This window comes from Hyphobacterium lacteum (assembly GCF_036330345.1).
GTDB lineage: Bacteria > Pseudomonadota > Alphaproteobacteria > Caulobacterales > Maricaulaceae > Hyphobacterium > Hyphobacterium lacteum.
Window position 1 is genome coordinate 57543 of record NZ_JAZDRP010000003.1, and the last position, 114002, is coordinate 171544.

The 114002-nt window shown below is 61.1% G+C and carries 105 protein-coding genes, 2 tRNA genes, 1 pseudogene and 1 riboswitch (2 of these 109 cut by a window edge); of the genes and pseudogenes, 59 read left to right on the forward strand and 49 right to left on the reverse strand.

Going from position 1 to position 114002, the window contains the following annotated elements:
* The 4 genes from V0U79_RS05110 to dsrE2 all read right to left on the reverse strand — a co-directional run.
* A protein-coding gene (locus V0U79_RS05110) for an SLC13 family permease (protein WP_330198401.1) crosses the window boundary here: on the reverse strand, positions 1-941 show its 5' portion. The gene continues 493 nt to the left of window position 1, outside the view; the window shows 941 of its 1434 coding nt (coding positions 1-941); its start codon is at positions 939-941; its stop codon lies beyond the left edge, outside the window.
* Positions 942-1116: 175 nt separating this feature from the next.
* Positions 1117-2424 carry an OmpP1/FadL family transporter gene (locus tag V0U79_RS05115; RefSeq protein WP_330198402.1) on the reverse strand — a complete coding sequence of 436 codons (1308 nt, stop codon included), beginning with the start codon at positions 2422-2424 and terminating at the stop codon, positions 1117-1119.
* 103 nt (positions 2425-2527) lie between these two features.
* Positions 2528-2755: a sulfurtransferase TusA family protein gene (locus tag V0U79_RS05120; protein WP_330198403.1), complete on the reverse strand. Its 228-nt coding sequence runs from the start codon at positions 2753-2755 to the stop codon at positions 2528-2530.
* Between the two features lie 18 nt (positions 2756-2773).
* A complete protein-coding gene (gene dsrE2 / locus V0U79_RS05125; RefSeq protein ID WP_330198404.1) occupies positions 2774-3292 on the reverse strand; it encodes a sulfur carrier protein DsrE2 in 519 nt (172 codons plus the stop codon).
* 149 nt (positions 3293-3441) lie between these two features.
* Here dsrE2 and V0U79_RS05130 point away from each other — a divergent pair, with 149 nt between their 5' ends.
* The 15 genes from V0U79_RS05130 to V0U79_RS05200 all read left to right on the forward strand — a co-directional run bounded on the left by V0U79_RS05130 (position 3442) and on the right by V0U79_RS05200 (position 16440).
* A complete protein-coding gene (locus V0U79_RS05130) occupies positions 3442-4569 on the forward strand; it encodes an arginase family protein (RefSeq protein ID WP_330198405.1) in 1128 nt (375 codons plus the stop codon).
* 84 nt (positions 4570-4653) lie between these two features.
* Entirely contained in the window at positions 4654-5688 is a 1035-nt protein-coding gene (locus tag V0U79_RS05135) for a radical SAM protein (RefSeq protein WP_330198406.1), read from the forward strand.
* Between the two features lie 139 nt (positions 5689-5827).
* Positions 5828-7012 (forward strand): radical SAM protein, encoded by a 1185-nt coding sequence (locus V0U79_RS05140; RefSeq protein ID WP_373696447.1) that lies wholly within the window; start codon positions 5828-5830, stop codon positions 7010-7012.
* Positions 7012-8112, forward strand: a complete 1101-nt coding sequence (locus V0U79_RS05145) for a lipoate--protein ligase family protein (RefSeq protein WP_330198408.1) — start codon at positions 7012-7014, stop codon at positions 8110-8112. The genes V0U79_RS05140 and V0U79_RS05145 overlap by 1 nt, the downstream gene beginning before the upstream one ends.
* Complete coding sequence (locus V0U79_RS05150; protein WP_330198409.1) at positions 8109-8810, forward strand: type 1 glutamine amidotransferase family protein; 702 nt, start codon at positions 8109-8111, stop codon at positions 8808-8810. Before V0U79_RS05145 ends, V0U79_RS05150 begins: the two co-directional genes overlap by 4 nt.
* Before the next feature lie 152 nt (positions 8811-8962).
* Positions 8963-9340 (forward strand): DsrE family protein, encoded by a 378-nt coding sequence (locus V0U79_RS05155; RefSeq protein ID WP_330198410.1) that lies wholly within the window; start codon positions 8963-8965, stop codon positions 9338-9340.
* A 100-nt stretch (positions 9341-9440) separates the two neighbouring features.
* Positions 9441-10112 carry a 4Fe-4S dicluster domain-containing protein gene (locus V0U79_RS05160; RefSeq protein ID WP_373696448.1) on the forward strand — a complete coding sequence of 224 codons (672 nt, stop codon included), beginning with the start codon at positions 9441-9443 and terminating at the stop codon, positions 10110-10112.
* Between the two features lie 34 nt (positions 10113-10146).
* Positions 10147-11517, forward strand: a complete 1371-nt coding sequence (locus V0U79_RS05165) for a heterodisulfide reductase-related iron-sulfur binding cluster (protein ID WP_330198412.1) — start codon at positions 10147-10149, stop codon at positions 11515-11517.
* Complete coding sequence (locus tag V0U79_RS05170) at positions 11514-12560, forward strand: FAD-dependent oxidoreductase (protein ID WP_330198413.1); 1047 nt, start codon at positions 11514-11516, stop codon at positions 12558-12560. Before V0U79_RS05165 ends, V0U79_RS05170 begins: the two co-directional genes overlap by 4 nt.
* An 8-nt stretch (positions 12561-12568) precedes the next feature.
* Entirely contained in the window at positions 12569-13423 is an 855-nt protein-coding gene (locus V0U79_RS05175) for a hypothetical protein (protein WP_330198414.1), read from the forward strand.
* A 5-nt stretch (positions 13424-13428) separates the two neighbouring features.
* On the forward strand, positions 13429-14172 hold the full coding sequence (locus V0U79_RS05180) for a 4Fe-4S dicluster domain-containing protein (RefSeq protein ID WP_330198415.1): 744 nt from the start codon (positions 13429-13431) through the stop codon (positions 14170-14172).
* A 21-nt stretch (positions 14173-14193) separates the two neighbouring features.
* On the forward strand, positions 14194-15123 hold the full coding sequence (locus V0U79_RS05185; RefSeq protein WP_330198416.1) for a CoB--CoM heterodisulfide reductase iron-sulfur subunit B family protein: 930 nt from the start codon (positions 14194-14196) through the stop codon (positions 15121-15123).
* A complete protein-coding gene (locus tag V0U79_RS05190) occupies positions 15120-15539 on the forward strand; it encodes a hypothetical protein (protein WP_330198417.1) in 420 nt (139 codons plus the stop codon). Before V0U79_RS05185 ends, V0U79_RS05190 begins: the two co-directional genes overlap by 4 nt.
* Before the next feature lie 15 nt (positions 15540-15554).
* Positions 15555-16001, forward strand: coding sequence for a biotin/lipoyl attachment domain-containing protein (locus V0U79_RS05195; protein ID WP_330198418.1), 447 nt, complete (start codon positions 15555-15557; stop codon positions 15999-16001).
* Positions 16002-16137: 136 nt separating this feature from the next.
* Positions 16138-16440 (forward strand): ArsR/SmtB family transcription factor, encoded by a 303-nt coding sequence (locus V0U79_RS05200; RefSeq protein WP_373696449.1) that lies wholly within the window; start codon positions 16138-16140, stop codon positions 16438-16440.
* On the opposite strand, the gene V0U79_RS05205 is transcribed toward V0U79_RS05200, so the two are convergent.
* Positions 16419-17654, reverse strand: coding sequence for a DUF3422 family protein (locus V0U79_RS05205; protein ID WP_330198420.1), 1236 nt, complete (start codon positions 17652-17654; stop codon positions 16419-16421). The two genes, V0U79_RS05200 and V0U79_RS05205, sit on opposite strands and share 22 nt — an antisense overlap.
* A gap of 170 nt (positions 17655-17824) precedes the next feature.
* Here V0U79_RS05205 and V0U79_RS05210 point away from each other — a divergent pair, with 170 nt between their 5' ends.
* Both V0U79_RS05210 and katG read left to right on the forward strand, forming a co-directional pair.
* Positions 17825-18904 carry a DUF2855 family protein gene (locus V0U79_RS05210; protein WP_330198421.1) on the forward strand — a complete coding sequence of 360 codons (1080 nt, stop codon included), beginning with the start codon at positions 17825-17827 and terminating at the stop codon, positions 18902-18904.
* A gap of 193 nt (positions 18905-19097) precedes the next feature.
* Positions 19098-21416, forward strand: a complete 2319-nt coding sequence (gene katG, locus V0U79_RS05215) for a catalase/peroxidase HPI (RefSeq protein WP_330198422.1) — start codon at positions 19098-19100, stop codon at positions 21414-21416.
* A 99-nt stretch (positions 21417-21515) separates the two neighbouring features.
* On the opposite strand, the gene V0U79_RS05220 is transcribed toward katG, so the two are convergent.
* The 4 genes from V0U79_RS05220 to V0U79_RS05235 all read right to left on the reverse strand — a co-directional run bounded on the left by V0U79_RS05220 (position 21516) and on the right by V0U79_RS05235 (position 24221).
* A complete protein-coding gene (locus tag V0U79_RS05220; RefSeq protein ID WP_330198423.1) occupies positions 21516-21806 on the reverse strand; it encodes a hypothetical protein in 291 nt (96 codons plus the stop codon).
* A gap of 144 nt (positions 21807-21950) precedes the next feature.
* Positions 21951-22466 (reverse strand): curlin-associated protein, encoded by a 516-nt coding sequence (locus tag V0U79_RS05225; protein WP_330198424.1) that lies wholly within the window; start codon positions 22464-22466, stop codon positions 21951-21953.
* 179 nt (positions 22467-22645) lie between these two features.
* Positions 22646-23161, reverse strand: a complete 516-nt coding sequence (locus V0U79_RS05230) for a hypothetical protein (protein WP_330198425.1) — start codon at positions 23159-23161, stop codon at positions 22646-22648.
* Positions 23162-23306: 145 nt separating this feature from the next.
* Entirely contained in the window at positions 23307-24221 is a 915-nt protein-coding gene (locus V0U79_RS05235) for an alpha/beta hydrolase (RefSeq protein ID WP_330198426.1), read from the reverse strand.
* A gap of 172 nt (positions 24222-24393) precedes the next feature.
* Here V0U79_RS05235 and ileS point away from each other — a divergent pair, with 172 nt between their 5' ends.
* On the forward strand, positions 24394-27513 hold the full coding sequence (gene ileS / locus V0U79_RS05240; RefSeq protein ID WP_330198427.1) for an isoleucine--tRNA ligase: 3120 nt from the start codon (positions 24394-24396) through the stop codon (positions 27511-27513).
* Here ileS and V0U79_RS05245 read toward each other — a convergent pair.
* Complete coding sequence (locus tag V0U79_RS05245) at positions 27510-28373, reverse strand: Rossmann-like and DUF2520 domain-containing protein (RefSeq protein WP_330198428.1); 864 nt, start codon at positions 28371-28373, stop codon at positions 27510-27512. The genes ileS and V0U79_RS05245 overlap by 4 nt on opposite strands.
* Entirely contained in the window at positions 28373-29704 is a 1332-nt protein-coding gene (hisS, locus tag V0U79_RS05250) for a histidine--tRNA ligase (protein WP_330198429.1), read from the reverse strand. The genes V0U79_RS05245 and hisS overlap by 1 nt, the downstream gene beginning before the upstream one ends.
* Before the next feature lie 123 nt (positions 29705-29827).
* Between hisS and V0U79_RS05255 the strand changes: the two genes are divergently transcribed.
* Positions 29828-29903: transfer RNA gene (locus tag V0U79_RS05255), tRNA-His, on the forward strand.
* 8 nt (positions 29904-29911) lie between these two features.
* On the opposite strand, the gene V0U79_RS05260 is transcribed toward V0U79_RS05255, so the two are convergent.
* Positions 29912-31723 (reverse strand): ATP-binding cassette domain-containing protein, encoded by a 1812-nt coding sequence (locus V0U79_RS05260; protein ID WP_330198430.1) that lies wholly within the window; start codon positions 31721-31723, stop codon positions 29912-29914.
* Positions 31723-32547 (reverse strand): ferredoxin--NADP reductase, encoded by an 825-nt coding sequence (locus tag V0U79_RS05265; protein WP_330198431.1) that lies wholly within the window; start codon positions 32545-32547, stop codon positions 31723-31725. The genes V0U79_RS05260 and V0U79_RS05265 overlap by 1 nt, the downstream gene beginning before the upstream one ends.
* A gap of 206 nt (positions 32548-32753) precedes the next feature.
* On the opposite strand from V0U79_RS05265, the gene V0U79_RS05270 reads away from it, so the two are divergent.
* From V0U79_RS05270 to V0U79_RS05285, 4 genes are all read left to right on the forward strand, one after another.
* Positions 32754-33347 (forward strand): FMN-dependent NADH-azoreductase, encoded by a 594-nt coding sequence (locus V0U79_RS05270; protein WP_330198432.1) that lies wholly within the window; start codon positions 32754-32756, stop codon positions 33345-33347.
* Between the two features lie 94 nt (positions 33348-33441).
* Entirely contained in the window at positions 33442-34179 is a 738-nt protein-coding gene (locus tag V0U79_RS05275; RefSeq protein ID WP_330198433.1) for an ImuA family protein, read from the forward strand.
* Positions 34076-35653, forward strand: a complete 1578-nt coding sequence (locus tag V0U79_RS05280) for a Y-family DNA polymerase (RefSeq protein ID WP_330198434.1) — start codon at positions 34076-34078, stop codon at positions 35651-35653. Before V0U79_RS05275 ends, V0U79_RS05280 begins: the two co-directional genes overlap by 104 nt.
* Positions 35650-38898, forward strand: a complete 3249-nt coding sequence (locus tag V0U79_RS05285) for an error-prone DNA polymerase (protein WP_330198435.1) — start codon at positions 35650-35652, stop codon at positions 38896-38898. The genes V0U79_RS05280 and V0U79_RS05285 overlap by 4 nt, the downstream gene beginning before the upstream one ends.
* Here V0U79_RS05285 and V0U79_RS05290 read toward each other — a convergent pair.
* Positions 38895-40118, reverse strand: coding sequence for a DUF418 domain-containing protein (locus V0U79_RS05290; protein ID WP_330198436.1), 1224 nt, complete (start codon positions 40116-40118; stop codon positions 38895-38897). The two genes, V0U79_RS05285 and V0U79_RS05290, sit on opposite strands and share 4 nt — an antisense overlap.
* A 202-nt stretch (positions 40119-40320) precedes the next feature.
* Between V0U79_RS05290 and V0U79_RS05295 the strand changes: the two genes are divergently transcribed.
* Positions 40321-41208: an ABC transporter ATP-binding protein gene (locus tag V0U79_RS05295; protein ID WP_330198437.1), complete on the forward strand. Its 888-nt coding sequence runs from the start codon at positions 40321-40323 to the stop codon at positions 41206-41208.
* Positions 41209-41232: 24 nt separating this feature from the next.
* Positions 41233-44877: an ABC transporter permease/M1 family aminopeptidase gene (locus V0U79_RS05300; protein ID WP_330198438.1), complete on the forward strand. Its 3645-nt coding sequence runs from the start codon at positions 41233-41235 to the stop codon at positions 44875-44877.
* On the opposite strand, the gene V0U79_RS05305 is transcribed toward V0U79_RS05300, so the two are convergent.
* Positions 44867-45331: an Lrp/AsnC family transcriptional regulator gene (locus V0U79_RS05305; RefSeq protein WP_330198439.1), complete on the reverse strand. Its 465-nt coding sequence runs from the start codon at positions 45329-45331 to the stop codon at positions 44867-44869. The two genes, V0U79_RS05300 and V0U79_RS05305, sit on opposite strands and share 11 nt — an antisense overlap.
* A gap of 95 nt (positions 45332-45426) precedes the next feature.
* Here V0U79_RS05305 and V0U79_RS05310 point away from each other — a divergent pair, with 95 nt between their 5' ends.
* Both V0U79_RS05310 and V0U79_RS05315 read left to right on the forward strand, forming a co-directional pair.
* Positions 45427-46626, forward strand: coding sequence for a methionine gamma-lyase (locus tag V0U79_RS05310; protein ID WP_330198440.1), 1200 nt, complete (start codon positions 45427-45429; stop codon positions 46624-46626).
* 78 nt (positions 46627-46704) lie between these two features.
* Positions 46705-49938, forward strand: a complete 3234-nt coding sequence (locus V0U79_RS05315; RefSeq protein WP_330198441.1) for an amidohydrolase family protein — start codon at positions 46705-46707, stop codon at positions 49936-49938.
* A gap of 3 nt (positions 49939-49941) precedes the next feature.
* Here V0U79_RS05315 and V0U79_RS05320 read toward each other — a convergent pair whose 3' ends face one another.
* The gene (locus tag V0U79_RS05320) at positions 49942-50859 is read right to left on the reverse strand and encodes an alpha/beta fold hydrolase (RefSeq protein WP_330198442.1); all 918 of its coding nucleotides are present in this window, start codon (positions 50857-50859) and stop codon (positions 49942-49944) included.
* Between the two features lie 91 nt (positions 50860-50950).
* On the opposite strand from V0U79_RS05320, the gene glpK reads away from it, so the two are divergent.
* Complete coding sequence (gene glpK, locus V0U79_RS05325; RefSeq protein WP_330198443.1) at positions 50951-52441, forward strand: glycerol kinase GlpK; 1491 nt, start codon at positions 50951-50953, stop codon at positions 52439-52441.
* A gap of 52 nt (positions 52442-52493) precedes the next feature.
* Positions 52494-54152: a carboxylesterase family protein gene (locus V0U79_RS05330; protein ID WP_330198444.1), complete on the forward strand. Its 1659-nt coding sequence runs from the start codon at positions 52494-52496 to the stop codon at positions 54150-54152.
* Here the strand turns inward: V0U79_RS05330 and V0U79_RS05335 are convergent, their stop codons facing one another.
* Positions 54153-55571: a helix-turn-helix domain-containing protein gene (locus V0U79_RS05335; protein WP_330198445.1), complete on the reverse strand. Its 1419-nt coding sequence runs from the start codon at positions 55569-55571 to the stop codon at positions 54153-54155.
* A gap of 156 nt (positions 55572-55727) precedes the next feature.
* On the opposite strand from V0U79_RS05335, the gene aceA reads away from it, so the two are divergent.
* Positions 55728-57011, forward strand: a complete 1284-nt coding sequence (aceA, locus tag V0U79_RS05340; protein WP_330198446.1) for an isocitrate lyase — start codon at positions 55728-55730, stop codon at positions 57009-57011.
* Between the two features lie 21 nt (positions 57012-57032).
* A complete protein-coding gene (gene aceB / locus V0U79_RS05345; protein WP_330198447.1) occupies positions 57033-58664 on the forward strand; it encodes a malate synthase A in 1632 nt (543 codons plus the stop codon).
* Positions 58665-58764: 100 nt separating this feature from the next.
* On the opposite strand, the gene amtB is transcribed toward aceB, so the two are convergent.
* Entirely contained in the window at positions 58765-60048 is a 1284-nt protein-coding gene (amtB, locus tag V0U79_RS05350) for an ammonium transporter AmtB (protein ID WP_330198448.1), read from the reverse strand.
* 229 nt (positions 60049-60277) lie between these two features.
* Between amtB and V0U79_RS05355 the strand changes: the two are divergent.
* Positions 60278-60910, forward strand: a pseudogene (locus tag V0U79_RS05355) (nucleotide-binding protein); the annotation flags it as partial.
* Between the two features lie 326 nt (positions 60911-61236).
* Entirely contained in the window at positions 61237-61629 is a 393-nt protein-coding gene (locus V0U79_RS05360; protein WP_330198450.1) for a hypothetical protein, read from the forward strand.
* Here V0U79_RS05360 and V0U79_RS05365 read toward each other — a convergent pair.
* The 3 genes from V0U79_RS05365 to V0U79_RS05375 form a co-directional block, all read right to left on the reverse strand.
* Positions 61626-62741, reverse strand: coding sequence for an SO2930 family diheme c-type cytochrome (locus tag V0U79_RS05365; protein ID WP_330198451.1), 1116 nt, complete (start codon positions 62739-62741; stop codon positions 61626-61628). The genes V0U79_RS05360 and V0U79_RS05365 overlap by 4 nt on opposite strands.
* Positions 62741-63952, reverse strand: coding sequence for a parallel beta-helix domain-containing protein (locus V0U79_RS05370; protein ID WP_373696450.1), 1212 nt, complete (start codon positions 63950-63952; stop codon positions 62741-62743). Before V0U79_RS05370 ends, V0U79_RS05365 begins: the two co-directional genes overlap by 1 nt.
* A gap of 95 nt (positions 63953-64047) precedes the next feature.
* A complete protein-coding gene (locus tag V0U79_RS05375; RefSeq protein ID WP_330198453.1) occupies positions 64048-64500 on the reverse strand; it encodes a baeRF12 domain-containing protein in 453 nt (150 codons plus the stop codon).
* Between the two features lie 164 nt (positions 64501-64664).
* Here V0U79_RS05375 and V0U79_RS05380 point away from each other — a divergent pair, with 164 nt between their 5' ends.
* Entirely contained in the window at positions 64665-65591 is a 927-nt protein-coding gene (locus tag V0U79_RS05380) for a bile acid:sodium symporter family protein (RefSeq protein ID WP_330198454.1), read from the forward strand.
* On the opposite strand, the gene V0U79_RS05385 is transcribed toward V0U79_RS05380, so the two are convergent.
* On the reverse strand, positions 65567-66133 hold the full coding sequence (locus V0U79_RS05385; protein ID WP_330198455.1) for a hypothetical protein: 567 nt from the start codon (positions 66131-66133) through the stop codon (positions 65567-65569). The genes V0U79_RS05380 and V0U79_RS05385 overlap by 25 nt on opposite strands.
* A gap of 105 nt (positions 66134-66238) precedes the next feature.
* On the opposite strand from V0U79_RS05385, the gene V0U79_RS05390 reads away from it, so the two are divergent.
* From V0U79_RS05390 to V0U79_RS05400, 3 genes are read left to right on the forward strand one after another with little or no spacing between them, the layout of a single operon-like run.
* The gene (locus tag V0U79_RS05390) at positions 66239-66937 is read left to right on the forward strand and encodes a helix-turn-helix domain-containing protein (RefSeq protein ID WP_330198456.1); all 699 of its coding nucleotides are present in this window, start codon (positions 66239-66241) and stop codon (positions 66935-66937) included.
* A gap of 12 nt (positions 66938-66949) precedes the next feature.
* On the forward strand, positions 66950-68713 hold the full coding sequence (locus tag V0U79_RS05395; RefSeq protein ID WP_330198457.1) for an N-acyl-D-amino-acid deacylase family protein: 1764 nt from the start codon (positions 66950-66952) through the stop codon (positions 68711-68713).
* Entirely contained in the window at positions 68710-69072 is a 363-nt protein-coding gene (locus tag V0U79_RS05400) for a VOC family protein (RefSeq protein WP_330198458.1), read from the forward strand. Before V0U79_RS05395 ends, V0U79_RS05400 begins: the two co-directional genes overlap by 4 nt.
* Positions 69073-69075: 3 nt before the next feature.
* Here V0U79_RS05400 and V0U79_RS05405 read toward each other — a convergent pair whose 3' ends face one another.
* The 13 genes from V0U79_RS05405 to V0U79_RS05465 form a co-directional block, all read right to left on the reverse strand.
* Complete coding sequence (locus V0U79_RS05405) at positions 69076-70476, reverse strand: NAD(P)(+) transhydrogenase (Re/Si-specific) subunit beta (RefSeq protein ID WP_330198459.1); 1401 nt, start codon at positions 70474-70476, stop codon at positions 69076-69078.
* A gap of 22 nt (positions 70477-70498) precedes the next feature.
* On the reverse strand, positions 70499-71047 hold the full coding sequence (locus tag V0U79_RS05410; RefSeq protein ID WP_330198460.1) for a hypothetical protein: 549 nt from the start codon (positions 71045-71047) through the stop codon (positions 70499-70501).
* Complete coding sequence (locus V0U79_RS05415; protein ID WP_330198461.1) at positions 71047-71463, reverse strand: hypothetical protein; 417 nt, start codon at positions 71461-71463, stop codon at positions 71047-71049. Before V0U79_RS05415 ends, V0U79_RS05410 begins: the two co-directional genes overlap by 1 nt.
* Positions 71460-71801 (reverse strand): NAD(P) transhydrogenase subunit alpha part 2, encoded by a 342-nt coding sequence (locus V0U79_RS05420; RefSeq protein WP_373696445.1) that lies wholly within the window; start codon positions 71799-71801, stop codon positions 71460-71462. Before V0U79_RS05420 ends, V0U79_RS05415 begins: the two co-directional genes overlap by 4 nt.
* Before the next feature lie 12 nt (positions 71802-71813).
* Positions 71814-72935 (reverse strand): Re/Si-specific NAD(P)(+) transhydrogenase subunit alpha, encoded by a 1122-nt coding sequence (locus V0U79_RS05425; RefSeq protein WP_330198462.1) that lies wholly within the window; start codon positions 72933-72935, stop codon positions 71814-71816.
* Positions 72936-73190: 255 nt separating this feature from the next.
* Positions 73191-73487: an aa3-type cytochrome c oxidase subunit IV gene (locus V0U79_RS05430; protein WP_330198463.1), complete on the reverse strand. Its 297-nt coding sequence runs from the start codon at positions 73485-73487 to the stop codon at positions 73191-73193.
* Positions 73488-73573: 86 nt separating this feature from the next.
* Entirely contained in the window at positions 73574-74512 is a 939-nt protein-coding gene (locus V0U79_RS05435; protein WP_330198464.1) for an alpha/beta fold hydrolase, read from the reverse strand.
* Positions 74513-74571: 59 nt separating this feature from the next.
* On the reverse strand, positions 74572-75345 hold the full coding sequence (locus tag V0U79_RS05440) for a CPBP family intramembrane glutamic endopeptidase (protein WP_330198465.1): 774 nt from the start codon (positions 75343-75345) through the stop codon (positions 74572-74574).
* 43 nt (positions 75346-75388) lie between these two features.
* A complete protein-coding gene (locus tag V0U79_RS05445) occupies positions 75389-76684 on the reverse strand; it encodes an ABC transporter permease (RefSeq protein WP_330198466.1) in 1296 nt (431 codons plus the stop codon).
* On the reverse strand, positions 76684-77448 hold the full coding sequence (locus V0U79_RS05450; protein ID WP_330198467.1) for an ATP-binding cassette domain-containing protein: 765 nt from the start codon (positions 77446-77448) through the stop codon (positions 76684-76686). The genes V0U79_RS05445 and V0U79_RS05450 overlap by 1 nt, the downstream gene beginning before the upstream one ends.
* The gene (locus tag V0U79_RS05455; protein WP_330198468.1) at positions 77448-78749 is read right to left on the reverse strand and encodes an efflux RND transporter periplasmic adaptor subunit; all 1302 of its coding nucleotides are present in this window, start codon (positions 78747-78749) and stop codon (positions 77448-77450) included. The genes V0U79_RS05450 and V0U79_RS05455 overlap by 1 nt, the downstream gene beginning before the upstream one ends.
* 23 nt (positions 78750-78772) lie before the next feature.
* Positions 78773-79384, reverse strand: coding sequence for a hypothetical protein (locus V0U79_RS05460; RefSeq protein ID WP_330198469.1), 612 nt, complete (start codon positions 79382-79384; stop codon positions 78773-78775).
* A gap of 151 nt (positions 79385-79535) precedes the next feature.
* Positions 79536-79712 (reverse strand): hypothetical protein, encoded by a 177-nt coding sequence (locus V0U79_RS05465; protein ID WP_330198470.1) that lies wholly within the window; start codon positions 79710-79712, stop codon positions 79536-79538.
* 262 nt (positions 79713-79974) lie between these two features.
* Between V0U79_RS05465 and V0U79_RS05470 the strand changes: the two genes are divergently transcribed.
* Complete coding sequence (locus V0U79_RS05470) at positions 79975-81423, forward strand: sigma-54-dependent transcriptional regulator (RefSeq protein WP_330198471.1); 1449 nt, start codon at positions 79975-79977, stop codon at positions 81421-81423.
* Here V0U79_RS05470 and V0U79_RS05475 read toward each other — a convergent pair.
* The 6 genes from V0U79_RS05475 to ykgO all read right to left on the reverse strand — a co-directional run bounded on the left by V0U79_RS05475 (position 81405) and on the right by ykgO (position 84391).
* Entirely contained in the window at positions 81405-81878 is a 474-nt protein-coding gene (locus V0U79_RS05475) for an ASCH domain-containing protein (RefSeq protein WP_330198472.1), read from the reverse strand. The two genes, V0U79_RS05470 and V0U79_RS05475, sit on opposite strands and share 19 nt — an antisense overlap.
* Positions 81868-82311, reverse strand: a complete 444-nt coding sequence (locus V0U79_RS05480) for a hypothetical protein (RefSeq protein ID WP_330198473.1) — start codon at positions 82309-82311, stop codon at positions 81868-81870. The genes V0U79_RS05475 and V0U79_RS05480 overlap by 11 nt, the downstream gene beginning before the upstream one ends.
* Before the next feature lie 7 nt (positions 82312-82318).
* Complete coding sequence (locus tag V0U79_RS05485; RefSeq protein WP_330198474.1) at positions 82319-82591, reverse strand: DUF2312 domain-containing protein; 273 nt, start codon at positions 82589-82591, stop codon at positions 82319-82321.
* 85 nt (positions 82592-82676) lie between these two features.
* Entirely contained in the window at positions 82677-83564 is an 888-nt protein-coding gene (locus V0U79_RS05490) for an alpha/beta fold hydrolase (protein WP_330198475.1), read from the reverse strand.
* A 20-nt stretch (positions 83565-83584) separates the two neighbouring features.
* On the reverse strand, positions 83585-84133 hold the full coding sequence (locus V0U79_RS05495; protein ID WP_330198476.1) for a tetratricopeptide repeat protein: 549 nt from the start codon (positions 84131-84133) through the stop codon (positions 83585-83587).
* Positions 84134-84265: 132 nt separating this feature from the next.
* Entirely contained in the window at positions 84266-84391 is a 126-nt protein-coding gene (ykgO, locus tag V0U79_RS05500) for a type B 50S ribosomal protein L36 (protein WP_330198477.1), read from the reverse strand.
* Positions 84392-84563: 172 nt separating this feature from the next.
* Here ykgO and V0U79_RS05505 point away from each other — a divergent pair, with 172 nt between their 5' ends.
* The 5 genes from V0U79_RS05505 (at position 84564) to V0U79_RS05525 (ending at position 88649) form a co-directional block, all read left to right on the forward strand.
* Positions 84564-85286 carry a DUF1194 domain-containing protein gene (locus V0U79_RS05505; protein ID WP_330198478.1) on the forward strand — a complete coding sequence of 241 codons (723 nt, stop codon included), beginning with the start codon at positions 84564-84566 and terminating at the stop codon, positions 85284-85286.
* Positions 85283-86080: a DUF1194 domain-containing protein gene (locus tag V0U79_RS05510; RefSeq protein WP_330198479.1), complete on the forward strand. Its 798-nt coding sequence runs from the start codon at positions 85283-85285 to the stop codon at positions 86078-86080. Before V0U79_RS05505 ends, V0U79_RS05510 begins: the two co-directional genes overlap by 4 nt.
* Positions 86077-87288 (forward strand): lytic murein transglycosylase, encoded by a 1212-nt coding sequence (locus tag V0U79_RS05515; protein ID WP_330198480.1) that lies wholly within the window; start codon positions 86077-86079, stop codon positions 87286-87288. The genes V0U79_RS05510 and V0U79_RS05515 overlap by 4 nt, the downstream gene beginning before the upstream one ends.
* Complete coding sequence (locus V0U79_RS05520) at positions 87289-88080, forward strand: sterol desaturase family protein (protein ID WP_330198481.1); 792 nt, start codon at positions 87289-87291, stop codon at positions 88078-88080.
* 80 nt (positions 88081-88160) lie between these two features.
* Positions 88161-88649, forward strand: coding sequence for a response regulator (locus V0U79_RS05525; protein ID WP_330198482.1), 489 nt, complete (start codon positions 88161-88163; stop codon positions 88647-88649).
* A 6-nt stretch (positions 88650-88655) separates the two neighbouring features.
* On the opposite strand, the gene V0U79_RS05530 is transcribed toward V0U79_RS05525, so the two are convergent.
* A complete protein-coding gene (locus V0U79_RS05530) occupies positions 88656-89942 on the reverse strand; it encodes an MFS transporter (RefSeq protein WP_330198483.1) in 1287 nt (428 codons plus the stop codon).
* A gap of 236 nt (positions 89943-90178) precedes the next feature.
* Between V0U79_RS05530 and motA the strand changes: the two genes are divergently transcribed.
* The 8 genes from motA (at position 90179) to V0U79_RS05570 (ending at position 98739) form a co-directional block, all read left to right on the forward strand.
* On the forward strand, positions 90179-91048 hold the full coding sequence (motA, locus tag V0U79_RS05535; protein WP_330198484.1) for a flagellar motor stator protein MotA: 870 nt from the start codon (positions 90179-90181) through the stop codon (positions 91046-91048).
* A 30-nt stretch (positions 91049-91078) separates the two neighbouring features.
* On the forward strand, positions 91079-91318 hold the full coding sequence (locus V0U79_RS05540) for a PLD nuclease N-terminal domain-containing protein (RefSeq protein ID WP_330198485.1): 240 nt from the start codon (positions 91079-91081) through the stop codon (positions 91316-91318).
* 25 nt (positions 91319-91343) lie between these two features.
* Positions 91344-93116 carry a tRNA (5-methylaminomethyl-2-thiouridine)(34)-methyltransferase MnmC2 gene (gene mnmC2, locus V0U79_RS05545; RefSeq protein ID WP_330198486.1) on the forward strand — a complete coding sequence of 591 codons (1773 nt, stop codon included), beginning with the start codon at positions 91344-91346 and terminating at the stop codon, positions 93114-93116.
* A gap of 112 nt (positions 93117-93228) precedes the next feature.
* Positions 93229-94053, forward strand: a complete 825-nt coding sequence (locus V0U79_RS05550; RefSeq protein WP_330198487.1) for a WecB/TagA/CpsF family glycosyltransferase — start codon at positions 93229-93231, stop codon at positions 94051-94053.
* A 21-nt stretch (positions 94054-94074) separates the two neighbouring features.
* A riboswitch (cobalamin riboswitch) is annotated at positions 94075-94256 on the forward strand.
* A gap of 101 nt (positions 94257-94357) precedes the next feature.
* Entirely contained in the window at positions 94358-96229 is a 1872-nt protein-coding gene (locus V0U79_RS05555) for a TonB-dependent receptor plug domain-containing protein (protein ID WP_330198488.1), read from the forward strand.
* The gene (locus tag V0U79_RS05560) at positions 96168-97013 is read left to right on the forward strand and encodes an ABC transporter substrate-binding protein (protein WP_330198489.1); all 846 of its coding nucleotides are present in this window, start codon (positions 96168-96170) and stop codon (positions 97011-97013) included. The genes V0U79_RS05555 and V0U79_RS05560 overlap by 62 nt, the downstream gene beginning before the upstream one ends.
* Entirely contained in the window at positions 97010-97981 is a 972-nt protein-coding gene (locus V0U79_RS05565) for a FecCD family ABC transporter permease (protein WP_330198490.1), read from the forward strand. Before V0U79_RS05560 ends, V0U79_RS05565 begins: the two co-directional genes overlap by 4 nt.
* Positions 97978-98739 (forward strand): ABC transporter ATP-binding protein, encoded by a 762-nt coding sequence (locus V0U79_RS05570; protein ID WP_330198491.1) that lies wholly within the window; start codon positions 97978-97980, stop codon positions 98737-98739. The genes V0U79_RS05565 and V0U79_RS05570 overlap by 4 nt, the downstream gene beginning before the upstream one ends.
* Here V0U79_RS05570 and V0U79_RS05575 read toward each other — a convergent pair.
* Positions 98736-99836: an Mrp/NBP35 family ATP-binding protein gene (locus V0U79_RS05575; RefSeq protein WP_330198492.1), complete on the reverse strand. Its 1101-nt coding sequence runs from the start codon at positions 99834-99836 to the stop codon at positions 98736-98738. The genes V0U79_RS05570 and V0U79_RS05575 overlap by 4 nt on opposite strands.
* A gap of 105 nt (positions 99837-99941) precedes the next feature.
* A tRNA-Val gene (locus V0U79_RS05580) sits at positions 99942-100016 on the reverse strand.
* A gap of 277 nt (positions 100017-100293) precedes the next feature.
* On the opposite strand from V0U79_RS05580, the gene V0U79_RS05585 reads away from it, so the two are divergent.
* Positions 100294-103395 carry a TonB-dependent receptor domain-containing protein gene (locus tag V0U79_RS05585; RefSeq protein ID WP_330198493.1) on the forward strand — a complete coding sequence of 1034 codons (3102 nt, stop codon included), beginning with the start codon at positions 100294-100296 and terminating at the stop codon, positions 103393-103395.
* 157 nt (positions 103396-103552) lie between these two features.
* Complete coding sequence (locus V0U79_RS05590) at positions 103553-105529, forward strand: alpha/beta hydrolase family protein (protein ID WP_330198494.1); 1977 nt, start codon at positions 103553-103555, stop codon at positions 105527-105529.
* A gap of 72 nt (positions 105530-105601) precedes the next feature.
* Here the strand turns inward: V0U79_RS05590 and cpdR are convergent, their stop codons facing one another.
* Entirely contained in the window at positions 105602-105967 is a 366-nt protein-coding gene (gene cpdR, locus V0U79_RS05595) for a cell cycle two-component system response regulator CpdR (RefSeq protein WP_330198495.1), read from the reverse strand.
* 114 nt (positions 105968-106081) lie between these two features.
* Between cpdR and V0U79_RS05600 the strand changes: the two genes are divergently transcribed.
* From V0U79_RS05600 to hisN, 3 genes are all read left to right on the forward strand, one after another.
* A complete protein-coding gene (locus tag V0U79_RS05600) occupies positions 106082-106978 on the forward strand; it encodes an N-formylglutamate amidohydrolase (RefSeq protein ID WP_330198496.1) in 897 nt (298 codons plus the stop codon).
* 118 nt (positions 106979-107096) lie between these two features.
* Positions 107097-107486 carry a helix-turn-helix domain-containing protein gene (locus V0U79_RS05605; RefSeq protein ID WP_330198497.1) on the forward strand — a complete coding sequence of 130 codons (390 nt, stop codon included), beginning with the start codon at positions 107097-107099 and terminating at the stop codon, positions 107484-107486.
* Positions 107487-107530: 44 nt separating this feature from the next.
* A complete protein-coding gene (gene hisN, locus V0U79_RS05610; RefSeq protein ID WP_330198498.1) occupies positions 107531-108319 on the forward strand; it encodes a histidinol-phosphatase in 789 nt (262 codons plus the stop codon).
* Here hisN and V0U79_RS05615 read toward each other — a convergent pair.
* Positions 108316-109254 carry a class I SAM-dependent methyltransferase gene (locus V0U79_RS05615; RefSeq protein ID WP_330198499.1) on the reverse strand — a complete coding sequence of 313 codons (939 nt, stop codon included), beginning with the start codon at positions 109252-109254 and terminating at the stop codon, positions 108316-108318. The two genes, hisN and V0U79_RS05615, sit on opposite strands and share 4 nt — an antisense overlap.
* A gap of 226 nt (positions 109255-109480) precedes the next feature.
* Here V0U79_RS05615 and V0U79_RS05620 point away from each other — a divergent pair, with 226 nt between their 5' ends.
* Positions 109481-109957 carry an Hsp20 family protein gene (locus tag V0U79_RS05620; RefSeq protein WP_330198500.1) on the forward strand — a complete coding sequence of 159 codons (477 nt, stop codon included), beginning with the start codon at positions 109481-109483 and terminating at the stop codon, positions 109955-109957.
* A gap of 59 nt (positions 109958-110016) precedes the next feature.
* Here V0U79_RS05620 and V0U79_RS05625 read toward each other — a convergent pair whose 3' ends face one another.
* From V0U79_RS05625 to gpmA, 3 genes are read right to left on the reverse strand one after another with little or no spacing between them, the layout of a single operon-like run.
* Positions 110017-111318: a pentapeptide repeat-containing protein gene (locus tag V0U79_RS05625; protein ID WP_330198501.1), complete on the reverse strand. Its 1302-nt coding sequence runs from the start codon at positions 111316-111318 to the stop codon at positions 110017-110019.
* Positions 111319-111366: 48 nt separating this feature from the next.
* Positions 111367-112020 carry a bifunctional diaminohydroxyphosphoribosylaminopyrimidine deaminase/5-amino-6-(5-phosphoribosylamino)uracil reductase RibD gene (ribD, locus tag V0U79_RS05630; RefSeq protein WP_330198502.1) on the reverse strand — a complete coding sequence of 218 codons (654 nt, stop codon included), beginning with the start codon at positions 112018-112020 and terminating at the stop codon, positions 111367-111369.
* Positions 112017-112742: a 2,3-diphosphoglycerate-dependent phosphoglycerate mutase gene (gpmA, locus tag V0U79_RS05635; protein ID WP_330198503.1), complete on the reverse strand. Its 726-nt coding sequence runs from the start codon at positions 112740-112742 to the stop codon at positions 112017-112019. Before gpmA ends, ribD begins: the two co-directional genes overlap by 4 nt.
* A 157-nt stretch (positions 112743-112899) precedes the next feature.
* Between gpmA and V0U79_RS05640 the strand changes: the two genes are divergently transcribed.
* The gene (locus V0U79_RS05640) at positions 112900-113865 is read left to right on the forward strand and encodes a KpsF/GutQ family sugar-phosphate isomerase (protein ID WP_330198504.1); all 966 of its coding nucleotides are present in this window, start codon (positions 112900-112902) and stop codon (positions 113863-113865) included.
* 70 nt (positions 113866-113935) lie between these two features.
* Positions 113936-114002 carry the 5' portion of a UDP-glucose dehydrogenase family protein gene (locus tag V0U79_RS05645; RefSeq protein ID WP_330198505.1) on the forward strand. 1235 nt of this gene lie beyond the right edge of the window, so the window shows 67 of its 1302 coding nt (coding positions 1-67); its start codon is at positions 113936-113938; the stop codon falls past the right edge of the window.

The window sequence follows — 114002 nt, forward strand, 5'->3', positions numbered from 1 at the left end:
GTAACGAGGAAGGCGATGGCCCCCATCAGCGCCACAATTCCCAGGCCGACATGTCCGGACAGACTGATCCAGCTGGACAGGGTGAGCGCAAAAATTCCCACCGTCAGCCAGTCGCGGCGGCGCATCGGCCCCTGGTCGGCGATCTGGTGGCGCAGCTTGACTACGGCGCGGGACAGATCGGTGGTTTCCGGCTTGAACACGCGAAACAGGATGAAGACCAGGAAAGGCAGCTGGATCAGGAAAACCGGGTAGCTGAAAAGCGCCCAGCGGAAATAGCTGACCAGGAACCGGCGCGACTCCGGATCCAGCGGATCGAAGAAGAATTCGCGCCAGTAGCCGATCATGATGGCATTGCGCGCACCGCCTGATGGCGTGCCGATACCGGCGATCGAGCAGCCATAGGAAATCGACAGGAGCAGAATCGCCGCCACGCCACGAATACTCTGGCCTTCCTTCTTCGCCAGGGAGATCAGGGTCAGTGCCACCGGCAGCATCATCGCGGCAACTGTGTGCTCGCCGATAACCGAGGCCAGCAAGCCGGAAATGATGGCCACACCCATGGCAATATTCCGGATGTTCGGCCCCGTCATGCGGACAATGAAATAGGCAATCCGCTTGTCGAGCTTCTGTTTGACGATCGCGACGGCCAGCATCAATGAGCCCATGATGAAAAGCACGGAATCGCTCATCAGGCTCTGCGCTACCTGGTCCGGCTCCTTTCCGAGAAGCAGGACCTGACCGACAATCATCATCAGCGCCACGGTCGGCAGCGGTACCGGTTCGGTCACGAACAGAATGACCGAAATCACTGACATGATGAGCACCAGCTCGCCTTCGCGGCTCAACCCTTCAGGCGTTGGCAGGAAATACAGAAGAGCGCCTATGGCGAAGGCAATGAACAGCCAGCGCCGCTCCAGCACGAAAAAAGCCAGACTGCGCATCGACGCACTTTTGCGAAGACTGAAACCCTTTCGGGCAGGTTCGGCAGAAGACCGGTCTTGGGGCTCCGTATTGTCCAACGCGATTGTCCTGACGGCAGGCTGAGTGCGGAAAAAAGAAGCCCGTTACACATGAATGTAACGGGCTTCGGTTTCAGTGTTCACATTGCTGATCGGATCAGAATGTGAAGGTCCATCCGAGCGAGACATCGTACTGATGCATGTTCAGCTCGATATTATGACCCGGATTGGGACCTGCCGGCGTGATCTCGATGCCCGAGACCGTCTCCTCCGGCGAATACATGACAGCAAACTCGATCTGGCCGCGTTCGCTGGTCCGATAGGCAAAGCCGGCCGTGTAATGTTGGGTTTGAACACCCGGTGCGAGAATGTTCAGCGTTACATCGCTGGAGCCGATCGGATTGTTGTTGAAGGCTGCGCCGGCCCGCCAGGTCCACGGACCTTGCGTGTCGTATTCGATGCCGAACTTGTAGGCATCGACATTTTCCCAGCCAAAGCCCGGACCGCCATTGGAGCCGAACTGCGCCATGGTGAGCGGCGAATTGCCGACCGCGTCCACGCCTTCATATTCAATGTGACGCCAGTCGAACATCATGGTCACATTCTCGGTGATATCGAACGCGACACCGATCGTGTAATTGGCCGGAACGTCGAAATCACCGCCGCCTTCAAACAGGCCGGCATAATCGTCGAACTCCGACATGTTGACCTTGGTCTGATAGGATGCGCCAACGCGGAAATTATCCGCGAGAGCAACCTCGATGCCGAAGCGCACGCCGAAACCGGTGGCGTAATCCGTGCCGTTATTCGTGAGCGCCATCGGATTGGTCGTCAGCGGATTGCCGAACGGATCAAAAGAGAATGCAGCAAGGCCGGTAGCCTCGAACGCCTGAACGCCGAGGACCGGTGCGATTCCGATCGACACATTGTCGCCGATCGGTATGGCATAGCCGGCCGAGATGAAGAGCTGGTTCAGATTCACACCGGTCGCACCGCCGCAATAAACGCCTGTCGAGGACGGCAGAGGCGGGGACATACAGGCCGGGTTGGCCAGATTGCCGGCATAGGTGGTGTTCATGCCGCCATTGCCGAACGCCGCGATCGCGAACACGGCGCCGTTACTCATCGGCCGCGAGTAAGCGAAGTTCGGAACCAGGAAAAATTCTGAATCGCTCTCGATATCGCCAGACGGCGTAAAACTGGGGCCACCTGAACCGCGGAAACCGCGGCGCGGACTGAACATGCTGACGCCAGCCTGGAACTGGCGCGGCGCATGAACGAGGCCGGCCGGATTGATCGACAAGGCCATGGCATCGGTGGAGTCGGCAACGCCGGCACCGCCCAGAGCCTTCTGACGGATGCCGTAGCCGTGCTGGAAATAACCCTCTGTCGCTGAGGCTGCGGACAGCTCACCGACGGCCAGCACAGCCGCCATTGCTGCTGCGTACTTCAAGTGTTTGGACATAAATTCCTCCCCAGAAATCTAACTAAGTGCTGGCTTTCGTCAGCGTCGGCCCAGTCCGGATTTTTCAGTCTCTTCTTGCGGGCCATGTACAACAGGTCGCGTGCTATGCCGCTTTCTTCAGAATGAAGCGGAACACACCCCCCTCTTCGCCCTGTTCAACGATCTCGTTTCCTGTCGTACGAGAAAACGCTGCGAAGTCCTTCACCGAACCCGGGTCGGTGGAAAGAACTTCGAGGGTTTGTCCGGCTTCCATACCTGTCAGGGCCTTCTTGGCCTTCAGGATGGGAAGCGGGCAATTCAAGCCTTTGGTGTCGAGCGTCTGATCGGCCATTTAGAAGTCCTCGCTAGCCTAGATGTAGAGATTGATATCTGCCTTCAGGGCTTCTTCCATGTAGGTGGCAGCCCCGCCCAGCGAGATATCTTCAATCATGTCGTCGGTAGAATATTCGAACAGGTCCATCGTCATCTGGCAGGCAATGAGATTGACGTCGGAGAGAACGGCGGCTTCCCGCAGGTCCTCGATCGAGGCAACGCCCTTCTTCTTGATCATGTCCTTCATCATGGCCGTCGCCATCGATGTGACACCGGGTAGCATGCCGACAATTGGCGGCATGCCCATATGCATGCCCATCATCGGCATTTTCATGGCGGGATTGCCCAGTGGCGAGACTTCGAGCCCCAGATCCTTCTTCAGCAGACCCAGCCCGTAGAAGGTGAAAAACATTGTCACCTTCACATCCATCGCCGCCGCTGTGGTGGCAAGAATGAAGGGCGGGTAAGCCCAGTCGAGCGTACCCTTGGTGACAATGATCGACATCGTCTTGGCGTTTTCCAGCGACTGCGCGCCCGCCTCGTTACCGTCCGGCATATTCTCTCTCCCCGATTGCCCCGCTTCGTGCTCTTTTTGCGTCACGAGAGGTGCGTCTTATTAGTTATTTCGAATAATATATAAATGTAATATCTCCCTCCCGTCTAGCGGGTTATTCCGGCAGGGGGAGGCAGGATCGCAAGGATACCATGTCGAGCTCCCGCCCAAAAACCCCCGCCGCCTTCATCACAAGCGCTGTATTTTCCGCGTCTGAATGGCCCGCCAATCACCCCTTATCCATCAGCCGGCATCAGAATGTCATGGATGTCTGCCGGATGCTGGGCTGGCTTCACGATGATGAGTTGGCGGTGTGCGAACCGGCCACGGAAGCGGTCCTCACGCGTCTGCATGAGCCAGGCTATGTCACTGCGCTGGAGGTCGTATCGCAAATCGGAAAGGTCACAATCGCCCAGCGGGAGGCCTTCAATTTCGGCACCATGGAAAACCCGGTTTTCACTGGCCTGTTTGACCGAGCAGCGGCAACGGTGTCCGGTTCTGTTCTGGCGGCCGAGCTCTCGCTTGAAGGGCGGCAGGTTTTTCATCCGGCGGGCGGGACACATCATGGCCGTCCTGACCGGGCCAGCGGATTTTGCTATTTCAATGATCCGGCATTCGCCATCCAGACCTTGCTGGACAGCGGATGTGCCAAGGTCGTCTATCTCGATCTTGATGCGCATCATGGCGATGGTGTCGAATCGATTTTCGCCAGCAATGCACGCGTTCTCTGCGTTTCAATCCATGAAGAAAAGCGCTGGCCCCATACCGGCCAGTTGGCCGATCGCGCCGGCGGCTTTGCCCGCAATTTGCCGGTTCCCAAGGGGTTCAATGATGCCGAGCTGGCGTTTCTGATGACGGAGGCCGTCCTGCCGCTGATCGCCCGCTTCGATCCCGATGCCGTTGTGATGACTTGCGGCGCGGACGCTCTTGCTGGCGATCCGCTGTCAGGAATGGAGTTGGGCAATGAGGGCCTGTGGTCGGCCATTGATTCGGTGCGGGAGGCCGTGCCGGTCAGCGTTTGTCTGGGCGGCGGCGGATACAATCCCTGGACGGTTACCCGCTTCTGGTCGGGGTTATGGGGCCGGCTTGCCGGCTATCCGCCGGCCCCGGAACAGCTGCCGGACGATGTGCAGGCCTATCTCTCGCGACTGGGCTGCGATCTCATTGACGAGGATGAGGTCGAGCCGCACTGGCTAAACAGTTTTGCCGACCCCGCGCAGCATGGACAGGCCGTGCGCGATGCGGTCCGGGCGCTGGTTCCCGCTGTGCTGGCGGGCTAACCGGCCACCCTCAGACACATCCATGGCTGGACCTCGCCTTCTCCCTGTGATCTTATATTAGAAAGTTCGAATGTGGGGAGACAGATGAACTGGCTGGATGCGCTGGCGGACATGGAGCCGCTTGAAGATGCCGAGTTCGATGCGGAACTGGTGGCACAGATGCAGGCGAGAGCCGACCGGCATCCATTGCCGCCAATCCGGTTTTCGACACCGTCCTTCAAGGAATACGAAACCTCCGAAATGTCGGGTTGCTCCAAGAATTCCTTTCCGGCGTTCTCGATCACGGCGGCCGGCTGTGCCCTTAATTGCGATCATTGCCAGAAGAAAATCCTGGAGCCGATGATCCCGGCGACCAAGCCGGAAATGCTGGACCAGAAGGTGCGAGACCTGATCCTGCTGCAGGGTCTCCAGGGCTTCCTTCTGTCCGGAGGTTCGAACAAGCGCAACGAGATCAAGTATGAGCGCTATTATCCGGTGATCGAGGGGCTGAAGCGCGATTTCCCGGATCTGAAGATCGCCATCCATACCGCCCTGACCGACGAGGCCGGGGCGAAGCGGATGGAATCGGCGGGCGTGGACACAGCGATGATGGACGTCATCGGCTCGGACGAAACCATCCAGCAGGTCTACAAGCTGGACCGCCCGGTAGAGGATTTCGAAGCGACGCTGGCCGCGCTCTGTTCGACCAGAATGGAAGTTACACCGCATATCGTCGTGGGTTTGCACTATGGCGAAATGCTGGGTGAGCCGCGCGCCTTTGACATCGTATCGCGGCATGACATCAAGGCGCTGGTCCTTGTGGTGATCATGCCGTTCTACGCCAAGCCTGGCACGTTCAAGACGCCGTCCACCCGCGATGTCGGCCGTATCTTTCTGGAAGCGCGCACCCGATTGCCCGACAAGCAGGTGCTTCTGGGCTGCGCCCGTCCGCCGGGCATGCACAAGCGTATTACCGACGCCTACGCTGTCATGGCGGGACTCGACGGGATTGCCTTCCCGGCGGAAGGGGCCGCACAGGTCACGCAAATGACCGGACGCCCGTTCGAACAAGCCATGTCCTGCTGCTCGATCAAGGTCGGCGGCAGCAATGCGACACTCAAATCAAGCTGCGCTGCCTGAGCCAGCCGACTCCAGGGGAGATATCATGACCTGTTTGAAGCCGGAAAACGCTATCCCGGGCAGCAAGGGCGCTGGTGGCCGCGATTATAACGCCGCCGATGTGATGGTGCCGCGCACGCCGCTGATCACGCCAAAGGAAATGCGTAATGGCGGCAAGGTGAAGGCCGATGCCATTCCGCCCAAGGGCGTTTATCTTCCGAACCGGAATATCCAGACGCCGGAAATGACCTCGCCGGAATATGTCCAGCTGTCGACCGCTGCGGCGATCACGTTGGGGATCATGCCGGGCAATATGTATCGCTGTTCCTGTACGCGCTGTCTGAATATTCTTCTGACCTATCCGGAAGGCTGCCGCGCCAATTGCGCCTATTGCGGCCTCGCCCGTCACCGGGAAGCCGATCGCGACTATGCCGACCGCAACTTCATCCGCGTCGACTGGCCGGCCGTGCCGATGGCCGAGATTGCCGAAAAGGTGGGCAAGGACCCGGAAAACAGCCCCTTCCACCGCATGTGCATCTCGATGATCACGCATCCCCGGTCCGATGAGGACACGGTGACCGTGCTGAAGACCTGGACCGATCATGTCGATCCCGATGCGATCCCGATTTCCATTCTCTCCAACCCGACGACAATGGGCCGCGAGGATGTGAAACGTCTCAAGGATATGGGCTCGGACATTTTCACCGTGGCGCTGGATGCCGCAACGCCAGCCATTTTCGATCGTACCCGTGGCAAGGGTGTTCAATCTCCGCACTCCTGGAAGAAATACTGGGAAGTGCTGCTCGATGCGCGCGACATCTTCGGGCCGCAGAAGTTCGGCGCCCACATCATAGTCGGAATGGGCGAGACCGAACATGAAATCCTGAACCTCGTTCAGCAGCTCGTCGACATGGGCGGGCATAGCCACATGTTCTGCTTCTATCCCGAACAGGGCTCGCTGATGGACCATTTGCCGGCAACCCCGCGCGACCAGTGGCGCCGCGTCCAGCTGGCCCGCTACCTGATCGATTATTGCGGCGTCCGCGTCGACCAGATGAAATTCGACGAGGAAGGCCGTGTCTCCGATTTCGGCATGCCGCGTGGCGAGCTCGATACCATTATCGATGCCGGTATCGCCTTCCGCACCAGCGGTTGCCCCGGCAAGTTCGCCGAGGATATCTCCGCCTGCGACCGCCCCTATGGCGACAGCCCGCCTTCGGATATTGCCAGCTATCCTTTCCAGCCGGGTCAGGCCGATCTGCGCAAGATCCGCAACCAGCTCGACATGGAAAAGCCGGGCGAAGCCTATGAGGAAGGCGAGGAATTCGAGGAGCTGGACAGCTGATGTCCACGATCTTCCGTGTCATCGATACCGGTCTGAGGGAGGGGCGGGCGAATATCGCCTTCGATCAGGCCATGATCGATGCCCGGCAGGCCTCGGAAATCCCCGACACGATCCGTTTCATCCACTTTCCGCCGACGGCTCTGGTGGGCCGGCACCAATCCCTGTCGAAAGAGATCCGGCTGGAGGCCTGCGCCGAGCGCGGTGTGGGTCTGGCCCGCAGGATAACCGGCGGCGGCGCCATCTATCTCGATGAAGGTCAGCTGGGCTGGGCGATTGTCTGTAACAAGGCCAGCCTGGGAACGACGCGGCTGGACGAGGTAACCCGAAAGATCTGCGAGGCCGCTGCGGTCGGCCTGTCGACGCTGGGTATCAAGGCGGCGTTTCGTCCCCGCAACGATATCGAGGTTGATGGGCGGAAGATTTCCGGCACGGGCGGCTTCTTCGACGGTGGCACGTTGATCTTCCAGGGCACGGTTCTGGTTGATCTCGACCCGCTGACCATGCTGTCGGCTTTGAATGTGCCTCAGGAAAAGCTGGCGAAGCGGGCGCTGGATGATGCCGGCTCGCGCATTGTGACCCTGCGTGAATTGCTGGGCGAGGCCCCGTCCCTCGAGACGGTAAAGGCGGCGCTGATCCGCGGTTTCGAGGAGCATCTCGGGATTGAATGCATTGCCGGCGAGCCGACCGCTGAGGAGGAACGCGCAGCCGCGGTGCTCTATGATGAGGAGATCGGCAAGGACGATTTTGTCTACGAGATATCGGGCACCGAAGAGGACGAGACGCTGATGACCGGTAGCTATACCGGTCTGGGCGGAACGGCGACCGCACATGTGCGGGTTGAGGGGGCCGGTAATGACCGGATCCGCGAAGTTCTGATCACCGGAGATTTCTTCATCACCCCGCCGCGCATCATCTATGACCTCGAGGCCAGCCTGCGCGGCAAGCCGGTCAGCGAGGCCGGGCGGCTCGTGCGCGAATTCTTCGCCGCTGCCAGTGTCGGCATGTTGTCGATATCGCCGGATGATTTCGCCGCCGCCGTCGAGATCGCGCTGGGACAGCGCGAGCCGCAGACGCCGAAGGCCGGAGTGCCGGCGGCTTGAAGACGCTCACCGTCATCCAGCACACATCGGCGGATTATCTCGGCTTGATGGAGGACCATCTTGAGGGCCGTGGCATCCGTTTCATCTATTGCCGCCCCTTCACCGAAGGCGTGGAAGTTCCCAATACGCGCTCGGTGCTCGACGGGCTGATCCTGCTTGGCGGAGGGCCGTGGAATACGTCTGGCGCACGCGCTCTTCCGACCCTCAGGGAGGAAGTCCTTCTGGCCCGCGATTGCCTCTATAGTGGCAAGGCCGTGATCGGGATCGGCCTGGGCGCCCAGATCCTGGCGCTGGCTGCTGATGGCAGTGTCGAGCAATGTCCGCTGACCTTCGTTGTCGATGAGGCCCGCCGCGTGAAGGATGACGCGCTCAACGGCTATATGCCGGAACGCTTTCCTCTGCCCGTCTATATGCGCGACTGGCCGGTGCCGCCCTCCTATGCGGAGATCCTGGCCGAAGACAGCCAGGGGCGCCCGGCGGTTTTCCAGATCGGGGACAAGGCGCTGGGTTTTGCCGGGCATCCCGGCTTCAAGCGGGCCATGGCCGAAGATCTGATTATGGAATTCGAGGACGGTCCCGACGACCCGGGAGACATGCTGGTGCGTCTGGGCGCGAGCAAACCGCAGATCGAGGATGCGCTCGTCTCCATCATGACCGGCGTCATGCAGGTCACGGGCCTCATGAAATCAGGGGAATAGCGGCGGATTCCCAAGCTGTGATTTGCTATTTGCGTAAATTCGACTTTTCTAATATTCTAGCCAAAGGCACCAGCAATGCTGTAAGGCAGGCGGGTGCAAATTAACGAAAACGGCCCGGTACAAGGGCTGCATAACTGGGGAGAAAGCAGCTTATGGCAGATAAGCTCGTAATCGTTATGGCCAATACCGACCCGCGCAATGGCGAGGAGTTGGGGGCCCCGATCTTTCAGGCGACTGTCGCCGCCGCTATGGATTATGAAGTCGATGTGATCTGCACGGCCACGGCCGGGCGGTTGATGCGCAAGGGCGTCGCCGAGAACCTCGTCGTCAAGGAAGGCTCTCCCAAAACCGTCTATGATTTCATCAAGGACGCGCATGAGGCTGGCGTGACCTTCTATTCCTGCTCCCCGAATCTCGACCTGTTCGACATGACCGAAGCCGATCTGATCCCGGAATGCTCGGGCATTGTCGGCGGGGCCCATCTGATCGAAGAGATCATGGAAGAAGACGTGAAGGTCCTGACCTACTAGGCCCAACCTGCGGGAGCGCCAGATGTCACACGCGACAACCACACGGGTCCAGAAACATATCGGGGACCCGGTCTCGGCTGAGACTCCCGTTTCCCGGGACATGCTCGAGGAGATCTTCCAGGATATCCAGTCCGATCTCCGCTATGACCATGAGCTGAATGGCTGCCTGAATTGCGGCATCTGCACGGCGACATGCCCGTCCGCACACTATTACGATTACAGCCCGCGCGAAATCGTCCAGCTTCTGTGGACCGAGAATCTCGAAGGCATCTATGACGCCATGCAGGAAAAGATCTGGGCCTGCGCCCAGTGTTATACCTGTGCGGCACGTTGCCCGTTCGGCAACTCGCCGGGCGGCCTGGTCATGCTGATGCGCGAAGTGGCCATCAAGCACGGCATGGAATCGGCGAAAAACGTGCTGCGTCCCTTCTCGCGGGTGATGCTGAAGCTGATTTCCACCGGCAACCAGCTGTCTCCAGACATGATCAACCCCGACCATTTCGCGGATTGGGGTCCGAATATTTCAAAGGTTTCCGCGCCGCTCGCCGTGCTTCGCAAGGCCATCCCCATGGCCACGCTGAACACCACCAAGACGGCCTGGGAAGTGAACCTCAAGACATCGGTCGAGCTCTACACGATCTGGGAAGAAACCGGCGTGCTCGACCAGCTGGAAACCATCGACGAGAACCTGTTCGACGTGATCTCCGATATCATGGAGGAGAAGCGTGAAGACTGGGAAGATTTCCTCGACGAGCAGGACGACGAAGACTGAGTAGACCCCGCAAGCCGGGATCTGGGAGGATCAAATGAGCAATGAGAACGATCAGGGGCAGGTGCCCGGCGAACGCTTCACCGGCCACGGCGCTGAATGGCGCGACAGTGAGCTGAGCCGCGAGGAAGCGATGGTCGCGACCTCCTGGGTCGAGCAGAAGATCGACAAGCGGTCCATGCTGACCAACAAGGATCGCGTCAACGATGTCCGCGACGAGATGTGGCAGCTGGAAAAGGATGGCGAGATCGTCGTTCACCGCGTCACCGATCAGCACGAACCGGTGATGACAAAGACGCTCTATGGCTGGGACAAGAAGATCCCGACCACCCAGCTTTGGCATCACAAATCCTGCGGTCAGTGCGGCAATATTCCCGGCTATCCGGCCTCCCTTCTGTGGCTGATGAACGAGTTGGACATCCGCTACCTCGACGAGACCGACCAGACCTCCTGCACGGCCTGGAATTATCACGGCTCGGGTATCGGCAATATCGAAAGCCTGGCGGCAGTCTTCCTGCGCAATTTCCACCAGGCCTATGTCTCGGCCATGGCTGAGGGGCGCGACCCCGGCTATTACTATCCGCTGGTTCATTGCGGCACTTCCTTCGGCAATTACAAGGAAGTACGCGAATACCTGATCCATTCCGCCGAGCTGCGCGACCGTGTGAAGACCATCCTTGGCAAGCTCGGCCGCCTTGTGGATGGCAAGCTGCTGATCCCGGAAGAGGTCGTCCACTATTCCGAATGGGTCCACGTGATGCGCAAGCGCATCGCCGAGCGTCAGGTCATTGACTGCTCGAACATCCGCGCCACGATCCACCCGGCCTGCCACGTCTACAAGATGGTGCCGCAGGACGTGATCTATGATGACGACGTTCTGGGCGGCGAGCGCGTGGCCGTGTCTACCGGCATTATTGAGTCGCTGGGGGCTCAGGTCATCGACTATTCGACCTGGTATGATTGCTGCGGCTTCGGTTTCCGCCACATTATTTCCGAGCGTGAGTTCACCCGCTCCTATGCGATCGACCGCAAGGTGAAGGTCGCCGTCGAGGAAGCGCAGTCCGATGTGATGATCGGTCACGATACCGGTTGCATCACCACGCTCGACAAGAACCAGTGGATCGGCAAGGCCGATGGCCGCGATTACGAGCTGCCCATCCTCGCCGACGCCCAGTTCGCGGCGCTGATGTGTGGTGCGCATCCTTACAAGATTGTCCAGTCGCACTGGCACGCTTCCGCAACCGAGAAGCTGTTCGAGAAGCTGGGCATCGACTGGCAGGCCAAGAAGGCCGAATTCGAGGACTATCTCAAGCAGATCGAGGCCGGTGGCCCGCAGGATCAGCTCTATGATCCGCGTCGCATGATCACCGGTGGTCCGGGCTTCAAGAAGATCGAGCAAACCACATGACCCATCCCGTACTTATCGTAGGCGGTGGCCCGGCCGGGCTGGCCGCGGCTCACGCCCTCGCCGAAGCCGGCCAGAAGGTCGCTCTCGTTGAGAAGGAAGACCGTCTCGGCGGTCACCCCATCCTGTCCGGTTATGCCAAGCTGGTTCCGTCCGGCGAATGGGCCAGGGATGCGATCGGCGGCATGGTCGACCGGGTGGTCGGCAATGACCTGATTGATGTCCATCTGAACACCAAGGTCGACAAGTTCGAGGGCGAGCAGGGGGCTTTCAAGGCCACGCTGTCTGATGGCACCGCGCTGGACGCCTCTAGCACCATTCTGTGCACGGGCTTTACCCACTTCGATTCCATCAACAAGCCGGAATGGGGCTTTGGCATGTTCCCTGACGTGGTCACCACCACCCAGGTCGAACAGATGATCTCCTCGGGTCAGGGCGTTCGTCGCCCGTCGAATGGCGAGCCGCCCAAGCGTGTCGCCATCCTCCTGTGCGTCGGCTCGCGCGACCGGCAGATCGGCCGCGAATGGTGTTCGAAGATCTGCTGTTCGGTCTCGGCCAACATGGCCATGGAGATCCGCGAGGAGCTGCCGGATTGCCACGTCTATATTTATTATATGGATATCCGGACATTCGGCCTGCTGGAGACCAAGTATTACTGGCGCAGCCAGGAAGAGTTCAAGGTCAAGTACATCAAGGCGCGGATTGCCGAGGTGACCTCTGACGGTGACCAGGTCATCGTCAAGGGCGAGGACACGCTGGTCAAACGACCGATTACCATTCCGTTCGACATGGTTGTTCATGCCATCGGCATGGATCCGAATGTCGACAACATGCTGCTCTCCTCGATCTTCAATGTGGATCTGGAAGAGCATGGCTTTATCGGCCGGCAGAGCTCCTATGGCGGTATGGGTCAGACGTCGCGTCCGGGCGTTTTTGTCGCCGGTGCGGCAACCGGTCCGGAAACCATTGACGACTCGATCGCTCAGGGTCAGGCCGCTGCCATGGCCGCGCTGGGTGCCGTCCGCAAGCCGGTTGCGGCGGAGTAGTCATCGATATGTTCGCCGCCTTCCGCAAATCCCCGTCCGACACTGTCGAGCGGCCTCAGCTGGAGCTGAGCGGACCGGCCCTCACCGAGGCGCTGGAACGAATTGCGGCGGGCTGCGAGGCGGGGGGCGGCATCGACCGCTATGTCATGGCGCTGCAACTGCGCCATGGTGTTTTTTCGGATATTCTGATCGAGAAGAATGAAGGCCCGCTTTCACCGGAAAGTCTGGCGGCCTTGACCATGTTCATGCCGACCGTGCGCCGCCGCATCGCCCCTTATCTCTCCGCCGAAAAGTTCGGCGCCTTGCGTGATGCCATCACCGGCCTGCTCGAGACCAAGCATGAATATGACAAGGTCGACGAGCGGATGGCTGCCTTCTGCAGCCATTTCCCGCAGGACAAGACGCACCGCTGGGTACGAGACTTGGCCGCGGAATTACTGCATGGCGTCGATCCAGAACGCTATCCGATGATGTGCCGCTGGATCTGGGACGAGACCGCCAATACCGGTGTCCTGCGCGAGATCTGGCACGGAGATATCGACAGTATCACCCTGCATGTGCCGGATACCTACGGCACCTTCCTGATGTTGCGCGAAGAGTTGTCGCAATTCCTCGCCAGCCACGGCGTGATGCAGGACACGCAGGCCCATGTCGATCTTTTGTGCGCCCAAATCTATGCCGAATACATCTCGGCGCAGGGCGGCAGCTATCTGCGGGCCGATTTTTCAAGCGCTGATGATCCCATGGCGCATGTGCGTCGCCTTCTGGGGCTCGACGGGATCCAGCCCAAGGCCAACCGTATTGCCGGAGCCGGCACCAAATTCGACATTGCCGGCGCCATTGCACAGATCGAGAAAGGCTGATCGAAATGCCGATCCATGAAAAGCACCTGATCCGCCCGGAAGATCTCGCGACGCATGACCAGCTCGAGATCGATGGCGTCGATGTGTCGGGTGACTGGAGCACCTTCATCCGCAGCCGCGTCGTTGATGATTACAATGAGGACCTCCAGGACGAGATCGCGGCCCTGCCGGGCGGCGAATATATCCACCGTTGCTGGCAGTGCGGTTCCTGTACCAATTCCTGCACGGTCAATGCGCTCAATCCGGACTTCAACCCGCGTTACTGGATCTATCTGATCCGCATGGGCTACCAGTCTGAACTGGTCCGCGACAAGGACCTGATCTGGCAATGCGTGTCGTGCAACAAGTGCACCTATGCCTGCCCGCGCGATGTGGTGCCCGAAGGTGTCATGAAAGCGACCGCTCACTGGATGGAGCTCAAGGGCTTCACCGAGAAATCGCCTTCAACCGTGTTCGACGAGGAATTTTCCAGCCAGGTGATCGAGACCGGCAAGATCGAGGACGGAAAGGTCTTCCTCAATTTCTTCAAGCGCACCGGCCAGTCGCCTTTCCAGGACTGGGTGATCCAGATGGGCAAAAATCTCGCCATGAAGCTGCCCGTCATGATGGGTCTGCAAATGGCCTGGGCAACACTTTTCCCGCCGAAAACAAAAGGTTGGGACAAGGCGCGTGATGCGATCAAGGAATATGTCGAGGAGCAGGAGGCGGCACACCGCCAGGCCCTCAAACTGGACGAACACAAGGCCTGACCGGCGACCGAGGACGATAAGATGACCGAGAAAAAGTACGAAAAAGTCGCCTACTATCCCGGCTGCGCGCTGGAAGGCACCGGCCATGCCTATAACCGCTCGACCAAGGCGCTGGGCAAGGCGCTCGATCTCGAGCTGGAAGAGGTGAAGAACTGGAATTGTTGCGGGGCGATGGAAGTCAAGAATGTCGACCCGGAAATCCAGACCTATCTGTCCTCCCGGGTGATGTCGATCGCGGCCAATGAAATGGGCCATGACGTGGTCATGGCGCCGTGCAATGGCTGCTACCACAATCTGAAAAAGGCCGAATACGATCTCGGCCACAAGGAAAAATCCCGCGAGGTTACCAGCCGTTTGTCCGAAAAGGCGGGGCATGAAACCTACGAAGCCGGCCAGATCGAAACCATTCACGCGCTTGACTGGATCAAGGGTGCTATCGGCGAGGATGGACTGCGCGAGAAGGTGAAAAGCTCGCTGAAGGGTCTCAAGGTCGCGAACTATTATGGCTGCATGTATACGCGCCCGCGCCACATCTTCCCGGAGAAGGACCAGGGCGAGGGCAGCGAGTCGACCTCGAAGCCGCATTTCATGGACGATCTGCTGGAAGCGGCCGGCGCCGACAATGTCGACTTCCCGCTGAAGACGGCATGCTGCGGCGGAGCTCACACCCTGTCTGACAGCGACACCTCCACCCGCCTGGTGCTTAACATTCTGAAGGCGGCCGAAGCCTCCGGTGCCGAAGTGATCGCAACGGAATGCCCGACCTGCCATACAGGTCTGGAAATGCACCAGATCCGCGCAGAGAAAACGCTGGGCGAGAAGACCAATGTGAAGATTGTCTATTTCACCCAGCTTCTGGGTCTCGCCATGGGGCTGAGCCCGCGCAAGGTCGGTCTGCAGGAAAATATTTCCAACTCACGCACCCTGTTCAAGGCCAAGGGAATCGCATGACGCCGCTCGACACACTCGAACAGCAGGTAACGGGCTGGGCCCCGACAGAGGGCGGGGCGGAGACCGATGCCGACTGGCTGCTGGCTCAGGCGGAGTGTGTGATCGAGAACTGGCTGCTGGCGCATGACAAGATGCCGACGGACAAGGACAAGGAAGGGTTCCGCCTTCTCGGTCTGCACCGTCAGGCTGCGAAGGGTGATCCCAGTTTCAATGCCTGCCGGGAAACCTGCCGCGAGCTGGCCTACCGGTACAATCTCGTCAAGCTCGAGCCGGGTTCGGCGGAAAACCAACAACGTCTTGAGATGATGAAGTATCTCGTCCATCATCTTGTTCTGTTCATTTCGGGCAAGCTGCAGGAAGCGGGGCTGGGGGATTTTTGCTGCTCTTCGCGCCCCCTGCGGCAAGCGGCGCATTAAGGCGGAGGCAATGCGATGACTGATGTACGTGGATGTAATCTGCCGGACGACCTGCTCTACGATGTCGAGAACCATATCTGGTTTCGCGAAGTCGGTGACGGGAAAGTCCAGCTGGGCATGACAACGGTCGCGACCGCATTGGCTGGGGAGATCGTCGCCTTTACGCCGAAAAAGGTTGGCCGCTCAGTTCGGGAAGGCAAATCCTGTGCGACGATTGAATCCGGCAAATGGGTTGGCCCCGCGAAATCGCTGGCAGCCGGCGAGGTTGTCGAGGTGAACGAAGCGCTGGTCTCCAAGCCGAATATTGCCAATGCCGACCCTTACAATGATGGCTGGATGGTTGTCCTGGCGCCGGAAAACTGGGATGCGGTCAAAGGCTCGCTGACCCCTGGCACGGATGTCGGTCCGGCCTATGAGGCCAAAATGGATGCCGATGGCTTTGCCGGTTGTGGGGCGGCCTGACGTTTTCTTAAGACCTGCAGATTATTCGAAGTTTCTACATTAGAAATTCTTGCGAATTGATCTCAGGGTGCTAGATGGGGGTGCGATCGGGCCAGCAGGGTCCCGGAGTGCCAATATGCTGATGGATAGCGACACGATGAGCCTGGACGACATGCAGGAGAACGCCAGCAAGGCGACGCTCCTGCTGAAATCCATGGCCAACGAGACCCGGCTGATGATTCTCTGCCAGCTCGTCGACGGCGAAAAATCCGTCAGCGAAATGCACAAGAATATCCCCCTCAGCCAGTCTGCCCTGTCACAACATCTGGCCATTCTGCGCCGCGAACGTCTGGTCAATACATCGCGGGAAGCCCAGTCCGTCTTCTACCGGCTGGCCAGCGATGATGTCCGCGCCGTGATTCAGACGCTGTACGGAATCTACTGCGCACCGGGCGACTGATCCGCCACATCCATTTTTTCGACAGCTTTGCGCATCCGCCTTGTTATCAGGGCGGCAATAACCGCTATGGGCACAATGGCAAGGGCCTCAATGAGCGTGTCATCAATCCCGAAGGGCGGGATCGCGTGCAGCACGTAAGATAACAGTCCGATGGAGTAATAGGTGATGGCGGCGACTGACAGGCCTTCGACAGCCTGAGCCAGATGGACTTGCTGACGGGCTCGGGTTTCCATAGACGCCAGCAGGGCCTGGGACTGCCGTTGAGTCGTGTGGTCCAGCTGGGTCCGGGCCAGCGCCAGGGCTGCTGTTACCTCATCCGCCAGCTCGTCCTGACGTCGTTCGAAGGCTCGAACCGACTGCATTCCCGGCGCAAGCCTGTGCTGGATGAAGCCGCGCAGGGTCTGGCGCTGACCCACGGGCGTTTCATCCAGACCATTGAGCCGGTCCGTTACCAGATCGTCATAGGCCAGCGCGGCGGCAATACGAAAACGCGTCTGATCGCGGAGAAGGGCGCAGTTCTTGAGGATTTCGGCAAGGTCCGCGATGACCTCGTTCAGCCGGTCCGGTTCATCTGTCAGCCGCCGGGTCGCCAGCGAGGCGCGCCGCTCAAGATCCGGCAATTGCGGCGCCATACTGCGGACGAGAGGCAGCGCCAGCAGGGACGCCATGCGGTAAGTCTCGACGTCCAGCAGGCGCTTCACCAGCCGTCCGCGCGAATAATCATCTTCGAACACGCCTGTGACCAGAAAGGTCACGAGGCCCTGTTCGCCAACAGCAAAGTCGGTGTGGATGAAGATGCCGGGAAACAGCGCCTCGCCACCAAATAACCGGCTCTCGCCAAACAGGGCTGCGATCAGCTCGCCGGACTCTGGCGCAACAACGACCCGGGCGCCGGCCATCTGCTGTCCGGGACACCCCGCAATCAGCGTCATCGTTTCCGGGCAGGGTGGCTTTTCACCAAAAAAGGTCAGCGCCACGAACTCGGTATGGCGTTCTAAGCGCAGCACGCCATCCTTGCACTCGATCAGCTGGTGAAAGGCTTCCGGATTGAAGGTGCGGGGCCAGTAGCGCGGATCGACCGGCGCATCATAAAGGACCCAGTGCCAGGCCTCGGACCGCTCGCTGGCAATCGGCATGGGCGGACGTGCATGCGCTTCGGCGTGAATAGCGGCGCGGTCAGGATGCTGGGGAAGCAGGACTGGCCTCAAGGTCATGATGATATCCCCACTGGATGCCAGCCGATCCGGCATATTCGAAAAATCTAATATACAGGCATTTTCATTATCTTGCAAAACATTACAGGGGCATTCTGTGACGGGCCCGTCGGCACCGGTTGGCATTTCTTCAAGGCGCGCCATAGTGAGCCGGAACAAGGGAGCGCGCCATGAGCTGGGCACTGGAAATCAACAAGGCAGATATTCGTGAAGCGCAAATCCGGGAGGTGCCCGCCCAAGACCTCTCAGACGGACAGATCCGGCTGGCGATTGATCGTTTTGCGCTGACGGCGAACAACATCACCTATGCCGCCTTTGGTGAGGTGATGCGCTATTGGGATTTCTTCCCGGCCAGCCTGCCGGACAATGGACGGCTGCCGGTCTGGGGTTTCGCCCGCGTGGCCGAAAGCAAGTCTTCCGCTCTCGGCACCGGAGAACGGATATACGGATATTTTCCCGCAGCATCAGAACTCGTCGTCGAGCCGTCCGGTGTTTCACCGACGGCATTTGTCGATGCCAGCCCGCACCGCGCAGACTTGCCCGCTCCCTATAATCGCTATGTCCGCTGTGCCGATGATGCCGGATATGATCCTGCGCTCGAAGCCGAGCAGATGGTGCTGCAGCCGCTTTTCCTGACCGGCTGGTTGCTGGCCCGTTATGTCAATGAGGAAGCAGCCTTCGGAGCAAACCGTATTTTCCTGACGAGTGCCTCCAGCAAGACAGCCATCGGCATGGCCAAATGCCTGAAGGACGAAAACCGGGCAGGTGCGAGACTCATCGGTCTCACATCGCCGGGATCCCGGACCTTTGTTGAAGGTCTCGGCTTCTATGATGAGGTGGTCACCTATCCGGAAATCCCGGCCTTGCACCAAGGTGACCCGGCGCTGATCGTCGATTTTGCCGGCGATGCTGATATCAACAGGGCGCTCCACACCCGTCTTGCAGATGATCTCAAAGCCAATATTCGTGTCGGCGGTGCCCATTGGGAGCACAGCACGCCGTCCGGTGACCTTCCCGGCCCGCGGCCAGCATTCTTTTTTGCGCCGGACCATGTTCAGCGTGTTATCGCAGATCTGGGGCCAGGCGGTTTCCAGAAAGCCTATGGCCAGTCCTGGAACGAGTTTGCGTCTGGCGCCAGCGGATGGCTCGCGTTCAAGGATTATTCCGGCGCTGCGGCCAGTCTGGAAATATACCGCAAGCTGATTGATGGTGATGCCATTGCCCGTGACGGTTTGACGATTTCTGTCTGACGCAAGTTTTTGAATTCGCAAGCCATCGATCTGTTCGATACCCGTCATCGAAATTAGCGATTGGATTTATACGTTACAGCGCCGTAATTCTCCTGCCGGGATGGCGCGGCAGCGTGCAGCCACGATGGCTGCAGGCCTGCGCTGAGGACGCTGCCGGTTCGAAAAAAGAGCCGCAGACAACAGGGAGAACTCCATGACGTTCAAGCGAAAGCGTATTTTGTTGGCCACGGTCGGTGTGCTGGCACTGAGCGTGGCAGCGTGCTCTGGCGGCAATAATGATGCCGAGGACATGACGGTCACAGCCGAAACTGAAACCACTGTCGCGCACGAAGCGTCCTACATGGACGAAGACGTCGCGCCGGCGTCGATAGATGACCCGCGCACCAATGCCTTCTGGTGGCCAGAACAGCTGGACCTCACCCAGCTGCGCAATAACGAAATCACAAGATCGAACCCGCTAGGCGACGATTACAGCTATGCCGAGCGCTTTGCCGAACTTGACCTCGATGCCGTACGGGCTGACCTCGAAGAGCTGATGACCACGTCGCAGGACTGGTGGCCGGCCGACTATGGTCACTATGGTCCCTTCTTCATCCGCATGGCCTGGCACAGCGCCGGAACCTATCGCACGATTGATGGCCGCGGTGGTGCCGGTGGCGGTCAGCAGCGTTTCGAGCCGCTGAACTCCTGGCCAGACAATGGCAATCTGGATCGCGCACGCCGCCTTCTCTGGCCGATCAAGCAACGGTATGGCGATGCCATCTCCTGGGCTGACCTGATGATTCTGGCCGGCAATGTCGCCATGGAATCCATGGGCTTCCAGACGCTTGGATTTGCCGGTGGCCGCGAGGACGACTGGCAGGCCGAACTGGTCTACTGGGGCCCGGAAGCCGAAATGCTGGCCGACCAGCGCTATCGTGGTGAACGCGAACTCGAACGTCCGCTGGCCGCGGTGCAAATGGGTCTCATCTATGTGAACCCGGAAGGCCCGAACGGTAATCCTGATCCGCTTCTGGCAGCTCAAGATATCCGCGAAACATTTGGCCGTATGGGCATGAATGACGAGCAAACGGTTGCCCTGATCGCTGGAGGTCACACCTTCGGCAAGGCCCACGGGGCACATGATCCGGCGGATTGTGTGGGTCCTGAGCCTGCTGCCAATGGTGTCGAGGCGCAGGGCCTTGGCTGGGAGAACAGCTGCGGTACCGGCAATGGTGCCGATACGGTGACCTCCGGCCTTGAAGGCGCTTGGACAGCCTCCCCGGCCCAATGGACCACACAGTATCTGGAAAACCTGTTCGCCTTCGAATGGGTCCAGACGCGCAGCCCGGCTGGCGCAATCCAGTGGGTGCCTGAGAATGCCGAGGACTTCCAGTTCGTGCCGGACGCCCATATCGAGGGCGAGATGCACGCACCGATCATGTTCACGACCGACCTTTCGCTGCGCGAAGACCCGGTCTATCGCGAAATCTCGCTGCGCTTCCGCGACAATCCGGAAGAGTTCGAGCGGGCTTTTGCGGAAGCCTGGTTCAAGCTGACTCACCGTGACATGGGCCCGCGCGCCCGCTATCTCGGCGATGACGTGCCGGAAGGTCAGTTCATCTGGCAGGATCCGATTCCGGAAGTTGATCATGATCTGATCGGCGATGCCGAGATCGCGGAATTGCAGGCTGCGATTGTCGATTCGGGCCTGACCAATGCCGAACTCGTCCGTACAGCATGGGCAGCGGCAGCGTCCTTCCGTGACACCGACATGCGTGGCGGAGCCAATGGCGGCCGTCTGCGCCTGAACCCGCAGAATGAGTGGGAAGTCAACAATCCGGAAGAACTGAACCGCGTGCTCGGTGTGCTGGAAGGCATCCAGTCCGACTTCAACAGCTCGCGCTCCGACAATGTCCGCGTCTCCCTCGCCGATATCATCGTGCTGGGTGGAGCGACGGCCATAGAACAGGCTGCAGCTGCCGCCGGTCATGATGTCGACGTACCGTTTGCACCGGGCCGCATGGATGCCAGCCAGGATCAAACGGATGTGGAAAGCTTCAACCTGCTGGAACCGCAGGCCGATGCATTCCGCAACTTCATCGGTAATGACCACAGCCGCACACCGGCCGAGCGTATGGTCGAGCGGGCGGACTTCCTGTCCCTGACCGTGCCGGAAATGACCGTATTGATCGGTGGCATGCGGGCGCTCGGTGCCAACCACGCGGATAACACCCATGGTGTGTTCACCGGGAACCCGGGCGAGCTGAGCAATGATTTCTTCGTCAACCTGCTCGATATGGGCACGGTGTGGTCAACCACGGACGAGGAATATGTCTATGAAGGCCGCGACCGTAACACCGGCGAATTGCGCTGGACCGCAACCGAGGCCGATCTCGTATTCGGTTCGAATGCCGAGTTGCGCGCCGTGGCTGAAGTCTATGCCTACAATGAAGAGGTCTTCATCGAGGACTTCATCGAGGCATGGGTGCATGTCATGCAACTGGACCGGTTCGACCTTACGCGCTCCTGATCATCAGGACGTGTCCTGAAAAGCTGAAGGCCGCGCCCTAGGGCGCGGCCTTCTTTTTCCTGACGCCGTAATTTACAGCCTCATTCAGGCTTGTCCGGTCTAGAAAACCGGATCGGACGAAACCGGCACGCCATCCTGACCACCGGAACGGCGGATCTCCTGCGCATCCGCAGCCATCTGGTCCCATTCATCCTGGGTGCGGCAGACCCGGGTGCGAAGACGCGAACCGGTTTGGCGGATATTGCGGCAGCGCACGCTTTCGCCATCAGCCGCCTCGATCACTTCATCGGCAGGACGTTCTGCAGACGTCGCCAATTGTGTGTCTTCACTTGTTGTCGCGCAGGCCGTTACCAGAAGTCCCGCAACGCCCATCAAAAACAGTTTTTTCATAGCCAGCCCCTTTAGCCAATCGGAAAACAAGATCACGTCTTTTGCGGGCTGTATACAGGGACGTGCTGCGGCGCCCATTAAACAAAATTAAGGTGCGCCGGTGACGGGCACCGGCGCACCAAAGGCTTACAATTCATAGGGTTTCTAGTGATCGCCCTGGATGATCAGGGTGACATTGCCATTACCGCGCTGGCGCAGATTGGCGCTGTTGCCATTGCCGACCTGGATCACCGCTCCGGCATTGTTATGACCGGCTTGGTCCGTCAGGGCCGAATTGTTCGATCCCATCTGGTAGATCCCGGAAACATTGTTGGTGCCGGTCTGCACAGCGGCGGCCCCATTATTGTAGCCGCGTTGACCGATGACCGCGTCATTCCGGCGGCCATACTGGTCGACATAGGCATCATTATAGCGGCCTTCCTGAGCGACCGTCGTACCATTGCCCGATCCATCCTGCATGATCAGGATGTGCTGACGATAACCGTCCTGGTTAAGAACAGCGCGATTGCGGGTACCATACTGGCGGCCGGCAACCTCGTTCTGGACACCGTACTGGGTCACAGCAACATGGTTGCGGCGGGACTGGGCCTCTGCAGCACCTGCAAGGCTGACGAAGGAAGCGGCAGCGAGCGCGCCGGCGACGAGCATACGAAGTTTCATTTCAAACTCTCCTGTTGGTCGGGCCGGTTCCGGTTGTCCGTCCGGCATGAGTAAGGGTCTAACGGCTGGCGCCTGAGTGATTGCTGATTGGCGTGTTCATGAAATTTGCAGCATTATGAATGGCCTAGAAACAAAAACGCCCGGCAGTGCCGGGCGTTGTGTCGAAGGGAAAATAAGAGCTAGTGACCGAAGGGCACGCGCGACCGTGACCGGGATTGCGGCCGGTAGGTCGCCGGCGCGAGATCGCTAACTTCGTCCGAGCAGATCAGGCGGCCCCGATTGTCATAGACGCGCAAGGTGGCGGCGACGCTGACATCACGGCCATAGCGGCCATCATTCCATTGCTCATTGGCATAGCCGACGCCGCGCGGGCGCTCCGGTCCCCAGGCCGGCGCACCGGTATAGGAGGTGGACAGGAAGTTGCGGGTCAGGACCGTCTGGCCAAAGCCATTGGCGCGGAACGGACCGGACTGGGAAAGGTCCATCGTACCGGTCGGACGAATCTGGAAAGCCTCCAGTTCGAAATAGCCGGACAGGCCGGGCGCCGCTGTGGCGACCATGAAACCGCTGCCATCACCGGTGCTGGAGACCGAGACATCGCAGAGTGCAGGATAGTAACGAGCCTGAGCGACGCCGGCGGTCATCGCCGTCGCAGCCAGGGCAGTGACGAGAAGGGCAGATTTAAAGCGGGACATCGCAGATCCTTTCAGGGCAGATGTACTTACTGTCCTGAACAATGCCCCGTCGTCGCTGAGTGAATGCTGATTGGTTCATTCATCCAGCGTTGGGAAATCTGGTCGTGTATCCGGTTATTCCTGTGGGATGAGTAGGGCTGGCGCTCTACAAGCGTTGATCCAGCCAGGCGCGGGTCCGCTTTGTGGCCATCCGGCCCTCTGGCAACAGGGGCTGGAAAAGCGGGAAGTCGTGCCAGAGACCTTCCCAGACCTCGCAGGTCACATCCACGCCAGCGGAGCTCATCCGCTCCTCGAGCCGGATGGAATCGTCCAGCAGAACTTCGTCGGAACCGACCTGTATGGCGGTCGGCGGGAAGCCAGCAAAATCCGCAAACAGGGGTGAGATCTCGGGATGGGTCAGGTCCCGATCCGGCGCGTAAAGCGCAGCGCCTTCGATAAGCCAGTGACCTTTCAGCATCGGATCGGCTTCATTCCGGGTCTTCGCGCTTTCTCCCGCCACTGTCAGGTCACACCAGGGCGAATAGAGGATCAATGCGTCGGGGAGTTTTTCTCCCTTGGCCTTGAGGCGGGCGGTCAGCGCCAGAGCCAGACCCGCCCCCGCGGAATCTCCGGCAACCACCAGCGGACCTTCCATGCCTTCGCGCAGGGCGTGATAGGCGGCTTCGCAGTCATCCAGACCCGCAGGCCAGGGATGCTCCGGGGCCAGCCGGTAATCGATAGATCGCGTCTTCAGGTTCAGCCGCGCTGACAAGCGGGAGACGAAGGGGCTGTGGCCATGGGCGGAACCGCGGCAATAGCCGCCGCCATGAATGAACAACATCTGTCCGGGCCGGGGGTCTTTCGGACCAAAGACCAGCGTGTCGAGCCCGGCCAGTTTGACATCCGCGCGCACCACCGATTTGTCCGGCGGTATCCTGTCTCCGGCCGAATGCAGCAGCTTGCGGCCAATCTCCATGTCCATGTCCGGACCGAGCGCGGCGCCGGACTTTCTGGCCATGTTGCGGGCCAGCTGGTTACGCAGTTTCAGCCCGAAGCGCGGCCGTATGTATTCTAGAGTCATGCGCGACCCTCCCAGTGGGAAGAGTGGCGCGTCACCCCCAAACGTCAATAAGGCGAAGGCAGGTGGAGCTGGCATGCCGGCTTTGCGGCACCTATATCCGCAGGCCTTGCTTGCCTGAGGCCGCAAAGAATGGTTTCAAGCAGGCTTCTCTTGCATTCCAACGGTAATTGCCATGACCCAGAAATTTCCGACGCTCTCCTCGCCTGTCTCCCTGCCGGAGATCGAGCGCGAAATTCTGGAATTCTGGGATGCCGACAAGACCTTCGAGGCGTCGGTCAAACAGCGCCCGGAAGATGACCAGTTCGTCTTCTATGATGGTCCGCCTTTCGCTAACGGATTGCCGCACTACGGGCACTTGCTGACCGGTTTTGTGAAGGACGTTATCCCGCGCTATCAGACCATGAAGGGCAAGCGGGTCGAACGCCGTTTCGGCTGGGATACGCACGGCCTTCCGGCCGAGCTGTCGGCGGAAAAGGAGATCGGTGTTTCCGGCCGCAAGGCGGTGCTGGATCTGGGTATCGACAAGTTCAACTCGGCCTGTCGCCTCGCCGTCCTTCGCTATACCGAGGACTGGGAAGAATATGTCCGCCGCTCGGCCCGCTGGGTCGACACCGAGAACGCCTACAAGACGCTGGATCTTTCCTTCATGGAAAGCTGCATCTGGGCGTTCAAGCAGCTTTACGACAAGGGGCTGGTCTACAAGGATTACCGCGTTGTCCCCTACAGCTGGGCCGTGGAATCCCCGCTCTCGAATTTCGAGACGCGGCTGGACAATGCCTATCGCATGCGCACGGATCCGGCCGTGACGGTGGCCTTCCCGCTGACCGATGGTACCGGCCTGCTTGAAAACGCCCGCATCCTGATCTGGACAACGACGCCCTGGACCTTGCCATCCAACCTGGCCGTCGCTGTCGGCGAGGGCCTGACCTATGCCGTCATGGGCAATGGCACGGACAAGCTGATCCTGTCGGTCAACGGTCTGGAAAAGTACAAGAAGGAACTCGAGGGCTATGAAAAGCTCGGCGAGGTCAAGGGGGCGGACCTGAAGGGCCTGCACTACACCCCGCCCTTCGACTATTTCATCAATCAGGAAAACGCCTTCCAGGTTCTGACCGGCGACTTCGTCGAGGATGGCGATGGTACGGCTGTCGTGCACATGGCGCCAGGCTTTGGCGAAGATGACCTGGAGGCCTGCCGCGAGGCGGGCATCGGCGTGGTCGTGCCGGTGGACCATACGGGCAAGTACACCAGCGCCGTCTCGGACTATGAGGGCATGCTGGTGTTCGACGCCAACAAGCCCATCACCCAGCGCCTGAAGGATGAGGGAAAGCTCATCCGCCACGACACGATCGACCACAATTATCCGCACTGCTGGCGGACCGACGAACCGCTGATCTACAAGGCGGTTGAGAGCTGGTATCTGGAAGTCTCGAAATTCCGCGAACGCATGGTCGAGCTGAACCAGCAGATCGAGTGGACACCCGCCCACGTCAAGGATGGTCTGTTCGGCAACTGGCTGGCCAATGCACAGGACTGGAACATCTCGCGCTCGCGCTTCTGGGGTACGCCGATCCCGGTCTGGGTGTCGGATGACCCGAACTATCCGCGCGTCGATGTCTATGGCTCGATCGAGGAATTGCAGGCCGATTTCGGCACCGAGGTGACCGATCTCCATCGGCCCTATGTCGACGATCTGGTGCGTCCGAACCCGGATGATCCGAGCGGCAAGTCGATGATGCGCCGGGTCGAGGACGTGTTCGATTGCTGGTTTGAGAGCGGCTCCATGCCGTATGCAGCCGTGCACTACCCGTTCGAGAACAAGGACTGGTTCGAAGCCAATTTCCCGGCGGACTTCATCGTCGAATATGTCGCCCAGACGCGCGGCTGGTTCTACACGCTGATGGTGCTGGGCACGATGTTGTTCGATAGCCCGCCCTTCAAGTCGGCGATCTGTCATGGCGTGGTACTCGACGAGAACCGCCAGAAACTGTCCAAGCGCCTGCGCAACTATCCCGATCCGCTCGAATTCTTCGACGAGTTCGGGTCTGACGTGATGCGCTGGTTCCTGATCTCCTCGCCGGTGCTGACCGGGGGTGATCTGCTGGTGCCCAAGGAAGGCCGCGATGTGGCGGCGGTGCAGCGCGAGGCGATTTCGCCGCTGATCAACGCCTATACCTTCTTCTCGCTTTACGCGAACCTCGAGGAACGCCAGCCGCAACTGGTCACCGAGGCCTCCGATCCGCTGGATAAATACATTCTCACCAAGACGGGTGAACTGGCGGCGACTGTGGCCGAGCGCCTCGATGCCTATGATGTCCCCGGCGCCTGCCGCGAGACCAAGGCCTTCATGGATGCGCTGACCAATTGGTATATTCGCCGTTCTCGCGCCCGCTTCTGGGGCGGTGAGGGAGAGGCCGGGGATCCGGCGGCCTTCGATACGCTCTACACGGTACTGGTCCGCGTTTCGCAAGTGGTGGCGCCACTGATGCCGCTATTGGCGGAGAAGCTCTACAAGAGCCTGACCGGCGAACGCTCGGTTCATCTGACCACGTGGCCGGCGACCGACCTTTTCCCGCATGACCACGACCTTGTGGCGGCCATGGACCGTGTCCGCGAAGCCTGCTCGGCCACTCTGGCGGTGCGCGAGCGTTTCCGCCTGCGCGTGCGTCTGCCGCTGAAATCGCTCGTCGTGGCCCACCCGGAAGCGCACAGCCTCGAGCCGTTTGCCAGTCTGATCGCCGATGAGATCAATGTCCGCGACGTCATCTTCGCCGAGGATTTGTCCCAATATGGCGAGCTGCAGATGAAGGTGAACCCGGTGATCGGTCGCCGCCTCGGTGCAAAGATGAAAGACGTCATGGCGGCCTCCCGCCAGGGCGAGTTTACGCTCAATGATGACGGCAGTGCGCTGGTCGCTGGCGAAACGCTGGGGCCGGAAGATTTCGAGATGCGTCTTGAAAGTGCCGAAGGCACGGCGGCGGAACCCTTCGACAAGGTCGGCGCGGCTGTCCTTGATGTATCCGTCGATGCCGATCAGGAACGCGAAGGCCTCGCCCGCGACCTCATCCGCGCCATCCAGAATGCCCGCAAGGATGCCGGCTTCGACGTCTCCGACCGGATCGTGATCGGTGTGGAAGGCGATGACGATGTCACTGCCGCGATCTCCGCTCATGGCGACATGATCAAGGCCGAAACCCTGGGGCTCGATCTGGGCTCCACGGCAAGTGGTGACCATGTCAGCGACGCCAAGCTGACCGGCAAGATAGTGAAGCTGTCGGTGGCAAAGGCCTAGCCCGGCTTCGTCAGCTCCCGGATCGCCAGCAGGCTCTCGACGGCAGCGTCGCCCTTTTCGGCCGACAGGTCTGCCGTGGCGCGTGCCAGTGCGGCATAGAGCGCAGCCAGATCCGTATCGGCATGGCTCAGCTTTTCGAGATGCCGCGCGACGGTCATCGCATCGCCACGCGCAACGGGACCGGTGAGAGCCGCCGCCGGGCCCTTTTCCAGAACGGCCTCCAGCGTATCGCGCAGGATGGGACCGGTGATCGCCAGACCGTCCTCGCGGGACATGCCGGCCTGTTCAAAGGTCTCCAGCCCGGCCTGTACCAGTGTCGGCAGATGATTGGCCATGAAGACGATGGCCGCATGATAAAGTGTGCGGTCGGTGCCGTCGGGCAAATCGAGCGTCTGGCCGCCGATCGCGCGGAATGCCTCGGCCATCTCTGCTCGCGCCGACGCCTCGCCCTGCAGGGTAATCATGGTCCCGGCAAAGGTTCGGGCCGAGCGCTCCGGATCGGAAAATGCTTTTACCGGGTGGGCGCAGACCGTACGCACGGATTTGTCGGACAGGCCTTCGAACAGATCGGTGCCCAACGCCCCGGAGCAGTGCGCAATGATGGCGCCCGGCTTCAGCGCGTCCCTGGCCAGTTCGGTGATTGTGCTTTCCAGCACCGGATCAGGGACTGCGACCAGGATGATGTCGGCATCGCCGATTGATCCGCCCTCTATACCGGCCCCGATAAACGTCGCGGCCTCGCGCACGGTTTCCGCTCGGCTGGCGATCAGGGCTCCAATCCCGAAAACCCGGCTTTCATGAAACAGTCGCGCCAACGATCGCCCGACCTTGCCCGGTCCGATTATGGCGAGCTGTTTCATCAGTCCTTGAGGCGGTCAGGCAGCCAGCTGGCTGGATCGGCGTGTGCCTGTTCCCCTGCGCCGAGATCCTTCACTTCATGCGGATCGCCGGCAAACCAGAGATACGGGATGTCCTTGCGCTCGGCATAGCGGAACTGGTTCTTCAGCTTGGCCGCCTCGTGATAGACCTCGACATTGACGCCGCGGTCGCGCAGTTGGTTGGCCAGCGCGTCGAGTTCCAGCACATCATTTTCCGGGAAGCGGGCGATCAGCACATCGGTCGGCGAGGCGCGCTCACCGGTGATCACACCTTCCTTCACCAGCTTGGCGAAAAGGCGGGTCAGGCCGATGGAGATCCCGACACCCGGCAGGTCGCGCTTGATATAGGCCCCAACCAGATTGGCATAGCGTCCGCCTGCGCAGATCGTGGAATATTCCGGATAATCAATGAGCCGGGCCTCATAGACGACGCCGGTATAGTAATCGAGCCCGCGGGCGATCGCCAGATTGGCCTCGACCACGCACTCGCCCTTGTTGGCGGCATTCAGCCGGTCCATTACAGTTTCCAGCTCGGCCAGGCCCTCCTCGAACAGGGCGTTCTCGACGCCGAGCTTGCGGGCCTCGGCGGCAAAACTGTTATCGGTTGAACGGATCTGCGCCAGCGCCAGGCAGGCCTTGGCTGTGTCGGCGGACAACCCGTTTTCCTCAACCAGAATGCGCTCGATCTCGGTGACCGGCAGCTTGTCGATCTTGTCGACGACGCGGATCACATCTGCCGCATTCCCGATTCCCAGACCCTCATAGAAGCCGATCAGGATCTTGCGATTGTTCAGCATGAAGCGGATGGGGCCGGCGCCAATGGCATTCAGCGCCTGCATAGCAATCAGGGCAATCTCGGCATCGAAATCGTGCGAGATCCCGTCCTGGTCGATGACGTCGACATCGCATTGCAGGAATTCGCGGAACCGGCCTTCCTGAGGGCGCTCGCCGCGCCAGACCCGCTGGATCTGGTAGCGCTTGAACGGAAAGGTCAGCTCGTTGAAGTGCTGGGCCACATAACGCGCCGTCGGCACGGTCAGGTCGAAGTGCAGGGCCAGCCGTGCGCCTTTATCCTCACCCTCGGCGTTCAGCCGCTGCAGCCCGTAAATCTCCTTGTCGACATCGCCACCCTTGGCGGCCAGCGTTTCGACCTCCTCGACCGACGGGGTCTCGATATTCACATAGCCATGGCGCTCGAACACGGTTCGGATCGTATCGATCCAGCGCAATTCGGCGCGCCTGATCTCCGGCGTGTATTCGGGGAATCCGCTGATGGCGCGGGCTTTGACGATAGGCTTGGCTTTGTCAGACACTTTAAACCGGGCCTCTCTGGTCCTAGATGAATGAGGCGATAGCCTTGGAAGGGCCTGTCTGTCCACTCCTCGGCATGCTTGACGCGGCATATAGGGCTCTTATAACCCGCGTCCTCACTTGTGGCGGCTGTAGCTCAGCTGGTAGAGCACTCGGTTGTGATCCGAGCGGTCGCGGGTTCAAGCCCCGTCAGTCGCCCCATTCTCTTTCTAGCCGTTTTCCGCCTCGATTTCCTCGCGCAGGGCTTCCAGCTCCAGCCAGAGGGTTTCCTTGTCGTCCAGCGAGGCCTGGGCGTAGGCCAGCGCTTTCGAGGCGGCGTTGAAGCGCTCTGGATCGCGCGTGAACAGATCGGGTGACGCCAGCTCGGTTTCCAGACTCGCAATCTCCTCGCCCAACTGATCGATCTCGCCGGGCAGCTTTTCCAACGTATACCGGTCCTTGTTCGCCATTTTCCGCTTTTCGGTTTTTGGCGCGGACGAGGTGCCGGTTCTGGCCGGCGTTGAAGACTTCACGGCCTTGCGCGAGGCCAGGTCCGACCCGCGCTGGGCGATCATGTCGGAATAGCCGCCGGCATAGATCTGCCAGTGGCCCCCGCCCTCCGGTGCAATGACGCGCTCCGCGATCCGGTCAAGAAAATCCCGGTCGTGGGTGATCAGAATGACCGTGCCGGAATAGTTGGCAATAAAATCCTCGAGCAGATCGAGTGTTTCCAGATCGAGATCATTGGTCGGCTCGTCCAGCACCAGCACGTTCGAGGGACGCGCCAGCGCGCGGGCCAGCAATAGCCGCGCCTTCTCGCCGCCCGACAGGGTTTCAACCGGCGTGCCGGCCTGTTCCGGGCGGAACAGGAAATCCTTCATGTAGGACATGACATGGCGGGTCTGGCCGCCAACCTCGACCATGTCGCCGCCGGGCGATAGCGCGTCTTTTACCGTCCATTCCGGATTCAGCGCAGCCCGGTGCTGGTCCAGCGTCGCTATTTCCAGATTGGTACCAAAACGGATCTCGCCAGCGTCCGGTTCGAGCTCTCCAATCAGCATTTTCAGAAGCGTCGTCTTGCCGGCACCATTGGGGCCGATGAGGCCGATCTTCTCACCGCGCTCGATCCGGATCGAGAAATCCCGGACCAGCACATTGTCTCCGAACGCCTTGGCGAGATCAGCCGCCTCGACAACGCGCTTGCCGGTTTTCCCCGCATCGCTTTGTTCGATAGATACAAGTCCGACGCTTTTTTCGTGCGTTTTGTGCTTTTGCCGCAGTTCCGCCAGCTCGCGCATGCGCCGGACATTGCGTTTGCGGCGGGCCGTCACGCCATAGCGGACCCAGTGTTCTTCGCGGGCAATCTGCCGCGATAACTTGTGCTGTTCCTCGGCTTCTTTCTCGAGAAGATCATCCCGCCAGTCCTCGAACGCGGCAAAGCCCTTGTTCAATTCCTGGGTCATCCCCCGGTCCAGCCATACGGTCTTCCGCGACAGGTTCGAGAGGAAGCGCCGGTCGTGCGAGATCAGGACCAGCGCCGACCCGCAAGCCTTCAGCTCGCCTTCCAGCCATTCGATGGCTGGCAAGTCGAGATGGTTTGTCGGCTCGTCCAGAAGCAGGAGGTCGGGCGCCGGTGCCAGGGCGCGGGCCAGCGCTGCGCGCCGCCGTTCGCCTCCCGACAGCTTGTCAGTGCCCTCATCACCGGTCAGCCCGAGCGCGTTGAGATAATAGAGCGCCTGGTGTTCATCATCTCCGGGAGCAAGCCCGGCGCGGACATAATCGAAAACGTTTGAATATTCGGTCAGGTCCGGATCCTGCTCGAGATAGCGCACGGTTGCCCCGGGGTGGATGAAGCGTTCGCCGCTGTCGGCCTCGACGAGGCCGGCGGCAATTTTCAGGAAGGTCGACTTGCCAGACCCGTTGCGCCCGACCAGGCAGATCCGGTCGCCTTCTGAAACCGTCAGGCTGGCATCGCTCAAGAGCGGCGTAACGCCATAGGTCAGCGCCATTGATTGCAAGGTCAGGATCGGCGGATTGGCCATCAGCTGGTGACGCCGTCTCCGGCGAAGGCCTTTTCGATCACGAATTGCGCCGGGGCGGCATTCGAACCTTCCTTGAAGCCGCGCTCGACCATCATGTCCTTGAGGTCGCGCAACATGGCTTCCGATCCGCAGATCATCACCCGGTCGGTGGCCGGGTCGATATCAGGCCGGCCGATCACCTCGAACAATTCGCCATTATTGATCAGGTCCGTGATCCGTCCGCGCTGGGATTGCGTGTCATCGCGTGTGGTCGAGGTGAAATGGATCAGCCGGTCGCCGACCAGCTCGCCGACCAGCGGGTCCTTGCGGATGTCCTCGACCAGCTGTTTGCCGTATTCCAGCTCCTCGCCGGTGCGGCAGGTATGGGTGAGGATGACTTCCTTGAATTTCTCATAGGTCTCCGGCTCGCGGATGATGCTGGCAAAGGGTGCCAGCCCGGTTCCGGTCGAGAACAGATAGAGATGCTCACCCGGCACCAGCGCGTCATGAACCAGCGTCCCCGTCGGCTTCTTGCCCAGAAGGACACCGTCGCCGACTTCGATATGTTGCAGCTCGGTGGTCAGCTGCCCCCCCGGCGCCTTGATGGAATAGAATTCCAGCTCCTCGTCCCAGGTCGGACTGCAGATGGAATAGGCCCGCAGCACCGGCTTTCCGCCGATCATCAGCCCGATCATGATGAATTCGCCGGCCCGGAATCGGAACGCCTGCGGCCGCGTGATCCGGAAGGAAAACAGCGTGTCGGTCCAGTGCTTCACGGCGGTGACGCGCTCGACCGTGCAGGTCTTCGGCGGTGTGAAATCGTCGATCAGGATATTGTCGAACATCGGGGAGGGTCCGGCGGGTGTTATCGGGTCGGCGCTTACTTAGCCCCTCCCGCCGTGAAATGCACGGGGACGCGCTGTCACAGGAATCCGGGCTTTGTCTCCTTTCTGGAAACAGTATCTTTCAGATCGGCTGGTTTTTATCCGCAGAGGAGAAGGTATCTCTGCCGTCAACAGCTGTGAGCTGGTGAGTTTGAGGAGAGACAGACATGTCCAACACCCTTCTTCGCGTCGATGCCAGCATGCGCAAGACCGGTTCGCGCAGCCGTGCCATTGCCGACCGGCTGGTCGAGCAATTGTCCGCCGGCCAGACCTTTGACCGCGTGATTGAACGCGATCTGACCGACGGCGTTCCTTTCGTCGATGAAGCCTGGATCGATGCCAACTTCACCGATCCAGCACAACGGACCGATGAGCAGAATGCTGTCCTGAGCCCTTCCGACGCCTTCGTCAGCGAGCTGAAGGACGCGGATACGCTGGTGATCGCGACACCGATCTATAATTTCGGTGTCCCGGCCGCGTTGAAGGCCTGGGTCGACATGATTGCCCGCGCACGCGTTACTTTCCGCTACACACCGAATGGTCCGGAAGGCTTGTTATCCGGCAAGACGGCGTATGTGGTTGTGGTCTCCGGCGGCACCCCGATCGACAGCGGGATTGACTTTGCTACCCCCTATATCCGGCAGGCGTTGAAGTTCGTTGGCATCACGGATGTGACGGTTGTTGCTAGCAGCCTGGCGGGTACCGATGCCGCAACCGCCGATGCCTCGGTGCGCGAAGCTCTCCAAGCTCTCGCGGCCTGACGGAGCCAGTCATACCCCTCTGAAAAGGCGCCCGTTTTCCGGCGCCTTTTTTGTTCCATTGACTCTTGTTCCGCGCGGAACAAAAATAGAACAAATGATCGAGCCATCGGGGATAGACAGCCTCGTGCAGCCCGCCAGCGGCTTGCGCGGTGAGGACGCTTCTGCCGCCTTTCCATTCGGACTGGCGGTCGAGGGCGTGCACGAGATTGCCGAGGCCCGCTACGGCGATGCGGGCGCAGCAGCGGGCTTTGCCCTGTCGGCTCTGGCGCAATCCCGGCCGGGAGTGTGGCTGTGGGTCCGCGAGCGGACGATCACGCTCGATCAGGGCCGGATCACCGGATTGGGCGCGGCCGCCTTCGGGCTGGACCCGTCGCGTTTTCTCTTTGTTGAAGCGGCCTCCTCGCTGGAGGCGTTGCTGGCGACCGAGGAAGGGCTGCGCTCCGGCGCCATTGCGGCAGTCATCACCGAGGTGCGTGATGTGGATTTTACCGCCAGCCGCCGCCTGATCCTCGCCAGCGAACAGACGGGCACGCCCTCTGTCCTGCTTTTGCCGCATCGGCGGGAAGGAGCCACGGCGGCCCATGCCCGCTGGCGCATCGCACCCGCCCCCTCGGCGCCGAATCTGTTTGACCGCCGCGCGCCGGGCAAGCCGCGCTGGCGCGCCACGCTGGAACGGTCGCGGCTGGCGCCCGGGCAGGCCGGCCGCGCCTTTGATCTGGAGTTTGACGATGAGACGCTATGCCTGCGTCTGGTTTCCGGACTGGCCGATCGACCGGCTGCGCCGCGCCCGGCGCGGCCGGGACATATCCTGCCTTTCCGGAAAGCCGGATGATCCGCCTTTCATCCTGACCGAGCAGGGTGTGACCGGCCTGCGCGTGGCGGCCGCGAATGTGGCGGCCAACCGTCTGGGGATCGGACCGGGCCTGCGCTTTGCCGATGCCAAGAGCCGCGCCCCGCATTTGCAGGCCGAACCCATTGATCGCGGGGCTGATGCCGCAGCGCTGGAGGCGCTGGGCCTGTGGGCGACGCGCTGGACGCCGCTATCCGCCATGGATGGAATGGACGGGTTGCGGCTGGATATCACCGGCTGTGGCCGCTTCTTCGGCGGCGAAGGAGCGCTGCTCAACGAGATCGGCGAGCGCTTTGCCCATGACGGTTTTTCCTGCCGCATCGGGGCTGGGCCAACACCGGGCGCGGCCTGGGCGCTGGCGCATCATGGAGAGGACCGGGTCAATGTCTGCCGCGCCGATGAGCGTGTTGAGGACGCGCTGAAGGACCTGCCGGTTCAGGGATTGCGCCTGTCGGAGGCCGCCGAACGCCTTTTACGCCGCTTCGGTCTGACCCGGATCGGCCAGCTCTATGACATCGACCGCACGGCGCTGACCCGGCGCTTTGCCTCGCGCGAAGCCGCTGATGCGGTGCGCCTGCGGCTGGATCAGGCGCTGGGCCTGATGTCCGAGCCTCTCACCCCGCTGCGTCCGCCGCCGGATTATGTAGCGCGGCAGAGTTTCGTTGATCCGCTGATTTCCGGCGAAGGCATTGTCGCCGGGCTGGCCAGTCTCTCGGAACAGCTGTGCCGGCAGCTCGAGAAAGACGGGAAAGGCGCCCGTGATTTCACCCTCACGGCCTTCCGCTCGAATGGCACGGCCAGCCTGGTTTCGCTCTCGACGGCCCGGCCGGTGCGTGACCCCGCCCATATCCGGCGCCTCTTCCGCGACCGGATCGAGACTATCGATCCGGGGTTCGGGATCGATCTCCTGGTCTTTTCCGCTGCCCGTCCCGACCATCTGGAAATAGAGGCCCGGCACCTCTCCGCTGATCTGGCGCCCGGTCCGGTTGACCGGGAGGCACTGTCAGCACTGGCTGACCGGCTGACGGCAAGGCTGGGGGAGGGCGCAGTCAGACTGGCACGGCCTGTCGACAGCCATGATCCCGTGCGCGCCGAGGGCGGTGTGGCGTTCGAAGGTCAGGAAGAGAGCTGGGAGGTGTCGCTGTACGCGCCACGTGGTGACCGTCCCGTCCGCCTGTTCGACCGGCCGGAAGCCGTGGATGTGCTGGCTGAAGTGCCGGACGGCCCGCCCATCCGTTTTGTCTGGCGCCGTGTCGCCCGCCGGGTAATGCGGGCCGACGGGCCGGAACGCATCGCACCGGAATGGTGGCGTACCTTCAATGCCGAGGCCCGGGCGCGGGATTACTATCGCATCGAGGATGAAGAGGGGCGCCGTTACTGGGTGTTCCGGGATGGTCTGTATCAGGACGGGCGCGGCGGACCACCGCGCTGGTTCGTTCAGGGGCTTCTGGCATGAGCGCTTATGCCGAGCTCCAGGTCACCACCAATTTCTCCTTCCTGCGCGGGGCCTCGCATGCGGAGGAGCTGGTCCTGCAGGCAAGGGCGTCCGGCCTGTCAGCGATCGGCATTTGTGACCGCAATACGCTGGCGGGCGTGGTGCGGGCGCATCTGGCGGCAAAGGAGCATGGTCTCAAACTTCTGGTCGGTTGCCGGCTGGATCTGATCTGCGGGCTCAGCCTGCTCTGTTATCCGACGGACCGCGCCGCCTATGGCCGGCTCTCCACCCTGCTGTCCGAGGGCAAGATGGGCGATGTGCCCAAGGGCGAGTGCCACATCACGCTGGAGGATGTGAAATCCCGTGCGGAAGGGCAGATCTTCATCATTGTGCCACCGCGGCAGCGGGATCAGGCCTTCGAGGCGCAACTGGCGGATCTCGCCCGCCTCTGGCCCGGGCGCTGCTATCTGGCGGCGACCTACCGGCTGGATGGCCGCAATCGCGAAGCTATTGCCCGATTGGCCGCGTTGGGCGAGCGGACCGGCGCACCCATCGTGGCGACCAATGACGTGCTCTACCACATCCCTCACCGGCGGCCCCTGCAGGACGTGCTGACCTGTATCCGCGAAGGCGTGACCATCGACACGGCCGGCTTTCGGCTCGAAGCCAATGCCGAGCGCTACATCAAGCCGCCCGAGGAAATGGCGCGGCTGTTTGCCGGCCATGAGGCGGCTCTGGCCCGCACGATGGAGATTGCCGATCGCTGTGACTTCTCCCTGGATGAGCTGGCCTATCATTATCCCGACGAGCCGGTACCTCCCGGCAAGACCGCCCAGCAACATCTCACCGATCTCACCTGGGAAGGCGCAGCCGACCGCTACCCTGAGGGTGTGCCGGAGCGGGTGAAGGTTTCGATCCGCAAGGAGCTCGCCCTGATCGAGGCACTCGGTTATCCGCAATACTTCCTGACCGTGCATGACATTGTCGCCTGGGCCCGCGCGCAGGGCATTCTCTGTCAGGGGCGGGGCTCGGCGGCGAATTCCTCGGTCTGTTTCTGCCTCGGCATCACCTCTGTCGATCCGGACAAGTCCAGCCTGCTGTTCGAGCGCTTCATGTCGAAGGAACGCCGGGAGCCACCCGATATCGATGTTGATTTCGAGCATGAGCGCCGCGAGGAGGTGATCCAGTATGTCTACAACCGTTATGGCCGGCACCGGGCGGCCCTGACTGCCACCGTGATTTCCTACCGCCCGCGCTCGGCTGTGCGCGAGGTGACCAAGGCGCTGGGCCTGTCCGAGGATGTCGGCGCGGCCATGGCTGGTACGGTCTGGGGCAGTTGGGGGCGCGAGGTCTCCGACAAGCGCATTGAGGAGGCGGGGCTGGATCCGGCCAATCCGATGATCCGGCGGGCGATAAGACTCACCACAGAGCTGATCGGCTTTCCGCGCCATCTCTCCCAGCATGTCGGCGGCTTCGTTCTGACCCAGGGGCCACTGATCGAGACCGTCCCGATTGGCAATGCCGCAATGGAGGACCGCACCTTCATCGAATGGGACAAGGACGATATCGACGCGCTCGGCATCATGAAGGTGGATGTGCTGGCACTGGGCATGCTGACCTGTCTGCGAAAAGGGTTCGATCTCATCGCCCTGCATGGCGGGCCGCGATATGATCTTGCCAACATCCCGTCCGAGGATCCCGAAACCTATGACATGCTGTGCCGCGCGGATTCTGTCGGCGTCTTCCAGGTCGAGAGCCGCGCCCAGATGAACATGCTGCCGCGCCTGAAACCGCGGAATTTCTACGACCTCGTCATCGAGGTGGCGATTGTCCGCCCCGGGCCGATCCAGGGCGATATGGTTCATCCCTATCTCCGCCGCCGGAACGGTATTGAACCGGTGGTCTTTCCGTCACCCTCGCCGGAGCATGGTCCGGCGGACGAGCTGGAGCAGATCCTCGGCCGCACACGGGGTGTGCCGCTCTTCCAGGAACAGGCCATGCAGATTGCCATTGATGCGGCCAAATTCACCCCGGACGAGGCCAATGGCCTGCGCCGGGCGATGGCAACCTTCCGCAAGGTCGGCACTATCCAACACTATGAGGAGAAGATGGTGAACGGCATGGTCAATCGCGGCTATGACGAGACCTTCGCCAAACGCTGCTTCGATCAGGTGAAGGGATTTGGCGAGTACGGTTTTCCCGAAAGCCATGCCGCCAGCTTTGCCCTGCTCGTCTATGTCTCCTCCTGGATGAAATGCCACCGGCCGGATGCTTTTGCTGCAGCCATTCTCAACGCCCAGCCCATGGGATTCTATGCCCCCGCCCAGCTGGTGCGGGATGCCCGCGAACACGGCGTCGAGGTCCGCGGGGTGGACATCAACCATTCTGACTGGGACTGCACGCTGGAACCGGCAGAAGACGGGCCCTGGCCCTGTGCCCTGCGGCTGGGTATGCGGCTGGTTGACGGTCTGCGGCAGGAGGATGCCGAGCGGCTGATGCAGGCGCGCGGCGCGGGTTATGAGGATCCGGCCGCCCTGCGCCGCCGGGCAGGCCTGCGCCGCCAGCCACTGGAAGCCCTGGCCGCAGCTGACGCCTTCCGCTCGGTCGGGCTCGACCGCCGTCAGGCGCTATGGGCGGTGCGCGGCGAAACCAAGGATCTCGCCCTGCCGCTGTTTGCGGCGGCCGACATGAAGGAACAGGGAGCCGATGCACCGGTGACATTGCCCGCCATGCCGGCCTCGGAACATGTGCTGCAGGACTATCAGACCATCCGCCTGTCGCTGAAGGATCACCCGATGCGCTTTTTGCGCCAAGCCTATGGCGAGATGGGCGTGAAGACCACGAATGTGATCAACCATTTGCGGAATGGCTCGCGCGCCATGCTGGCCGGTGTGGTGCTGGTGCGCCAGCGCCCCGGCTCGGCCAAGGGCGTGTGCTTTATCACCATCGAGGACGAGACCGGCATCGCCAATCTGGTCGTCTGGCCGCGGGTCATGGAGCGCTACCGTCCCGTGGTGATGGGCGCTCGCGTTCTTCTGGTGAAGGGGCGGGTGCAATCAGCCGAAGGCGTGGTCCACCTCGTTGCCGACGAGCTGATCGACCGCACCCATGATCTGATGCTGCTATCGGAAGATGCCCGCCGGGCGATGGACAATGCGCTGGCCCATGCTGATGAGGTGCGCCGTCCGATCGACGATCAGCGCGTGCCGGCTCCGCGCCATCCGCGCAATGTCCGGATCATCCCGAAAAGCCGGGATTTTCACTAGGCGCGCCGGAAAACCGGCAGTGTCCCATAGGTGAGGGCGCGCCACGCCCATTCCAGCGGGCCGAAATTGAAGAAACGCAGCCAGATATGGCTGAATACGACCTGGCCGGCAAAGCCGCCAATGGCGATCAGTGTGGTCTGCGTGATGCCGATCTCGCCCATCAGGTCGAGCCCCGGCCCGACGCCGAACAGCACATAGCCGATGATGAAGCTCTGGGTAACGTAATTGGTCAGGGCCATCTTTCCGACCGGCGCCAGCAGGCCGAAGACCTTGCCGCCCCAGCCGGTGCGCAGGGCCAGCACAATGCCGCTGACATAGCCCGCCGCAATCAGCGGTGTTGCAAACGTATGCAGCAGGGAATTGAGAATTTCGATCCAGGGTGCTTCGCCCAGCAACTCCGTGTGCTCGGCTCCCAGCTGAAGCAGAAGCCCCGCGGGCAGGGTAATCAGGAAGACCTTGCGGAAGCCGGGCAGGTAATCGTCTGCCCGCGCAATCCAGCCCTTCCGGCCTACCCACATGCCGACCAGGAAGCGCCCCAGCGCATAGATGATCCAGCCGACGCCGGCGGTCAGGAACCAGTCGAGCAGGGTGTAGTCCCAGAAATTGCCGACCAGCCCCCAGTAATCGCCGGTCTCGGACAGGGCCTGCCGGACCAGGATGGCCGGCGCCTCGTAAAGCGCATCCACGCCGAGTGACGCGCCCAGCCCGCTCAGTTCGAGGCCGAGCTCGACGATCGGCCGCCCGGCCAGTCCGAACAGCAGGCCCAGGAGGATTACCACCCGGTCGCTGGCATTGCGGAACAGAAGCAGCAGAAAGCCGCAGACGGCATAGAGCGTCAGGATCTCCCAGACCCAGATGAAGGCCAGATGGAACAGGCCGAAGGCCAGCAGCACCGTCAGCCGCCGCGCATAGATCGCCACGAAATTGTCGAAGCGTTGTGAGAGGCGGTCCATCTGCACGTAGAAGCCCAGCCCGAACAGGAAGGCAAAGAGCGTGTTGGCCTTGTCATTGACGAAGAGGTTGACCAGCAGCTCCGTCCAGCCGTCAATTCCGGCCGTGGAGAGCGCCGCCCGCTGTTCTTCGGTTGATACGACATGCGCATTGAAAAAGACGATATTGGCGATGAAGACGCCGAGCAGGGCAAAACCCCGCAAGACATCCATATCGGTAATGCGCTCCTTTGCGCTGACGGGCGCCGCGCTGCTGGCTGGATCTGTCATGATTATCCCCTCTCCCCGTAAGGACTTAAGGACAAATCCGACAGAAAGTCACCTGAAACGCGAACGGGGGATACGCGGAAAGACCATCCCTCTTTTGCGGAAATGTGGAGTCTTGTTCATTAGGCAAAATAACGGGCAAAGCCCTATGGTCGATTGAACAGGACAGGCGAGGGACGCCGCGCCATGGCGCGGTGATGAAATCATGTTGGAAATCAAGAACCTTTCGAAAACCTACGGCAATGGTGTCCGGGCGCTGGACGATGTCTCGCTCTCCATCCCCAAGGGAATGTATGGCCTTCTGGGGCCGAACGGAGCTGGCAAATCCACCCTGATGCGGACCCTGGCGACCCTGCAGGCACCAGATCGCGGCACAGCGACTTTTGGTGATATCGACATTATCAGGCAGCCCAAGGCGCTGCGCGCCACGCTGGGCTATCTGCCGCAGGATTTCGGCGTCTATCCGCGAATGTCTGCCCGCGCCATGCTGGATCATCTGGCTGTGCTCAAGGGCATCACCAGCGGAAAGGAACGCAAGCGCGTCGTCGAGGGTCTGCTCGAACAGACCAATCTGAAACAGCATGCGAACAAATCGGTTGCCTCTTACTCGGGCGGTATGCGCCAGCGCTTTGGCATCGCCCAGGCTCTGCTTGGTGACCCGCAATTGATCATTGTTGACGAGCCGACGGCCGGCCTCGACCCGGAAGAACGCAACCGTTTCCACAACCTCTTGTCCGAGATCGGCGAGAATGTTGTCGTCATTCTCTCGACCCATATCGTCGAGGATGTTGCCGATCTCTGCCCGCTCATGGCGATCATGAACCAGGGCAAGATTGTTTCCCAGGGCGCTCCGGGCGATCTCATCGCAGCGCTGGAGGGCAAGGTCTGGTCCAAGCATGTCGCAAAGCCGGACCTGCCGGCACTGCGCGCCCGACTCAACGTGATATCGGAGCGGCTGGTGACCGGCCAGGTCTTCGTTCGTGTCATCTCGGATACGGACCCGGGCGATGGCTTCGAGGCCGCAACGCCGGACCTTGAGGACGTCTATTTCGCGACCATCGCCCAGGGCCGTCAGGCCGCGGCAGCCGCTTAAGCGCGGTTATCGGGAGGACGCGACATGTTATTCAAGATCGCCGGCTTTGAATTCCGGTTCCAGCTTTTTTCACCCGCCTCGATCGCGATCTTCGCGATTTTCTTCCTGCTGACCTTTGGCGGCGTTACCATTGACCAGATCCAGGTCGGCGGGGGCGGCGCGGTCAACATCAATTCGCCCAACGCGCTGACCACGAACATTCTGATTTTCTCCGTTTTCGGGGCCATCATTCCAACTGTCTTCCTGTCTTCGGGTGTATTGCGCGATTTCGGGTTCAAGACTTCAGAGCTGTTCTATTCACGGCCGGTCCGTGAGTTCGATTTTGTGCTCGGCCGCTTCATCGGCGGCTTCGTGATCACCGCAGCCGTGTTCGCTGCCGTACCGATTGCCTTCCTGATCGGTTCGTTGATGCCCTGGCTGGATCCCGAGCTGATCGGACCGACCGTGCTCTGGCACTATCTCTATCTCTTCGGCGTCTTCGGGCTTGTGAACATGTGGGTGGTGGGAACCATCCTCTTTACGGTCGCCAATTTCACTCGGTCCACAGTCGTAACCTACGCGGCATTCGTCGGGCTTCTGGTCCTCTATTTCGTCGGACTCGGCCTGTCCCAGACACAGCCGGAATTGCGCGATTTCTTCGCCCTGATCGACCCGTTCGGTTTCAACACGTTCGGCGAGATGACCCGCTACTGGACCGTGTCCGACCAGAATGCCCGTGTCGTCGGTTTTGAGGGCGTGATGATGCAGAACCGGCTGATGTGGCTGGGCATCGGATTCGTGCTGCTGGTGCTTAACGTCCTGACCTTCCGCTTCCGCCGGGGTGGCGCCATCAGGCTGGGCAAGTCGCGGCAGGTGGCTGCCGGAGCGACCCATGCCATTTCGGAAATCGATCTGCCGCGCGCGACCCCGCGTCTCGATGGCGGCGCCGCATTCCAGCAATTCCTGTCGCGCCTTGATTTCGAGGTCAAAGGTGTTGTCCTGAATGTTGCTTTCTGGATCCTTCTGGTCCTGGGGCTGCTGAACACCATTCCCGGCTTCTTCCTGGGCAATGAGATCTACGGCACACCGAACTATCCGGTCACACGCATCATGGTGCAGGTGATCGAGGGCGGCTTTTCCTGGCTGCCCTTCGTGGTCGTGATTTACTACGCCTCGGAAGTGATGTGGCGGGAGCGCCGCTTCGGCTTTTCCTACATTGTTGATGCGACACCGACCCCGAGCTGGGTATTCATCTCGACAAAATTCCTCGCCCTTTGCGTAGTCATTGCTTCATTGATTGGCGTTTCGCTGATCGCCGGCGGACTGTCACAGCTGGTGCGGGGTTTCGAGCATATCGAGATCGGTCAGTACGCTATCCGCGGTATGATCGGCATGATCATGCCCGCAGCGCTTCTGGCGGCACTGGCGATCTTCGCGCAGGTCCTGTTCAACAATCGCTGGCTCGGCATGGCTGCCCTGCTCGTCTATCAGATCGTGTCGATCGTGATGGCGAATATCGGCCTCGATCATAATCTCTACACTTATGGAAACGCTCCGGGCGCGCCTTATTCCGATATGAATGGATATGGCCACTTCCTGGGTATCCAGCTCTGGTTCTACGCTTATTGGGGCTTCTGGGCACTTCTGCTGCTGGTCTTCTCATACCTGCTGTGGAGCCGGGGATCGCTGACGCCCGTCCTGAAACGGCTGGCGGTGCTGCCGCGCGGTTTCGCCAATGCCGGGACCGGCCTGATCGCCTTTGTCGCGGTCGCCGGGGCCATCTCGACCGGCGGCTGGATATATTTCAATACCAACACCCTGAACGAATATAATTCGTCGAATGCGGTCCGCGCTCTGCAGGCCGAGTATGAGCGGCAATATATTCACCTTCAGGACATTCCCCAGCCGACCATTGTAGACACCGCCTATGAGGTGGAAATCTACCCCGCCGAACGCCGATACACGGCCGATGGGCATTATGTTCTGGAGAATCTGACAGACGAAGCGCTGGATACGCTCTGGATTTCCTACGGTGCCGGAACAACCATTGTCGGGCATGCAGTCGAGGGCGGTTCGCTCACGTCTGAAGACGAGGATTTCTACCTCTACCAGTTCACCCTTGATCCGCCGATGGCGCCGGGCGAGCAGCGCGATTTCGACTTCCAGGTCGAACGCGCAAATCCGGGTTTCCGCAATTCAGGGAATGTGACCACGGTCAATTACAACGGCACATTCTTCAACAATGGCGAGTCGATGGCCATCATCGGCTTCAACGACAACTGGCGTCTCACAGATCGCCAGGAACGCCGCCGCGAGGGGCTCGACCCGATCGACCGGGCCTATCCGCTCGAGGATGAAAGCCGCTGGTATGAAAACGGGATCACGAATTCGCACTATGTCGGTTTCCGGTCGGAGGTTTGTACGTCATCCGATCAGACGGCTGTTGCGCCCGGTTATCTGGAACGCGAATGGTCGGAGACGGATGAGCGCGGCCGTGAGCGGAACTGCTACGAATACGTGATGGATCGCACGATCCTGAACTTCTATTCGTGGCTATCGGCGCGGTATGACGTGGCCGAGCGGACAACGGATGGCGTCCTTTATCAGGTTTTCTATCACCCGGATCATGCCTGGAATGTCGAGCGTATGCTCGAGGCCGGCGAAGACTCCATCGGTTATTTTTCAGAACATTTCAGCCCGTTCCAGTATCGCCAGTACCGGATTCTGGAATTCCCGGCCTACCAGACCTTTGCCCAGTCCTTCCCGAACACCATCCCGTTCTCGGAAGGCATCGGCTTCATCGCCAATCTGACGGACCCGTCGGAAATCGACTATGTCTACTACGTCACCGCTCACGAAGCGGCGCACCAGTGGTGGGCGCACCAGGTGATGGCGGCAAATGTGCAGGGCTCGACCATGCTGATCGAAACCTTCGCCCAGTATTCGGCCCTTATGGTGATGCGTCAGGAATACGGCGAGGATCTCATGCGTCGCTTCCTGAAATACGAACTCGATACCTACCTGTCCTCGCGGGGCTCGGAAACGATCGAGGAAGTGCCGCTATACCGCGTCGAGAACCAGCCTTACATCCATTACCGCAAGGGCGCGGTCATCATGTATGCGCTGGCGGACTATCTCGGCGAGGAGACCGTCAATCGTGTCATGCGGCGGCTGATCGAGGAGCGCGCCTATTCCAGCGCCCCCTATGCCACGACCCTCGATTTCCTGCGCATTCTGCGTGAGGAGGCCGGGCCCGAGCACGAGCAGATGATCCACGATTTCTTCGAACGGATCGTGCTGTTCGATCTGTCAGTGACATCGGCCGAGACAACGGAGCTTGAGGACGGCCGTTTCGAGACCACGATCAACGTCGAGGCTCGCAAATTTGTCGCCGATGGCGAGGGTAACCAGACAGAGGAAGACATCGACTACGGTATCGATATCGCCCTCTTCACCTGCAGCCCGGATGATTCCGGTTTCGGCAGTGATCGTGTGCTTCACTTCCAGCGCGAGCGGGTCAATGAGACCGAGATGACCTTCACCATCGTCACAGACGAGGCACCACTCTGGGCCGGGATTGATCCCTACAACAAGCTGATCGACCGTAATTCGGACGACAATCTTTTCCGGATCGCACCAGGCAACTGTGCGTCGGCGGACCAATCGGAAACGGCCCGGCTTATGGAATAGGGCAGGGCGAGCGGTGCTTGATGGCGTTGATCGAGAAATTCGTCTCGATCGCGCCAATGCCGGGAATGGTGTGAAGGCGTTCGCGCAGGAAGCGGGCATAATCGTCATGCCCGCTGACCACCACTTCGAGCAGGTAATCCTGGCCGCCGGACATCAGGTGACATTCCACCACTTCGGCAACGCTGGCGATGCGTTTCTCAAATGTGGTGACGGTTTCCGATGAGTGATCGGTAAGGCGGATGCGGACAAAGGCCGTCACCGCCAGACCGCACGCCTTGCGGCCGATCTCGGCATGATAGCCATGGATCAGCCCGGCCTTTTCAAGCGATCTGACGCGCTTCAGGCAGGGTGAGGGTGACAGGCCGACCGCATCGGCCAGCGCCTGATTCGTCAGACGCCCGTCGCGCTGCAGCGCCATCAGAATTTTCCGATCCAGAGAATCCAGGGCTTTCATGGCAGAATCTGTCCCGATTTATGCAATATGTGGCACAATACGGCAGCACATATCAATTTCATAGCGCTAATCTGATCTCAGTCAGGGAGGCTGCGATGGACGGCTCAGGCAAGATCACGCATGAAAAAGGGTTTTCCACCCGCGCTATTCATGAGGGCTATTCGCCACGAGACGAACATGGAGCGCTGACCCCGCCCCTGCACATGGCGTCGACCTTCACCTTCGACACTGTCGAGGACGCTGGCGCAGCCTTCGCCGGCGAAAAGCCTGCCCACATCTATTCGCGTATTTCCAACCCGACGCTTGACCTCCTCGAAAAGCGGATGGCCTCGCTGGAAGGCGCCGAAGCCGCTGTGGCTTTCGGTTCGGGTATGGGGGCCATTACCGCCGTCCTCTGGAGCCTGGTCGAACCGGGCGACGAAGTGCTCGTCGACAAGACCCTCTATGGCTGCACTTTCTCATTCCTGAATCACGGTCTGGCGAAGTTCGGCGTGAAGATCAGCGATGTGGATATGACAGATATGGACGCGCTGGACGCCGCACTGCAGAGCCGGCCGCGCATCGTCTATTTCGAGAGCGTCGCCAATCCGAACATGCGTGTCATGGACATTGCGGCCATAACCGCGAAGGCGCGTTCTGCCGGCGCTCTCTCCATCGTCGATAATACCTATTGCTCGCCCTATCTGACCCAGCCCGTTCTGTTGGGGGCCGACATTGTCGTCCATTCCGCGACAAAATATCTCGGCGGTCATGGCGATCTCATTGCCGGAATTGCCTGTGGCACACAGGAAATCATGGACCAGGTGCGCCTTTACGGTCTCAAGGACATGACCGGAGCCGCCCTGTCCCCCTTCAATGCCATGCTCATCCTGCGCGGTCTCAAGACGCTGGGTCTGCGAATGCGCGAGCATTCTGCCAATGCCGGCATCGTCGCCCGCTTTCTCGAAGCCCGGCCGGACGTCAGCTGGATCGCGTGGCCGGGGCTGGACAGTTTTCCGCAACGCGAACTGGCAGCGCGCCAGATGCGCCTGCCCGGCGGCATGATCGCCTTCGAGATCAGTGGCGGGAAGGAGGCGGCCATCCGCTTCATGAACCAGCTGCAGATGATCCAGCGGGCCGTCAGCCTTGGTGACGCAGAGACTCTCATTCAGCATCCCGCCTCGATGACGCATTCCACCTATACGCCTGAGGAGCAGGAAGAGCATGGCATCACGCCGGGTCTGATCCGGCTATCGGTGGGGCTGGAGGATTCCGAGGATATTCTGGCCGATCTCGCACAGGCGTTATCTGCCTGACAGTGCTGTTACTTGCCGGTCATTCATGGCCGCACTACTGTCCCGGCAACCGAAAAACGGATGATCCGGGGAGACATCATGTTCCGCACATTTGCTGCGCTGACTGCCAGCGCGCTCGCCTTATCTCTCGCTTATGCGCAAGAGGCCGATCCCGCAGCCAGCGGTGAGGAAGCCGAAGCCGACGGTCCCTGGGATGTCGCCGCGCCGCCGCTGCAAACGCGCTTCATTCCGATCCGTGTCGAGGAAGGCACCTGGATGAGCCTGGACGTCAGCCCTGACGGCCAGACCATTGCCTTCGACCTTCTCGGTGACATCTACACAATGCCGATCACCGGCGGTCAGGCGACCAATATCGCGAGTGGTCTGCCCTGGGAAATCCAGCCCCGCTTCTCGCCGGACGGCACACTGATTGCCTTCACCTCCGACCGCGCCGGCGGCGACAATATCTGGATCATGAACACGGACGGTTCCGACCGCCGCCAGGTCACCAATGAAAGCTTCCGCCTGCTGAACAACCCGACCTGGCACCCGTCGGGTGAATACATCGCAGCACGCAAGCATTACACAACATCGCGGTCTGCCGGGACCGGCGAAATCTGGATGTATCACATCTCGGGCGGTAGCGGCGTGCAGCTGGTGGAGCGCCCCAGCGAGGCCTTCCAGAAAGAACTGGGCGAGCCGATTTTCTCGCCCGATGGCCGTTACGTTTATTACACCCAGAATGTGACCAGCGGGAACACCTTCATCTACGCACAGGATTCCAATACGGACCTGTTCAACATTCTCCGCTACGAACTGGAGACCGGTGAGACCTCGACCGCGGTATCAGGCGCAGGCGGTTCTGTCCGTCCGGCGATTTCTCCTGACGGAAACACCATGGCTTTCGTGCGCCGTGACCGCCTGCAATCCCAGCTCTGGGTGAAGGATCTCCGTTCCGGCGAAGAGCGGATGATCTTTGGTGATCTTGACCGGGACAATCAGGAAACCTGGGGCGTCTACGGCATGTATCCGAACATGGACTGGACGCCGGATGGCAATTCCATCGTCTTCTGGGCCAATGGCCAGATCAACCGTATCGATGTGAGCTCCGGTGAGGTGGTCCAGATTCCGTTCGAAGTGGACGACAGCCGTGAAGTGATCGATCCGCCGCGCCCGCAGACCGAGGTGGCGCCGGCAACGTTCGAGACCCGCATGCCGCGTTTCGCCAATGTTTCGCCAGACGGATCGCAGGTCGTTTTCGAGACGCTGGGACGTCTCTATATCGCCAGCATGTCCGGGGGTGACCCGCGTCCGCTGACCCGCAATGACGGAAGCTATCGCGAGCTCTTCCCGTCCTGGTCGCGCGATGGCCGTTCCATCGTTTTCGTGACCTGGGATGATGAGGAACTGGGCTCGATCCGGACCGTCAACGCCAATGGCCGCGGTGAGCGCGTTCTGACCCGTGAGCCGGGCCATTATCGCCGCCCGGTCTTCTCGCCGGATGGCCGCACCGTGGTCTTCGAGAAAGGCTCAGGCGGTGTACTGACGTCTCGCGAATGGTCCGAGACGACCGGCATTTTCGCCATTCCGGCATCGGGTGGTGAAATGCGTCGCGTCAGCGATTCCGGCTCCGAGCCGCATTTTGGAGCCTCCAGTGACCGGCTCTTCCTGACCACATTCGAAAGCGGACAGCGCCGCCTGGTCAGCACCGACATGAATGGTGAGGCCCGCCGCACGCATGCCCAGTCTGACATGGTATCGGACTACCTCGTCTCGCCGGATGGTCATTACCTGGCCTTCCGCGAGAATTATGATGTCTATGTCATGCCGATGCCGCCGGGACCGCAGGAAGTCTCTGCCGGCATGTCGGCTTCGGCTCTGCCGGTCACGGAAGCCTCGCTCAATGGCGGGACCTACCCGTCCTGGTCGGGGGGCAGCGAGTCCATCCACTGGACCATGGGCCCGGTGCTGTATTCCGCGTCGATCGACGAGATGATCCCGCATCGCCCGGCTGGCGAGGATGATGACGCTGAGGGGTTTGCGCCGCCAGAAACCGGCCGTTCGCTCGCCGTGACAGCGGCATCGGATGTGCCGGACACGACGGTCGCGCTGACCGGTGCCCGTATCATCACCATGACGGATGAGGATGGCGGCATTATCGAGAACGGGACTGTAATCGTTGAGCGCAACCGCATCGTGGCGGTCGGCAGTGCTGACGAGGTCACGGTGCCGGAAGGTGCCGAGATTGTCGACGTCACCGGCCGGACCATTATTCCGGGACTGATCGATGCACACGCGCACGGCCCGCAAGGTACAGACGAGATCATTCCGGAAGAAAACTGGTCGACCCTGGCGCATCTGGCCTTCGGCGTGACCACCATTTTCGATCCGTCCAGCTCGGCCAGCCACATTTTCGTGGCCGGTGAATACCAGCGCGCCGGCCTGCAGCTGCAGCCGCGCACCTATTCCACCGGTGAGGTGGTTTATGGTGCTCGGGCGCCGGGTTTCTTCGCGCGGATCGAGGATTATTCGGACGCTGAAGAGCACATTTTCCGTCTCGCGTCTCAGGGCGCACACGGCATCAAGAACTACAACCAGCCACGCCGGAACCAGCGCCAGCAGGTCGTGGCAGCCTCGCATGAGGCCGGTGTGATCGTGGTCGCCGAAGGCGGCTCCAACTATCACATGGACATGTCGCTGGTGGCCGACGGCAATACCTCGCTGGAGCACAATCTGCCGGTCGAAATGATCTATGAGGACGTCATGCAGATGTTCTCGCAGACCCAGGTTGCCTACAATCCGACCATTGTAGTCACCTATGGTGGCTTGGCCGGCGATCCGTACTGGCGTTCGCGCATGAATATCTGGGAGCACCCCATCCTGTCGCGGCATGCACCGCCCAGCGTGCTCAACGGATCCATCCGCCGGACCTGGGCGCCGGAACATGACTATGTCGACGATGACAGCGCGGTGACGGCCCTCATGCTGGCCGATCGCGGTGTGTTGATGGCGATCGGTGCGCACGGCCAGGAAGAAGGCCTCGCCGCTCACTGGGAGATGTGGTCGCTGGGCCGGGGCGGCGCAACGCCGATCCAGGCGCTGCGGGCTGCAACCATCGCGCCCGCCATCCATCTCGGCTTCGATCGGGATCTCGGCTCGATCGAGGAAGGCAAGCTGGCCGACCTCGTCATTCTCGACGGCGATATCCTCGCCGATATCGAGAATTCCGATCAGATTGACATGATCATGCTCAATGGCCGTCTCTATGACGCGGAAACGCTGAACGAGACCGTCACCGGTGATCGTGTGCGTGGTGCCTATTTCTGGGAATAGGGTTTAACCGATCTTCGAAAGCCAGGCCGCGAAGCGCTCCATGACCGCTTCGCGGCCTTTCTCATTGAGCGTCTCGTGCCGGAAATCCTCGAGAATTTCCTGCGTCGCGCCATAGCCGGCGCGGCGCAGCCGCTCGCCTAGAGCCTCGATGGCCTTGCCGCCATTGGTTGCCGGGTCTTCCGTACCGCCGACGAGATGGAAGGGCATGGTCTTCGGCAGCGATTTCCAGTTTTTCTCATCGGCCGCATAGGCGATCCCGCCGGCAAAATCCCGCCAGAGCGACCAGCTCGCCGTCCAGCCACACAGCGGATCGGCGACATACTTGTCCACTTCGGCGAGATCGCGTGACAGCCAGCCGGATTCCGGCCGGTCGGATTTGAACTTCTTGTCCCAGGCCTTGAAGGTCAGCTGGTCGATCAGTCCCGCTGGAGACTCCGGCCTTGAGAACGTCATTCCCAGACCGGAAACGAATTTGAGGAGGCCTGCGGCATCCTTGTCGATATTCGAGTTCCAGACCGCACAGCCCTTGACCGTATCCGGATGACGCAGCGTGTAATTCATGGCGACCACGCCGCCCATGGAATGGCCGAAACAGACAATCGGCTGGCCGGGATAATTTGCCTGCAGCGCATCATTCACAGCCTTGACGTCGGCGATTACCTTTTCCCAGCCATTCCGGGTGGCGAAGACCCGCGGCTGGCCATCGGGCGCCGTCGTCTTGCCATGGCCGCGATGATCGTGCGCGATAACCGCCCAGCTCTGGCTGGCCAGGAAGTCGGCAAAACCCTCATAGCGCGCGCCGTGCTCGGCCAGGCCGTGATTGATCTGGACGATGCCGCGCAACTCCCCCTCTGCCGGCCGCCAATAGGTCGTCAGCTGCGCCCCGGTCGGGCTCTCGATAATGCCTTCTTCAAACGCCATGAATCTCTCCCTCGGTGACACGCTAGCGCTCCCTTCCCGGTTTCGCCAGCCACGTTATAGTCCGGTGTCGGACGGCTGAGGGGGAGAGGGCATGTTTCGGGACAAGACCGCTATTCTGGCGATCGATCAGGGCACCACATCGTCACGCGCTATCGTGTTTTCGCGCAAGGGCGAAGTGATCTCGCTGGCTCAGCAGGAATTTCCCCAGATCTATCCCAAACCCGGCTGGGTCGAACATGATCCGGAAGTGATCTGGGCGACGGTCATCGCCACGGCCCGCAGGGCGCTGAAGGACGCCAGGGCCAAGGGCTGGAAACCGGCCTGTATCGGTATCACCAATCAGCGCGAGACCGCGATTGTCTGGGACCGGGCGACGGGTGATCCGATCCACAATGCCATTGTCTGGCAGGACCGGCGCACGGCGCAGACCTGTCAGCAACTGGCTGCGGATGGTCATGAGGAGATGATCCGCGAAAAGACCGGCCTGGTGCTGGATCCCTATTTCTCGGCAACAAAATTCGCTTTCATTCTGGATGCAGTCGACGGCGCTCGCGAACGCGCGGCGAGCGGCGAGCTGGCGTTCGGCACGGTCGATACCTTCCTGCTGTGGCGCCTGACCGGTGGTGAGCACCGGACGGATGCCAGCAATGCCAGCCGCACCTCGCTCTATGATCTGAAGGCCGGCCAGTGGGATGACGGGCTTTGCCGGCTGTTCGGCGTTCCCATGTCCGGCCTGCCGGAAGTTTGCGACAATGCCGGGCCGCTGGGCACCAGTTTGAAGACGACGATAGGCGAGGAATTGCCGGTCACCGGCATGGCAGGTGACCAGCAATCAGCGGCCATTGGCCAAGCCTGTTTCAAACCGGGGCAGGTCAAATCCACCTATGGCACCGGCGCCTTCCTGATCATGAATACCGGCTCCGACATGGCAGTCTCGGAGAACCGCCTCCTCTCGACCGTGGGATGGCGCCTTGATGGCAAGACCACTTTTGCGCTGGAAGGGTCAATTCTGTCGGCCGGAGCGACTGTGCAATGGCTGCGCGACGGGCTGGGCCTGTTTTCAAAAGCGTCGGAGATCGAGGCGTTGGCGGCATCGGCCGATCCGGACAGCGGCGTTTATCTGGTACCCGCCTTTGCCGGCCTCGGGGCGCCGCATTGGGCTGCGGATGCCCGCGGCACAATCACAGGCCTGACGCGCGGGTCGGGCCGGGCCGAAATTGCACAGGCAGCGCTTGATGCCGCAGCCCATCAGACCGCTGACCTGCTCCAGGCGATGGCCCGTGACGGGGTCGCGGCAGACAAGCTGAAAGTCGATGGTGGCATGTCGGCCAATAACCGCTTCCTGCAGCGCCTGGCCGATTTCTGTGGTGTGCCGGTGGTCCGGCCGGTCAATGCCGAGACTACAGCGTGGGGCGCAGCCTTCCTGGCCGGGCTGGGGGCTGGCCTGTTTCACAGCCTCGAGGATGGCCGCGCGCTCTGGCAGGCCGATCAGGCCTATTCGCCCTCAATGAAAGCCGAGCAACGTGATCAGCAACGCTCGGGCTGGCAACGCGCTGTTAGCCAAGCGCTGGCGGGCGTTTGACCTCTCCTGAAATCACACCAAATTATCGTTCAGGAATATGTGGGGATTATTCATGCGCCTTGCCTTTCTCGGACTTGCCCTTGTGTTGACCGCCTGCTCCAGCCGTGAAGTGCCGGTCGAGCCCGATCCGGCCACTCGCTTGACGACCCCGCAGGGCAATATTGTCGGCTATGTCGAGGACAGTGGCGCCCATGTCTGGCGCGCCATCCCCTACGCCCGGCCGCCGGTTGGCGACATGCGCTGGCAGCCGGCCCTGGCTCATTCCGGATGGGACGGCGAGCGTGAAGCCATCACGGCCCCCACGCCCTGCCCGCAATTGGGTAATGGTCTGAACGCCGACATGCTGGGTATCGAGGTCGGCGAGGTGGCCGGCAGCGAGGATTGTCTCTACCTGGACGTCTACGCCCCGCCCAATGCCCGGGATTTGCCGGTCATGGTCTGGATCCATGGCGGATCCAACACCTGGGGCTATGCTGACCAGTATAATGGTTCGCAGTTGGCGATGGACCAGAATGTGGTTGTCGTCGTGGTCCAGTACCGTCTGGGTCCAATCGGCTTTTTCTCTCACCCGGTGTTGCGAGAGTCCGGTTCGGGGGTCGCGAATTTCGCGCTGACCGATCATCTCGCAGCTCTGAATTGGGTGCAGGACAATATCGCCAGCTATGGCGGGGATGCCGGAACGGTCACGATTTTCGGTGAAAGTGCCGGCGGTACCAATGTGGCCGCGCTGATGGCGTCTCCCCTGGCCTCCGGCCTCTTCCATCGCGCGATCATGCAATCCGGTTCGGCCAGTTCGGTCCAGCAGGACGAGGCCGAGAATGGCGGCGGGTTCACCGTGCACCCGTTCAATGAGGCAGCGCAGGCCATTACCGGCGCGGAGGTTTCCGCTGAAGCCCTGCGGCAGGCCTCGCTTGTGGATATCTACGCAGCCTTCACCGGTGCTGACGGGCGTCTGGAAGTGCCGACCGTGATCGCTGATGGCGTCTCGATTCCGGCGGGCGGTGTCATGTCGGCTTTCGACAGCCTCGAAACCTTCAATGCCGTGCCGCTGATTACCGGGACCAATCGCGACGAGACCAAGCTCTATAATGGCCTCAATGAGGACTTCGTCGCCCGGCCGCTGGGAATTCTCTTCCGGATCCGCGACGAAAACCTTTACAACGCCGTGGCCGATTATCAGGGCCGTATCTGGGCGATCTCGGGTGTTGACGAGGTGGCCGATGCCATCACAGCGGCCGGCAATGATGATGTGTGGACCTACCGTTTCGACTGGGATGAGGGCGGTGCGAACTTCTTCCTCGACTCCTCGCGTGTTTTTGGCGCCATGCATTCCATGGAAATCCCCTTCGTCTTCAACCATTTCAACTTCTTCGGTCCACGCCTCGATCCGATCGCCTTTGACAGCTCCAACGAGGCCGGGCGCCTGGCACTGGCGCATGAAATGGGAAGCTATTGGGCCCGGTTTGCGCGCCAGGGCGATCCCGGTGCCAGCTGGACGCGCTGGAGCGATGGCCCGGCCCGCATGCGGTTTGATTCACCGGAAGCCGGGGGATCCCAAATGATGCCGGGGCGTTTCACCCTGCCGGATCTGGCAGCCGATATTATGTCGGATCCGCATCTGCCGGAGGAGCGTCGATGCGAACTGGTGGAGGCCATGCAGGGGCCCTATTTTGATGACGCCAACGCGCTGGGCCCGCTGACCGATTGCTGATCAGAGCTCGTCGCTGGCATAGGGGCCAGCGGCCTGGCGCCATGGATTGACCGACATTTCCCGCTGCATGGACGGGAAGGCGCGATGTGAGCAAGCTGCACGCTCGCACAGCCGGCAGGTGATGCCGACCGGTGTGGCCGTGCGATGCAACAGCGCGTCGGCGAAGATTGTCTCGTCAGCGCGAGCCCATTCACATCCGACCGCGACCGCCTGCAGGACAGGGGGTTCGTTGGGGCCGGCCGGTCGGGACACCGCCTTGGCTATCGACAGATATTCGGAATTGTCGGGCAGGGCGAAGCGCTGGGTATGCAGGCGTTCCTGTGCGCGGAAAGCTTCGAATAGCGACCATTTCGGACAGGAGCCCCCCGATCGCGCAAACGGCAACACGCCGCTGCCGAACCGCTTCGATACATTTCCGGCCGGATCAATCCGCACCATGAAAAAGGGAATACCGCTGCGATCCGGCCTGTGCAGCGTGGTCAGCCGGTGGCAGGTCGCCTCGAAGCCCAGACCGAATTGCCGTTGCAAGGATTCGATATCATAACGCAGCTTCTCGGCGCTGGTCAGAAAGGTCTCATAAGGAGCCAGCAGCGCGCCAGCGAAATAGCGCGCCAGCCCCATCCGGTAGAGGGCTTGTTCGGCCTTCGTCTCCAGGCCGGCATCCTTGACCTGCCTGTCCAGCAAATCGTCAAACTCCAGCAGGGCCATCGTTGTGGCCAATTGCATGGGCCGGGCAAGTGGCGAGAGCCTGTCGGACAGCATCAGCCGCCGCGTGTGGAAGTCCATCCGCTGACGGGCTCCCCCCATGACCGCATCCTCGAAGGTCCGCACGACAATGCCGTGCTCTGTTTTCAGCCGCTCCTCGAGCACGGTGACCCGGTTATCGAGTGTCAACTTCAGGCTGGCGCCAAACTCGTCGGCAGCGGCCTCGATCGCCGCGAAATAATTATTCCGCCGGTCGATCGCGTTACGCACCGCCTCGGTATCATTAAGGCGGCCGGGCTGATCTCCACCCTGGAGCTGGGCGGCCAGGTCCGCCGATGATTCCGCTGCGCTTCGATAGGCCTGGTGCATCTGCGTCAGGGCTTCGGCAGCGCGGGGTTGGGTCTCGGCCAGTTCGGTCAGCTCTGTCCGGTCCAGCTCCAGCGCGGCCAGTGCCGGGTCTGCCGCGGCGGCTTCGAGATCGGTGATCAGCTGACGATCCGAGCCTTCCGCGAGACTGCGCACATCAATGTCGAAGGCTTGAGCCAGCGCCAGTAACACGCGGGCCGTCACGGGACGTTGATTGCGCTCCAGAAGGTTCAGATAACTTGGCGACAGGCCGAGAAGGTCAGCGGCGTCAGCCTGTGTCAGACCACGTTCGCGCCGCAGGCGGCGCAGCCTGGCGCCGGCGAATATTTTTTCGGCTTGCAGATCCATGATGTCAATTATTCACAAAACGACATAATGACAAGTAATTAATGAATACATCTGTGCTTCTTTCCCCGTTTTGGAGCATGGACCCCGTCCAGTCATTGCATGAAGGTGTCATCCAGACAGCCGGTCCGCCGGTCTCGCATACAAAAGGATTGCACCATGACAACTTTCAACGACCTCGTCCCGGGCGCTACGCCGGATCGTTTCGCCTCCATTGACCGTGACTACACGCCGGAAGCCGTGCTGAAATTGCGCGGCTCGGTTCGCATCGAGCATACGCTTGCCGAGCGCGGTGCCGTGAAGTTGTGGCATCTCCTGAAGACCGAGCCCTATATCAACGCACTGGGTGCGCTGACCGGCGGCCAGGCCATGCAGATGGTTCGGGCGGGTCTGAAAGCTATTTACCTGTCCGGCTGGCAGGTCGCTGCCGACGCCAATGAGGCGGGCGCCATGTATCCGGATCAGTCGCTCTATCCCGCCGATTCCGGTCCGGAACTGGCCAAGCGGATCAACCGCACGCTCCAGCGCGCCGACCAGATCGAGGTTTCCGAGGGCCATGTCACGCGCGACTGGTTTGCGCCGATCGTTGCCGATGCCGAAGCCGGGTTTGGTGGTCCGCTGAACTGCTATGAAATCATGCGCGCCTATATCGAGGCCGGCGCTTCCGGTGTTCACTTCGAGGATCAGGTCGCGGCAGAAAAGAAATGCGGCCATCTCGGCGGCAAGGTTCTGATTCCGACCAAGGCGCATCAGCGCAATCTGAATGCGGCCCGCCTGGCGGCTGATGTTCTCGGCGTGCCGACCCTGACCGTCGCTCGCACGGACGCCGAGTCCGCCACGCTGATCAATTCCGATATTGACGAGCGTGACCATGAATTCATCGATTATGATGCCGGCCGCACGGCGGAAGGCTTCCATCGCCTGAAGAAGGGCATGGGCGTTGATCACTGCATCAAGCGCGGTCTGGCCTATGCAAAGTATGCCGACCTTCTGTGGTGGGAGACCTCCAAGCCGAATCTCGACGAGGCCAAGCGCTTCGCCGAAGCCATCCAGAAGGAATTCCCGGGCAAGATGATGGCGTATAATTGCTCGCCATCCTTCAACTGGGAAGCCAATCTGGACAAGGCCACTATCGAGACCTACCAGCGCGAACTGGGAGCGATGGGTTACAAATTCCAGTTTGTCACGCTCGCCGGCTTCCACCAGCTCAATCACGGCATGTTCAATCTCGCCAGCGGTTATCGCGACCGTGGAATGGGCGCCTATTCCGAGCTGCAACAGGCCGAGTTTGCGTCCGAGAAGGACGGCTACACCGCAACCCGTCACCAGCGCGAGGTTGGCACCGGGTATTTTGACCTGGTCAACCAGACCCTGTCAGGCGGTCAGGCCTCGACCACGGCCATGGGCGAATCCACCGAAGCGGCCCAGTTCGCAGCGGAATAATCAGCGTCAGGGAGTGAGATCATGAACACCACAAATCCCAATGGCGTTGACCTTCTGGGTCCGCTGGAGCCGGGCTATCGGGGCATTCTCGCCCCGCACGCCTTGTCTTTTCTCGTCGGTCTTCACCGCCGTTTCGATGGCCGCCGCAAGGCGTTGCTGGAAGACCGGCAGAAGCGTCAGGCGGACTATGATGCCGGTGCGCTGCCGGACTTCCCGGCCGAGACCGCTGACATTCGCGCTTCGGACTGGACTGTTCGGGCCGCCCCGCCGGATCTTCGCGACCGCCGGGTCGAGATTACCGGCCCGGTCGACCGCAAGATGGTCGTCAACGCTCTGAATTCAGGCGCCCGCTGCTTCATGGCGGACTTCGAGGATGCCACCTCGCCGACCTGGACGAATGTCATCGAAGGTCAGATCAATTTGCGCGAGGCTATCCGCCGCCAGATCGATTTCACCGATGAGAAGTCAGGCAAGCGCTATCGCGTCAATTCCGACGCGGCAACGCTGATCGTGCGTCCGCGCGGTCTGCATCTCGAAGAACGCCACATGGTGGTGAACGGTTCGCCGATCTCTGCCGCCCTCTTTGATTTCGGCCTCTACCTCTATCATAATTTCGATGCGCTGAATGTGCGTGGCTCGGGCCCGTACTTCTATCTGCCGAAACTGGAAAGCCGTTTCGAGGCCCGCTTCTGGGCGCTGGTTTTCAGCCATGCCGAGGAGATACTGGGCATGGAACGCGGCACCATCCGCTGCACTGTGCTGATCGAGACCCTGCCGGCGACTTTCGAGCTGGACGAGATTCTCTACGAGCTGCGTGATTATTGCGTTGGCCTCAATTGCGGCCGCTGGGATTATATTTTCTCCTACATCAAGCGCTTGCGGGGCCATAAGGACCGCATTCTGCCAGACCGGTCGCAGGTCAACATGACCGTGCCCTTCATGCGCGCCTATTCGCGCCGGGTGATCGGCATCTGCCACCGGCGCGGGGCGCATGCGATGGGCGGTATGTCGGCCTTCATTCCGGTGAAGGGTGATGAAGCGGCCAATGCACTGGCATTCGAACAGGTGCGGGCCGACAAGGTGCGTGAGGCCACGGATGGTCATGACGGTTGCTGGGTGGCGCACCCCGATCTGGTGCCGATCGCCAAGGCGGCCTTTGACGATGTCATGTCCGGTCCCAACCAGATCGACGAGAAATTCCATGTAACGGGTTCGGCAGCCGACCTGGTCGCACCGCCGGAGGGCAGCGTCACAGAGGTCGGTGCCCGCGAGAATATCGACGTGGCCATCCGTTATATTGCGGGTTGGCTGGCGGGCCGCGGCGCGGCCCCGATCCGCAACATGATGGAAGACGCGGCCACCGCCGAGATCGCCCGGGCACAGCTCTGGCAATGGCGGGTCAATGGCGTGAAAACCGACACGGACGTGCTTCTGGATGCCAGCTGGATCGAGGAGGCGATCAACATCGCCGAAGCCGAGATCCTGGAAGATCCGGATTACCGGTTGTCCGGCCCTGATCAGGTGACGGAAGCGGCCAATCTTCTTCGCGAACTGGTCCTGTCCGACGAATTCGCAGAATTCCTCACGCTCAAGGCCTATGACCGTCTCACCGACGGGCTTCAGGTCTCGATGCGATTGACGGAATTCGACTAGGGCTCCCTAGTTGCCTACCGGCGGGACCGGGAGGCATGGCGCGGCAGGCTCCTCGCAATCCAGGCCTGCCGCGCATTTTTTTGCCTGAAACCGGGAGATCTCAGCCAGTGTAGAAGTCCGGATAGGCTTCCATGCCCAGCTCGGACTTGTCGAGACCGGCGATTTCCTCGTCCACGCTCGGCCGCAGACCGATCGTGTATTTCAGGGCCAGCCAGCCCGCCAGGGACAGGAGGGCGGTAAACGCACCGATGGCCAGAATTCCTGTCGCCTGGATACCCAGCTGGCCGATAATGCCGACGCCGTCGGCCTGAGTGGTCAGGCCGGCAACCAGCGTTCCCCAAATGCCGCAAACAAGGTGGGCGGGAATAGCGCCGACGACATCATCGATCTTCAGCTTGTCCAGCAACGGCACTGACACAACGACCAGCACGCCGCCGATCGCACCGATTATCATCGACTGCCAGAGTTCGGGCGCCAATGGCCCGGCTGTGATCGCAACCAGGCCGCCTATGGCTCCATTGAGCACAAGGGTCAGGTCGGGTTTCTTGAAGATGAAATAGGCAGTGACGAAGGCCCCCAGCACGCCGGCCGCAGCTGCGGTGTTTGTGTTGGCGAGGATACGCCCGACAGCGCTGACATCCTCGATGGTTCCCGCGGCCAGTTGTGAGCCGCCATTAAAGCCGAACCAGCCGAACCAGAGAATGAATGTGCCCAGCGCTGCCAGGGGCAGATTCGAGCCCGGCATGGGTTTCTGGATGCGCCCATCGGGACCGTACTTGCCATAGCGGGGCCCCAGGATCAGCGCTCCCATAAGCGCGGCCCAGCCGCCAACCGAATGGACCAGGGTCGAGCCGGCGAAATCCTCGAACCCCATCACATGCAGCCAGCCTTCCCCCCATTTCCAGGCGCCGGTAATCGGATAGATCAGCGCGGTCAGGAAAACGATGAAGATCAGGAAGGGGCCGAGCTTGATGCGTTCGGCCAGCGTTCCCGACACAATCGACGCGGCCGTGGCAACGAAGGCCATCTGGAAAAACCAGTCTGCAGATGAGGCGAGGGAACCCGAAGGCTCGTCCAGCGGATCGGGCGACCAGACGCCGAACGTGCCGATCAACCCGCCATCCACGCCATCATACATGAGGCGATAGCCGACGAGATAATAGGTGATCGCCGCAATGGAGAAGAGCGTGATGTTCTTCAGCGAGATGGTGGCGGCATTCTTGGCCCGGACCAGCCCGGTCTCCAGCATACAGAAACCGGCCGCCATGAAGACGACCACCATTCCGGAAATCATCAGCAACATGCTGTCGGCCACAAAAGCCATGACATCCGGCTGTTCAGGAGCGGCGACAGCTCCGGTCACTTGTGCTGCCAATGCGAACATCGATCCCCCCGTTATGTTGCATTGCAGCATAGTGGCGGGACTCCCGTCGGCTGTAAAGCCGCGACCGAAAGGATAATTCGCCTCATCCTGTTCAGTAACCGGAAACCCTGATCCTGCATCCGCAGCGATCGTTCGAATTTGAACAATGCCTTTAAATGGGCCTTATGCGCTGATGTGGTCCGCTCATGCGAAGACAGCCGAAGAACGGCGTGGATGGTGTGAGGGTGTAATGGCGAACCAGGCGAATGTCGTCGTTTTCGCGTCGCAAAAGGGTGGGTCGGGCAAGACAACCCTGTCCGGGCATATTGCCGTCGAGGCCGAACGCAATGGCGATGGGCCGGTGGCGCTGATCGACACCGACCCGCAAGGGTCACTGGCAAAATGGTGGAATGCCCGCACGAGTGCTGCACCAGCCTATGCCAGAGTGTCCATTGAAGACCTGGATGCCGGAATCCGGCATCTGGAGAAATCCGGATTCAAACTGATTGTCATCGATACGCCGCCGGCTGTGACTGAATCCATCGCCGGTGTCGTGCGTCATGCGGACCTCGTCGTCGTCCCGACCCGCCCCAGCCCGCATGATCTGCGCGCCGTTGGCCCGACCGTCGATATCGTCGAGAGCTTTTCCAAGCCGCTCGTCTTTGTCGTCAACTCGGCGACGGCGCGCGCCCGCATTACCGGTGAGACGGCTGTCGCGCTTTCACAGCACGGCGTTGTTGCGCCGGTCACAATCCATCATCGGACGGATTTTGCGGCCTCGATGATTGATGGCCGCACCGTCGGCGAAATCAATGAGGGGTCCAAGTCTGCCGACGAGGTGGCCAAGCTCTGGCGCTACTTGCGGGCCCGCTTCGTCCGTAATGGCGTGCCGGCAAATGGCCATGACAGCATGAGCGATCTTGCTGTGGCGGCACTGACGCCAGGCGGCGGTGCTCCCGATCTGTTCGGTGACGAGGAAGATCCGGACGATCTTCCCGGTCTTGGCGAACTGGTATTGCCTGGCTGGGATGAGGCTGAATTGCCCAAACCCAAGGCCCGCGCTAATGGACAGCCCGAATGGGATGGCATTGACCGGAGAAAGAGTGATAGCGGGCCACCGAAAGGTGTTCCGGATCGGCGCCAGCCGCCGCGCGCCGTCTTTGGCCGCCGTACCGCTTTCGTCCACCGTGTTGCAGGGCAGAGCTGACCATGACTTCCCCTTCCTACGCGCCGCTTCATTCCGGCCTGCTTGTCCGCAAAGGCGCGGCCGCGCCATCTCCTGCGGGCACACGCACACCGCATGATGTCCCGTTTGACCCATTCTCGATCGCACGCCGCGATGCCTCGGATGCGGATACCGCCCCCCCACCCCAACCGCATCCGGGGCCCTGCGACGCACACCATGTGGCCGCCGAAATCGATGACGATGACGGCTTCTCGCTGACGGACCGCCAGGACCGGCGTCTCCGCCTGGCGGCCGCGAAGCTGGATACGACGCGCGGACAGCTCTTGTCGGAGGCCGTCGATAATCTGCTGACCCATCTTGGTGAGACAGAATTGTCAGCCTGTTCCTGTTATCGGGCGCTGGGCGCAGACGGCTAGTTGCAGCCGCCCTCGAGACCGGCAATCCATTCGGAGATCAGGGCAACACCTTCATGGTGGGTCAACGACCGGCCCAGTTCCGGCATCATCACATCACCCCGCGTAGAAGCCATCCGGTAGATGAAAATCGAATCCTCCGGATTTCCGGGGACGATATCGAAACGGAGTCCGCCCGAGCCCGGACCGGCCGCGATCGGGGGCTTGCAGAGGCCGAGATTGGGGCTGACAGGCGCATCGAAATTCAGGTGCAAGCCTGACGTGTCCGCCGGTCCGACCGGATTGTGGCAATGCGCACAATTGATATCCAGATAGGCGCGCGCGCGTTGATCCAGAGGGATATCCGGATTGTTCCAGACGGCAGCGCGCGGTGCCAAGTCCGGATCCGGTGCGCCGGTCAGATAACCCCTCGCAATGAGGTGTGAGAGCTGGTTCTCCACGCCGCCGGCATAGGCATAGTCCCGGTTGAGATGACGCGCGGCGGGCCCGATCGGAGACAGGGCGCGCGTTGTATTGTTTGTGGCATGACAGCCGGCGCACTGGTTCACATTCGGCACCAGATAATGGATGTCGCGGATAGTGCCGCCGGCCTCAGCCAGGGTAAGGGTTTCGGAATAACCCGCCCGCATCAGCTGGGCATCGCTTTCATCCTCATTCCACACATAAGGCAGGGCAACCCACCCGTCCTCGCGATGCACCAGAAGCCGTGTTTCCACCAGGCGCACGCGTTCCAGATCCAGCGTCTCGGGACTATCGGATACCAAAAGGCCCTGATCGCCGCGCAGTACATGCCCGTCGCCATCAACGGGATAATAGAACGTCTTGGTGATCACCGTGCCGATCGGGAAATCCAGGACCTGGCCTTCGCGGTAGGTGGCGCTGGTCCCTTCCGGCATCCAGATCGTCCGCAGCTTGCCGGCATGGTCGGTAAATAGCGGCGTGTTGAGATCATAGGGCTCAACGCCGTCGGAGAGCACAAGATGGCCATCACGAACTGACACCATGCCCCAATCCGATAACAGATCGGGACGGCCTTCAGCATGAAAGGCCGGTGATGCGGGCTGGTTACCGCACGCGGCCAGAATGATAGCGAGGAACGGAAACAGGAGGCGCATCAGAACGGCAGAACAATCTCCGGCAGACGCTCATGCTGACAGGCTGTATCTTCGACCATTGCCGGGTCGGCATATCCGTTCGGACCGTCCACATTCAGCATCTGTGCATCGCCATTATCGACGCAGATCCGGTATTGCTCCGGCATGTCACCCTCGACCAGCAGATCGGCATTCTGGAAACCGTCCCAGAGAACGTCGGGAATGTTGCCGGTCAGCCCGAACATCAGAACGCGCAGCGCCTGAAGTTCGACATTGTCCGGGTTCCCGCCGCCTTCGCCCAGTTCATTGCCGGAAATCCAGATCGTTTCCGGATAGGGATCGAAATCCTCCTGCACGCTGACATCGGAATATCCGGTCGAATAGACCGATGAGATAATAATGTTCGCTGTGCGATGGTCACGGATGTCATTGTCGAAAATCTCGACCCGGTCATTGGAATTGATGACGATGCCGGACCCGGCCGGCACACTGGCTACCGGCGTTCCGGGGTGACCGAAATTCCCGGTGTTGTTGTCAAAGACCTGATTGTTGTAGACGCGTGTGGAATGCCCGGGCTGGGGCAGATTGGGCATGTTGAAGACCAGTATGCCGCCCGTATTGTTGGTCGCGACATTGCCATAGACGTCGGCGCCGATCGTGTTCTCGATCTCGATCCCGGCAACATTGTATTCGGCCCGGCTGTTGCGCACGATCACATTTCGCGACTGGCCCACATAAATGCCGGCGTCTGATGCGCCAATGGCAACAGCGTCCTCGATCAGCGTATTGGTGGTCTGCACTGGATAGATGCCATAGGCGCCATTATCGGTATCCGGACCATTGGTCCATTCCGTCCTCACCCGGCGGATAATGATGTTCTCGCCCTCATTGACCTTAAGCGCATCGCCGCGCGTGTCCTCGATGGCAATATCTTCAATCGTGAAGTCGCTGGCCGTCACCAGTAATCCCTCCGCGCCAGAGGTCTGGTTGGCAAAGGATAATATGGTTTCATCCATGCCCGCTCCGCGGATGGTGACGCCATCGACAGCGAGCGACAGGGAGCGGTCAAAGGAATAGACCCCTGCCGGTATCTCGATCACATCGCCGGGCCGGGCGTCGATCAATTGCTCGATCAATGTAGTCTGGAAGTCGGAATCCGCACCGGAAAGGTCACGGCCCTCATTGCCGCTGCCGCAAGCCGCGAGGCTCATGGCCGCGCCCATAGCCAGCATGGAATGGATGATGGACTTGCTCACGCGCGCCTCCCCTGAACGCTGTTCACTCGCCGGAGACTAGCAGGCCGCGTTAATGCGTCCAGAGATTTGCGTCAGCTCAACGCGGCGTGAACACGTTTCTCGATCTGGTCGACGGGCTCATGCGTGATGTCGAGTGCAATACTGTCGAGCAGCCGCTCGCCGAGTTCAGCGCTGAAATGCGGGCGTATAACACCCAGTGCCGGTTTGGACGCGTAGATCAGAAGCCGATCGAAATCGCCCTTTTTCGCCGCAGCGTTCAGAGCCTCCATGGCGCCTGCGAGAAAGGCAGCTTCAGCCTCACCATGCGGGTCACCTTCATCCAGAGCGCTGCGATGCTTGGCCTGATCAGCCATGCGGCCGGGCCGGTCGGACCCGATATCATGTGACGCCTCGCCTTCATGTTTGAAGGCCTCGACCAGTTTGAGCACCGGATATTCCGCGTCGCCGGCATTGCGGTAGATCAGGGCCTTGGCGCCATCCATGACGGCAACCCAGAGCGTTTTCTGCGGGCCATGTCCCATCATTCTTATCCTTCTCGCAATGATCTCTGGACGCCATTCAACAACCGGGACCTGCAACTGTCGAGCGCGGCATTCGGACGCGACGGGTCATACGAAGTCCGGTTCCGGGTCTTGCCTTGTCCGGCGGTGCAAGCGTCAATGGTGCAGCGTGAACGCCGGGAGACAGAATGACAGATGCCGCCGCGATTGATGCGATCCAGGTCACCGTTGGCCAGGGCTCCCGCATCGGCCTGACAATCAGCCTGGCGGTGATGATTTTCTCCGTGGCGCTGACCCTAAAACCGGAAGATTTCGCTTTTCTGGGCCGCCGCCCGAAAATGTTCCTCGGCGGTCTTTCGACCCAGATCATCGGCCTGCCGCTAATGTCGATCGGGCTAGCGCACCTTCTGGCGCCCACACCGTCCATTGCTTTCGGGATGATCGTGGTGGCCTGTTGCCCGGGCGGAAATGTTTCCAACCTTCTGGTCCTGATGGCACGGGGAAACGCGGCCTATTCGGTTTCTCTGACGGCCGCTTCCAGCGCTCTGGCCTTCATCGTCACACCGATCGCCATTCTGGGTTGGTCCAGCCTTTACCCGCCCACGGCCGAGCTCATCCGTTCTGTCGATGTCGACATGCTGCCCTTTGTTTTGCAGACCGGCATGGCGTTGGGCTTTCCTCTGGCCATCGGCATGCTGATGTCCACCTTCAGGCCGAAATGGGCGGCCCTGATCCAGCCCTTCGTTTACGCGCTGGCGATCTGCATCCTGATTCTGCTGGTCGCCGTGGGGATCTGGTCAAACTGGGAATTGCTGCTGGCCAGCAGTTATCTGATCGCACCGGTGGCGATCATCCATAACGCCTCGGCCTTCGCACTCGGCGCCTTAATGGGGCGTATGCTCAGCCTCGACAATGGCTCGCGCAGGGCGCTGGCTTTCGAGATCGGAATCCAGAATGCCGGGCTGGGTCTGGTCATCCTGCTGACCCAGTTTCCGACGTTGGGCGGCGCGGCGGCCGTCGTCGGCTTCTGGTCGCTCTGGCATCTGGCCGCCGGGATGATCCTGGCAGGCGGATTCCGGCTATGGGACCGCTACTCGCGGTCCGCGCGCGTGTAGAGAATGACCCAGAGGTCGGCCCAGGCCTCATCTTCCGACGCGCGGCCCTGCCAGCGCCAGGTGAAGCTGTCTGGCGTTACATCCTGCCAGATCATTCTCCGGTAAGGCGCGCTATCAACGATGCGGGTGTTTTCCACCATGAAATCATAGTCGTCGTTCTCTCCACCCGGCCCGCCGACCAGCGCAAAATACCCCCCACTGTCATCAACCCAGGACTGGCGCCAGGCGCCGACCGGAGCATGGTAGGTTGAGACCGACATGCCACGGAAAGGAGCACCGGCGAAATTCTCGGTCGAAAAGCGTTCATAGATAACGCAATCGCCGTACTCGTCGCGGGTGATGAGATTTTCGCCGAATCCGGTCGTACCGTCCCCATTGTCCCATTCGGCGTGCCAGTCGCCGACCCAGAAGTCGAGCTGGCGGAATTCCTCGCCTGAGCACGGAGACGATTGCGGGGCTGTGTTCGACTGGGCGCTTGCCCCCGCACTCAGGCTGGATCCTGCGGCGAGAACCGCAAGAACCTTCAAGAAACGATTTTTCATGGCGACAGACTCCATGTGTTCATTCACGCAGATGTTAGTCACCGTGCCCGGCTTGCGTCTTGACCTGACTCCGCATCGCGCAGATTTTCACGGGCCATGATTGCGGTGACCCGAAATCCCCTGGCGCTGTCGGCCAATCTCGGCCGGCTGGGCCATTGCATCCAGTTCCTGAAGGATGCCGACCGGCGTTATGTCGGGGCCAACCCGCTATTGGCCGGCTTCTTTGGTGCCAGTTCGGCGTCGGATGTGATCGGCCGCCGCACAACCGACTTCTTCGATACCGGGATCGTCGAGCGGTATGACGAGCTGGATAGTGCGGTCGCGTCGGGACGGACGCTGATCGACCGTTTCGATTTCACCTATGATCATACCGGGTACCGCAAATGGTATCTCTATGCCCGGACCCAGGTCTGGAAAGACGGCGAGCCGATCGTGAAAGGCATATCCTTTCCGTTGCCGCAGAGGCCGGCGGCCGACCGGATCTATTCGCGTCTCGCCCGCGCAACGGATCTGATCGCCGGGCATCTGGCCGAACCACCCGCGATGGAAGATCTCGCGCAATCTGCGCATTGCTCGATTGCCCAGCTGGAGCGGGATTTCCGTTCAGTGCTGGCTCAGAGTCCGAAACAATATCGTGCCCGGCTCAGAGTGCAGCGCGCCATCGACGCCGTTCGTTCCGGAATGCCGCTGACCGATGCAGCGCTGGAAGCGGGCTATTCCGAGCATTCTGCACTTTCCCGTGCCTTCAAGGCCTTCACCGGCTTAACGCCGAACCAGTTTCGGGCCACACTCCCGGCAAGCTGACCGGGGAGTGAGATGGGTTACGACATCAGGATCAGGGGCGGCATCGTCCATGACGGGACCGGCGCTGCCGGCCGTTCAGCGGACATCGGCATCAGGGACGGTGTGATCGTTGCTGTCGGCGATTGTCCGGAAAGTGCCGATCGCGAAATCGATGCGTCAGGCTGCATCATCACGCCGGGCTTTCTCGATCTGCACTCCCATTATGACGGCCAGGCGACCTGGGACGATCAGCTGGAACCGTCATCCCGGCATGGCGTCACCACCACGATCATGGGTAATTGCGGCGTCGGCTTCGCCCCGGTGAAACCCGACGACCACGAACGTCTGATCAAGCTGATGGAAGGCGTCGAGGATATTCCAGGTACGGCGCTGGCCGAAGGCCTGAAATGGAATTGGGAGAGCTTCCCCGATTACATGGACGCGCTGGAGTCCCAGCCGCGCACCATCGATGTGGCGGTGCATATCGGCCATGATCCGCTGCGCGTCTTTGTCATGGGCGACCGCGCCATCGCCGAGGAAGAAGCCAGCGAAGAGGACATCGCGACAATGCGCAGCCTCGTTCGCGAAGCCATGGAGGCTGGCGCGATCGGTTTCTCCACCGGGCGCTCCGATGTGCACAAGACCGCCGATGGCGACTGGACGCCGTCCTCCGAAGCGACGTCGAAGGAACTCGCGGGCATCGCAAAAGCGTTTGAAGGACTGGACTATGGTGTGGTCCAGGCCGTTTCCGATTTTGATCTTGAACGTGAAGGCGACCGGTTCGAAGCGGAATGGAGTGTGCTGGAAGCCTATGCCAAGGCGGCCGGTGGGCGGCCCTTCTCCATGTCCCTGATGCAGCGAGATTTCGCGCCGGACCAGTGGACGCGCATTCTGGAAAAAGCCGAGGCGATGAAGGCCGAAGGCGTCGACATGCGTGTGCAGACGGCACCGCGAGGCATCGGCGTTTTCCTCGGCCTGCAATGCACCTTCCACTTCTTCATGGGCTATCCCAGCTACAAGAAGATCGCGCATCTGCCCTTCGAGGAACGGGTGGCGATCATGAAGACGCCGGAGTTCAAGGCCCAGATATTGAGCGAGAAGACCGACAAGCTGTCCGGGCCGGGTTCGTCGATTCCGCCGCTGGCCGACCTGCTGATGGAGCATATCGAGTTCGTCGCCACCAAGCTGTTCCAGCTGGGCAATCCGCCGGATTATGAGCAGCCGCCGGAAAATTCGCTTGCCGCCAAGGCCGAAGCCGAGGGCGTTCCGCTGATGGAAAAGCTCTACGACACTGTGCTGGAGCGCGACGGCAAGGAGCTGATCTATTTCCCGATCTACAATTACACCGAGGGCGACTACGGCAATGTCATGAAGATGATGACACACCCTCAGGCGCTGCAGGGGCTGGGTGATGGCGGCGCCCATGTCGGCACGATCTGCGATGCCTCCATGCCGACCTACCTGCTCTCACACTGGACACGGGACCGGACGCGTGGACCGAAAATCCCGATCGAACAGGCGGTGAAGATGATGACCGGCGATATCGCCGACTTCCTGTCGCTGAAGGATCGCGGCTATATCCGCGAGGGCCTGAAGGCCGACATCAATGTGATCGACTATGACGGTCTCCAGCTGGAACCGCCGCACATGGTCAAGGATCTGCCCGCCGGTGGTCAGCGCCTATTGCAGGGTGCGCGCGGCTACAGGGCGACCATTGTCGACGGTGTGCCGGTCGTGATGGACGACAAATTCACCGGCCAGAAGCCGGGGCGGCTGGTGCGGGCAGGACGGGTTTGAAACTCTCCCAGAAGACCAAGATATCGACCCCGCGCATGGCGGAAGTGCAGGCCTGGTATCAGCGCCTGTTCGGCATGGTCGCGGTCGAGGAATGGGACGAGGGCGACGACAAGGGCGTCATCCTCGCACTGGGTGACGGTCACAACGAGGCGCTGCTGGAAATCTACGATACGGATGTCGTCCATGATTTCTCCGGCCTCAGCCTGCAATTCCGGGCCGAGCCGCTGGATGAGTTCATCAAGAGACTACCGGCCGATATCGAACCGGAAGACCTGAAAGACCGGCCCTGGGGTGCGCGCTATCTCTATCTACGCGACCCGCTGGGCATTCAGGTGATTGTCTATGAGGGCTGTTGGTAACGCCTAGTCCATAGCCTTGACGATTTGCTCGGTCATTTTCTTGGCATCGCCGAGCAGCATCATAGTATTGTCGCGGAAGAAGAGCGGGTTCTCGACCCCGGCATAGCCCGAGCCAAGGGAGCGCTTGATGAAGAAGACCGTGCCGGCTTTCCAGACCTGCAGCACCGGCATGCCGTAGATCGGCGAGGACGGATCATCCTCGGCGGCCGGGTTTGTGACGTCATTGGCGCCGATCACGAAAGCTACATCCGCATTCGAGAATTCCGAATTGATGTCTTCCAGCTCGAACACCTCGTCATACGGGACGTTGGCTTCGGCCAGCAGCACATTCATATGGCCGGGCATGCGGCCGGCGACCGGGTGAATGGCGTAGGATACGTCCACGCCCTCATGCTTCATCACATCGGCCATCTCTTTCAGCGCGTGCTGGGCTTGGGCGACGGCCATGCCATAGCCCGGAACGATGATGACCTTGCGGGCATTCTTCAGGATGAAGGCCGCATCATCGGCCGAGCCCTGCTTGACGGTGCCCTGCGGACCTTCACCGGCGGGCCCCGCGGCCTCGCCACCGAAACCACCGAGTATCACCGAGATGAAGGACCGGTTCATGCCCTTGCACATGATGTAGGACAGGATGGCACCCGAGGAGCCAACCAGTGCACCGGTGACCAGCAGGGCGGTGTTTTCCAGCGTGAATCCGAGTGCGGCTGCGGCCCATCCGGAATAGGAATTCAGCATGGAGACCACGACCGGCATGTCCGCGCCGCCGATCGGAATGATCAACGTGACGCCGAGAATGAAAGCCACAATGGTCAGCGCCCAGAAGGCAAAGCCGAGCTGTCCGCCCGACGCCATCAGGAAGATGATCATCAGGGCGATGAAGCCGCCCATGGCGAGGTTGATCCAGTGCTGCCCCTTGAACACGACAGGGGCGCCGGACACCAGGCCTTGCAGCTTCATGAAGGCAATGACCGAACCGGAGAAGGTGATCGCGCCAATGGCCGATCCGAGTGACAATTCCAGCAGGCTGATTCCGTGGATATCGCCAGCGGTCCCGATATGGAAAATATCGGGCCGGTAGAAGGCGGCGGCTGCCACCAGCACCGCTGACATGCCGACCAGTGAGTGGAAGGCCGCCACCAGTTGCGGCATCGCCGTCATCGGGATCCGCTGGGCGATGACCCCGCCGATAATGCCGCCAACGGCCATCAGGCCGACAATCAGGGCCAGGCCGCCGAACCCGACACCGGCCACCAGCAGGGTGACGCCGATGGCGATCGCCATGCCGGCCATGCCGAAATAATTGCCCTGGCGCGCCGTCTCGGGATGCGACAACCCTCTCAGCGCGAGAATGAAAAGCACGCCCGAGACAAGATAGAGAATGGCAGCAAGATCAGCGTTCATGGGTTATCCTCGGCTTTAGCCGTCAGTCCTCATACTCGATGTAGAAATACTGGATTCTGGGTTCATAGGCGTACCGCTCGCTAACGCGCATATGCAGCACGGCGTTGGGATTGGCCGTAACGCTCTGTACGGCCTGGATCAGCTCACTGGCGTGCCAGCGGCGGATCTGGGTGTCCGGCGTTACATCGCCATAACCACCGATCGGGAAGGTATAAATCAGGTTTCCATACCGATCCGGGTCTTGGCAATGCACGCGGACGAGGATGTCCATGACCTGAAGCCTGCGAATATTCCGGCATTCAAGGCCATAATCGCTGACCGGTTCCCGGCCGCGATCCGCCCGCCTTTGCTGTTCTTCTTCCGCTTCATCCTCGTCCTCGCCCAGCATCTCCAGAACACGGCGCGTCAGGGTCGGAACGTCTTCTTCCCTGTCCTGGATTCTGTTTGCGGGTACGCGCGGAACCTGTTGTGGCTGGCGCAGCTGTTCCTGCGCCTGGGCCGTCCCCGGGGTCAGCCAGAAACTGCCGGCGATCAGTGCGAGCGCTGCGAAGATGTGTCTTGCCTGTCGCATCAATCGATCACCGCCAGAATGCGATAGCAGGGAATGGGATTGCGGGCGCTCGCCCCGCGCAGCCCGGTCTCGTCGCAAATCGCCTGTGATGCGTTGTCAGCGGTGTCATAGTGCACCGTGATGGAATCCCTTGCGGATGTCTGGCTGTTGCGGGCCTCGATAAGCCAGCTCATGAAGGCGGAGATGCCCCCGGGGCGTGTGCCGCCATCAGTGGCCATGAAAATGCGGCCAGTCGGACCGGTGTCGCAGACAAAACCACCGCCGCCACGCGTGAATGCGGTTTCTGCGATACGGCACTCGATTGACCCGGAATCCAGCATCCCGGTGTCCTGAGCGCCTGTCATCACCCGTCGCTGGGCGTCAGCCGCGCTCGCAGCGCTGACCAGCAGAAGGGCGGCTGTCAGTGTGCGGATCATGACTTCGGCCCCTCGGCCGGTTTGTCTTTTTTCTTGTACATGGCGAGCATGCGCTGGGTGACGAGGAAGCCGCCAAAAATGTTCACGCTGGCAAGTATGACGGCGAGCGCGCCTGCACCTTTGGCAAAACTGGAACCCGAAGCAGCGCCATCCCCGATCAGGGCGGGGGCCGCCGCAGCCAGCAGTGCACCGACAATGATCACTGATGAAATGGCGTTGGTGACCGCCATCAGCGGCGTGTGCAGGGCCGGGGTCACTGACCAGACCACATAATAACCGACGAAGATCGCCATCACGAAAATGGCGAGGCGGAGGGTGATCGGATCAACAGCGTCCATGGTGGTCCCTTCCTATTTCAGTGTCTCGTGCACGACTTTGCCGTCGCGCGTCAGCGCCATGCCGACAATGACTTCATCATCCCAGTGCGGCGCCAGCTTGCCGTCATCATCCACCAGAAGCGGCGTCAGATTGACCAGATTGCGCGCATAGAGCGCCGAGGCATCAGCCGCCAGGCGGCCGGGCAGATTGGTGAAGCCGGCAATCGAAACACCCTTGTGTTCGACGATTTCGTCCGGCTTCGTCAGCTCGCAATTACCGCCCATGGCCGCTGCGATGTCGATGATCACCGAGCCCGGCTTCATGGTCTCAACCATCGCCTTGGTGATCAGTTTCGGGGCCGGACGACCCGGGATCAGCGCGGTGGTGACGACCACATCCTGCTTGGCAATGTGGCTGGCCACCAGCTCGGCCTGTTTGGCCTGGTATTCCTTGGACATTTCCTTGGCATAGCCACCGGACGTCTCGGCCGCCTTGAATTCCTCGTCCTCGACCGCGATGAATTTCGCGCCCAGCGAGGCGACCTGCTCCTTGGCGGCGGGGCGGACATCGGTGGCCGAGACCACAGCGCCCAGCCGGCGCGCGGTGGCAATCGCCTGAAGGCCGGCCACACCGGCCCCCATGATGAACGCCTTGGCCGCGGCAACGGTACCCGCGGCTGTCATCATCATCGGGAAGGCCCGGCGATAGATTTGCGAGGCTTCGATGACGGCGCGATATCCGGCGAGATTTGATTGCGAGGAGAGGGCGTCCATCGCCTGCGCCCGGGTGATGCGCGGTGTGAATTCCATCGACAGCGCATCAATGCCGGCATCGGCAAAGGATTTTGCTTTGGCCTTGTCGCCGTGCGGCTCCAGCAGGCCGACCAGAAGACAGCCCTTGGGCAGTTTGGCCAGTGTCGCATCGTCAGGCGTGCGCACGGCGTAGATCGCATCGGCGTCTTTCAGCGTGGCGGCCAGCGTGCCCATCTTGGCACCGGCGGCCTCGAACAGGTCGTCCGGCAGGCTGGCGGTCTCGCCGGCTCCCTTCTCGACATGGATCTCATGCCCGGCACCGATCAGTTTCTTGACGGTCTCGGGAGTGGCAGCAACCCGGGTTTCCCCGTCGCGGCGTTCTTTCAGGATGGCAATCTTCATGCGGTCCGATTCGGCTTTGAGAGGCTCAAAGGAAACCGCACCATGGGGCAATTCAGCGACGCTGAAAAGGGGGGCAGCCCGCCGCACGGATTTGCTTGTTCAAAGCGCCCCGATTTGAAAGGTGCGCATGCAGGGACGATGCTGAATTGGATAATCTACAGCCGGAATAACCGATGCTGTCAGCTGCAGGCTGGATGAAGCGATTTCGCTGTCAAAACAAACCCGGCAGTCTCAATAAAGAATGCCCGGTTCAGGCTAGAGCATCATTCCAACAAGGCCTGCCACAATCGCGCTCAGGAAGCAGATCGCGGCAAAGCCGATCACGGTCGCATACCAGCTGGCCTTCAGCTTCAGGGCGAGTCCCATCAGGATGCCCACAATCGTGGTGATAATCAGCGAAACCATCCAGCCGGCGTGGGCAGCGAAGGTGAGCGACAGGAAAAGGACTGACAGAATGGTCAGCCCGCCAAACCAGACGGACATGCCGATGAAGCTGGAAAACGTGCGGCTCTGTTCCGCGATGTTCATCGTGCCGCGTTCGTAATCAGCCATGTGTGCCCCCTTGCAGGTCTAAAACCGGATTTGGATGCGGATTATCATGCGTTTTCGTGTCCGCCAAGTCTTCTGCGTGTGGCGTTTCAGCGCTGGCTCCAGCCCGACTGCATCAGGGTTTCCAGTGCGGCGGCAACGGCCAGCGGCTCGTCGAGGATCAGATGATGTCCGGCGTCGGGAATCGAGACCATTGGCGTGTCAGCCTGGAAGGTCTCTTTCATGAAGGCCCAGATCTCTTCTGTCACCAGTGAGGAGTTGGCACCGCGGAAGAAGGCCAGCGGGCACTTCGTGGTGTCGCGCAGCACCTCGGGATCCCGGCGCTGGAACTCCATCTTGGCCCAGAGATTGACGTCGAACTTCCAGGAATATCCGCCATCGACCGCCTTCAGCGAGTTGCGCGCGATATGGTCGATGACAGCCAATTGATCGCAGGGCTGCGGCGGCAGAAGACGGAAACGCGCAATCGGGGTTTCCATGTCCTCATAGACCTTGCCTCCGCGCCGCGGCGGTGAGGAGGAGCGTTGCTCCTTTTGTGGCCGCACGGGCGAATCCAAAATGATCGCGCCCGCCAGCTCATCGCCATACGTCATGGCCGACATCATGGTAACGAAACCGCCGAAGGAGTGGCCGGCCTGGAAGGGTTTTCCGGCTTCGAAAAGGCCAGCAGCTTCAGCCACGGCCTTCACCTCGTCGGCATATTGAGGAACGCGGTAGACTTCTCGATGACCGCTATCGCCCATGCCGGACAGATCGATGGCGGCCACGCGGCGGTTTTCCAGCAAAGCCGGTGCGATCGCATCCCACCATTGCTTGTGGGCGACGCCGCCATGAACCAGCATGATGCCCGGCTTGCCGCGCTCACCCCAGGCCTTCCAGACGATGTCCACACCATCAACCTCGACACGGCCGGACTCGGTGCCGGTTGCCAGCATTTTTGTGAGCCATTCCGGATATTCCGGTTTCTGGCCGTTGAGGTCTTCCAGCGGCGGGCGGATTTCGCGCAGGGCTTCGGATGCTTTGCTCATACTTATCGGCTAGACCCGATTGTGCAGTGCGTCAATTGCTCCCGACGTTGACGTTCGCGTCAAAGATTCGACACCGCCAGCGCATTATTGGCGATATGCAAAAGAATGGGCGCCCACAACCGCCCGGTGACCTTTCTGGCCAGGGCCGCACAGACGCCCAGCACGGTCGTGTAGACGACCGTTGGCCAGCCCGCGAAAACGTGTAGCAGGCCGAAAAACACCGACGTCAGCAGGATCGGCCAGAACCATCCGCCCATTCGCACGACCAGCGCTGGCAGGATCCAGCCACGGATGACGACTTCCTCGATATAGGGCGCCAGAAGCACGATCGTCGGTACCAGAAACCAGACGGCGTATTGCGAATTTTCCGGCATGGGCGGCGAGGTCATGTCCAGCGGGATTGGCGAGACCCGTTGCAGGAGATCGACCGCCGTGATGCTGAAGACCAGGCTGAGGGTGAAAAAGATGGCGCCATAGGCGGTCTCCAGCCCCGGCCTTTGTGGGCGCGGATCAAGGACGGGAGAGGCCAGTCCCCGCGGCAACAGCCATAGCCCGAACAGGGCCAGAACCCCGGCATAGGTGCCGATCAGGACGAGATAATAGGTTTCGATCGCGCGGTCGTAACTCGCCGCCACATCGCCGCCATTCAGGCTGGTGACCAGACCTGTAATAACGCCGGCAACAATCGTCGAACCCAGAACCAGGAGCGGCCAGGCCAGCATCCAGCCGAGAGGATCGCCCAGCGTTCCGCGTCGGTCCATCGCGACCCGGTTCATCAGATCCTCTGGCTCGAAGGGCCAGGCCGGGCGCGGCAAGACAAACCGGGGAGGCATGGGGGTGCTCATCCGTGTTTGATGATCGCGCCCTGCCGAGGCGTCAACCGGCGATGGCAATGCCCGGCCGGGTCACCGCCGCGCGATGGGCTGACAGGGCGCCGGCAATCACGCCCGACAGTGTGCCGAGCAGAACCGAACCGGTCAGCACATTCGGATCGAACTGCGCCGGCCATCCCAGCCACGTGGTCGAAAGCGGCGCGATCACCAGCGCGGCGGCAATGCCCGCGAGGCCACCCATTAGTCCGAGGATCAGATTCTCTGTGGCGAACTGGATCAGAATATCCATGTAGGACGCACCGTGAATGGCCTGGATCGCGATGTTCCGCCGGCGCATCTCGGTCAGCGTCCAGCTGGCACCGGCAAAGGCCAGAAGCGAAGCCACCATGGCGATGCCGGCAATTCCGGTGAGCAGGCGGGTCAGAAGATCGCGCTGCTGTTCCATCGCGCGGGTCGGCGCATTCGGATCGGCAAACAGGAAAGGCGAAGCCTGGGATTGCGGAACGCCATGCAGGCGGCGCAGCACGCGGTCGGCTGTATGCCGTGCGTCATACAACTGGTCCCGTGACCGCAACACGATCGTCAGCCGGCTGGCTTCATTCGGTGCCAGATGATCGTTGGGCATGAAATAGCGCGCGGCGGCATCAAACGGCGCAATCACTGCATCGGCATAGCGGCTGGCGATCACGGTTTCCCCGGGCTCGAATACCCCCTGCACATAACAGCTCAGCCCGTTGAGGCGGATGGTCTGACCGGCCGCGCGGTTACCACCAAACAGGCTGGCCGCTGCGTCTGAACCGAGCAGGCAGACGCGCCGTGAACTGTCGAGGTCTTCCGGCTCGAGATGGCGCCCCTGTGCGATGTTCATGTCGGCTTCGAACCGGTAATCGCCGCGTACACCAAACACGGTGATGTCGGCGCGCTGATCCTGGTAGGCGGCAGGGACTTGCCGCCCGATCCGCCAGGCCGCATGGCCCTCGACCAGATCTTCCCCGAACATTTCGTTCAGCCGGTCCAAATCGGATAGCCGTGCGATCCGCGAGGACTCACCGGCCAGGTAGTTGGGTGTGATCACCAGTGAACGCGCATAGGCGCCAAAGGCCAGCCGCTCGATCTCTCCGCTGAAGCCCGAAATGATGGCGGTCGACAATGACACCACGCAAACGCCGGCGCCGAGGGTCAGAACCATGAGGGCGGCGCGGACCGGCCGGGACAGGATTGCCAGCTGGGCCAGTATAATGTTCTCGCCCAGCCTTTGTTGCACCTTGCGGGGCGCTTCGCGGACATAGGCCAGCAGCCATTGAAGGAAACCGGGGCGGGATGTGCCGGAAGCCGCCATCAGCTGGCCGGTGCCGCTCCGCCGGAACTGAGTGCAGCAATCCCGTGGCTGACCTTGATGATGCGGGTTGCGAAATCCTCGTCCATCAGGCGGTGGTCGTGCGTGGCGATGAAAACACAGGCGCCGCGCGCAGCTTCATCCCTCAGGATGTCCCGCATCAGGTAGGCATTGTCCTCATCAAGCGCCGCAGTCGGTTCATCACAGATCACAATCGCGGCCTGTCGCGCAATTGTACGGGCCATGGCGACGCGATGACGTTCGCCGCCCGATAATTCTCTGAGCTTCTTGCTTATTTTGTCCTTCAGCCCGACCCGCTCCAAGGCAGCCTGACAGCGGGAATCGCGTTCCTCGCGGGCGATTTCGGCATAGCGGAGGGGCAAGAGCACATTCTGCCAGACGCTGAAATCGTCGATCAGCCCGCCATCCTGGAACAGATAGGCGACGCGGTGGCGCCGGTAATGGGCCAGCCAGTCATGCCGATGCGGCAAATCCTGCTCGATTGCGGTTTTGCGCTTTTTCGAGGGATCGGCGCTGATATCCCACATCACCTGCATCCGGCCCTGCTCGGGGCAGTCCAGCCCGCCCAGCATTTTCAACAGGGTCGATTTGCCTGAGCCGGATTCGCCCACGAGGACGGTAATCTCGCTCGGACAGAAGGCCTGCTCCGCCTCGAACACTACGGAGGGCGTCGTCCTCTGAGTGCCATAATAATGGTGCAGGTTTTCAACCCGCAGCGTCCAATGGGTTGATGCGAGCTGTCCCATCAATACCGCTCCCGGTCACGGATCAGCACCTCATCACCGATGCGGATATCGCCGTCGACAATCTCGACATATCGATCGTCTTCAGCGCCGACGCGCACGCGATGCATGACGGGACGGCCGTCCTCAAGTACAAACAGCCGCCGCTGTCCGGCGCGGACAATCTGTCCGCCGAGCGTGCCGATCGCCGCGGCACACCGCATGGAGGCAGTCATTTCCGAGGTCTGCAGACCTGGTAGGCTGTTGATGTCCTCGTCCGTGACTTCGTCGGGGCACCAGCCAACAGGAAAGGTCGACAAGGCTTCGATGCGGACACGGGTCACAGCGCGGGCCTCATCATGGACGAATTCCACCGCAGCCGTCATGCCGGGAAGCAGCCGCTGTTCCGGGTCGCTGGCCTCGATCAGGACGGGGTAGGAGACAAACCGCCCATTCTCCCGCGGAGAGCGGCGGACAGGTCCGGAAATGCCGTAGAATTCCTCGCCCGGATAGGCTTCGACGGTGAACCGGACCTCCAGCCCCTCTTCGACCCGGCCGATATCATTTTCAGCGACCAGTGCCTCGATCACGACATTTGTCAGGTCAGAGGAAACAATGAAGAGCGTGGGCGTGGACTGCGCTGCGGAAACCGTCTGGCCGACCTCTATCAGCCGGTCCTGGATAAAACCGTTGATTGGTGAGCGGATTTCCGTTCGGGCCAGATCGATGCGGGCCTGTTCAACGCGGCTTTCGGCAAGTTCGACCTCGGCCCGGGCCTGGGCCAGCTGTGCTTCATGAGCGACGAGATCGAACTCATACTCCTCGACGAGACTGGCCGGTGCGGTGCCGCGTGTCTGTAGTTGCCGGGCCCGGTCCAGCTCGCGGGCGGCATTGTCGCGTTCGGCAGAGGCAGCGCGCACCCGCGCATTGGCTGTGCGCAGGCTCGCCTGTGCCTGTGCCAGCCCGGCCTCATAGGGCGCCGGATCAATCCGCGCCAGGAGCTGTCCTTCTTCGACCTCGTCGTCAAAATCGGCGAGTATCTCGATGATGCGCCCGGTGATCTCCGCGCCCACCTCGACCTGTCCGGCAGGACGGATTTCGCCAATCGCCGGAACGATATCGCGGATATCGCCATAGCTTACCGCTTCGGTCACATAGCGGGGGTCGCTGGCACCCGCCGAAGGGCTGCAGGATGCCAGGGCATAGCTTGATAGGGCCAGTAAGGGCGCGGCTACTCGCATCTCGTCACCCGTGATCTGATAGCCGGTATAGTAGGTCGACAGGCCTTTCATGCAAGTTAAAAGCGAAAAGACACTTTTTTGCATCTATAAGCCGATAATTCGTCAACCTAGTCGTGGGCTTCGATCAGCCGGGAAAGTGTGTGCCGCTCCGGATGGTTTTCCATCAGCCACCAGCCTGATGCGCTGGAAAGCCAGAGCTCCCGTGTGCCGCCCTCGCCGTCGTCGCCACTGTCCCGCGTGATTGTGTAGACATTGGCGGGGAGGGTTTCATCGCCGAGCGCGAAGGGTTCACATCGGTCAAAGGAGACCGTTAGCCGATAACGCTCGCCGGCTCCGCCGCTACGTTCGTGAACATAGACGTCCTCGTTCTGGCCGGGTTCAAGTCGCGCCAGGACCTCGTCCGGTGACGGGCTGTAGGAAAACTCCCGGCGCCGCGGTCCTGTGCCAAGCGAGCGGACAAAGGCGATGCCGCCAAACCCGCGGACCGGCGCTTGCCGGTTCATGAATATATCGTCTCTGGAAAACCCTCCGCCCTGATAGAAGGTTATGGCAAGGTCTCGGCCTGCGACGATGTCGTGTTGCATCAAAAGGTCCGACGTTTCGCCATTGATGATGGTCTCGTAGAGAAAGCTTTCACCACGCTCCGGCGGTTCGGCTTCCATCAGGGGGCCACATCCTGCGGCCTGGAAGGCAAGGGCAAGATACAGGGGCAATGGCATTACGGCCTCCGAAAAGATTACGATGTGAAGAGGCCGCAGTCTGAGGCCGCGCACAACCTCAAGTCAATCTGACATGCTCAAATCCGGCAGGCGGTCCAGGCTGGAAAGTGGCCGGCCGGGGCACTCATCGCGCACCGTCCGGCCAGTGGGCTCAGCTGCCGCCCGGCGGGCAATCATTCTCGGCCAGACATTTATGCAGGCAGATGCTGTATTCGCCTCCATAGAGGCCTTCGCATTGCTGAACGCAGTTATAGCAGCTGGCAATCGCCATGGATGATGACGCGGCAACCGCGATGAGGCTGCCCAGAACAAGCTTGAAGAGTTTCATGTGTCTCTCCCCCAGATAGTGGAAAGCCACCAATACAACCTGCAGTATTTTATGCAACCCAAAAGAGAGCCGAATGCCTTCAGGCCCGGTACGCTGCGGTTATGCTTAATACTGTGTCACCGGCGCATACACGTGAATTTTACTACCCCTGTCCCATAACGGCACCCGGATGGATTGCCCCCGTCACCGCCACAAAGGTGGGATGGGCGAGGCCAAAAGGCCCGGCAACAACAATGTGGGAAGCCGAAAGGGCTTGGGTGAGATGGCTAAGACTGTGCTGATCGTCGATGACGATCCGACGCAACGCCGCCTGTTGCAGGCGGTTCTCGAAAAACAGGGCTTCGAGATCGACTCGGCCGACAGTGGTGAAGCGGCGATGGACCGTCTGTCACGCGGGGGTGTGGACGTCGTTCTTCTGGACCTGGTCATGCCGGGCATGGATGGAATGGACGTTCTGGAAGCTGCCCAGCGCAAGGGCTTGGATGTCCCGATCATCGTGCTGACGGCTCATGGTGGTATCGAAACCGTCGTGGCGGCCATGCGCGCGGGCGCGTCGGACTTCTTCATCAAGCCGGCCAGCCCGGAACGCATAACGGTTTCGGTCCGCAATGCGTTGAAGATGCAGTCGCTGACCGGTGAGGTGAAGCGCCTCAAGAAAACCCGCAGCGACGGTTCGCTCGGTTTCGAAGACATGATTGCCGGGGCTCCGGCCATGCAACAGGTCGTCCGTCTGGGGCAGCGCGCCGCCGCATCCTCGATCCCGATCCTGATTACCGGGGAAAGCGGTGTCGGCAAGGAGCTGGTGGCCGGTGCCATCCGCGCCGCTTCAGAGCGCGCCGACAAGCCGTTTGTGGCTGTGAACTGCGGCGCCATTCCGGAAAACCTCGTGGAATCCACCCTTTTCGGTCACGAGAAGGGATCGTTCACCGGCGCGGTGGGCAAGCATATGGGCAAGTTCCAGGAGGCCGATGGCGGGACGCTCTTCCTTGACGAGATCGGCGAGCTTCCGCTCGACATGCAGGTCAAGCTGCTGCGGGCCCTGCAGGAAGGCGAGGTCGATCCGGTCGGCTCCAAGGCTCCGGTCAAGGTGGATGTCCGCATCATCTCGGCTACCAATCGCGATCTGACCCATGAGGTCGAGGCGGGACGTTTCCGCGAAGATCTGTTCTATCGCCTCAACGTTTTCCCGATCGAGGTGCCGTCCCTGCGCACCCGCAAGGAAGATATTGCGGCCCTGGTCCGGCATTTCATCACGCGTTTCAATGCGCAGGAAAGCCGTTCGGTCGTTGATGCCGCTCCGGACACGATGGCCATGCTTTGCGCCTTCGACTGGCCGGGCAATGTCCGCCAGCTGGAAAATGCCGTCTTCCGGGCCGTTGTCCTTTGCGAGGGTGATTATCTGCGTCCGGAAGATTTCCCGCAAATCTCCGGCGTGGTTGCCGATCTGTCCGATCTGCCGCCGCCACCACTACCGGAAAACAGCGAGCTGTTCGCTGATGCACAGGCGGAAGCCATGCCGGTGCCGATCCTCGATGAGGGCGGACATTTGCGGCCGCTGGAATCGATCGAACGCGATCTGATCGAGTTTGCGATCGAGACCTATGCCGGGCGCATGGCCGAAGTCGCCCGCCGGCTGGGGCTGGGCCGGTCAACGCTCTATCGCAAGGTTCGCGAATACGATCTGGATGTTGATCAGGCCCGCTCGGCCTGATCTGGCACCCAGGCCAGTTCAAACTGTTCAAAGCAGGCGGGAAGGTCTTCGGAAAATTCGAAGCCTTCCCGTTTCGCTTCCCGCTTCCAGTAAGCGATGTGGGCGTCCCACCAGTATTCGAAGGACCGGTCGCCTTCGCCCTCGATCCAGGCAAAATCCGCATCCGCCTCGCGCACCGGTTTGACCTCGGCTTTCGTCGTCCGGATCACGCAGGCTGGCTGGCCGCGTCCGTCGAGGATGACCGACAAATCGCCGGGTTCGGGAAAGCGCGCGCCGGGTTGCTCATACCAGCGCGCCAGCGCGCAGGTGGCCTGCTTCTGTCCGGTCAGGACCAGATGTAACAGTTCATCCGCCATCGCTTCGCTGTCTCCGAACTGGTCGACATCGACCGGCTCGCCGGAATACCCGGTCTCGGCGCAAAACCGGTCCCAGAAGGCGCGCTGCTCAGCTGTCATCCTTGTCGCCTTTCACAACGCGCAGCTTTGGCGGTCCCGAGGGGCGGATCGGTTGGGGCGATTCCGGCGCCTCGGCGTCGCTTTCAATATCCTCGTTAATGTCGCGCACACGTGGCCCGCTGCCCTTGCGCTTGAAGCTCGATTTGAACCCCTTGCCGCGCGACATCGGCTTGCGGGCCTTGCCCGCTGCTTTCTTCTCGATCTCGCGAAGCTTGGCGGTCTGCAGGCCGGACAGCGCCTCGTCCAGCTGGCCCTTGTCGGGATCGTTGAAGGCCGAGCCATAGGTCTCCAGCCGGTCCTCTACGGAGCCGAGAAACTCGTCTTCCCAGTCCGATAACGTATCGGTCTTGCCACTATCCTCGATCTTCTTGCGCGCGCGCTGAAGGCGGCGCAAAGCCTTGCGGGTCTTCTTCGGATCGACCTCGCGCGGCAATCCGGGCCTAGCCCTCGACCGCGCCCATATAGAGCTCGAGCAGGGCTTCGGTTTCCTGCCGCTCATTGCGGTCGATCTTGCGCAGGGCGACGACGCGGCGAAGGATCTTGGTGTCGTAGCCCATGGCTTTTGCCTCGGCATAGACTTCCTTCAGGTCTTCCATCACCTGCTTCTTGTCTTCTTCCAGCCGCTCGATGCGGGCGACAAAGGCCTTCAGCTGTTCGCGCGCGGCGTTGCCCATGGAGTGGGAATTGTCGGTAACGGCGGATGCATCATCCATGGTGCGGGCTCCAGCTGGTCTTTGAACGGTCCGGCAAGCTAGTCGCTCGGCGTTGAGGGCTCAAGACGCGCAGGTGCGCGAAACGTCAATTGTCCCCAGCCCGGTGCAGTGAGTCCAGCGCATCACGAACGGCGTCCGGCGATTGGTGATGCAGCATGTGACCCCAGTCCTCCCGGATCACGGTGCGGGCATTGGGCATGATCCCGGCGGCGGGCACGGCATGCCGCTGCGTGTAGACAACCTCGTCGCTGCTTCCGGCCAGCATTACGACCGGCAGTTGGATGGAAGGGTAGAGGAGTTCCTGGCGGGCGAGATGAGCGTTGACCTGCGCCATGTCCTCGGCGTTCGCCTTGAAGATATCGGTACGGAAAATGCGCCGGGCCTGAACGGTTTCGCCATAGCCCTCTGGAACCGGGGCGGGATGGAAGGTTTCGGCCAACCCGTCATCCAGACGCCCGGGTCCGACCAGCGGAACGATCACTCTGGTGATCAATGGGCCAATTCCGAACCAGCGCGAGGCACGATTGTACCAGGCAGCCTCACCAACGCCGGAATAGAGCGGAGCACCGATCAGAACCAGTCCGGAAATCGTATCCGGATGATCAATCGCCAGCCGCATGGAAATGGCACCGCCCCAGGAATGGCCGATCACGGCAGGGCTTTCGAGATCCAGCTCCCCGATCAGGCGGGCCAGCAGGGCAGCCTCTCGTTCCGGTGACCAGTCACCGGACGGACGCTCGCTCCAGCCAAGGCCGGGGCGGTCGACATAGATCGCACGATATCCATCCAGCGTATCCGACAGGGCCATGCGCATGTCCTCGGCATTCGAGGACGCACCATGAAGCAGGACGACGGGCGGGCCGTCGCCTTCGGCGACAAAGCGGATGCGCGCATCGTCGATTTCGATGAAGGAACCGGAGGGCGGCATGTCGTCAGCGTCCAGTGCGGGGACGAGGGCCAGAAAAAGCGTCAAGCAGCATAACCGGAGAACCATCACAGCGAGCGGCCGCTGAGCCGGGCCCGTATGCGCGCTGCATTGCGACCGGCCAGCTCATAGGCCGGATAGATGGTCAGCGCTTCCTGATAGGCTTCCAGAGCCGCTTCGGGCTGCTCGGCGCGCTCCAGCGTCGAGCCAAGAAGGTAATAGGCATCAAAGCGCCGGGGCTCCAGTTGCAGCGCACGGTTCAGCGCCTCCAGCGCATAGCTCCAGTCCTCCTGCGCAAAGGCGACCTGTGCCGAGCGTAGCCAGCCCTCGGCATAGTCCGGCTGCAGTTGGGTGACATGGTTAAACATGCGCGCAGCGATTCCGGCATTATCGGCTGCCATGGCGGTTTCGCCGCGATCCATCAGCAGGTCGATCGTATCGCTTCCGGAGATCGCCCACAGCGCCAGGATCTCGTCGACCAGCGGCGTCGCCTCTTCCGGAGTCGCTGTCTGCAGGGCATCCAGCCGCACGTCCAGCCGATCTTCGGGCGTCTGATACGGCACGCCCGGTTCCGGGACGGCAATCTGCAGGGCGAGGGCGAGAAGAAGCACTTTCATGAAAGGGAAAATACGCGGGAATGCCGCGGCGTCCAGCAGGCTTGCCCGTGCGTGACGGAAGTTTAATCGCTGCCGGAATCAAAAACGCCCCGGCAAAACCGGGGCGCTCTTCGCGTTTCTGTCGCAGCTGGCCTAGCCGGCGCGCGCCTTGAAACGCGGGTCTTTCTTGTTGATCACAAAGACACGGCCACGGCGACGCACCACCTGACAGGCAGCGTGGCGATTTTTCAGCGATTTAATCGAGCTGCGGACTTTCATCGGACCGACCCTGTGTTGCAACAAAAAACCGGCATTGGCCGGAGAGGCGCGGTATCTACGGGGGCGAGGTGGGATTGTCAACCGAATGCGCACCTAAAAATCACCTCCTTACAAACGCGTTAGTTGCCCAATGCAACAAGCGAGCCTAGCTTCCCGCGCCATGCGCTTGCTCTTGTCTCTTCTTGTCGGCGGTTTCACCGCTTCGCTGGCCTCCGCCCAGGACCTGATCGATGTCGATCTGGAACTGGTTCTGGCGGTCGATATTTCCTATTCGGTTGATGAGGACGAGGCCCGTCGCCAGCGCGAGGGCTATGTCGCCGCACTGGCCCATCCTGACGTCATTTCGGCGATCGAAGGCGGTCCGCTTGGCCGCATCGCGGTGACCTATGTCGAATGGGCTGATTCGCAGTTCCAGCGTGCTGCTGCAGACTGGACAGTTATCGCGTCAGAAGAGGACGCGCTGAATTTCGCTGCGGCCGTGGCTGCCGCTCCGCTGGAGCGGGGGCATTATACGGCGATCGGGGCCGCGATTGCCGATTCGGTTCAACGCATCGAGAACAATGAATACCGCGGCTATCGGCGGCTGATCGATATTTCCGGCGATGGCCCGCAGAATCAGGGGATCGATCTGGCCGATGCCCGAGCCATGGCGGATGCGGCGGGTATCATCGTCAACGGGCTTCCGGTGATCACCGATCGCCCCGGGCGCTGGGTGCGCCCCGTCGAGGTCAATCTCGACGCCTATTTCCGGGAAAATGTGGTGACCGGCCCCGGCGCATTTGTTTTGGCGGCCCGCACCGAGGACGAGTTCAGGACCGCCATTCTGCGCAAGATGACGCTGGAAATCGCTGGTGCGGCGCCTTCGGGAAGCGAACTCTCGCAAGCCGCCCCGTGATCCGCACCTTTCTGATAGCCATTCTGGGACTGGGGCTCAGCGCACCGGCGCTGTCGCAGGGTTTTGCCGACCCGGCACAGTTCAGCGACGAGGAACTTTACTCCCGCGACCGCCAGTTTACGGAAGATGGCCGTTTGATCGTCGATCTCGAACTGGTGTTTGCCGTTGATGTGTCGGCATCCATCGACGAGATGGAGGCGTTGCAACAGCGGCAAGGGCATGTCGAGGCCCTGGCGGATCCGGATATTATTTCCTCCATCCGGGCCGGCGCCCACGGGCGCATTGCGGTGATGTATCTGGAATGGGCGGATGCCGGCTTTCAGCGTGTCGTCGCGCCCTGGACCGTCATCGAGACCGAAGAGGACGCGCTCGCCTTTGCCGCCATCCTGGCTGAGGCGGATTTTGTTTCCGGCCGCCGGACGGCGATTGGGGCAGCGATCAGCAATGCCGTTTCGCTGATCGAATCCAACCCTTATCAGGGCGTCCGCCGGATCATCGATTTGTCCGGTGACGGTCCGCAAAATGCAGGGCCCAGCCTGCCCGAAGCCCGCGCGGCCGCCGAGGCAGCAGGCGTGACGGTCAACGGGATATCCATGCAGAGCGAGCGCCAGCATCCTTTCCGGCCGCCGGTAAATATCGATGTCAGCCGGTATTTCGAGGACCATGTCATTGTTGGGCCACGATCTTTTGTCATGCCCAGCCGGACACACGAAGATTTCGTGGAAGCTTTGCGAAGAAAGCTTATCATCGAGATTGCCGGACTGTTTCCGGACGAGCTGACGGATAAGGGATGACACGTTTTATTCTTGTTGTGATGTGCGTGTTCTGGCCGGCCCTGGCCGAAGCGCAGGACGAAGGATTTGCTGACTGGCTGGCGGATTTCCGCCCCCGGCTTGTTGAAAGCGGTGCCAGTGCCGGCACGGTCTCTGCAATGCTGGACGGGCTGGAACCGGACCTGTCCGCTATCGAGCGTGACCGTGATCAGCCGGAGTTTGTCCGGCCGCTCTGGCAGTATCTGGATATCGCAGCGTCCGATTTGCGGGTCCGCAATGGTGCCGACCAGATGGCCGCGCGCCGCGGAATGCTGACCACGATCGAGAACCGTTTTGGCGTGGATTACGAGATACTCGTGGCGATCTGGGGTCTGGAAAGCTCTTACGGCGCTATCCAGGGTGACCGCGACGTGGTCCGCTCGCTGGCGACCCTGGCATGGGAAGGCCGCCGCAGGTCCTGGGCCGAGGCTCAGCTGATTGCGGTCGGGCACATGATAGACAATGGCTATGCGCGCCGGGAGGAGTTGTTCGGCTCCTGGGCGGGCGCGATGGGGCAGACCCAGTTTATCCCGGAAACCTATCTGCGCCGTGGTGCCGATTTCGACGGTGATGGCCGGATTGATATCTGGGCCAATGTCGGTGACGCGCTCTCATCCTCCGCCAATCTGCTCAGCGAGGCGGGATGGTCGCAGGATGCGCCGGTCGTGGTCGAGGTCGTGCTGCCCGAAGGATTTGATCTGACCAGCTGGAACCCCTCATCTGCCCGTATGACGGCGGAATGGTCGATGCGGGGCATCACCCGCGCCGATGGTGAAGCCTGGCCAGCCGATTATCTAATGCAGGCATCGCGCCTGAACCTGCCTTCCGGGCTTCGCGGGCCAGCATTCCTGACATTCCCGAATTTTCAGGCCTTGATGCGCTATAATAATTCGACCTCCTACGGCATCGGCGTCTGGCTGCTGTCACAGCGTTTTTCCGGAGAATTCAGCATTCGCGGGGACTGGCCGGAGGACGATCCGCCCATCACCCGCTCGCAAACGCTGGCTCTGCAACAGGGCCTGATCGATCTCGGATATGATCCGGGCGCACCCGATGGCATGTTCGGACCCAATACCCGCCGGGCGTTGATGAGTTTCCAGCGCGATCGTGGCTATGCCGTCGATGGTTATGCCGGTCGGATCATGTATGATCAGGTGATGTCTGCGGTGGCGGCATCGGCAGGGCAATAAGTGGATACCAAGCTGCTGGTTCCCCTGATCTTCGCGGGCTTCACCCTGCTGGAGATCCTGACACGCCGCTTCTTCCAGCCTGAACGCGGCACACGCCGAGATATCTGGATCGAGTCCGTCGGTACGCTAGTTTTTATACTGTTGACCGTGCCGGCGATCTTTTTCATTGCGCCTGTCCTGGTGGAAACCTTTTTTCCGGGAAGCGAGGGGGCGTGGGCAGGCCTGCCCTGGTGGGTCATGCTAGCCATCCTCCTGGTCGGCGATGACATGACCCAGTACTGGTGGCACCGCGCCTCGCATGCCCATCCCTGGCTTTACAACCTCCATCGCGCCCACCATTCCGGCGAGTATATGAGCATCCGCATCGCCTACCGGAATGCCATTGCCTACTATATTTTCATGCCCGGACTGTGGATCGCGGCCGTCCTGGTCCATCTCGGCCTGGGTCCGGTCTACGCGATCTACCTGCTGGTCAAGATGACGGTGATTTTCGGCGCCCATTCGTCCATACGCTGGGACGAACCGCTCTACCGGACCAAATGGCTATCGCCGGTAATGTGGGTGGTCGAACGGACCATCTCGACGCCGGCCACTCATTTTGCGCATCACGGCATGCACAAGGATGATGGCGTCACCCACTACAAGGGCAATTACGGCAATTTGCTCTTTTTCTGGGATGTTCTGTTCGGGACCGCTCACATCACGCGGCGATACCCTGAAAAATACGGTATCGAGAACCTGGAAGATCGCAGTGCCGCTGGCGAACTCGCCTGGCCGCTGGCCCGGAAATAGACTTTTCGATATCGCTCGCGGTTTTTTAACCTCTCCTGAATCACAATCTTTTGAGCCAAAACAATAATAGTGGGGGGGGAATGGCAGACTTCTCCAAGCTTTTTGTACTTGTCGTGGACGATAACGAGCCCATGCAGCGGATTGTACATACAATCCTAGAAGCCTTTGGCGTTACCCGCGTGATTTATGCGACAGATGCCGATCAGGCTGTCGGCATTCTGGAGACAGAACCGGTGGATATCGTAATCTGTGATGAAATCATGCCAAATATGACAGGCAGCGAGTTCTGTCGTGCCGTCCGGACCTCCGACAAAATCAATCCACACCTGCCGATTATTATTCTGACCGCTTTTGCAAACCGCAACAATGTGATTAAGGCTCGCGATGCAGGTGCTACGGAATTCTGCGCAAAGCCGGTTAGCATCCAGACCTTGTTCAATCGCATTGCAGCCGTGATCGACCGGCCAAGGCCTTTCGTGCGAGCAACCTCGTTTGTAGGGCCGGACCGTCGCCGAAGCCTAGGGCCTACCAGCAACGGGCTGACCCGCCGGGAATCTGACAATGGTTAGGAGTAATCAGATCGGCCCGCGCGGCTCCGGATCGGGCTGTGCCACCTTGACGACGGAGCGAATGCCGGGATGCAGCCAGGCCAGCAGCGCTGTCGCGGCGGCCAGCACAACATTCAGCATGTAAGGGGTTTCCGGGCCCACGGCCTGATAGAGCCAGAGGCCGGCGACGGGCGCGACAAGGAAGCCGAGGCCTGCCGTTGCTGTTGTCGACCCGGCAGCCCGTCCCTGCTCCTCCGGCTCGACCGCGATCGAGGCGCCGCCGGTGAAGCCCGAGCGTGCCAGCCCGAATGCGAACGAGCCCAGCATATAACCGAAAACGATCGAACCGTAATTGGCGGCAAAGACCATTTCGAGGCTGGCCAGTCCGGTCAGAATCGCGCCCGTCGTCATCAGCGCGCGGGGGCTGGCCTTCATCGCCGGAATGACCACCAGCTGGGCGAATATCAGGGCGCCTGCTCCGGCAGTCAGCGCGACGCCGGCCAGTTGCAGCCCTTCCTGCGGGGGCAGCTCCATCCGGTCCATTACATAAAAGCCGATTGCCTGCAGGCTGATTGCCTGAACCAGCCAGAGACCGCATCCGAACAGGAAAAAGGGCGCGACGCGCTTGTCGAAGGCAAAGGCCAGCTGGGCGACGGGATTGATCGGCCGGCTCTGCTGACGCGGCGGTGTGTTTTCCGGCAGCAACATCCGGATCGCAAAGGCGGCGCCGCCCACCAGGATGGCGACGGCAACCATGAAAGGCGCAATCCCGATCCGGTCGACAAAAGCTGCGGCGAGGGCCGGGCCAACGATTCCGCCCAGGCCGAAAGCGGCCGTCAGACCGGCCAGCGCTTCGGTTCGCTCTTCCGGGCTGGTACGGTCGGCGACATAAGCTTGGGCCGCCGGATTGGTGGCTGAACCGAAACCGCCAAACAGGGCGCGCGCAGCCGCCATGCCAAAAATGGCAATGAGCGGTGGTGCCCAGCCCATCTGGCCTGCAACCGTGGCGAGAGCAAATACCAGCGTGGAAGCGGCAAAGGCGGACAGTCCGAAAATGATGAGTGGTCGCCGGCCATAGCGGTCCGACAGGGCGCCCCAGATGGGGCTCATGATCAGGAATAGCAGGGCAGAGATCGTGTAGATCGCTCCCACAAATGCTTCTGCTACACCCAGATCGCGCGCCAGTGGTGGCAGGATCGCGAACAGCATGGAATTGCCGATACCGGTGACCACCAGGCAGATGAAGAGCAGGCGGAAGGACCGCCGCCGCTCAAGCGGGCTCGATGGGTTGGATGGATCGTAAACGGGCGGCATGACGCTGGCTTAGGCTGGTGCCACGAGGGCGTAAAGTCACGCTGTGTTTCTGACATCATCGGGTAAAGGCGGCGGTGACATTTCCAGTCCATGATACCGTTCCGTGCCGCTCTCTTACCTACCTCCTAACGCCAGCTACACCGGGTATTAAACTTAATCAGCCATATTGCGTCCCGAAACCGGACAGTCCCGTCAAAAAAGAGGACGCCGGAAAAACAAATGGTGGTGGTAGAGCAATGTTTCAGATCATTGGTATGGTTGTCGTGTTGGCCATGGTCTTCGGCGGATTCGCCCTGGCCGGTGGTCACTTCAACATTATCATCGAGGCGATGCCGTTCGAGATGATGATGATCGGCGGCGCCGGGGCAGGCGCGTTCCTGATCGGTAATTCATCCAAGACGGTGATGAAGACTCTGGGCGATTTCGGCAAGATCGTTTCCGGTCCGAAATGGAACACCAAGGATTATAGTGACCTTCTGGCATTGCTGTTCCAGCTGACCAAAACGATGAAGACCAAGGGCGTGATTGCTCTGGAAGCTCATATCGAGAACCCCAAGGAATCCTCGATCTTCCAGAACTATCCGCGCATTCTGAAGGATCATTTCGCAACCGATTTCATCTGCGACACGCTGCGCATGATGACCATGAACCTGGAGGATCCGCACCAGGTCGAGGATGCGATGGAAAAGCAGCTGGAAAAGCATCACCACGAGGCCTCCGCCCCGGCCCATGCCATGCAGAGCCTCGCCGATGCGCTCCCCGCACTGGGCATCGTGGCCGCGGTGCTGGGTATCATCAAGACGATGGGCGCGATCAATTCGCCGCCGGAAGTTCTGGGCGGCAAGATCGGTTCAGCTCTGGTCGGTACTTTCCTCGGCGTGTTCCTCGCCTATGGCTTCGTGGGCCCGATGGCCGCGCGCCTGAAGGAAATCTATGATGAGGAGCACACCTTCTACCTCATCATCCAGTCGGTGCTGGTGGCACACCTGCACGGCAATGCAGCCCAGATCTCTGTCGAGATCGGACGCGGCAGCGTGCCGTCCAAATCGCAGCCGACCTTCATGGAACTCGAGGAAGCTCTGGGGAACATCCAGACCGAAGCTTGATAAATGGAAAGCTGACGCCAAGAGCAGCGTTTGTTAATCTCCCTTGTCCTGCCGGATGAGGGAGATTTTCCTTTGGGTTTCGAACTGGGCGGACCAATAGCGCTTCTGGTCCTGGTCTTCGATGTCTACGCCATTCTCCAGACTGCCCGCTCGAATGCGGGCAGTGTGCCGCGCGTATTGTGGATCGTCTTTATCCTCGTAGCGCCGATCATCGGCTTCCTGTTCTGGCTCTTTCTGGGCCCGCGGGAGCAACGCAGCCTGTTCCGTTGACAATCAAGCGCTATAAGCGCTGGCAATGAAGCTCTATTGCGATCCGCCCCGGCTCGACTGGCGCGAGACCGGACCGGTCGCGCCGGATTTCGGGGATATCTACTTCTCTGTCGAGGACGGGCTGGAGGAAAGCCGCGCGGTTTTCCTGAACGGTTGTGGCCTGCCGGAAAGCTGGCAGGGCTGCGATCATTTCGTCATTGGTGAGCTGGGCTTCGGAACGGGGCTGAACTTTCTGGCGGCCTGGGATCTATGGAAGAAGGCCGGGCCGCAAGAGGGCTGGTTGCACTTCATCTCAATCGAGAAGTTTCCACTGCGCGTTGCCGACGCCCGCCGAGCGCTGTCGGCCTGGCCGGAACTGGCAGCACTGTCGGATCAGTTGCTGGAGCAATGGCCGCAACCCCTGAAGGGGGCGCATCGCCTGCGGTTCAATTCCGACCGGGTGACGCTCACCCTTTTCCAGGATGATATCGCCAGCGCCCTGCCGCAAACCGAGGCGTGTGTGGATGCCTGGTTCCTCGACGGTTTTTCACCGGCCAGCAATGAAGCCATGTGGGCCGGAACCGTATGGCCGGAAATCGCCCGCCTGTCTCGCAAGGGCACGCGTGCGGCGTCCTTTACCGTGGCGGGCGCTGTCCGCCGCGGCCTGCAAGGCGCGGGTTTCGCTGTCGGGAAAAAACCCGGCTATGGCCGCAAGCGGGAAAGACTGGAGGCGGTGTTCGATGGACCGGTTTATCCGTCTGCGCCGACACCGTTTCCGCGGCTCTTGCCCAAGCAAGGTCCTGCGGTCATTCGCGGCGGCGGAATTGCGGGAGCCAGCCTTGCCCATGCCTTGCGGCAGAGAGGACGCGAGGCGTTTCTGATTGATCCCGATGGCCTGGCCGGCGGTGCATCCGGCGCGCCCTCAGGGCTTTTGACGCCGCGCCTAGAAAACGCGGATCGCCCGCATGTCCGCGCCACTCTGGCCGCCTTCGAATATGCAAGGCAGCTCTATTCGGATCTGGGTTTGCTGGAGGCTGAGGGCGCAATGCGGCTTCTGGAAAATGCTGGCGGGGTCTCGCGATATGCGGCGATCGCCGAGGCCATGGGCGAGGGCTACGAGGTTGGCGAGGGCGGTCTGTGGATGGCGCGGGCCGGCCGGTTCTCTCCGGCTGATATTGTCCGGACCCTGGCTGGCGATAGGCAGGTAATCACCGAGCCCGAAACCGTGATGGAGGCTTCGCTGGTGATTGATTGCCGCGGTCCGGTTGCGGCGCTGGACCATATATCGCCCGGTGCCGGCCGGGTGATGGTGATGCCGGGCGAACCGCCAGCTCATTCGATTGTCTGGGGCGGCTATGTCTCGGCGACGAATGATCATCGGGTTCTGATTGGCGCAACCCATGAGAAGAGCGCTTACCCGGGTCCGGAAGCAGAAGCGCGGGACCATCTGCTGGCCGACCTTGAACAGCATTGTCCCGATATTGCGTCCGGCCTGCGGGGTAATATGGAGCATTGGTCGGGCGTGCGGGCCACAACGCCTGACCGGCTTCCCGTATCCGGTGCGCTGCCCGGATATGAATTTGATACGGTCTGGCGGGCGTATGCGCGGGGTGGGCCGGTTCCGGCGGACATCGATCCGGATACCAAGCCACAGATTATTCTTTCAGGGCTAGGATCGCGCGGATTTGCCCATGCGCCACTCCTGGCTGAATCCATTGCCGCTGACCTTTGTGGAGAACCGTCACCACTGGAAAAACAGGGCCGCGAAGCCCTGCATCCGGCCCGGTTCCGTTTCCGCGAGCTGAAACGCGGAGATTAACCTGCTCTTAACCATGCAAGCCGGTTTCCACCCGCCTGGCACAACAAGGCGTGGAGCTTGCAGTTAACCGTCCCGAACCCGCGCAACTGGCGCGAAACGGGACAGTTGAACGATGACCATCCAGACGCCCATTCTGACTGAGCAGGACCGCCGTTCGCGGCCGCGTCATGTCTGGTTCCTGAATTCGGCGTTCGATAATATCGACTTTCCGACCACCGTTCTGCGGCTTGCCGAACGCGACCCGCAAGCCCCGTTCCAGTTTGTGGTCACGCCGAATGTCGACCATCTGGTTCGCCTGCGCCGGGACGATGTTCTGGCCCCCCTTTATGCGCAGGCCTGGCTGACGGTATGCGACAGCCGCGTGCTCGAACTCATCGCTTCGCTGTCAGGAGAGGATGTCGATGTCACGCCAGGGTCTGATCTCACCGAAACCCTGTTCAACAATGTCGTTATGCGCCACGAGCCGGTGACGATTATTGGCGGCAGTCGCGAAGTCGTCGAGAATGTGAAGGCCCGTTACGGCCTGCGGGATGTCCGCTGGCATGAGCCGCCCATGGGGCTGCGCAAGAATCCTGAAGCCATTGCTGAATGCGCTCAATTCGTCGCGGATAATCCGTCACGCTTCGTCTTCCTGTGTGTCGGCTCCCCCCAGCAGGAAATGATTGCAGAGGCCTGCCTTGAGCGTGGGGACTGCACAGGCATTGGTCTTTGCGTCGGCGCCTCGCTCGATTTTCTTGGCGGAAAGGCCGACCGCGCTCCGAAATGGATGCAGCGCTCGCGTCTGGAATGGCTGCACCGTCTGGCGCAGGAACCCCGCCGCATGTGGAAGCGCTATCTGGTCGATGGGCCGAAAATCCTTTTCCTGTGGTGGGAATGGCGCAAGGCCCGAGCCAAGCTGCGCGAGTTCGAAAAGCGCCTTGCCCGCGCTGGCCTCTAGGCAAAACTGCTATCCCGCGATAAGCACCCCACCAGTACAGGTTCCCGCAAGGGATTAATCTGGAAGAGGGGTGAAAGTCCCCCGCTGTGCCCGCAGCCGTAAGCGGCGAGCGGCTTCACAAAATGTCACTGGTGAAAGCCGGGAAGACGTGAAGCCCGCATTGACCCGTAAGCCGGAAGACTTGCCTGTGCTGTCGCTCGTCCGTCTGTGCGGGGTCACGCAGGATCGGCGCGGTACATCCGTTTGCAGCGACTCCTTGAAAACCCGGCCCGGCGAGCGCCCGGCCGAAAACGGAGTTGTGAACATGACCTTGAAGGTCCTGCATGGGCGAAGTCTGGCACTCGCTCTACTGGTGTCGTCCGGCGCGTACGCGCAGGACACACAGGATACCGTCATTGTGATTGGCGGACGGATACCGGCTGCCGTGGAGGATATCAGCTCGGCCACCAGCCTGGTCGACGAAACCGATATCGAACTGCGCGGTCACACCAGTCTAGCCGATACGCTGAGATCGCTGCCTGGCATGGCGGTATCGCGGTCCGGAGGCCCCGGTGGATTGACGGATTTGCGGGTTCGCGGATCAGAGGCCAATCATGTCCTTGTCCTGATGGACGGACTAGAGGCGTCCGTGCCGCTGACCGGCGGATATGATTTCGCCCGGGCACCAGGCTTTGGTGTTGAGCGCGTCGAAGTGCTGCGCGGTGAACAATCCGCGCTCTGGGGCCCGGATGCGATCGGCGGCGTCATCAATATCCGCACAGCCGGCTCAACCGGACAGGACGCGGGGCGCATCCAGCTCGAGGCCGGCTCATTCGGCACAAGTTTCCTTGGAGCTCAGGCATCGGGACGCGATGGGAGATGGTCGGGCGGAGTGGCTTTCTCCGCGATGGATTCCGAAGGCTTCGATATCTCCGGGCAGGGAGGCGAAAAAGACGGCTTTTCCCGCTATTTCGCCTCGACAACAGGCCGCTATGAGGTCTCGGAACATGAGTCGATTCAATGGGCTGCACGATTTGCAGATTTTGAAAGCGAATTTGATTCCGATTCTGATTTCAATGGCTTGCTTAACAACACAAGCCAGACCAGCGCTGGCCAGCAAACAGCTGTCGGCGCCGTGCTGACCTCCAGTCGCGCCGGCCTCCGGCATGATCTCGCAGCCAGTGTCTCTTCAGACCGGCTGGAGACCTATGATGCCGGTATTTTCATCGCCTCCACCGCAGCCAGCCGGTTCCGGGTCTGGTATCAGCCGACGCTGGAATGGCAATCCGGCGCAATGGCTCATCGCCTGACGGGACTTCTCGAGCGTGAAGAGGAGGCGTTTGACAGCTATGCGGGCGTCCGGGCCTTTTCCAACCAGACCCGGACAATCCGCAATACGGCACTGGCCGCGGACTACCGGCTCGAACGCGGCCCCTGGCGTTTGTCGGTTTCGGCCCGGCAGGACTGGAATGAGCGCTTCGAGGATGCCCTTACCTGGCGGGCTGGCGGCGCCTGGCTGTTCGCGACGATAGGCGGCCGGGTCCGTGCCAGCTGGGGCGAAGGGGTCAAGAATCCGGGGATCTATGAGCTATTCGGCTATTATCCCGGCATTTTCGCTGGCAATCCCGATCTCCGGCCGGAACGGTCCGAAGGCTGGGAAATCGGCTGGGACCAGGCTTTTGGCGACATAGCGCGGGTCTCCGCAACATGGTTCCGGTCCGAGCTGCGTGATGAGATATACACTGATTTCATGGTGTTACCCGCAACGGCGCGCAACCGTATGAGCCGCTCGGAACGATCAGGATTTGAATTCGGAGGGGATGTGGATCTGGGGGCAGGCTTGAGCCTCTATGGCTCGGCGACATTTCTTGACACACGGGAAAACGGGGCACTGGAACTGCGGCGCCCGGAGACCACGGGCAGTGTGTCGCTTGCCTGGGTATCGACATCGGGCCGATGGCGGGCAGGTCTGGCTGCCGATCATACCAGTGCCCAGCTGGATACCGATTTTGGAACCTATAATACGGTCGAATTGCCGGCTTACACGCTGGTCTCGTCGCGCCTCGCCTGGCGCGTCCGGGACAATGTCGAGCTCTACGCCAGAGCGACCAATCTGACCGATGAGGAGGCCATTGATGTCTATGGCTATGCATCTGAGGGCCGCGGCCTGTTTGTGGGCGTGCGCCTCGGCCGCTAGCGCCGATGGTCCGTCCCGCATTGTTTCGGCGGATCTGTGCGCCGACGCCTATGTCTTTGCATTGGCAGATCGCGAGGCCATTGCTGCTGTGTCCTGGCAGGCGGGCCAGCCAGTATCCGGCGCGCCGGGCTGGGCGCTCGAACTGCCGCGCGCCAGCCATGATGCCGAGCGCCTGATGGCTCTGGCGCCTGAACTCGTCGTGTTCGGGCCGGCCGGGGCAGGTGACGCCGGGTATTTCCTGGACCGGGCCGGGATACCGCATATCGAACTGGGCTGGGGCGAGGACTGGCAGATCGTTGACGCTAATCTTAGAGCCCTGGGCGAAGCCGTCGAACGGCCAGACAGAGCCGCAGCGCTTCGGGAAGACATCGGTCAGCGGCGCGCAGCCCTGGCTGCGCGCGCCGAGACGAGGGGATGGGCGCCCTCTGTCTTCTATCTCAGCGTCACCGGCGGCGCAGCGGGGGCAAACACGCTGGTCGATACCGCCATCAGGGCGGCTGGCGGCAGTAACGCCGCCGCAGAGGCCGGTGCCGAGGGTTGGCTGCCGGCGGAAGCGGAATGGGCCTTCCGAATCGATCCGGATGTTGTCCTGACCAGCTATTTCATTGACGGGTACCAGACGCGCTCCGACATAGGGCGCCGTCACTCCGCCTATCGCCGCCTGCTACAGGGCCGGCCACGCATCGACATTCCGGCGTCGGCCTGGTCGTGCGCCGGGCCAGATCTGATCGACGCCGCCGAAGCCATTGCCGAAGCGCTGGATAATCTGGAGCCGGGCTCATGACGGATGTCCGGCTGATCACGGGGCTTGTGCTGGCGCTGCTGGGCGCCTTCGCCGTGGGGCTTTTCGCAGGCGGGTTTCCAATTCTGGATGGTCTCGACGGTGAGCCATCAGCATGGCTGATCCTGATGGAATTACGTCTGCCGCGGCTTTTGCTGGGCCTTATCGTCGGGGCGGCGCTGGGCCTGTCCGGTGCTGCGCTGCAAGGCTATTTTCGCAATCCGCTCGCCGATCCGGGCGTGATTGGTGTGTCGTCCAGCGCCGGGCTGGGTGCTGTCGCCGCGCTTTATTTCGGGCTCTCTGCCCTGTCCGCGCTGGCCTTGCCTGTGTTGGCGATACTGTGTGCAGCGCTGGGTGGCGGTTTGCTGCTTCTGGTTTCCGGGCGCGGGGCCAGCGCGACCATGCTGATCCTGTCGGGCGTTGCGGTTGGCGCACTCGCCAATGCGCTGGTGGCACTGGCGATGAATTTCTCGTCCAACCCCTGGGCCCTGTCGGAGATCGCCTACTGGCTGATGGGATCGCTCCGCAATACCAGCTGGACCGAAGTGCAGCTGGCCGCACCTCTGGTCGCGCTGGGCGGAGTGATCCTGATGACGACGGCCCGCGATCTGGACGCACTGTCTCTGGGAGAGGAGGCGGCGCGCGCGGTCGGCGTTAATCTCAGAAGCGTGCAGATCCGGCTGGTGCTGGGGACGGCCCTGGCCGTCGGGGCAGCGGTCTCCATTGCCGGCGCGATCGGATTTGTCGGCCTTGTGGTGCCGCACCTCCTGCGTCCGCTCGTTGATCATCAACCCTCTCGCCTGCTTGTACCCTCGGCGCTGGGCGGCGGCGTTCTGCTGATCCTCGCCGATGCCGGTACGCGGCTGATTTCGGGCGACGGCACGCCGCTCTATCTCGGCGTGATGACGGCGCTTTTGGGTGTGCCATTCTTCTTCCACCTGATCCGGCGAATGGGGAGGGTGTCGCCATGACCGCACATCTGATCCTGGATCAGCTGATCTGTGCCTATGACCGCCGGCAGGTTCTGAGCATTGAGGGTCTCGGGATTCGTGCCGGAGAGGTTACGGCTCTGGTCGGACCCAATGGCGCGGGCAAGTCGACGCTGCTGCGCACGCTGGCCGGCCAGCTATCGCCTGCCAGCGGGGAAGTCCGGCTGCAGGGTGTTGATCTGTCCCGGTTCGCCATTCGGGAGCGGGCCCGGCGGATCGCCTATCTGCCGGCTGATGCCCAGCCGGCCTGGCCACTCCTCGCGCGCCGCATTGTGGAACTGGGCCGGCACCCTTTCCTCAAGCCACTGACCGGATCAAGCGCAGAAGATCGGAAGGCCGTCGATCGCGCCATGCAGCAGACTGAAACCGCGCATCTTGGTGATCGGCCATTCAATGAGCTGTCCTCCGGCGAGCGGGCCCGGCTGTTGCTGGCACGGGCGATGGCGACCCAAGCCAGCACGCTTTTGCTGGACGAGCCGGGAGCCGCGCTCGACCCCCGGCATCAACTGAAGATCATGGAGTTGATGGCCAGTGAGGCAAAATCCGGCGCTTGCGTGGTTTTTGCCGGACACAGCCTGCCCCTTGTCAGCCGGTTCTCTGACCGGGTGATCGTCATCGATGCGGGCCGGATCGTCGCGGATGGACCGCCGGAAGACGCGCTCGGCCCGCAAACCCTGGAACAGGTTTTCGGACTGGATGCTCCAGGCGGCGTCGCCCCGGTGGGTTGGGATCTCGCCTAGTCCGAGAACACGATTTCCGGTGCCGCCTTGCGAGCCTCGCTGGCAGACGCCAGCACGCCCTCGGCGGCGCGCGCGAAAGCGTCGGCCACCGGTCCGTCGTCAAACGCGACCGGCCGGCCCGTATCGGACCGCTCGCGCAATTCGATAGTCAGCGGAATCTCGCCAAGGAAGGGGACGCCCATGGTCTGGGCCTCGGCGCGGGTGCCGCCATGTCCGAAAATCTCGCTCGGCTCGCCGCAATGCGGGCACAGGAAAACGCTCATATTCTCGATCAGGCCGAGAATCGGCGTGTGGGTCTTTTCGAACATGGTCATGGCCTTGCGTGCATCATCCAGCGCCAGGTCCTGAGGCGTACAGGCGATGACGGCGCCATCAATGGCCAGCGTCTGGGCGATCGCCAGCTGGGCATCGCCGGTTCCCGGTGGCATGTCGATGATCAGAACATCGGGCTGGCCCCAATCGGTTTCATTGAGAAATTGCTGGATCGCCCCCTGGATCATCGGGCCGCGCCAGACCACAGGCTGGTTGGGCTTGGTCAGAAAGCCCATGGAAACAACGCTGACGCCGTGCGCCCTGGCCGGTTCAATGCCCTTGTCGGTTTTCTTCAGGCCCATCGTGTCCTGCAGGCCTAACAGGCGCGGCACGGACGGGCCGTAAATGTCGGCATCGAGAATCGCCACGCGCTTGCCGGCCTTGGTCAACGCCGCTGCCAGATTGGCCGCGACCGTCGATTTGCCAACGCCGCCCTTGCCGGCGGCGACGGCAATGACAAGGTCTGCGGGCTTGGGAGCTTTGGGGCTGGCCTGCCGCGGATCGGCCTGCGGCCCGCCCTGTCCCTGAGGGGCATCGCCTGCACCCGATGCCGGCCGCTGCAGCGTGGTGATGATTCTTACCCGGTCGACGTCATTCACGCGGAGCGCGCAGGCCTCGATGTCTTTTTTCAGCGCACTGACATCTTCACCGGGCTGGGTTTTCAACACAATTGTTGCCACGCCATTGCTGACGGCAACGCCATCCAGCCGTCCGGCCGTCTGCAGCCCCTTGCCGGTTGCCGGGTCGGAAATCTCATCGAGCTGGCGCGTAAGAGCGTCGGACATGTCAGCACTTCTCCCTGATCAGGCCGTCAAGATAGGCATCTTCAACCATGAACCAATGCGGCATCCGCAGCCTTGGCGGCAAGTCACTGTTTAGTCTGAAAGAAATGGTGGGCGCGGCTGGGATTGAACCAGCGACCCCTACGATGTCAACGTAGTGCTCTCCCGCTGAGCTACGCGCCCGTCCATCTAAGGGAGCAGGGCTCTTAGCGCCGGTGCTGGCGGGACGCAAGCCAAAGCTTCATTCCCGCTGAAAATGACAGGGCCCTGAAGGCCGTATGACTTTTATGCAACAGACGGGGCGGAAATGCGGCGAAGATGGGGCACACGCTTTACGAGACTGAGGGCGGCGGCGATAGTGCGATCAGGAAAGTAGCCACTTTCCGGCTGTGCGCGTTTGTCTTGGCGTCTTCCGATTTCAGGGCAAGCCAAATTAGATAAGTCATGAAGGGGTATGACAGTGAGCAGTTTCTGGGATCGCGAGCGTCTTCTGCGCTCTACCATTCTGGCAGGTTTCGCTGCGGCGGGCCTGACCGTAACGCCGGCGTTCGCTCAGGACGCTGTAGATGAGGTTGATCAAGCCGAGGAAGACGAAGAAGAGGATACCGTTCTCGTTACGGGTTCTCGTATTGGTCGCTCGGAGTTCACCTCCATTTCGCCAATCCAGACGATTTCGGGTGAGCAATCCCGCGAAATCGGTCTCGTGAACGCCCAGGAAATCCTGCTGGCGCAATCGCAATCCACGGGTTTCCAGATCGACCAGAGCTTCATCGGCTTTGTGCTCGACAACGGCCCGGGTTCTGTGCAGGTCAACCTGCGCGGTCTCGACCCGGAGCGGACCCTGGTTCTCGTCAATGGCCGCCGCATGTCGCCGGCCGGTATCGGTGGCGCTCCGACGACACCGGACCTGACGGTGATCCCGGGTATCATCGTTGAACGTTTCGACCTGCTGCTGGACGGCGCCTCCTCGATCTACGGTTCTGACGCCGTGGCCGGTGTGGCAAACGTTATCCTGCGCAACGACTTCGAAGGGTTCGAGTTCCAGTACCGCCGTGAACAGCCGGACGGTTTCGGTCAGGAAAACAACTATTCGGGTGCCTGGGGTATCAACTCCGACCGTGGTTTCGCAGGCTTTGCCTTCGAATATACCGACCGTCAGCGCATCCAGTACCAGGACCGCCCGTTCACCGCACGCTGTCAGCGCAATATCGAAGTCCAGGCTGATGGCTCCATCCGGAACCAGGACCTCACGGCACTGAACGGCATGGGCCAGAACTGGGGTGATTGTACCCTGTCCCTGATCAACCGTATGTCGATTGCCGGCTTCGGTTCGGTTTACTGGACGCCGGGCATGACCAATATCGGTATTCCGGGCTGGTCTGAATCCACCCTGGGTGGCGGTGTTCCGTGGAGCCCGTCGACGGGTAACACCACGGCTGACTTCGACTATTATGATCCGTTCTGGAACTACAACGCTTCGCAAGCTGCGCGCGAAGCGGACTTCATTCCGGAAGCCCAGAACTACAATATCTACTCCTATGGTGAGCACGATATTGATTGGGGCTCCAACACGGCCGTTTACTACGAAGCACTGTTTGCCAACCGTCAGTCCTACATCCGGTCGCAAACGCCGTTCTTCTTCCCGAGCGTGCCGGCATCCAACCCGTTCAACCCGTGTAACAACGTGACGAACCCGACCGGTGTGAACTGTTTCACCCTGTTCGGTATTCCGGACGCGGCTGCGCCGATCTTCTCCCGCTCGCTCGCGATCGTCCGCGTCCGCGGCGACCGTGACGAACAGTCGACGGATCTTGACCAGTTCCGCTTCGTCGGTGGTTTCCGTGGCGATCTGCCGTTCTTCAACGGCTGGGACTATGACCTGTCCGGTTCGTATGCCCGTTCGCGCGGTTTCCAGAGCTTCCAGGGTGTGCATGAAGCCCGCCTGGCGGAATCCATTAACACCACGACCTACGATCCTGTAACCGGCACGTATTCGTGCGGCGCGCCGTACTCGAATGGCTGGCAGTGTGTGCCGGTCAACATGTTCAGCCCGCAACTCTACCAGGAAGGTGGCGGTTACTTCTCGCAAGCCGAAGCCGACTACCTGTTTGCGCCGGCAACCAACATGACGATCGTCGAGCAAACCATGGTCACCGGTATCTTCTCCGGCGGTCTGGGCACGATCTTCGGCATGGAAGTTCCGCTCATCCTCGGCTTCGAGTGGCGTGAAGACGCCCTGGAATCCAACGCGGATGACGTCCGTGCTCTGGGTCTGATCCAGCACCGTGCTTCCGACCGCGGCGCCGTTGGCCGCCGTCACCTGTGGGAGTACTTCTTCGAAACCGAACTGACGCCGATCAGCGGCCGTCGTTTCGCCGAAGAGCTGACCTTCAACCTCTCCGGCCGTTACACGGACGAGAGCAATTACGGTTCGGACTTCACCTACTCTGTGAAGGGTGTGTACCGTCCGAATGACTGGCTCTCCTTCCGGGGTTCTTATGGTACGTCCTATCGCGCGCCGAATGCTCGCGAGCAATTCCTGGCTGGTGCCACGGGCTTCGGCTCGGTCGCTGACCCGTGTATTGTTCCGAACAGCATGCGTGTTCCGGATCCGACCAACCCGGCCAACCAGATCCTGGACCCGACTCAGCCGGATCCGCGGACCCAGATCGTTCTGGACAACTGCCGGGCACAGGGCCTCGACCCGCTCAGCCTGGGTCTGAACCCGCAGCGGACCTCGCTCGCGGTTTCGACCGAGATCCTGACGGGTGGTACCACCCAGCTGAATCCGGAGACCTCGATCTCGCAGACCTTCGGTATCGTGGCTGAACAGCCCTGGTTCGATGCCTTCGATCTGCGCTTCGCGGTGACCTATTTCGACATTGTTGTGTCGGACTCGATCGAAGAGCCGTCTGCCGGCTTCATCATCAGCGATTGTTACAGCAACAATCCGGGTCTGAGCTCGGCCTTCTGCGGTCGTATCCAGCGTGATAACAACGGCTTCATCTCGCTGATTGATGGCTCGTTCATCAACATCGGTACGATCACCGCCAAGGGTGCCGACTTCAACATGGTCTTCCAGGATGACTGGTCGCTCTTCGGTGCCAGCTACGGCGTCACGGTTGACGTTCGTGCCACGCGCCTGAACGAGCAGATCTTCAACGTTCTGGGCTCGATCGACGACAATGCTGGTGAAACCGAGTCCCCGAACTGGACCGGTAACGTCCGTACGTCCATCGATCGTGGCAACTGGCGCTTCTCCTGGTTCACCCGCTATATCGGCGGTGGCGAGGAGAACAATCCGGGCACGGCCTCGGGTGTGACCTGTCTGACCAACGATTGTACGCCGGTCTACTACACGGATGACTACTACGTTCACAACGCATCCATCACCTGGACGCCGAACGACTGGATCATCAACGTAGGCCTCGAGAACGTGTTCGACGAAGACCCGCAGCTGGTTGACCCGGCAGGCGTCTTCTCGATCCGCAACTTCCCGCTGGGTGTCGGCTACGACGTCCCGGGTCGTCGCTGGTTCTTCGGTGTGACCAAGCGCTTCTAGTCTCGAAAGAGACCGGAAACGGAAATGGGCGGCGGTTCCTTCGGGAGCCGCCGCTTTTCTTTGCCTGTTTGTCAGATCGAGGCGCGTAAAACCTTTGATTTTTGCCGCGGTGCCGCTCTAGTATTTTCATCGACTTGGATGGGCATGGAGTTGTGTAATGACCCGCGTATTAGCGCTTGCCGGCATCGCCCTCATGGCGTCGGCCGCTTCTGTTGAAGCGCAGGGCGAAGTCGTCCCGCTGGAGTATTTTGCGACCTATCAGGCCGTTGATGACGTGGCGCTGTCTCCGGACGGCGAACATATCGTCATGCGCCGCCTGACGGCGCGTGATGGCAATTACATCATCGAGGTTCGTGAAACCGATAATCTGACCGGAAACCCGGTCCGACTGGGCGCCGAACGGATGGAAATCACCGGAGTCTCCTGGATTTCGCCGGATTATCTCTGGGTCTCGTTCCGCCAGCAGGTCCGCGACGCCATCGAAGGCGTCAACCAGGGCGTCTATGAAACCAAGCGGGCCATCGTGCACCGCACCGGCCGCGGCGGGTTCCGCGAGCTGAATGATGATACCAGCATTGCGCGGATCATGTGGGGCGATCCCGATTACATGATTATCCGGACCGCCGGGTATAACTATAATGACCGGCTGGAAGGTGAATCGATCGCCCGCCTGCAATACCCGGATTTCTACCGCTACAATATCCGCACCGGCCGCCAAAGCCGAATTCTCCGGGCTAACGCCCGGTTCGGTGGCTATGATCTCGACCAGCAGGGCAATCCCAGATTTGCCAGCGAGCTCGACCGCGGCACCCAGACCGTCACCTATTTCTGGCGCCCGGATCCGGAGGATCCGGACTGGCAGGAAGTCATGAGCTGGTCCTTGAACGACTATGCCGAGTACGGCGATTACGGGATCAATGTCGTGGGCTTCGATCCCGATGATTCAAGCCGCGCTTACGTCCTCGCCCATAATGGCGAGAATACGATCGGCGCCCACATCATGGACATGAATACGGGCGAGATCATCCGCACCATCTATCAGCGCGACGATGTCGATATTCTCGGCGCATTCTTCGAGCCTGACACAGATCGCGAACCGGAACTGGCTGGATTTGTCTTCTACGCCGATGGTGAATTGCGCCGCGCCTTTATCAGCGAGCGCGCTGCCGAGATCCAGAACATGGTTGACGCGGCTTTCCCGAATACACGGAATACCGTCTATGACTGCGTGAACAATTGCGCGCAGATGATGGTCTTCTCGCAGTCCTCGCAAGAGCCGGGCGTCTATTATTACATCGCCAATGGCCAACCGGTCGTCATCGGCCGCGAATATCCGCAACTGATCGATGCCGCGCTCGGCCGTGAGGAGTTTATCACCTACACGGCCCGCGATGGCCGGCAGATCCCGGGCATCCTGACACTGCCACCCTTCGGCCAGGCCCCCTATCCGCTGGTGGTTGTGCCGCATGGCGGACCTTGGGTCAGCGAGACCCGGGCCTATGATGAATGGGTCTCGGTTCTGGCCAATCGGGGCTATATGGTGTTGCAGCCGCAATACCGCGGCTCGCAGGGTTACGGTATCGACCACTGGCTTTCCAGCTGGGGGCAGTGGGGCATCACCATGTCCGACGACAAGGATGATGGTGTGCGTTACCTCGTCGAGCAGGGCCTAGCCGATCCCGACCAGGTCGCCATGTTCGGCTGGTCCTATGGCGGTTATGCCGCCTTTGCGGCGGCGGTTCGCCAGCCACCGGTCTATAATTGCGCTATTGCCGGGGCCGGCGTGTCCGATCTCGACATCATCCAGCGCGATTTCGGTGGCAGCCCGATCCAGCGCGAGCTGATCGAGGAGGGCTATGCCGGCATGTCGCCGAACGAGTTTGCAGAGGATGTCCGCATCCCGCTGCTGATCATTCACGGCGAGGTGGACCAGCGTGTTCCGCAATACCAGAGCCAGTACATGATCAATGCGCTGCAACGGAATAATGTCCCGCACCGCTATGTCGAACTGCCGGATGCGGACCACTTTTCCAATACGCTGAACTTCGACAACCAGCTCACGCTCTTTACAGAGCTCACCGGCTGGCTGGCGAATGAATGCGGCATGCCGACAGACCAGAACCCGGCCCGCTAGCACCGGCTTGGTTCCAACGCAAAAGGCCCGCTCTTTCGAGCGGGCCTTTTTTGTTGGTCAATTCGCCTGTGATCAGGCCGCCATCACGCGGTCAACCTCGTCCACCAGCTCGCGCAGATGGAAGGGCTTGGAGAGAACCTTGGCATTGGTCGGAGCGCTGGAGCCCGGGTTCAGAGCAACGGCGGCAAAACCGGTGATGAACATGATCTTCAGCCCCGGCACCAGTTCAGCGGCACGGCGCGCCAGTTCGATCCCGTCAATGCCCGGCATCACGATATCGGTCAGCAAGAGATCAAACTGATCCTGATTGGCTTCAAAAACCGACATGCCCTCATCGCCATCGGCGCAGGCTACCACATCATGTCCGGCGCGTTTCAGCGCCTTTGCCAGGAAGTCGCGCATTGAGCCGTCATCTTCCGCAAGCAGGATTTTCGCCATCTGGCACTCTCCACCCTCATGTTTCAGACTCCACCTCTAACCCATTAAGGTAAAAACCCGCTGAACGCGGCGCTTACGGTTGATACATCTTGCAGCTGACGCCATGGTGCGGAAATGACCTCAGCAGGTTCGCCCCAGCCGCTTGCGGCAATGGATTCCGCTCCGGCGGTGATCGCGCGGATTGACGAGCCCGTGATTGTTCACCGGCCGGACCGGCAGCGCACGCCCTTGCTGGTCGCCTCTCCGCACAGCGGCCGCACCTATCCACCGGACCTGATCGCGCAGGCAGCCTTGCCGCTCAACGCCCTGCGCCGGTCGGAGGATGCCTATGTCGACCTCCTGATAGACGAGGCGCCCCTGGCCGGGATCACAACAATTCTGGCGCCGTTTCCGCGAGTCTTCATCGATCCCAACCGGTCCACGCGCGAATTGGACAGTGCCCTGTTTTCTGACCTCGAGCAGACACGGGCGGGAGAGACGCCGCATGTCCAGGCCGGTCTGGGTGTTGTGCCGCGGATCAGTGCGGATGGCCGGCCGCTTTATTCAGCGCGTCTCTCTGTCGCTGAAGGCCGGCGCCGTATCGCGACCTATTACCGACCTTATCACGGAGCCATCGATGTCGAGCTCAAGGCCGCCTGTGATGTCTTCGGCCTGGGCATCCTGATCGACGTGCACTCCATGCCGGCTGCGGCAGCAGGCGGTGTTGATATTGTTCTCGGCGATCGGCATGGCACGTCCTGTAACCCCCTCATCATGTCGCGCCTGGAAACGGCTTTCCGGGATGCGGGACTATCGGTGCGGCGCAACCGCCCCTATGCGGGGGGCTATACAACCGCATTCTATGGTAAGCCGGCTCAGAACCGGCACGCCATCCAGATCGAGATTAACCGCGGGCTCTACCTGGATGAGGAATCGGTGACCCGTTCCGGGACGTTTCCCGCGACACGAACCATTCTCACGAACGTTCTCACCGGTCTGGCGAATTCGGACTGGTCTGAAATCCGTATTTAAATCATTATATTAGAGTAAATAAGCCTATCGGCACGGGTTCGGCATGCCCCTTGCTCCCCTCTAACGCGAAAGCGTCAAGGGGACGCTGGGTGATGAAGCGAAAATCGGAGCCGGCAGAATGACAAACGAAATTGATTTTCATATCGGCAAGCGGCTGCGCCGCCGCCGCCGTTTGCTGGGACTGACCCAGCAACAACTGGCTGAATCAGTGGGTATCCGCTTTCAGCAGATCCAGAAATACGAGTGTGGTGCCAACCGCGTTAGCGCCTCCCGCCTGTTCGAGCTCTCGCAATCGCTCGATGTCCCGGCGCAGTATTTCTATGACGGCCTGGCCATAGAAGAGGAAAACGACGAGGACTCCGACGCCATGGCGGCCGACATTCTCTCGCAGAAAGAGACGATGGACCTTGTGCGGGCCTACTACCGCCTTGGCGAACGGCCTCGAAAGCGGCTTCTTGAACTGGCCAAATCGCTCGAACCGTCCGAACCGGCCAATGATGCGGCTTGATTTCCCTGGCTGACAGGCCCGTCAGGGCCTGATAGTCCAGCGGCATGAATGGCCGCAATCTGGAAACCGAACTCGCTTTTGCGCACCGGCTGGCTGATGCAGCCGGTGCCGCCATCCTCCCTCACTTCCGCAATAATACAGATGTCGAGAACAAGGCCGGGACCGGCTTTGATCCCGTCACCATTGCCGATCGCGCTGCAGAACAGGCCATTCGTGACCTGATCGCGGCCGAGCGCCCGGGCGACGGCATTCTGGGTGAGGAATTCCCGGTCCTGCCCAGCCGCAATGGCTGGTCCTGGACACTGGATCCGATCGACGGAACGCGCGGCTTTATTGCCGGCACGCCGACATGGTGTGTCCTGATTGCTCTGACATTCGATGGAGAGCCGGTTCTCGGCGTAATCGACCAACCTCATACAAAAGAACGCTTTTCCGGGTTCGGCGGGTCAGCGGACTTGTCCGTAAACGGGCAGAAATCACTATTGCGGACATCCGGAATTCCGTCATTGGACAGCGCTATTCTCGCGACCACTGATCCTTACCTTTTCCGCGACAATGAACGCGACGCTTTCGGCAAGATCAGGTCAAAGGTGCGGCTCACCCGCTATGGCATGGATGCCTATGCCTACGCCTTGCTGGCGGCGGGCGGCATTGATCTGGTCGTTGAAAGCGGACTAAATCTCTATGACCTGCATGCTCTGGTGCCGGTCGTCAGGGCGGCCGGTGGTGTCATTACCAACTGGCAGGGCAATGACGATTTCACCACCGGTCAACTGGTCGCCGCCGCCAATTCATCGCTGCACGCGGAGACGCTTGCCCTGCTGGTCAGCTAGTCTTCGCTGGCGGACTCTGCTTCAGGGACCGGATCGCTGACCGGTTTGCGGAACAGAAGCGTCATCCGGTCGCTTTCGCCAATCGCTTCGAACGGGGCGCTGTCAAAGCCCTCTTCTTCCCAACCGTTTCTTGATGGTGGCAGAGTCCAGACACCATTCGGGTGATCGGCGGTATCCAGCGGGTTGGCGTTGATTTCGCTTGTCGCGACCAGTTCGAAGCCCGCTTCCTGCGCGATCGCGATCACATAGGCCTCCTGGACATAGCCGGAGCCCGCCATCGGATCCTGTTCGCGTGTGTCGGGAAGGCGGTGTTCAACGACACCAAGAACGCCGCCGGGACGCAGAACATCGTAGAATTCAGTGAACGCCCGCTCGGTGAAACCACCGCGCATCCAGTTGTGAACATTGCGGAAAGTCAGAACGGCATCGGCCGAACCGGGTTCTCCCAACTCTCCCTCCGCCGGGCCCCAGTCACGTATCACGATATCGCCGAACACGTCGTTGCCGAGAAAGCGGTCTTCGAATGCCGCACGGCTTCGCTGACGGGCGGCACTGGCGCTGTCGGCCGGGAAATGTGCGGCTACATAGGTGCCGCCATTGGCATTGATCCAGGGCGCGAGCACTTCAGTGTACCAGCCGCCGCCTGGCCAGATCTCGACCACGGTCATGGAGGGGTCTATCTCCATGAAGGCCAGCGTTTCGGCCGGATGCCGGTATGAATCCCGGCTGGCATTCTCGCCGCGCCATTCGCCAGCCAGTGCCCATTCGAGCGTTCCGGTTTCCGGACCGGCAGCTTCTTCGGCGACCTCCGCCACCCCGGACGCAACTTCGCTTGTCGGAAGTGCTTCGGTGGTTTCATCCGCCGTTTCGTCTACAGCGCCACCACAAGCGGCCAGTACCAAACAACCTGTAACAACCAGGCCAAAACGCAGCATTGGAATCTCCCGAATTTCCTGCCCCTACAGGCTATACGCCTAATGGGTCAGCGCACCTCTTGCAAGCGCGGCAATGCATACCCATGTCAATCGGGCAGGATGCCATGAAGGGTTCTGTGCGCGGCCAGGCCCGGCCTTGAAGGCGGGCGAATGGTCGCGGAAACCGGCTCGGTCAGGAAGGTTCATGACCGGGTTTGAACTTGTCGCTTCACAGGAGGATAAGCAAATGAGAACCTTGGATTATTCACCCCTTTACCGCTCGATCGTGGGCTTTGACCGTCTCGCCAACATGATTGACTCGGCGTCCAAGACGGACCCTTCGGCGGGTTTTCCGCCCTACAATATCGAACAGCTTGGCGAGGATGACTACCGGATCGAGCTGGCCGTTGCCGGCTTCGGTGAAGAGGACCTCTCCGTTGAAGTTCATGAAAACGTGCTGACCATTTCCGGCCGCAAGGAAGCCAAGTCGGATGAGGACGGCCCGAACTACATCTATCGCGGGATCGCCGAGCGCGCTTTCGAGCGCCGCTTCCATCTCGCCGATCATGTTGTCGTTGATACGGCTGAACTGAAAAACGGTCTGTTGTCTGTCAGCTTGCGCCGCGAGGTTCCGGAGAGCGCCAAGCCGCGCCGGATTGCTATCGGCCAGACGTCGGGCAAGAGCCGAAAGGTGATTGAGGGCGGCAAGTCGAAAGCGGCCTGAGGCCTGACGCAGTAAAAAGGAACGCGCGCCTGCCCCTTCAGGCGCGCGTTTTTCTTTGCTCAGGCGGCGGAGAGATCGACAGCGCCTTCCGCGTCGTCAACATCGCCCAGGAAATTGTTCGAGAGACGCGATCCGGTGAAACAGGAACCGGAAAACAGGGCGTGCCGGACATCGGCGGCGTAGAGCGATGAATAGGAGAAGTCCGCCCCGGTTGCTTTCACATGGCGCAGATCCGCCCCGGTGAGATCGGAATAGCGCACTTTTGCGGCGGCCAGGGAGGCCGGCAGAAGCCGGTCCTTGTCCAGCAAAAGCGGGCCCAGCTTGCAATCGCGCAGATCGGCATTGTTCAGACGCGCCCCGGTCAGGTCGGCACCGCGAAGATCCGCCCCGCGCAGGCACGTCATGCGCAGATCGGCACGTTCCAGCTTGGCGCCTTGCAGCTGCGCCCCTTCCAGGTCCAGGCCGTAGAGCGTTGCGCCACGTGCGTGGAAGGCGGTCAGCGTCTTTCCGGCGAGGGACTTCAATGGACGCAGATCAGTTTCATCAAAAGAGGATGGCTGACCTTCGCGTCCGCCGGTCGCACACCAGCGTATGTGGTCCTCGATCATCTCTTCGACAGGCCGGTCCAGCTTTCGCATTTCCAGCCCTGCCGGATCATCGGTCAGCGCGCCTGTGCGGTCGCAATTGTCCAGCCGTGCCATCGTTAGATTGGTATCGATCAGCACGCTATCAGTCATGTCGGCATCGGTCAGATCCGCACCCGACATGTCGGCGCCTTCCAGATTGGCGCCCGCAAAGATCGTCGCCCGCAGATTTGCCCGCACCATGCGTGCACCCAGCAGGACGGCATCGGTGAAGTCGGCCTTCTGGGCGGTCGATCCGGACATTTTCGAGCGGGACAGGTTGGCGCCCTGGAAATTCGCCATGGTCATCTCGCCTGGGCGGGAGCGATGTTTCACGACCGTCAGGCCACGCTCCTTGTCGACCTGGGCGATCGTGCCTTCGCGAAGATCAGTTTCTGACAGATCCGCACCTTGAAGGTTGGCGCCACGCAGTGCGGCGCCACGCATATCCGCCCGGCGCATCGAGGCGCCGGCCAAACAGGCCCGCCGCAAGTCGGCACCGTAGAGGCTGGCGGAATTGAGAACCGTGCCCGACAAATCGGCCCCTACAAGGGACGCACCGGTGAAATCGGCATCTGACAGATCGCGGCCGGACAGGTTCAGCCCGTCCATGATGCAATAGGTAAAGGCGGCGCGCGCCCCGCCGGGGCGGCCGCTCCACAACAACTCGTGACGCCGGCAAATCTCGTCGACTTGCCCCTGGTCGAGTGTCCTGTATTGGACGCTGCGATCCGTCATGACCGGTGACTTTTCCTACAAACCGAGGAAAATTATGCCGATTCCGGGTTAACGACCGGTGTCCAATTCCGGGACGATGGCATCCGCCATATTGGCCTCGATGGCCGCTTTTTCCGCTTCTGAACCCGGTATCAGTCGGACCCGCGTAAGCTCTTGAACCGGCGGGCTTTTTAGCCAGTTCTGCAAGCCCCCTGGCCCAAAGTTGTCAACAGCGAGATCATACCCTTTCGGATTACCGTCGATCACCATTAACGGGCGCCCCTGTCCCAACCGGGTGAAAAACCCGGCATGATGCTGTTCGGCTTCGGCCTGCCGGATACCGGTCACGACCTCGATTCCGACCTCTTGAAGACGGGAAATGCCCTGGCCAGCCGTCCGTGGATCAGGATCGGTGCAAGCAATCACGACGCGGCCAATTCCGGCCTCGACCAGCGCATCGGCACAGGGCGGTGTCTGCCCGGTATGAGCACAGGGTTCCAGTGTCACATAAGCCGTCGCGCCGTGAGACTCCTTGCCCGCCTCATCCAGTGCGACCCGTTCGGCATGTGGCCGTCCGCCGGCCGCGGTCACGCCGCGGCCCACGACTCTTCCGGACTTCACAATCACACAGCCGACGCAGGGGTTGGGTGCGGTGGTGCCCAGCCCGGACCGGCCCAGCGCCAGGGCCGCATCCATGAATCTCAGATCACTGAACTCACTCAAGGAATAGCCGGCAAAGGCTGCGCCCGGTCGGGATCAAGATAGCGTGCCGTTACCGGCAGTTTGCCAGCGCCATCCATGCCGATCTCCAGCGGGTTTCCGGTCGGAATCTCGATCCCGACAATGTCCTCGCCACTCATCTGGAACAGCAGCTTCACGATGGCCCGCAGCGAATTGCCATGGGCAACTACCAGAACATCTTCGCCGGCTTCCAGCAGGGGCGCGATTTCCTTTTCCCAATAGGGCTGGACCCGCTCCAGCGTCAGCTTCAGGGATTCCGCGGCGGGCAGCTGATCAGGGGACAGATCCGTATAGCGCGGATCATGAGACGGGTGGCGCTCATCGCTGACATCCAGGGCCGGTGGCGGGACGTCAAAACTGCGCCGCCAGATCTTGACCTGTTCATCGCCATGCTTGGCGCGGGTCTCGTCCTTGTTGAGCCCTGTCAGCCCGCCATAATGGCGTTCATTCAGGCGCCAGCTTTTCTCGACCGGAATCCAGACCCGGTCCATTTCCTCCAGTGTCAGCCAGAGGGTCCGGATCGCGCGCGTCAGCACCGAGGTGAAGGCGCAATTGGGGGCAAATCCGGTTTCAGCCAACAACCGGCCGGCCTTGCGGGCCTGGGCCTCGCCTTCAGCGGTCAATTTGACGTCTACCCAGCCGGTAAACCGGTTTTGCAGATTCCATTCGCTCTGCCCGTGACGGATCAATACCAGCTTGGCCATTCAATGCTCCCGGATCTGTTGATCAGCGCATAGCGCGCCGCGTCTGGGGGAGCAAGGCAATCGGTGCGGTAATCGCGCAATCGGTGGCCCGTCTGGTCTGACGGCTTCCCGCCCATGCCCTCCGTCTGCTATGGGCAGAGATGAAACAGGAGTGAGCATGACCCAGACAAGTGCACTGGATGTGGCCCGGCGCGTGATCCGCCTCGAGCAGGAAGGCCTGGAGCAGATGGCGGCCGGCCTTGATGACGGGTTTGCCACCATAGTCGCCATGCTGACCGGGTTGAAGGGCCGGGTGATCTGCGCCGGTGTTGGCAAGTCGGGTCATGTTGCCCGGAAGATCGCCGCGACACTGGCGTCGACCGGAACGCCCTCGCAATTCGTGCACCCCACGGAAGCCAGTCATGGCGATCTGGGCATGATAACACCGGATGATGCAGTCCTGGCGCTTTCCAAGTCGGGCGAAACGCGTGAGCTCGGCGATATCATGGCCTATTGCCGCCGCTTCGGGACGCCGCTGATCGGCATGACCTGCGGCGCGGATTCGGCGCTGGCAAAAGCCAGCGATCACCTGCTTCTTGTGCCGGATGCGCCGGAAGCCTGTGCCGAGACGCGCGCGCCGACCACCTCGACCACTCTGATGATGGCGCTCGGCGACGCGCTGGCTGTCGCCTTGCTGGAGGCGCGTGGCTTCACGGCTCGGGACTTCAAGACCTATCACCCGGGCGGCGCTCTGGGCGCGGCCCTCGCGACGGTAGGCGATCTGATGCATGGCGGTGAGGAATTGCCGGTGATCGGTGATGATGCCCGGATGAGCGAGGCCCTGATCGAGATCAGCGCAAAGAGTCTGGGTTGCGTCGGTATCTGCAATGGAGAAGGCGCGCTATCCGGCATGATCACGGATGGCGATCTGCGCCGCCACATGGGACCGGACCTTCTCGACCAGCCTGTCACCGAAGTGATGACGCGGGATCCGAAAACCGTTTCTCCCGCGACTTTGGCCGCCGATGCCTTGCGCCAGATGACGGCGGGCAATGTGAAGATCACCCAGCTTTTTGCGCTGGAAAATGGCAAGCCGGTGGGCTTGCTGCACATTCACGACCTCTTGCGGGCCGGAGTGAAATAGGCCTTGCGCATTGACCGCGCAGCCCCCTTATCGCTAGACGGTCTGCAAACACGAAAAGAAGGAACGCCTCATGCGCGTCGCCATGATTGGAACCGGCTATGTCGGACTGGTGTCCGGAGCCTGCTTCGCTGATTTCG

What these genes read in the sequence shown, in the direction of transcription:
- V0U79_RS05115 (WP_330198402.1), bottom strand. Translation starts at nt 2,424, where the DNA reads ATGTCCAAACACTTGAAGTACGCAGCAGCAATGGCGGCTGTGCTGGCC.
- V0U79_RS05120 (WP_330198403.1), bottom strand. Translation starts at nt 2,755, where the DNA reads ATGGCCGATCAGACGCTCGACACCAAAGGCTTGAATTGCCCGCTTCCC.
- dsrE2 (WP_330198404.1), bottom strand. Translation starts at nt 3,292, where the DNA reads ATGCCGGACGGTAACGAGGCGGGCGCGCAGTCGCTGGAAAACGCCAAG.
- V0U79_RS05130 (WP_330198405.1), top strand. Translation starts at nt 3,442, where the DNA reads ATGTCGAGCTCCCGCCCAAAAACCCCCGCCGCCTTCATCACAAGCGCT.
- V0U79_RS05135 (WP_330198406.1), top strand. Translation starts at nt 4,654, where the DNA reads ATGAACTGGCTGGATGCGCTGGCGGACATGGAGCCGCTTGAAGATGCC.
- V0U79_RS05140 (WP_373696447.1), top strand. Translation starts at nt 5,828, where the DNA reads ATGCGTAATGGCGGCAAGGTGAAGGCCGATGCCATTCCGCCCAAGGGC.
- V0U79_RS05145 (WP_330198408.1), top strand. Translation starts at nt 7,012, where the DNA reads ATGTCCACGATCTTCCGTGTCATCGATACCGGTCTGAGGGAGGGGCGG.
- V0U79_RS05155 (WP_330198410.1), top strand. Translation starts at nt 8,963, where the DNA reads ATGGCAGATAAGCTCGTAATCGTTATGGCCAATACCGACCCGCGCAAT.
- V0U79_RS05160 (WP_373696448.1), top strand. Translation starts at nt 9,441, where the DNA reads ATGCTCGAGGAGATCTTCCAGGATATCCAGTCCGATCTCCGCTATGAC.
- V0U79_RS05165 (WP_330198412.1), top strand. Translation starts at nt 10,147, where the DNA reads ATGAGCAATGAGAACGATCAGGGGCAGGTGCCCGGCGAACGCTTCACC.
- V0U79_RS05170 (WP_330198413.1), top strand. Translation starts at nt 11,514, where the DNA reads ATGACCCATCCCGTACTTATCGTAGGCGGTGGCCCGGCCGGGCTGGCC.
- V0U79_RS05175 (WP_330198414.1), top strand. Translation starts at nt 12,569, where the DNA reads ATGTTCGCCGCCTTCCGCAAATCCCCGTCCGACACTGTCGAGCGGCCT.
- V0U79_RS05180 (WP_330198415.1), top strand. Translation starts at nt 13,429, where the DNA reads ATGCCGATCCATGAAAAGCACCTGATCCGCCCGGAAGATCTCGCGACG.
- V0U79_RS05185 (WP_330198416.1), top strand. Translation starts at nt 14,194, where the DNA reads ATGACCGAGAAAAAGTACGAAAAAGTCGCCTACTATCCCGGCTGCGCG.
- V0U79_RS05190 (WP_330198417.1), top strand. Translation starts at nt 15,120, where the DNA reads ATGACGCCGCTCGACACACTCGAACAGCAGGTAACGGGCTGGGCCCCG.
- V0U79_RS05195 (WP_330198418.1), top strand. Translation starts at nt 15,555, where the DNA reads ATGACTGATGTACGTGGATGTAATCTGCCGGACGACCTGCTCTACGAT.
- V0U79_RS05200 (WP_373696449.1), top strand. Translation starts at nt 16,138, where the DNA reads ATGAGCCTGGACGACATGCAGGAGAACGCCAGCAAGGCGACGCTCCTG.
- V0U79_RS05205 (WP_330198420.1), bottom strand. Translation starts at nt 17,654, where the DNA reads ATGACCTTGAGGCCAGTCCTGCTTCCCCAGCATCCTGACCGCGCCGCT.
- V0U79_RS05210 (WP_330198421.1), top strand. Translation starts at nt 17,825, where the DNA reads ATGAGCTGGGCACTGGAAATCAACAAGGCAGATATTCGTGAAGCGCAA.
- katG (WP_330198422.1), top strand. Translation starts at nt 19,098, where the DNA reads ATGACGTTCAAGCGAAAGCGTATTTTGTTGGCCACGGTCGGTGTGCTG.
- V0U79_RS05220 (WP_330198423.1), bottom strand. Translation starts at nt 21,806, where the DNA reads ATGAAAAAACTGTTTTTGATGGGCGTTGCGGGACTTCTGGTAACGGCC.
- V0U79_RS05225 (WP_330198424.1), bottom strand. Translation starts at nt 22,466, where the DNA reads ATGAAACTTCGTATGCTCGTCGCCGGCGCGCTCGCTGCCGCTTCCTTC.
- V0U79_RS05230 (WP_330198425.1), bottom strand. Translation starts at nt 23,161, where the DNA reads ATGTCCCGCTTTAAATCTGCCCTTCTCGTCACTGCCCTGGCTGCGACG.
- V0U79_RS05235 (WP_330198426.1), bottom strand. Translation starts at nt 24,221, where the DNA reads ATGACTCTAGAATACATACGGCCGCGCTTCGGGCTGAAACTGCGTAAC.
- ileS (WP_330198427.1), top strand. Translation starts at nt 24,394, where the DNA reads ATGACCCAGAAATTTCCGACGCTCTCCTCGCCTGTCTCCCTGCCGGAG.
- V0U79_RS05245 (WP_330198428.1), bottom strand. Translation starts at nt 28,373, where the DNA reads ATGAAACAGCTCGCCATAATCGGACCGGGCAAGGTCGGGCGATCGTTG.
- V0U79_RS05260 (WP_330198430.1), bottom strand. Translation starts at nt 31,723, where the DNA reads ATGGCCAATCCGCCGATCCTGACCTTGCAATCAATGGCGCTGACCTAT.
- V0U79_RS05265 (WP_330198431.1), bottom strand. Translation starts at nt 32,547, where the DNA reads ATGTTCGACAATATCCTGATCGACGATTTCACACCGCCGAAGACCTGC.
- V0U79_RS05270 (WP_330198432.1), top strand. Translation starts at nt 32,754, where the DNA reads ATGTCCAACACCCTTCTTCGCGTCGATGCCAGCATGCGCAAGACCGGT.
- V0U79_RS05275 (WP_330198433.1), top strand. Translation starts at nt 33,442, where the DNA reads ATGATCGAGCCATCGGGGATAGACAGCCTCGTGCAGCCCGCCAGCGGC.
- V0U79_RS05280 (WP_330198434.1), top strand. Translation starts at nt 34,076, where the DNA reads ATGAGACGCTATGCCTGCGTCTGGTTTCCGGACTGGCCGATCGACCGG.
- V0U79_RS05285 (WP_330198435.1), top strand. Translation starts at nt 35,650, where the DNA reads ATGAGCGCTTATGCCGAGCTCCAGGTCACCACCAATTTCTCCTTCCTG.
- V0U79_RS05290 (WP_330198436.1), bottom strand. Translation starts at nt 40,118, where the DNA reads ATGACAGATCCAGCCAGCAGCGCGGCGCCCGTCAGCGCAAAGGAGCGC.
- V0U79_RS05295 (WP_330198437.1), top strand. Translation starts at nt 40,321, where the DNA reads ATGTTGGAAATCAAGAACCTTTCGAAAACCTACGGCAATGGTGTCCGG.
- V0U79_RS05300 (WP_330198438.1), top strand. Translation starts at nt 41,233, where the DNA reads ATGTTATTCAAGATCGCCGGCTTTGAATTCCGGTTCCAGCTTTTTTCA.
- V0U79_RS05305 (WP_330198439.1), bottom strand. Translation starts at nt 45,331, where the DNA reads ATGAAAGCCCTGGATTCTCTGGATCGGAAAATTCTGATGGCGCTGCAG.
- V0U79_RS05310 (WP_330198440.1), top strand. Translation starts at nt 45,427, where the DNA reads ATGGACGGCTCAGGCAAGATCACGCATGAAAAAGGGTTTTCCACCCGC.
- V0U79_RS05315 (WP_330198441.1), top strand. Translation starts at nt 46,705, where the DNA reads ATGTTCCGCACATTTGCTGCGCTGACTGCCAGCGCGCTCGCCTTATCT.
- V0U79_RS05320 (WP_330198442.1), bottom strand. Translation starts at nt 50,859, where the DNA reads ATGGCGTTTGAAGAAGGCATTATCGAGAGCCCGACCGGGGCGCAGCTG.
- glpK (WP_330198443.1), top strand. Translation starts at nt 50,951, where the DNA reads ATGTTTCGGGACAAGACCGCTATTCTGGCGATCGATCAGGGCACCACA.
- V0U79_RS05330 (WP_330198444.1), top strand. Translation starts at nt 52,494, where the DNA reads ATGCGCCTTGCCTTTCTCGGACTTGCCCTTGTGTTGACCGCCTGCTCC.
- V0U79_RS05335 (WP_330198445.1), bottom strand. Translation starts at nt 55,571, where the DNA reads ATGGATCTGCAAGCCGAAAAAATATTCGCCGGCGCCAGGCTGCGCCGC.
- aceA (WP_330198446.1), top strand. Translation starts at nt 55,728, where the DNA reads ATGACAACTTTCAACGACCTCGTCCCGGGCGCTACGCCGGATCGTTTC.
- aceB (WP_330198447.1), top strand. Translation starts at nt 57,033, where the DNA reads ATGAACACCACAAATCCCAATGGCGTTGACCTTCTGGGTCCGCTGGAG.
- amtB (WP_330198448.1), bottom strand. Translation starts at nt 60,048, where the DNA reads ATGTTCGCATTGGCAGCACAAGTGACCGGAGCTGTCGCCGCTCCTGAA.
- V0U79_RS05360 (WP_330198450.1), top strand. Translation starts at nt 61,237, where the DNA reads ATGACTTCCCCTTCCTACGCGCCGCTTCATTCCGGCCTGCTTGTCCGC.
- V0U79_RS05365 (WP_330198451.1), bottom strand. Translation starts at nt 62,741, where the DNA reads ATGCGCCTCCTGTTTCCGTTCCTCGCTATCATTCTGGCCGCGTGCGGT.
- V0U79_RS05370 (WP_373696450.1), bottom strand. Translation starts at nt 63,952, where the DNA reads ATGCTGGCTATGGGCGCGGCCATGAGCCTCGCGGCTTGCGGCAGCGGC.
- V0U79_RS05375 (WP_330198453.1), bottom strand. Translation starts at nt 64,500, where the DNA reads ATGATGGGACATGGCCCGCAGAAAACGCTCTGGGTTGCCGTCATGGAT.
- V0U79_RS05380 (WP_330198454.1), top strand. Translation starts at nt 64,665, where the DNA reads ATGACAGATGCCGCCGCGATTGATGCGATCCAGGTCACCGTTGGCCAG.
- V0U79_RS05385 (WP_330198455.1), bottom strand. Translation starts at nt 66,133, where the DNA reads ATGAAAAATCGTTTCTTGAAGGTTCTTGCGGTTCTCGCCGCAGGATCC.
- V0U79_RS05395 (WP_330198457.1), top strand. Translation starts at nt 66,950, where the DNA reads ATGGGTTACGACATCAGGATCAGGGGCGGCATCGTCCATGACGGGACC.
- V0U79_RS05405 (WP_330198459.1), bottom strand. Translation starts at nt 70,476, where the DNA reads ATGAACGCTGATCTTGCTGCCATTCTCTATCTTGTCTCGGGCGTGCTT.
- V0U79_RS05410 (WP_330198460.1), bottom strand. Translation starts at nt 71,047, where the DNA reads ATGCGACAGGCAAGACACATCTTCGCAGCGCTCGCACTGATCGCCGGC.
- V0U79_RS05415 (WP_330198461.1), bottom strand. Translation starts at nt 71,463, where the DNA reads ATGATCCGCACACTGACAGCCGCCCTTCTGCTGGTCAGCGCTGCGAGC.
- V0U79_RS05420 (WP_373696445.1), bottom strand. Translation starts at nt 71,801, where the DNA reads ATGGACGCTGTTGATCCGATCACCCTCCGCCTCGCCATTTTCGTGATG.
- V0U79_RS05425 (WP_330198462.1), bottom strand. Translation starts at nt 72,935, where the DNA reads ATGAAGATTGCCATCCTGAAAGAACGCCGCGACGGGGAAACCCGGGTT.
- V0U79_RS05430 (WP_330198463.1), bottom strand. Translation starts at nt 73,487, where the DNA reads ATGGCTGATTACGAACGCGGCACGATGAACATCGCGGAACAGAGCCGC.
- V0U79_RS05435 (WP_330198464.1), bottom strand. Translation starts at nt 74,512, where the DNA reads ATGAGCAAAGCATCCGAAGCCCTGCGCGAAATCCGCCCGCCGCTGGAA.
- V0U79_RS05440 (WP_330198465.1), bottom strand. Translation starts at nt 75,345, where the DNA reads ATGCCTCCCCGGTTTGTCTTGCCGCGCCCGGCCTGGCCCTTCGAGCCA.
- V0U79_RS05445 (WP_330198466.1), bottom strand. Translation starts at nt 76,684, where the DNA reads ATGGCGGCTTCCGGCACATCCCGCCCCGGTTTCCTTCAATGGCTGCTG.
- V0U79_RS05450 (WP_330198467.1), bottom strand. Translation starts at nt 77,448, where the DNA reads ATGGGACAGCTCGCATCAACCCATTGGACGCTGCGGGTTGAAAACCTG.
- V0U79_RS05455 (WP_330198468.1), bottom strand. Translation starts at nt 78,749, where the DNA reads ATGCAAAAAAGTGTCTTTTCGCTTTTAACTTGCATGAAAGGCCTGTCG.
- V0U79_RS05460 (WP_330198469.1), bottom strand. Translation starts at nt 79,384, where the DNA reads ATGCCATTGCCCCTGTATCTTGCCCTTGCCTTCCAGGCCGCAGGATGT.
- V0U79_RS05465 (WP_330198470.1), bottom strand. Translation starts at nt 79,712, where the DNA reads ATGAAACTCTTCAAGCTTGTTCTGGGCAGCCTCATCGCGGTTGCCGCG.
- V0U79_RS05470 (WP_330198471.1), top strand. Translation starts at nt 79,975, where the DNA reads ATGGCTAAGACTGTGCTGATCGTCGATGACGATCCGACGCAACGCCGC.
- V0U79_RS05475 (WP_330198472.1), bottom strand. Translation starts at nt 81,878, where the DNA reads ATGACAGCTGAGCAGCGCGCCTTCTGGGACCGGTTTTGCGCCGAGACC.
- V0U79_RS05485 (WP_330198474.1), bottom strand. Translation starts at nt 82,591, where the DNA reads ATGGATGATGCATCCGCCGTTACCGACAATTCCCACTCCATGGGCAAC.
- V0U79_RS05495 (WP_330198476.1), bottom strand. Translation starts at nt 84,133, where the DNA reads ATGAAAGTGCTTCTTCTCGCCCTCGCCCTGCAGATTGCCGTCCCGGAA.
- ykgO (WP_330198477.1), bottom strand. Translation starts at nt 84,391, where the DNA reads ATGAAAGTCCGCAGCTCGATTAAATCGCTGAAAAATCGCCACGCTGCC.
- V0U79_RS05515 (WP_330198480.1), top strand. Translation starts at nt 86,077, where the DNA reads ATGACACGTTTTATTCTTGTTGTGATGTGCGTGTTCTGGCCGGCCCTG.
- V0U79_RS05525 (WP_330198482.1), top strand. Translation starts at nt 88,161, where the DNA reads ATGGCAGACTTCTCCAAGCTTTTTGTACTTGTCGTGGACGATAACGAG.
- V0U79_RS05530 (WP_330198483.1), bottom strand. Translation starts at nt 89,942, where the DNA reads ATGCCGCCCGTTTACGATCCATCCAACCCATCGAGCCCGCTTGAGCGG.
- motA (WP_330198484.1), top strand. Translation starts at nt 90,179, where the DNA reads ATGTTTCAGATCATTGGTATGGTTGTCGTGTTGGCCATGGTCTTCGGC.
- mnmC2 (WP_330198486.1), top strand. Translation starts at nt 91,344, where the DNA reads ATGAAGCTCTATTGCGATCCGCCCCGGCTCGACTGGCGCGAGACCGGA.
- V0U79_RS05550 (WP_330198487.1), top strand. Translation starts at nt 93,229, where the DNA reads ATGACCATCCAGACGCCCATTCTGACTGAGCAGGACCGCCGTTCGCGG.
- V0U79_RS05555 (WP_330198488.1), top strand. Translation starts at nt 94,358, where the DNA reads ATGACCTTGAAGGTCCTGCATGGGCGAAGTCTGGCACTCGCTCTACTG.
- V0U79_RS05560 (WP_330198489.1), top strand. Translation starts at nt 96,168, where the DNA reads ATGTCTATGGCTATGCATCTGAGGGCCGCGGCCTGTTTGTGGGCGTGC.
- V0U79_RS05565 (WP_330198490.1), top strand. Translation starts at nt 97,010, where the DNA reads ATGACGGATGTCCGGCTGATCACGGGGCTTGTGCTGGCGCTGCTGGGC.
- V0U79_RS05570 (WP_330198491.1), top strand. Translation starts at nt 97,978, where the DNA reads ATGACCGCACATCTGATCCTGGATCAGCTGATCTGTGCCTATGACCGC.
- V0U79_RS05575 (WP_330198492.1), bottom strand. Translation starts at nt 99,836, where the DNA reads ATGTCCGACGCTCTTACGCGCCAGCTCGATGAGATTTCCGACCCGGCA.
- V0U79_RS05590 (WP_330198494.1), top strand. Translation starts at nt 103,553, where the DNA reads ATGACCCGCGTATTAGCGCTTGCCGGCATCGCCCTCATGGCGTCGGCC.
- cpdR (WP_330198495.1), bottom strand. Translation starts at nt 105,967, where the DNA reads ATGGCGAAAATCCTGCTTGCGGAAGATGACGGCTCAATGCGCGACTTC.
- V0U79_RS05600 (WP_330198496.1), top strand. Translation starts at nt 106,082, where the DNA reads ATGACCTCAGCAGGTTCGCCCCAGCCGCTTGCGGCAATGGATTCCGCT.
- V0U79_RS05605 (WP_330198497.1), top strand. Translation starts at nt 107,097, where the DNA reads ATGACAAACGAAATTGATTTTCATATCGGCAAGCGGCTGCGCCGCCGC.
- hisN (WP_330198498.1), top strand. Translation starts at nt 107,531, where the DNA reads ATGAATGGCCGCAATCTGGAAACCGAACTCGCTTTTGCGCACCGGCTG.
- V0U79_RS05615 (WP_330198499.1), bottom strand. Translation starts at nt 109,254, where the DNA reads ATGCTGCGTTTTGGCCTGGTTGTTACAGGTTGTTTGGTACTGGCCGCT.
- V0U79_RS05620 (WP_330198500.1), top strand. Translation starts at nt 109,481, where the DNA reads ATGAGAACCTTGGATTATTCACCCCTTTACCGCTCGATCGTGGGCTTT.
- V0U79_RS05625 (WP_330198501.1), bottom strand. Translation starts at nt 111,318, where the DNA reads ATGACGGATCGCAGCGTCCAATACAGGACACTCGACCAGGGGCAAGTC.
- gpmA (WP_330198503.1), bottom strand. Translation starts at nt 112,742, where the DNA reads ATGGCCAAGCTGGTATTGATCCGTCACGGGCAGAGCGAATGGAATCTG.
- V0U79_RS05640 (WP_330198504.1), top strand. Translation starts at nt 112,900, where the DNA reads ATGACCCAGACAAGTGCACTGGATGTGGCCCGGCGCGTGATCCGCCTC.